Raw genomic sequence first — 115343 nt, 5'->3', positions numbered from 1 at the left:
ACAAACTATGAGTTTTCATACTAAGTTTCATGAGGAGTCTAATGCTGCTTACGGATTTGTTTTATTTAATGATAAAAATGGGTTTCATTCTCAAAAAGGAATACAAGGAACTTATGCTTACCATTTGCCTTTAAGCACTTCTAAGATTTTTCAACAACTTTCATTTGGTTTGTCATTTAGTTTTGTACAAAATCAATCAGATCAAAGAACATTTATTGGAGATCCTAATGTAGCTAATATTGTACAAAGTACTAGTTATTACAATGCAGATTTTGGAATGGCTTATCATTACAAAGGTTTCTCTTCTTATTTTACTGTAAGAAATTTATTGTTAACTGCAAAAAACAGTTTAAATATTCAAGAACCTGTAGATTTAAGAAATTATATCCTATCTGCAGGATATTATTATGGTGAGGATAAGTTTATTCAATTAGAGCCATCAATAATGCTTCAGTTTAGAGAAAGTACAGGGCAAACTATAGCAGATTTTAATGTAAAAGCGTATAAAACATTTTCGAATACTCAATTTTGGGCTGTATTATCTTATAGAAGAAGTTTTGATGCTAACGCAGTAGAAAATGCTCAATTTTTATCACCAATTGTAGGAATCAACTACAAAAATTTAATGTTTTCTTATACCTATACAAACCAAATGAATGATACCGTTTTTACCAATTCTGGTTTTCACCAATTTTCATTTGGAATAAACTTGTGGACTAAAGAACCAAGAGCAGCAGCTTGTCCTAATATTAATTCTCCTTATGGGAGTTTTTAAAAATAGAGTTCTTCAACTACTGTATTCATATCATTTTTTGAAATTAAGAATTCTAAAACATCTTTGTTTTTATTGATAAAAAATTGATGTTTGGGTGTGTTATTGATAGTGTTTGTCAATTGGTGTTTTTCTAGAATCGCTTTTGTTTGTCTTGCAACAGCTTGACCAGAATCTATAATTTGGATTTTATTACCAACAATTTTTCTTATTTGTGGAATTAAATATGGATAATGTGTACAGCCCAAAACCAAACAATCTACATTTTGATTTAATAAAGGAATAATATATGAAGATAATAACTCGGTCATTTCTTTAGAGTAAAGTTTTCCGTTTTCGATTAGTTCTACCAAACCTTTTCCAATAATTTCCTTTTTAAAAACCTTTTGGTTTATGGTGCTTGATGTTTTTTCGAATAACGCACTGTTTAAGGTTCCTTTTGTAGCAAGAATACCAATAGTGTTTGTTTTAGTTTTTAAAGCAGCAGGCTTTATCGCTGGCTCTATTCCTATAAAAGGAACAGTATACTTTTCACGTAAAACTTTTATTGCGTTAGTTGTTGCAGTATTGCAAGCTACAACAATTAGTTTTGCATTTTTATCTAATAAAAATTCTGTGTTTTTTATAGATAGATGTATGATTTCATCTTTGCTTTTTTCACCATATGGAGCGTTAATACTGTCAGAAAGGTAAATGGTATCTTCATTTGGTAAAAGTAGTGTTATCTCTTTCCAAATAGAGGTGCCACCAACACCAGAGTCAAAAATACCGATTGGAAAATTGTTGGATGTAATCATTCTTGTAAAAATAAAAAAACCTACTGATTTCAGTAGGTTTTAATTATTTATTTAAGTTCTAATATTTAGAAACCTAATTTAGCTTTAACAGCGTTATATAAGTCTTCACCTTTCATAACTAACAATCCTTTACCTTTAGATGCATCTAATACATAAACAATACCTTTAGAAGCAGCAACTTCATCAATTGCTTTTTGAGCTTTTTCTACAATAGGTTGTAATTCATCAGCTTGTTTTTTCTGCATGTCTTGGTAAGCAAAACGTCTAGCTTGTTCAATTTTTAAACCTTCTTGTTGCAACTCTTGAGCTCTTTTATCATTAGTTTCATTGGTTTGAGTTTTAGACTCAGCAACGTATCTTTTTCTAGTAGCTTCTAATTTTTTCTCCATTCCGGTAATCTCATCTTGATAAGTTTTACCTAATTTTTCCATATCAGCTTTTAAAGTTTTTGTTGCTGGCATAGCTGCTACTAGTTTTTCAAAGTCAATGTGACCCATTTTTTGTGCATTTGCAACACCACCTACTCCTAAAGTAAATACAGCAATTAATAGTAACGTTTTTAAATTTTTCATTCTTGTTTTAATTTAATTATTATTCTCGTCTTTTTTTTGTTGTTCTTTTTTCTTTCTTGCAGCTTCTTTTTTCTCTCTTAATAGTTTTCTTTTTTCTTCTCTTTGTTTTTCTTTGCTTCTCTATCTGCAATTTTTTTTGCAGCTGCATCTTGTTTCTTTTTCAGCGCGGTTTTCTGTTTTTCTGTTAACTCTCTTTTTGGAGTCGCTTTCTTTTTGTTCTTTTTTGCTTCTCTTTTTTCGTTCTTTTGTTTAATTAACCTTGTTCTGTCTATGGTTGATAAAACAAGTTCGCTAATATCGTATTTTTTATTGGAATATAGCATGACCAAATCACTTGATTTATCAAAAACAAAATCGTATTTTTTTCTTTTAGAAATACTTTGAATTGCATTGTAAACTTGATCTTGAATAGGTTTTACCAATTGCTTACGAATCATAAACATATCACCATTAGGACCAAAGTATAAAGATTCTAACCTCCTTAATTCTTGTTGTTTTAGATTGATTTCTTCTTCTTTTTCCTCAATCAAATCTTTTGTAAGAATTGCTTTTTCATTAGCTAAATCAGTTTTAAGAACCTCTATATGTCTTGCTTGGTCATCTAGTTTTTTTCGCCACTTGGCAATTTTTGCATCAAGTGTATTTTGTGCTTCAAGATATTCAGGTACATTCTCAAGAATGTACTCCATATCTATGTAGGCAATAATTTGATTTCTTTGTGACCAAGAAATACTAATGTTAAGTAAAAGAACGATTAATAAAATTATTTTTTTCATTTGTATAATGTATTTAGAAAAAACCATGCCAAAAAAATAAGATATACAAATTTACAATTTTCTTAGAACTGTCTTCCTATGATAAAATGTGTCTGCCAACCAGATTTTTCAATTCTACCAGGTAGTGGATCAAATCCATGAGCAAAGTCAATACCAAGTAAACCAAAGGCAGGCATAAAAATTCTTACACCCAAACCAGCAGATCGCTTTAGTTGAAACGGATTAAATGTCTCAAAATTGTCATAAGAGTTACCAGCTTCTAAAAATCCTAATGTATAAATAGATGCAGAAGGTGAATCTGTAATAGAATAACGTAATTCTAATTGGAATTTATTGTAAATAGAACCACCATCTATTGATGATAATTGATTATTTTCATAACCTCTTAATCCTACAACTTCTCTACCATCTAATTGAAAAACAGCAATACCATCACCACCCACAAAATACCTTTCAAAAGGGGAGAGACCTACCTCAGAGTTGTAAAATCCTAAAAATCCAAATTCAGCATTTGTCATTAAAACTAATTTATCTGTAAACGAAGTGTACCATTTACCTTTAGCATTAAATTTATAATACTCTAGCCATTTATAATTGTCTGCCACTCTAGCATTTCTTTCTGACTGTGATAATCCAGAAGGAATCGAATAATCTTTTCCGTTAACTAATGAATAAGGAAAAGTTGCTTTTACTCCAAAAGAAAACTCAGAACCATAAGTAGGAAATATTAAACTTGGACCTGCTGAGTTTCTAGAAATAACAGCGTTATATGACAAGTTGTTTAAAGTACCGTTACTTAAAATATTATTACCAACTCTAAAACCATAATCTTTTAGCTTAAAGCTTTGGTATGCAATTGTTTGTGACAATTGAAAATAATCATCTGGCCATTTTAAACGTTTTCCTAAACCAACAGAGGCACCTATAATTCCTAAACTTCGGCTTCTATCTACATCAAAAGTTCTTGGATCTAATTGATATTGATTAGAAGAGTATATAGAAAAGGATAAAGATTGTGGCTTTTTACCACCTAACCAAGGTTCTGTAAAAGAGAAACTATATGTGCTAAATGTTCTACTTGTTTGTAAACGTAATGATAAAGTTTGACCATCACCCATTGGTAAAGGTTTGTATGCATCTTTGTTGAAAATGTTACGAATAGAAAAATTATTAAAAGATAATCCTAAAGTACCAATGAATGAACCACCACCATAACCACCTTGTAATTCTATTTGACTGCCTCCCTTTTCTACAACTGTAAAATCTATATCAGCAGTTTTGTTTTGGTAATCTGGAACTACATCTGGAGTAACATTTGAGTCAAAGAAACCTAACTGACCAATTTCACGAATAGATCTTATTATCTGACTTCTGCTAAATAAATCTCCTGGTTTTACTCTTAGTTCTCTAAATAAAACATGATCATTTGTTTTATCGTTTCCAGAAACTGTTACTTTTCTTATTCTAGCTTTTTCATCTTCTCTAATTCTAATCTCTACTGTAATAGAATCGTTTTTTACTCTAGTTTCAACAGCATTTACAGAAGAAAAAAGAAAACCATTGTCTTGATACAAAGTAGATATGTCTTGTGAGGTTGGTGAACCATCACCTTGAATTCTTTCCTTTAGAACGGCACCATTATAAACATCACCTTTTTCAATTTTGAGATACCTTTGTAGTTGTTCATCTGTATACTCTTTATTTCCAACAAATAGAATTTCTGCAAATCGATATTGTCTACCTTCTTCTAAATCTATGTGAATGTTTATTGTGTTATTAGGATTCCAGGATATACTATCACTTAAAATTCTTGCATCTCTGTATCCTAATCTACTATATTTGTCTAATATACTTTCGAGATCTTCTTGAAAATCTTCCTCTATATATTTTGATGATTTCCAGAAACGACCAATCACTTTTTCTTTAGTGTTCTTCATCGTTTTTCTGAGCTTTCTATCAGATATAGCTTCGTTACCTGTAAAAAGAATGTCTTTAATTTTTATTTTTTTTCCTTTATCAATGTAGATAGACATGTTTACAGCGTTTATGTCTCCTGTATCTTTTTTTACGTCTAAACTAACTTTAGTTTTCAAGAAACCTTTGTCGGTAAACTTTTTTGTAAAATAATTTTTTGTGGTAACAACTAAGTTATCTGTTACCATTGCACCTGTTTTTAATTCAGCTTCTTTTTTTAATTCTTTTGCTTTTCCTTTTTTTATACCAGAAATGTTAACATGATTTAATTGAGGTAACTCTTGTACATCAAATTGAAGGTATATGGTGTTACCATCAATTTTAGCCAAGTAAACATCTACATTGCTAAATTGTTTGCTTTCATAAAGTTTTTTTATGGCACTTGTAAGTTTGTCTCCAGGGAGTTTTAAAGGTAAGCCAACTCTTAAGCCTGTAAATACCCTTACAGTTTCTTCACTAAATTTCTGTAAACCAGTTACAGAAATACCACCTAAGATATATTCTTTACCTTTTTCAAAAGAGATGTTTTTAACAGATGTAGTGTCTTTTTTTTGTATTGATAGACTGTCTTTTACATTTTGTGCTTTAGTGCTAAAACTAAAAAAAAGTGTTACTAATACTATGGTAGCAGAAAATAATTTCATAATGAATTTACTCTGTAATTTGTTCGCTTGTCTTTCCAAATCTTCTCTCTCTATTCTGATAATCTATTATAGCATCATAAAAATGCTCTTGTCTAAAGTCTGGCCAAAGTACATCTGTAAAATATAATTCAGCATAAGCCATTTGCCATAATAAGAAGTTACTAATGCGATGTTCTCCACTTGTTCTTATCATTAAATCGACCTCGGGCAAATTAAATGTATATAAATGGTTATTAATAGTTTTTTCGTCAATTTCTTTTAACGAAAGGTCTTTATTAACAACTTTTTTAGATATGTTTTTAATTGCATTAACAATTTCTTCTCTTGAGCCGTAACTCAAAGCCAATGTCATTACAATTCTTTGATTTTTTTTTGTTTTCTCGATAACATCTGCTAAAGTTTTTTGAGCATTTTGTGGTAACACTCCAATATTACCTATTGCATTTACTTTAACATCATTTTTTTGAAAAGTATTATATTCTTTTTTAAGAGAGTTTACTAATAAACTCATTAATGCGTCTACTTCTAGTTTAGGTCTTTTCCAGTTTTCTGTAGAGAAAGCATAAAGTGTGATTGCTTTAACACCAATTTCTGCAGCAGTTTCTATGGATTGTCTAACAGCAGTTAATGCATTTCTATGACCAAAAACCCTATTCATACCTTGGCCTTTAGCCCAACGCCCATTACCATCCATGATAATAGCAACATGTTGAGGAACTCTCTGTAAGTCTATGCGTAGTTTTTTATCCATATTTTAAAAACCGTCTTTATAGCAAGGTGGTCTACCAAAAGTATATACCAGAGAAACCCCCGTGAACATATACCAATCATTACCTGTACCTTCGATATTAATTGCAGGGGTATCCTTTGTAACAAAATCTAAATCGTCTTGGAATGTGTACCTAAATTTTGCTTCGATTGCAAATGCTAATTTTTTATGTAACTTAGATTTGTATCCAATACCAAAAGGAATTGCTATTGAAGTTTTGTTGCCAAAATCAATATTATTCACAGCAGTATGAGATATTACGTTTGTATAATTAAATGCAGCCAACTCTAAAAGAAGATATGGTGTCCAAGTTTTATCATCAGAAGACATATTAAACTCATAAAAATTATACTCTATACCTAATGCTACTTCGTGTATTGTGTTTGTAAAACTATACATTCTATCTTTTCTGAATCTGGTGTCAGCATCTTCGTCATTGCCAGAAATTGGTAAATAGCTGTATGTTGCTCTTAACGCTATTCTAGGGTTCCAGTTGTATTTATAAAATAAGGCACCTGCAGGTTTATTAGGATAGACATAATAATTCTTGCCAATATCACCAACATAATTTGATCCACCAAAAGACAAACCCAATTCATGGATTTGAGCTGTTGAAAAGGTTGCGAAACTTACCAATACAAAAAATAATATACTGTTTTTCATTCTAAAAAATAGCGAGCAAATATAAGTAAATCAATTTGCTTTATAAAGTTAATATTCAGTCTTTTTTGAATAACAACTATTTTGAGTAATTATTGTAAAAAAATGGTTAAAGATTGGTTTTATTTCTAATATCTTCTCCCCACAACAATTTACCTCTTAGTGTTTTTAAAAACGATTGGTTTTTAGGCAAAATACTTTTTATGGAAAAGTCTGTTTTCTCGATAAAAATAGTGGTGTTATTTGGTACTGTAGTTACTCTAGAATCTAAAGAAATTAAATAGCTTTTTTCTCTAGAGTCTACTTCTAAAGTAATTTTAGTCTCATCAGAAATTACTATTGGTCTTGCATTTAAATTATGAGGTGCAATTGGAGTGATAACAATGTTTTTAGAATCTGGCAAAATAACAGGGCCATTACAACTTAGTGAATAGCCTGTAGAACCTGTAGGAGTTGATATTATTAAACCATCTGCCCAATAATTTGTAAGGTATTCACCATTTAAATACGTCTTAACGCCAATCATAGAAGTGGTGTTTTTTTTGGCGATGGTAACTTCATTTAAGGCAAAGTCTAATTCTTTAAAATCATTAACTTCTGGTTCTGTTTTTATAGATAAAAGAGATCTTTCTTGCAAGGTGTACTCTCCGTTTAAGACCAACTCGACACTTTCTTGAATTGCATCTTTAGGCACATTTGCAAGAAACCCTAATCTACCAGTATTAATTCCTAAAATAGGAATGTTCAAATCTCTAATATGTGTGGCAGATCGCAAAAAAGTTCCATCTCCACCAATGGTAAACATAATGTCGAAAGAACTGTCTAAATCACGAAAACTTTTAAAAGAAGGGTATTTATCTTCTATAATGTTGTGTTGTGTTAGCAGGTTGTAAAAATCAATTTCAATGTAAAATTCAATATTATTTTTTTCAAGAACACTTACCAATGTGCGAATTTCATTTTCTGATGAAATGGCATAAGATTGTCCGTAAATTGCTGCTTTTTTCAAAATGTAATTTTTGGTGTAACCTATTGGTATAGGTTACATTTCTAAATATTTTTGTAAATAGTCTGATCTGTTTTTCAAATCCTCTAGATAGATGTCATTTTCATGCATGGATACAATTTTATAATCATACCTTCTAAACGTTTGCATAATTTCATTGATTTCATCCGAAATTACTTTTACTGTAATTTGAACAAACTCTCCAGTTTTTTCAGAAATATAAAGTCCTAATAATTTACCGCCATTAGATTCAACAATTTGTGTAATCTCACTCATTGAAAAATCGTTTTGTAACTTTTCTACAATTAAGGTTTCTCCTTCTTCAATCATAAACGGACTTGAAGAAAATACATCCAACACATCACGCAAATCTAAATATCCGATATATTCCTTTTTATCATTTAAAATGGGAATAATATTGGAATCGTTATCTGCAAAAATTTTAAGTAATTCTAAAACAGTTGCTTTTTCATCCGCAAAAAAAGAGTTCAATAAATGGTTATACATCACCAACTCGTCTTCTTTATTTTCTATTGTTTGAATATCTTCTTCCGCAAAATTACCTAATAACATGTTGTTTTCGATTACAGGAAAATGTGTGATAGGGTAGCTTTTAAACACTTTTTGTGCTTTTTTTACATCGTCTTTTAAGCGAAGTGGTCTAATTTCTTCTGATAAGTATTCTGTAATATTCATACAACACGAATATAGGATAAAATGATTTAATAAATTATCTTTGCACTCTAATTTTAGAGAATGACTAAATTAAGTGTAAATATCAATAAAATTGCAACCTTACGCAATTCTAGAGGAGGAAATGTACCCAACCTTTTAAAAGTGGCAACAGATATTCAAGAGTTTGGTGCAGAGGGTATTACTGTTCATCCAAGACCAGATGAAAGACATATTCGTTATCAAGATGCTAGAGTTTTAAAAGATGTGGTAACTACAGAATACAATATCGAAGGAAATCCGATACAATCTTTTATGGATTTGGTTTTAGAAGTAAAACCTACACAAGTTACTTTGGTGCCAGATGCTGTAGATGCCATTACGTCTAATGCAGGTTGGGATACCATTACGCATCAATCTTTTTTACAAGAAGTAATCAAAGAGTTTCAACAAAACGGAATTAGAACTTCAATTTTTATCGATACTGATGTAAAATTGATGGAAGCTGCTGCAAAAACAGGTGCTGATAGGATTGAACTCTACACAGAACATTTTGCAAGCGAGTTTGAAAAGGGAAATGTCAATGCTGTAAAACCATATACAAAAGCTGCAATTGTTGCTCACGATTTAGGTTTGGGTATTAATGCGGGTCATGATTTAAGTTTAGATAACATTAAGTTTTTCAAAGAACATATACCGCATTTGGCAGAAGTTTCTATTGGACATGCTTTGATTGCTGAAAGTTTGTATTTAGGGCTAGAAAACGTCGTGAATATGTATTTGCACAGACTACAATAAAATATGGAAATACTACATTCAAAAATTATTGGTGAAGGAACTCCGTTGTTGATTTTACACGGATATTTTGGAATGTCTGACAATTGGAAAACCTTAGGGAATCAGTTTTCGGAAGATTTTGAAGTACATTTAATAGACCAAAGAAATCACGGACGTAGTTTTCATGCAGATGAGTTTAATTACGAAGTTTTGGTGGAAGATTTGTACAGCTACATACAGCATTACAAATTGGATAAAGTCTGCATTATTGGACACTCTATGGGCGGAAAAACAGCAATGTTGTTTGCGGTAACTTACCCAGAATTGCTAAATAAATTAATAGTTGTAGATATTTCTCCAAGAAAATACCAACCCCATCATAATGCAATTTTAGCAGGATTGAATTCCATTGATTTTTCGATACAAAATACTAGGGGAGCAGTAGATAAAAAATTGGCTGCATTGATTCCTGAGTTGGGAGTGCGTCAATTTTTGTTGAAAAATGTATATTGGAAAGAAAAAGGTGTGTTAGATTTTAGATTTAATTTACAGTCTTTAACAGAGAGTAACTCAGAAGTAGGAGAGCCTTTGCCTCCTTTTACCATTTTTGAAAAAGATACTTTATTTCTAAAAGGTGATAGATCTAATTATATTACCAAGAATGAAGAAGCTACCATAGAGGCGCATTTTCCGAATTCTAAAATTGTTGAGATAAAAAATGCAGGACATTGGCTGCATGCAGAAAATCCAAAACAATTTTACCAAGAAGTTATTACTTTTTTGGGTTGATTTCTAAGCGTTCTTATTTTTCTGAGTTGCTAGTATATTCAGTTGATTTCATCATTAACAATATGAATGATAATTTTTAGAAGAAATTTTAAAATATGAAGTAATCAAAACAAATGTAAATATTGTGTTGAACTTTTTATTTCTTAATACTGATGTATTTTTTTAAATCTGAACTAAGGATGTCATATAGTTCCTTTTTATTGTCAAAATCAGTTTCTGTAAAAACAAAGCCAAAAAGAGGATATTTTTTAATGTCTAATTCTCTAATCAGTATAGGGTTTTCAAAATCATTAGCAAGAGCTTCAAAATCAAATTTGGAAATATCATTAGGTTTAATTCCTGAAGCGTTATCTAAAACGATAATACTAAATATTTTGTTTTCTTTTCCTTTAAATATGGTGTCCCAATTTGGACAAGCATTTTCAAAATAGTACTTATAAGTATTAATACCAACTGCAACTCCAGATAAATCAGCTGTGGTGCACCAACCACCAAATCGAAGTGGGTTGATTTCAATGGGAACAATTTTTCCGTTCTCATCTATTCTTACTTCAGCATGAGCTGGAAAATTCTTTAATTGAAGTTTATTTCCAATCTTGTTTAAAAACTTCTCTAATTTTAACTTATGTTGATTAATAATTGCTTTAGAAGTAGAGTATACTCTGTCACTTGTATCTTTTTCTGATGAAAAAACATGATGTAAAATATTTAGAATAATTACCTCCCCTTTATCATTATGGTAATAATCTATAGCGTATTCTTCACCTTGAATAAAATCCTCTATAATAAAATGGGAAGTGTCAAGTACATTTTTTGGAAAAATACTTTTGAGATTGTCTGGCTTTATTTCTTCTTTTACCTGTATCCAGTCTTTTATATTGTTAATTATATATACACCAATACTTAAAAAACCTATTGATGGTTTTATAACAAATGGAAATGTCAATTCTTTATCAGGAATAGTCTGAATGTTTTCTAGCTTGATTTTTTGGAATTTAAATTCAGGAAATATGTCTTTTATTTCCTCTCTGAACTTTACTTTGTCTTTGAATGTATTGATTTGTTTTGACAATTTACTTCCCCAAAAGTGTTTATCAATCCAACTAAGAACATTTTCTGAATTAGAATAGATTCTCTGAGAAGAGGTATTTTTTATAGTTGCTACAGCTTCTTTTTCGCTAATCCAATTTAAAGAATTATCAGCTATCAATTCAGTAGCCATTTTAGTTGCAACAACTTTGTAGTTATTTTCTTTAATGGTGTTGATAAGAAAATCAGAAACATATGGCTTATCAATTAGATACATTATATTTTTTATTTATTGTTTTGTGAGTTTTTATGTAAATCAATTTCAAGGCAGTTAACACTTAAAGAAACTTATTATCAATGATTTAGTTTAGGAATGAGCGAAGTTAGTTTTTTAAGAGGAATAAACAATAAGCAAAAACACTGAATCAAAAAAAAACCGAGCATGTAGCTCGGTTTTTATATAAGATTAACAACAAATTTTTATTGTTCTTTGTTCTTTAGATCTTTAACGTATTCTTGAAAACGTTTTCCATATTTGGTGGTTTTAACACGCTGAGAAAGAGAGTTGTTTACAGTGTCTAACAATTGTAAGCTAGCATCGTACATTTCTGTTAAACCTAAATAAGGGGCTACTTCTGTGTCTGCATTATTTAAGGCAAAATTAGTGGTGTATAACACTCTACGTTTTGAGAGTTGTTGGTACTCTTTTTGTAATTTATCTATCAACGCTAGATCATTGGCTTTTCGTGCTTCAAGGTTTTTCTTGACAAATTCTAATCTCTCATTTTGAAACTTCATTTTTATTTTGTTGTAAGTTTCTAAAATGGTTTGGTTTTTAGAGCCCATAATTTCAGGTTGAAAACCAAATTTATCTACATCATTATTAATGGTAATAGTACCTTTTTCTCCAAAAAATAAAATTCTTTTATCTGTTGTATTTCCATCAAAGGTTAAGTAATACAATTCTGGAGTATCAATATCATCTGTTAAAATAAAAGTATCGTTACCTACAAGTTTAACAGAATCTACAGAAACTAAAATAGTGTCTTTCATTTTCTGTAAGTAAAGGGTTCCTTTTTTTAAACCTTTAATTTGCCCAGTAACAATCATGTTCCCTTCATTCTTAGAAGAACAAGCTACCATAAAAAGTGATAACGCAAAAAGTGTAAAAATTTTCTTCATAAATCTAAAATTTCGATTGCAAATATGCGTATTTATCAAGATAAAGACTATTAAAAACTGTAAAATTTAACTTACCCATTTCATCATTAAGGCACAGAAAAACGCTCCGTAAGTACCTAATGCATATCCTAAAACTGCTAATAAAACTCCAACTGGTGCTAAAGACGGATGAAATGCACCTGCCACAACTGGGGCAGAAGCTGCACCACCAATATTTGCTTTAGAACCTACAGCTAAAAAGAAATAGGGTGCTTTGATAATTTTTGCCATCAAAAATAGTAAGCCTACATGGATAATCATCCAAACAAAACCAATGGCAAACAAACTGATGTTTTCTACAATGGCATTCAGGTTCATTTTCATACCAATAGAGGCTACTAAAATGTAAATAAAAACGGTTCCTATTTTACTTGCTCCTGCACCTTCGTAACTTTTGGCTTTGGTAAAAGATAAGAAAATACCAATAGTAGTTGCTGTAATAATTAACCAGAAGAAAGAACTTCCAAGGCCAAAATCAACCAAAAAAGGAACATTGTTGGTAATGTAACTTCCTAAATTATCTCCTACAAAATGACCAATTGTGGTTACACCAAATGCGATTCCTAATAAAATAATTAAATCGTTAAAAGACGGAATTCTTGCGGTTTCTAAAGTGAATTTTTCCATCTTATTTTTAAGGTTTGTGATGGATGAGTTATCAGCTTTAAACCATTTGTCGATCGCATCAGATTTGGCAACGCCCAATAATAAAAATGCCATCCAAACTTCGGCAACTAAAACATCTACCACTGCCATAATACTAAATAAGCTATCGCTAACTTCCCATTGTTCTTTCATTGCCAATTGGTTTGCACCACCACCAATCCAACTTCCTGCCACTGTAGAAAGTCCTTTCCAAAGTTCTGTTCCTTCTACTTGTACTAAAATATCTGGTGCTACATAGTTGAAAAATAAAATGGCTAATGGTCCACCAATCATCACCCCAATTGTAGCTGTTAAAAACATGATTAATGCTTTTGGACCTAATTTAAACACGCCTTTTAAATCGATACTCAACGTTAATAATACCAAAGAAGCTGGTAATAAAAAACGTGATGAAACATAATAAATACTACTTTTTCCTGTAAACTGATCGTACACAGCGCTGTCTATATTATTTGTAGCAATGTAGGCTTTTAATGATGCTAAGTTGGTTACATTTTCTAAGTTGCCATACAGCGTGTTTAAGTGAGTTATTGTGGCTTGAACGTCTATCCATTTGTCTGCAATAATACCTAAAGAACTAAAAATTGATGGCACAAAATAACACAATAATAAAGCAGGAACTACTTTGTAAAATTTGGAAAAAGAATTGAGTTTAGAGGTGTAAAAAATCAGTGCTAGAATAACACATAAAATTCCAAAAATTGTGGTATCACCTGCAAATATAGGAATGTCGTTGTTGATTTCTGAGATGCTCATATGTTGTTTTTTATAATGTTTGCTTTGTGTGATGATTTGTGTTTAGAATAACACCTAGTTGCAATCGATGCGATTTTGTGTTATTAAATTGAGTGTACATGTAGCCCAATTTTATTTGTAATTGTTCACTCATTTTTTGTAAAAAACCAAATCCAGTTCTATTTTCACCAAAACTTTTTTTTGCAAATTTTATGAAAATTTCATTAAAGCAATAAGTTGTTAGTTTTTTAGAAAGCGGATATTTTAGAAATAAACCATATCGAATTCTATGAGTAGTTTTGTTTGCGAAATTTTGTGTTCTAAAACGCTGTGCCAATCTAATTCTATGTTTTACTTTAAAATGCCCCCAATTGTCTTTCATATTTAAATCTTGATAAAGCCGATATTCGTACAAATCTGGTAAATTTTCTTTATAAGAAACATCTTTTATAGAATACACAGACCCTAGAGTTAAATTTATTTTTTTATTGAAAGCGTAATTTACACCTACTCTGTAAATTTCTTGCTGATATTCTGTGATAAATTCATAATACCTTACATGAAAGCTAGTTTTTAAAGTGAATTTTTCTGATACTTTGTGAGAACCATTGTACATGTACCAAGTTCCTAATTTATCTTCAGAAGAAATTTGAGCTTGAGCCTTATAGAAGATAAGACTTAAGCCCAAAAGCAATAGTGTTTTTTTCATAGAATAATTAATTCGTAGAATAAATATTAGTTTCTTTAAAAGGTGAAATATTAATGTTTTCTACAGATTTTTTATAGGTAATCCAGTCATTATTAAAGAATGTGTTGGTTTCTGAAACCGCTTTTTTAAACTCATCTTTAAATTGATTCATCAACTGTGTTTCTGTAGCTGTTTGTTCACCAAAACGAGAGCGAATGTATCTGCTCGCTAAGCCAAAACGTTGCGTAACTGTTATCTCAGGGTTTCTTGTAATACCTTGTCTTTTATCAATTTTACCTAAATATAATGCGATTAATCCATCTATTTTCTTAATAATTTTTGAGGAAGCACTTATTTGATCTTTGTACTTCTTTTTATCTTCTTTAGATAAATCAGATTTTATTGAAGAAGCAGTGTTTTTGCTTTCTATCAATTGTTTAACAATGTTAGCTATCTTTTCTTGGTAGCTTTCGAGCTCTTTACTAGCATTGTATTTTTGATTGATAGCAGCATCCGAAATTTGTAATCTTGGGTCAAACTCAACTTTAATATTTTGTTCTGAAACAGCATCACCAAAAGTCATTTTTAAACGATAAGTTCCTGGTTTAACAGTGACGCCACCAGGTTCTCTTGTTGATTTTCTAATGCTTCTAGATGCTCTAGCAACGCCTTTTTCTCTTAAATACCAAGTTGTTTTATGAACACCATTTTCTTTAGGAGCTTTAAATTTTAAGGTTCTTATTTTTCGAGCACCATCAAAAACCTCAAGTTTAATCGAGTCGTATTTTACGCTCTTTTTAGTTTCGGTAACCTTTTTCTTCGATTTCTTTTTAGAGGATTTTTCCTCTTTTTTTGTCTCAGGTTTATTGATGTAGTATGAAATTAGTGCACCACGACGTCTATTTTCACCTTGGTATAATGCATCAGCTCCAAACCTACTTCCTGTGGGTTGTTGGCTTGCATTCTGATAAGCAATTGGAGGTGCAAATAATGCTAGTTTTTTACTAGTTACATTTCCTTTTGCAATTGCTCTTAATGGTCTAATATCATCTAAAACCCAAGCAGCTCTACCAAAAGTACCAATAACTAAATCTTGTTCTCTTGGGTGAATTACTAAATCTTTAACAGGTACAGTTGGGAAACCATTGGTCCATTTTGTCCATTTGTCTCCAGCATCAACAGAAACGTATAAACCATCATCAGTACCTAAAAATAATAAGTTTGCATTTTCAGGATCTTCGATAATACATAAAGTGTAGCTTTGTACATCATTTTCATCTACAATGCGCTCCCAAGATTTACCGTAATTTTTGGTTCTGTACGCATAAGGTGTGTAATTAAAACGCCTATAATCGTTAGCGATTAAAAGAGCCTCACCTTTATTTTTGTTAGATGCTTTTATTTGAGTAATCCAACTGTTTTCTGGCAAACCTTTAATGTTTTTTGCAACATTTTTCCAAGAATCTCCTCCGTTTTTGGTGATGTGCACTTGGCCATCATCTGTAGCAGCCCACAAAACATCTTTTTCTAAAACAGTAGGTTCAATTACTAAAACGGTACAGTGATTTTCAGCACCAGTAGCATCCATGGTTAAACCACCACTTTCTGCTTGTTTTAATTTTTCTGGATCATTGGTTGATAAGTCAGGGGAAATTACTTTCCAAGTCAGTCCTTTATCAGTTGATTTGTGTACAAACTGACTCCCAAAATACAAAGTATTGCTATCAAAAGGATCCATATTAATGGCAGCATTCCAGTTGAAACGTAGTTTTACATTTGCGTCAGGGTGCGTAGGTTTCACAGAATAGTTATTTCCTGTAATATAATCATATCGTACCACAGAACCTTGTTGGCTCATAGACCATCCATATCTAGAATCGTCTTTATCAGGAACTACGTCAAAACCATCACCAAAACTAATTTCTTGCCAATACGAATTTCTAATTCCTTGTGCTTTCCAAACATACGCAGGACCTCTCCAAGAACCATTATCTTGCATTCCACCATACACATTATAAGGGTATTCATTATCTACATTAATGTGATAAAATTGCGCTACAGGAATATTACCTATAAATCGCCAAGATTTACCGCCATCTTTTGTAATGTTTAATCCACCATCATTACCATCAATCATAAATTTACCATTCTTTGGATGAATCCACCATGCGTGATGATCTGGATGAACGCCATTATTTGCATTGTAAGCGGGCATTAATTGATTGAAGTTCTTACCTCCATCTTGTGATACATTTACATAGGTAAAAACAGTATACAATCGATTTTCATTTTGAGGGTCAACATAAATTTCTGAATAATAAAAAGGTCTATTTCCTATTCCTGGTTTGTTATTAACCATTTTCCATTTAAAACCTCCATCTTCACTTTTGTATAAGGCATTTTTCTTTGCTTCTACTAAAGCATAAATTACATTAGGTTCACTTGGAGCAATAGCCACACCAATTCTTCCTAATTCACCTTTTGGAAAACCTTCTTTTTCTGTAATTTTTTTCCAGTTTTCTCCACCATCATGAGTAATGTATAGTCCACTTCCTTCTCCTCCAGATTTAAAAAACCAAGGATCACGTTTATGTTCCCACATTGCAGCGATTAATTTGTTTGGGTTTGTAGGGTCCATAATTAAATCTGCAGCACCAGATTTTATATTGGTAAACAATATTTGTTTCCAAGTTTTTCCACCATCAATAGTTTTATAGACACCACGTTCTTTGTGTTCTCCCCAAGGAGATCCAATAGCGGCAGCATAAACAATATCTGGATTTGTAGGATCTATAATGACTCTGTGAATGTGCCTTGTTTTTTCTAAACCCATAGCTTTCCAGGTTTTACCTGCATCTAAAGATTTATAAATTCCAAATCCGCCATTTAAGCTATTTCTAGGGTTTCCTTCTCCTGTTCCTGCCCAAACTACACTTGGATTAGATTGTTGTATGGCAACAGCACCAATAGAAGCAGTGAGTTCTTTTTCAAAAATCGGTTCCCATTTTACACCACCAGAAGTCGATTTCCAGATTCCACCAGAAGCTGTACCAACATACATGATTTCGGGATTGCTTTCTACCACATCAATAGAAGTAACTCGGCCAGACATACCTCCTGGGCCAATATTTCTAGGTTTCATATTTTTTACCAAATCCATTGAAAACTCTTGTGAAAAGAGTAGGGTAGAGCAAGCTAAAAAAAGTAGTGTAAATAGTTTTTTCATTTTGTAAGGTTTGAATGATTTGAATTAGTGGGAACAAGATACAAAATAGAAAACGCTCAATAATAATTGAGCGTTTATTTTAACAGTTTATAAAGGATGTGATTTTTATCTTATTATAGAAATGATATTTTAAAATACTTACTTATAGGTATTTACTTGCCTTTGTGTAGTCTCTATTTTTGAAAATATTAACTTAAACTTATCGTCATGAAAAAAAAGACATTAATTAAAAAAGTAATTTGTACAGCTGTTTTTGCTTGTTCATTAGTATTGAATGCACAAATATCTGTAGACAATAAAGTGGATACCAATGCTATGTATAGCAATTTGCAAGAAGCCGTTAACGCTGCCAATACAGGAGATACTATTTACGTACATTCTTCTACTATTCGTTATGGAAATGTAGCAATTGATAAAAAAATTGTGTTGTTAGGGAGAACCCCAAGAACAAATTCTGCTCAAATACAAGGTATAGAAATTAAACTATCTGGTTCTGGTACTATTATAAAAGGTTTACGAATATCGTCTATTAGCACAACATTTGCCACTAACTTGTTAATTGAAAACAATTGGATTACAAGTGGTATTTCTTTTGGTAACCCGACTACTACAAATCGAATTGCTACGATTAGAGGAAATTTTATTAGTAGTATTTTTAACCCAAGAAAAACATTAATTACAAATAATTACATTACTGGTAGTATAAACAGTATACAAGAGGTTAATACTACAATTATCACAAATAATCTTTTTCCAGTAGGCGTTGGTATTTATAATGCAGATAATGCCAATGGGAAAAAAGCCTTGGTGCAAAATTGTATGTTTTTAGGCAGATCTACAAGCCCATTAACACAGAGGTTTGATAATTTGAATTTAACGAATTGTTTGTTCTTTAATTACGGAGGTGCTACTTTTGAGGTAAATGAAAGTGGTTCTAGTAATTCATCTTTTTCAGATATTTTAGAAAATACCAATCCACAGTTTACTAAATTTAACGATGCTGATTTTGCAGACATCACTAATGATTTTACCTTAAGAACAGGTTCTCCAGCCATTAGTGCAGGTTTAAATAACCAACAAATTGGTATTATGGGTAATGGGTATACTTATAGAGCTACTTTGCATCCTTTTGGTATACCTACCATACAAATTGTTTCTTCTACAGGAGAAGTGCCAGAAAATGGTACGTTAAAAGTAACCTTTACCGGTAAATCTAACTAAGATGAGGTGCTTAACTTATACCATAATACTCACGCTTTTATTGTCTAATCTTGCAATAGCGCAACAAGTAACAAAGGGAGAGTATTTTTTTAACAACGACCCTGGTTATGGGAATGGTATTAGTTTCGATGTTACAGAAACTAATGGAGAATTTACGAAGGTTATCGATGCTACTGTAGATAACTTACCTGATGGTTTTAATATGTTTTATGTAAGAGTGCAGCAAGATGATGCTTGGAGTACTTTTGATAGAAGGCTTTTTTATAAGATAGACCCAGAAATCATATTTACAGAAGATGTATCTCTTAAAGATATGGTATTTGCAGAATATTTTTTAGACACAGATCCAGGTTACGGCAATGGAACAGAAATACCCATTACAGCAACACAAGATTTGGCAAATACATTTACCATAGACGTTAGTAATTTAGACGCTGGTTTTCATATCATTTATGTACGAGTAAAAAGTTCGGATAATCAATGGAGTACTTTCGATAGACGTTTGTTTTACATCAATACACCAGAACAAATTTCATTTTCAGATTCACCAATTGCAAAAGCAGAATACTTTTTTAATCAAGATCCAGGATATGGCAATGGAGAACCAATTGCTTTAGATGCATCTGGTAAAGAAATTAGTCAGGCTTTTACTGTAGATATTAGTGATTTAGAATCAGGTTTTCATACAATTTATTTTAGAGTTCAAAATGAAAATAAAGAGTGGAGCACTTTTGAAAGAGCATTGTTTTACATTTCTGATGGTGCATTTGTAATGTCTGAAGCCTCTCCAATAGTAGCTGCAGAATACTTTTTTAATGAATTTGTAGCTGTAGGAAATGGTACTGAAATTACTTTATCTACTAATGATGATGGTAATTTTGAAACATCCATAAACACAGGAGACTTAACTGAAGGAGAACATTTATTATTTATAAGAACTAAAAATGAAGCTAATATTTGGAGTTTGTATGATGTTGTTCCGTTTACCATAGACAATACTCTAGGTGTCGATAAAATTTTAGCTGAAGACTTTCTTATATATCCCAATTCAGTGCGAAATATCATCAATATTAAAACAGCGCATACGGTTTTATCTTATAAAATATTTGATTTGCAAGGTAAAAAAGTACAAGAAAATATTTTAAAGGATAACACTATACAGGTAAGAAATTTAGTGAAAGGAGTTTATTTCTTAACACTTAAAACCGCAAAAGGAACGGTTGTAAAAAAGATTATGAAAGAGTAAAGTAGTTAGATGATTTTTGATTTTAGATGAAGCCTCGTTTGCACTGCAAACGAGGTTTTTTATTCCTCTTTCTTTTTTGGGGCTCTATTTGCATCTTTTAACGCCTGCATTAACATCCATTCTATTTGTCCGTTTGTAGAACGAAATTCATCTGCAGCCCATTTTTCTATGGCTTTAATCATATCTTCATTAACTCGCAAAGCGAAAGCTTTTTTCTTTGCCATTTTGTGTTCTTTAAACGTTAGTTTTTAGTCTTTTGTATAAAGTTGGTTACGGTTTTAATCAGTTGTTTAGAAATAGGAAAATCTGGAGACAAGTATGAGTTTAAGTTGTTTTTATCCTTGTCTATATGTTTTAAAACATGATTCAAATTTTTTATAATCACCAATTGTGCCTCTGGTTTTGCTACTTTAAGGTTTTCTGCATCCTTGACTAATACTTGAAAATCTTTATCACCATTAACAATTAATGTTGGTACAGTTACTTTTTTAATGATTTTTAAAGGGTTTAGCTGAATCCATGAAATTAAAAAAGGTTGATTTTGTTTTGCAAAAAGTGACATTAAATTGGGGTCAACTTCTTTAATAGCTCCTGTTTCTTTTAATTCGTTGAGATACTTTTCTGTAATAGCTCCATAAATTGGATTTTGCCTAGTTATTTGTCTAATTAAGATTTTGTCAATTGTTTCTCCTGCACCAGCAATAGAGATGTATTTATCTACATTATCTAAAGCTAACATTGCTACTAAAGATCCTTGGCTATGACCTACTAAAATTATTTCAGAAAAGCGCTCATCATCTTTAAAATAATAGACTGCTTTTTTTACATCATCAATAAAATCTGAAAATACCACTCCATTTTTTTTTAAAATTGATGCATTTTTAGGGTTAGTCGTTCTTTTATCGTAACTAAAAAAAGCAATATTGTGCTTGTTTATGGCTTCTCTAAATTGTTGAATATATTTTGATTGATTTCCATTTCTGTCAACACCTCCAGAGCCATGAACCCAAATGATTAAAGGTTTGTTAGGTTCTAGATAAGTTAACGTTCCTGGTAATTCTATAGTGTTGTTTTTTATCAGAATTTCTTCTGATTTTACTTGGCCTATTGTTATTGTGACTCCAGTAATATAAAACGCTAAATATAAAATCACTCTATTCATTAGTTTAGTTTTTATTGATATAGGATTCCAAAACCTTTTTTGCATCAAATTCTTTTTGTGTGCCAATCAATAATTTCTTTCCGTTTGTCAATTCTAATTGAATACCAACATCACCAGAAACATTAATGCATTTTCCTTTTCCGCTATTCCAAAAAGCACCTCCTTTTAATCCCCAGCCACCATATTCTCCAATAGGATCGTAGGTTCTTACAAATGCATTTTCAATTTCATTCCAAGATATTAATTTGTATTTAAAATGAAATGGGAAAAATTGATAATAGATTCCTTTTTCGTCTATTCTTGTTTTTAATTTAAAGAAAAAAATGAGTAAACCAGAAGCTAAAATTGCAATAGTACTTCCTATTAGTTCATTTGTGCTAATAGATGAGTTTTTTTTGCTGTACTCTTGAAAAATAAGAGCTACAGGTACAATTAAACTCACAGACATTAAAACAATCAACCAAAGTTGGGTAAAACGTTGTTCTTCTTTAAAAACTTTCACAACTATCTGTTTTTATCTCTTTCAAAAACTATGCTGTACCAATTGTCATTAATATGCTTTAAAACCCAACCTTCTCTAGCATGTTGATTTAGAAGTTCTTCGAGGTTTTTATTTCTATTTCTAAAACCTAGTTTTGGCATCACTACTTTATATTCTTTCATAATTCTATTTTTTTTGTATTGCTACTTTGTGATATTGAACTAAAGGCAGCTCCAAAAGCGACTCCAATACCAATATCTAATGCTATGTTGTTTAAGGAGACACCAATTGCTGTTCCTGTACAAACTTCAATGGCAATACCAGTAGCAAAATTCTTTTTTTCTTTGACTTGTTCATGTTAATGGTTTAATGTGCCAGTATTTACTACTGGAGAAGCTTCTTTGTCACCACAAAGAATGACTAATAAATTGCTAACCATAGCAGCTTTACGCTCTTCATCTAATTCAACAATTTGTTTTTTATTCAATTCTTCTAATGCCATTTCAACCATTTCTACAGCACCTTGAACAATTTTATGTCTTGCAGCAACAATTGCTGTTGCTTGTTGTCTTTTTAACATGGCAGAAGCAATTTCTTGAGCATAAGCCAAATAACCAATTCTAGCTTCTAGAACTTCTATACCTGCAATAGATAAGCGCTCTTCCAATTCTTTTTCTAATGCCTCAGAAACCTCATTTACACTAGAACGTAAAGTAATGTCTTCATCAACACCTTCATCAGCAAAATTGTCATAAGGGTACATACTTGCTAATTTACGTACGGCAGCATCAGTTTGAACACGAACAAAGTTCTCGTAATTGTCAACATCAAAAGCTGCTTTGTAAGTGTTGGTTACTCTCCATACTAAAATGGTAGAAATCATAACAGGGTTACCAAGTTTGTCGTTTACTTTTAAACGCTCGCTATCAAAATTGCTAGCTCTTAAAGAAATTGTTTTTTTACGGAACAATGGGTTTGCCCAATAGAGACCGTTTTCTTTTATTGTGCCAACATATTTTCCAAACAATAGAATTACTTTAGAGGTATTTGGGTTTACTAATATAAACCCGAAGAAACCAATAAATCCGATTATTGTTGGGATTAAGTAAATAGGATTTTCTTGTTTGATAATTAAAAATATTCCGCCAAAGAATAATAGTAAAGCTATAAATAACATTAAATAGCCGTTTGCTGGTTTTATAATTTTTTCTGCTCTCATGGTTATGTGTTAATATGATATTAAAATGATATCACAAATATATTAAAATTATTTTTATGTTTCAGCATACAGCACTGTTTTATTTTATAACTTCGCATTATATTAAAATAATTAAACATGAAATTTCAATTTATTTTATTAATATCATTGTTATTCTTCTCTAATAATACAGAAGAAAACTCTTTAATTTGGGGTAAAAATGGACATAGAGCAACAGGTGAAATTGCCGAAAAATATTTGACCAAAAGAACAAAAAGAAAGATTGATAAAATCTTAAAAGGTCAAAGTTTGGCCTTTGTATCAACTTTTGCAGATGAAATAAAATCAGACAGAAAATACAACAAGTATTATTCTTGGCATTACATTAATATGGACTTTGATGAAACTTATGCTACTGCAGAAAAAAATCCAAAAGGAGATTTAGTTACAGGAATTAAAAAGTGTGTTGAGGTTTTAAAAGACAAAAATAGTTCTGATGCAGATAAAGAGTTTTTTCTAAAAATGTTAGTCCATTTTGTAGGCGATTTACATCAACCAATGCATATAGGTAGGAGAGAAGATAAAGGAGGAAATACAGTACAAGTGCAATGGTTTGGAAGAGGTACTAATTTACACAGGGTTTGGGATTCAGACATGATTGAAGAATGGGATATGAGTTATTCAGACCTAGCAAATAATGCCAAAGATTTATCGAAAAAACAAATTGAAGCGATTCAAGAAGGTAATGTTACAGATTGGGTTGATGAAGTTCATGAGGTTACCAAAAAGGTATATAAGTCTGTTAAAGTAGGAGAGAATTTACGCTACAGATATTCATATGAACATTTTGGTACAGTTAGAGATCAATTGCAAAAAGCAGGGATTCGTTTAGCTAAAGTGCTAAATGATGTTTTTGATTAAAAAATTTCAGATAAATTTCAACAAAAGCTCATAATCAATTCATTATGAGCTTTTTTTTGTTAATGATAAGTTAATTGTTTTTGTAAAGGAAATCTTCTTTGTAGTTTTAAGGATGATAAAGAATTTTTTTTACTTTTTATACTTTATTTTTTTTATGTTCTCTTGTAATAAAGAAAGTTCTAAGTCAGAATTTAAAGAAATAACAACAGTCAAATCTTATACTTACAATGAATTAAAACCAATGTTAGAAAGAGCAGATGGTAAAACATATGTGATTAACTTTTGGGCGACTTGGTGTGCACCTTGTGTTAAGGAATTACCAGCTTTTGAGAAGATAAAAGAAGAATACAAAGAAAAAAATGTTGAGGTGATTTTAGTAAGTTTAGACTTTCCAAAACATGTAGATAAAAGATTAATTCCTTTTATAAACAAGAAAAAATTACAATCAAAAGTAGTTTTGTTAGATGATGTAAATGAAGATTTCTGGATTAAAGCCATAGATTCAACATGGTCAGGAGCTTTACCTGCTACATTAATTTATAATAGCAAAAAGAGAGCATTTTTTGAGAAAAACTTTGAATATGAAACTTTAGAAAAAGAAGTGCAGTCATTTTTATAAACTTAAATTAAATTTTATGAGATATTTAAAATCAATTTTAGTAGTTGCTGTGTTAGCAATTGCATCAGCGTTCACAACAAACATAGAAGACAGTTATAAAATTGGAGATACCGTTGAAGATTTTAAATTGAAAAATATTGATGATAAAATGGTTTCCTTGTCAGATTATCCTGAAGCTAAAGGGTTTATCATTGTTTTTACCTGTAATATGTGTCCGTATTCAGTGGCAAATGAAGATAGAATTATAGCCTTAGATAAAAAGTATAAAGGATCAGGATATCCTGTGATTGCAATCAACCCAAATGATCCAAAAGCAATGCCTGGAGATGGTTTTGCTGAAATGAAAGTGAGAGCTAAAGAAAAAGGGTTTACGTTTCCGTATTTGCTTGATGAAGGACAAAAAGTATATCCAAAATTTGGGGCTAGTAGAACGCCTCATGTATATATTGTAAGTAAGCCAGAAATGAAATTAGAATACATTGGAGCAATAGACAATAGTTCTAGAAACCCTAATAAAGTAACGGAAAAATATGTAGAAAATGCAGTTGATGCATTGTTAGCAGGTAAAAAACCTACAAAAACAGAAACAAGAGCTATTGGTTGCTCTATAAAAACACTTTAAGAAAATGATTTAGAAGATTAATTGAACCTTTTCTCTAATGAAAAACCTCGAGTTTTACTTGAGGTTTTTTTGATATATAAATGTTATAGAATTATGTTTTTTTAATACGATCTTTTATTTTACCAATAGCAGATGAAAGTTTAGATTTTAGAGCAACTTTTTTTGAGATTGAATTTAAATGAGATTTAGTTTTATCAGATAATTTATTAAAATAGTCTTGTCTTACCCAAAATTGATCTCCTGCTATATGATTTACTTTGTTTAAAATGAGCTTAAAATTATTTTTAATTAAAAAATTTTCAATGTCAGTTTTTAAAGCTTGTCCTTCATAAAGTGGAACCTTTTCAACTTCTAACCATATAGATTTTATATTTTTCAGCATAGAATTAGCTCCTTGTAAAACCATTAATTCAGCTCCCTGAACATCCATATGAATGAAATCTATAGTTTCTACTTTTTTTTCTAAACAGAAGTTCTCTAAAGTATCCGTTTTAATTGTTATTGATTCCTTAAATTTTAACCAAGGATGAACTTCTTTCGTTTTTCCAGGTTTAAATAGAGACGAGCTTTTATTTCCAAAATCAGTAGAATTATCTTCTGGAGTATCTTTGTTTGGAGGTTTTCCTGAAGAAACATAGAAAGTTGCTGTTCCTTTTTTAGATGATAAACCAATTTCATAGGCGTGTAAATTATTTAAACCATGTTTTTTTTTATTTTTTAAAACTTCAGAAAAATTATTTGGAATAGGTTCAAAAGCATAAATATTACATTTTTTGAAAATGTTCAAATATCTTACACTACTTAGACCTTCACAGGATCCAATGTCAAAAAAATTAAGTTTATTGTTTGTGTCAAATAAATTGGTCAGTACTTTCTCATGTAATTCTAATTTCATAATTTTTTTTATATGCCTAATGTAATTGTTATTTTTAAATTATTTTACTTTCTTTCTAAAAAATCTTGATAAGATATTTGCGTAATTGCTTTTCCTAAAGAATCTAATTTATTTGAGTTTTTTGAACTTAAAATTGGTTTTTTACCAATGTAATCATAGACAAAAACATCGTCTTTAGTTAGTGTTCCATATCCTTTGTTAAAAATATAATGCGCATATTGATGCTCTGAAGAATTGAAAATGTTTTTACCAAAGACAAATTTTTCTTTATCACCTTCTAATAAATCTAAAAGAGTATATGCAAAATCAACTTGACTGCTAACGGTATTTATTTCAATTCCAGATTTGTGTAATGCGCCTCCCAACCAAAGCATAGGAATTTGAAATTTTTTTGGAGAAAAATATGGACCTTCATGTTTTGGTGAGCTATGACCATGATCAGCCATAATAACAATGAGTGTATTCTTATACCAGTCTTGTTTTTTTGCAAATGCGATAAAATCTCCAATAACTTTATCTGTGTAGACATGAGCACTTCTGTACTTGTTATCTTCTCCCTTTTTGCCAAATTTGTATTTGCCTTTTATTTCATAAGGTTCATGGCTAGATAAGGTTAAGGCAATTTTAAAAAAAGGTTCAGATTTTTCTTTTGATAAATCTTTAGCAAAACGTTTCATAAAAACATCATCAAAAGCGCCCCATTTAGAGTTCCAGTCTTTTTTATCAAATTCACTTCCGTCAACAATTTCTTGAATTTCTGCACTTCTTAAATAGGTATTCATGTTCCCAAAATTCAAATCACCACCGTAATAAAATGCTGTTTTGTAGCCTAAAGTATTCATTTCTTTAGGTAACATTGGTAGGCTTCTGGTTTTATTTGGCATTCGCATAATACGCTTTACAGGTTGAGGATAATAACCACTTAAAATTGCAGGAATTCCTTTATCAGTTCTATCTCCATTACCATAAAAATTGGTGAATAAAACTCCTTCTTTTGAGAGTTTATTCAGATTTGGAGTTACTCTTTTTTCACCACCTAAAGAACCAACAACTTTAGCAGATAAACTTTCCCAAAGAATTAAAATTACGTTTGGTTTTTTGGTGTTTAAGATACTATCGGTATCAGATTCTAGTAATGCGTTTTTTGCTTTGTTAGCAATTTTCTCAGCAGTTTCATCATCAAAATATTTGTACGGATTTGTACCATCTGTCTTGTGAGTGACTGTGTTAAAGAAGTTCCAAGTAAAATTTAAAGCAGCATGATTTGCAAACATTTTATTAGAGAAATACACGTTACTCTGATTTACAGGTATGGTTTGTAATCCTCCCCTAATAGGTAGAATTAATGAAGCCATAATAACGAAAAAGAAAACAGTTTGCAGCCAATGACTTTTGGCGATTTTCTCAAACCTTTTAAAAATTATTTTGTTGAATATTTTGATAAACAAAAAAGCAATGATTCCCCATAAAATAAAGCCAGAAATCAATTGAAAAGTAGAGGCTGATGAAATCATCAATTCTGGTGTGCTTAAATAAGGTAGTATAGAAGTGTCTAACCTTACACCCCAAGCATCATACAAACTAGCGTCAATAATTAATAAAAGACTGATAAAGATGATGAGAATAGCAGAGTACCATTCTATAGCTTTTTTTAGAATATTAATTTTACCAAAAACGGTAAAAATGATTAACAAAAAAGGAATCATAGATAAATATGCAGCAAAAGAACTGTCTAAACGTAAGCCATAAAGAAAGGTTTTAAAAGATGTTGAAAAACCCAATTCTTTTGTTTTTTCAAAGTGAAAAAGTAGAAAAAAGAAACGAGCAAAAACAAAATAAGTTATCCATAATAAAAAATAACTAAGGTTGAAAAAAAGTCGATTTTTAAAAGTAGTCATAAACTATTCTGTAACCTTTAATCTTGCTTGAGCTGTGATAGAAACATCAGAATAATTCTTGTTTAAGAACTTTAAATATCCTGTAATGGCTATCATTGCAGCATTATCAGTTGTGTATTCAAATTTAGGAATATACGTTGTCCATCCAAAATGTTTTTCAGCCAACTGCAGTCTATTTCTTATTTCTGAATTTGCAGAAACTCCTCCAGCAATGGCTACTTCTTTAATTCCTGTTTTTTTGACAGCATTTTTTAGTTTGTCCATCAAAATTTCTACAATTGTATATTGTATTGAGGCGCAAACATCATTTAAATGTTCTTCAATAAAATTAGGGTTTTGCTTTTGTTGTTTTTGAATAAAATATAAAATACCTGTTTTTAATCCGCTAAAACTAAAATCTAAATCGCCAACTTTAGGTTTGGTAAACGAAAATGCTTTTGGGTTTCCTAATTGTGCGTGTTTGTCAATTAATGGACCTCCAGGATAGGGCAAACCTAGTATTTTTGCAGATTTATCAAACGCTTCTCCTACAGCATCATCAATAGTTTCTCCAAGAATTTCCATTTCAAAATGATTGGTCACTTTTACAATTTGAGTATGGCCACCACTAATGGTTAAACATAAAAAAGGAAAATTAGGAATTCGACTATCTTCATCATTAATAAAATGTGCTAAAATATGTGCTTGCATATGATTGACATCTATTAATGGAATTCCAAGTCCCAGCGCCAATGATTTTGCAAACGATGTTCCTACCAATAAAGAACCCATTAATCCTGGTCCTCGCGTAAAGGCAATTGCAGATAAATCTTCTTTGTTAATATTGGCTTGTTCAATAGCTTGTTGCACTACAGGAACTATGTTTTGCTGATGTGCTCTTGATGCCAATTCAGGAACTACACCTCCATATTTAGAATGAATTTCTTGATTTGCAATAACGTTGCTTAGTACTTTACCATTGCAAATTACAGAAGCGCTAGTGTCATCACAAGAAGATTCAATACCTAATATATAAATGTTGTTGTTCATCAAAGGTTAATTTATAGCAAAACTAAGGATAATTTTATGTTGTCTTCCTTTTTTGATTATAGAAATTTAATTGTTTGTTAAATTTGCACGTTCTTTGTAATAATTGGCAATTTTTTTGCTTATTATTAGTGATTATTACCATAAAAGAAACAGTTATCAAAAAAGTTGGAAAGAAAATAATAAAATGGCTTGGGTACTTTGTGCTCTTTTTGCTGTTGATTAGTGTTTTACTTTCCATACCTTGGGTTCAGACTAAACTAGGAACTTACGCTACCAAAAGCCTTAATGAAGATTTCAATACAGATATCACCATAAAAAAAATTGATTTATCTTTTTTAGGAACTGTACGTTTAAAAGGGGTTGAGATTCGCGATCATCATCAAGACACATTAATCTTTGTGGATAAATTAGGGACTTCACTTTTAAGTGCAAAAAAAATATTTGAAAATGAGATAAATTTAGGATCTGTTTCATTAGAAGGTGTTCATTTTCACATGAAAACCTATAAAGGTGAGAAAGATGATAATATGGGAGTTTTTATTGATCGTTTTGATAATGGAAAACCAAAAGATTCAATTTCAAAACCGTTTATTTTAAGATCATCAAATGTCTATGCAAATAACTTGAATTATATCTTAATTGATGAGAACAATCAAAGTCCAATTTCCTTTTCAGCTGAAAATGCTGGAGGTAACTTACAAGATCTATTGGTTTATGGTCCGGATTTTTCATCAAAAATTAGAGGTTTATATTTCATTGATAATAAAGGCTTAGAAGTAATCAATCTTACCACAGATTTCTCTTATTCTACAACTGCAATGCATTTTAAAAAGACAACATTGCAGACTAGAAACTCTAGCTTAAATGCAGATATAGATTTTACCTACAAAAGAGAAGATTTAATAGATTTTAATAACAAAGTTAATATTAAAGCAAATTTTAGTAAAAGCACTATTGCTATTCCAGATTTAAAAAAGTACTACAATGAATTAAGTGGTAATGATCTTATTACACTTTCAGGAAAATTAAACGGAAAACTGAATGATTTTTTCTTAGATAGACTAAAATTATCCACCAAACATGGTATAAAAGTTATTGGTAATTTAGGTTTTGTAAATGCGGTAAACTTTGAAGAAGGTTTCATCTTTAAAGGTGATTTAAAAAACTTAACAGCCACCTATAATGAGTTAAGAAATATATTGCCCAATGTTTTAGGTAAAACATTACCAACAGAGTTCAGGAAGTTTGGAAAATTTAGTATTAGAGGAAATATTTATGTAGATTCAGAAAAAATAGATGCAACTGTAAATTTAAAATCTCAGATAGGAAATGTGGTTTCTGATTTAAAAATTTCTAATATTGATGATATTGATTACGCAGAATATAATGGAGAAATAGCATTAGATAAATTTAATATTGGTGTCTTGTTTAATGATCCTTTGTTTGGTGAGATTTCTTTGAAAGGAGATGTAAAAGGAAGTGGGTTTAAGCTAGATAACATCAATACAACATTCATTGGAGATGTGTCAGAATTAAACTTTAAAGAATATTCGTATAAAAATATTGAAGCCAATGGTCAATATCAAAATAACAAGTTTGATGGAGATTTAAATATAAATGATGAAAACTTTAAAATGAAGTTTAACGGGCTTGCAGACTTATCATCAGAAGTGCATAAGTTCGATTTTAAATCTGATATAGAGTATCTTAATTTAAAAGAAACAAATCTTTTTATTAGAGATAGTGTGTCTGTTTTAAAGGGAAATATTGAACTAGATGTAGAAGGTAATACACTAGATGACATCACAGGAAAAGCCACTTTTAAAAATATTTTATATACCAATCAAAAAGAAGAGTATAATTTTAAAGAGTTTAATGTTAAATCATCTTTAAAAGATAGTATAAAAACGATTGAAGTTACCTCACAAGATATTGCCAATGGATATGTTACTGGTAAATTTTCGTTTTCAGAATTAGTGCCAGTAGCTCAAAATGCTTTAGGTAGTATTTATACAAACTATAAACCTTATGATGTTGAGCAACATCAATTTGTCGATTTTAACTTTACTATTTACAATCAGATTGTTACTGTTTTCTTTCCAGAAATATCTATTGATAATAATACCAAGATTCGTGGAAAAATAAAGGCTGATAAAAATCAACTAAAATTAACAATTTCTTCTCCCAGAATAGATGTTTCTGGTAATGAGGTAAAAGACTTGTTATTAAGAACAGATAACCAAAACCCTTTATACAATTCGCATTTAACGGCATCAGAGTTAAATACAAAATATTATAATGTGTCAAAGTTAAATTTATTGAGTTTAACGCAAAATGACACATTATTTTTTAAATCTGTTTTTGTGGGAGGTAAGAAAAAGAACGAAGATTTTAATTTAGACTTCTTTTACACATTCAACGAAGAAGGTAAATCTGTAGTAGGTTTTGAAAAATCATCATTTAAGTTTAAGGGTAATACTTGGAACATTAATCCTGATGAAAAAAATACAGACAAGATTATTTTTGATTTAAATACAAACCAATACAATTTTAGTCAATTTAAGTTAGTCTCTGGTAAGCAAAAAGTAGAATTTACAGGAAGTCTAAAAGGTGATTCAGAAAAGGTCTTATTAGCAGATTTTACAAAAGTTGAACTAGAAAGTTTCTTGCCTGTAATAGATAGTTTAGCACTTAAAGGAACGCTTTCTGGTCACTTAGATTTTGTGCAAAGTGATGGAAATTACAATCCAGAGGGTTTATTGTCTATTAAAAACTTTGAAGTTAATAATTTTAAGCAAGGAGATTTATATGTAAATGTAAGCGGAGATAACTCTTACGAGAAATATAATTTAGATTTATCTATCCAAAATAAAAATGTTAAAAGTATTGCCGCTACAGGAACTTTAGATTTTTCAACCCAAAGACCTTTAATAGATTTAGAAGTTTTTATGGAAGATTTTGGGTTAAACGCTTTTAGTCCTCTAGGTCAAGATGTACTGTCTTCTATAAGAGGAACTGCATCAGGTGATTTTGCATTACGTGGCTTTTTAGGAAACCCAGAAATGTCAGGTGCATTAACCTTAACAAATGCAGGTTTAATGTTTCCATATTTAAATGTTGATTATGATTTTGAAGGTGAGTCTATCATTACAATGCAAGAGCAATCTTTTATTTTAGAGGGTGTTTCTTTATCTGATACAAAGCATAAAACTAAAGGGAAATTAATTGGTGACATCACACATCAAAACTTTGAAAAATGGTTTTTAAATATAGAAATAGAAAGTGATAATCTACTTGTTTTAGATACAGAAAACACAGATGAAGCATTATATTATGGTTCAGCTTTTATTGATGGAACTGCAAGTATTACAGGTTTAACAGATCAATTAACTATAGATGTTAATGCTAAAACAAAACCAGGAACAACATTTGTTGTGCCGCTAAAAGATGTAACAACTGTAGATAGTTATCGATTAATCTACTTTAAAAATGATGCAATTAAAGTCGAAGAAAAGCAAAAAGAAGTTGCTTTAGAAGCAATAAAAGGATTGTCTTTAAATATCGATTTAGAAGTTACCAAAGATGCAACAGCACAAGTGGTTATTGATGAGGTTTATGGAAGTCAGTTAACAGGTAGTGGTGCTGGTAATCTTCGTATTGAAATTAATACCCGAGGTAAATTTAACATGTTTGGAGATTATACTATAGATAGTGGAGTTTACGATTTTAAATATGGAGGAATTATCAATAAACCGTTTGTGATTCAAAAAGGAGGTACTGTCTCTTGGAACGGAGATCCTTATGAAGCCAATCTAGACATTACTGCAATCTATAAAGCCAAAGCTAACCCCGGTGTTTTACTAGAAAACTTTAATTCCAACCGAAAAGAAGAAATAGATTTAGTAACAAGAATTACTGGTGGATTATTTAGTTCTAAGCAAGAACTAGATATTCAATTAACCAATGTAGACCCAACCATTGCTAATGAGTTAGAATTTATTTTAAATGATAATAATGTGAATGAAAAAACAACGCAATTTATTTCGCTGTTAGCTTTTGGGTCATTCAGAAATCCAGATCGTGTTAATTTCGATTTAAACAATACCATTGCAGGAACCGCTTCAAGTGCTTTAGCAACTGCGTTTTCAAGTTTGGTAAATAGTCCAGATAGTAAGTTTCAGTTAAATTTTGATTATCAGCAAGCAGACCAAACAGATGTAGATCGATTAAATATAGACGATCAAGTAGATGTTTCTGTAAGTACACAAGTAAGTGACAGGGTTATTATAAACGGAAAAGTAGGAGTTCCTGTTGGAGCACAAACTCAAGCTAGTGTTATAGGAGAGGTAAAAGTTGAAGTGTTACTGAATAAAGAAGGTAATTTTAGAGGTGTTATTTTCAATCGTCAGAACGAAATTCAGTACTCTCAGCAAGAAGAAGGCTATACACAAGGAGTTGGGTTATCTTATCAAGTAAATTTCAATACGCTCTCAGGTCTTTTAAGACAGATTGGTCTAAAGAAAAATAATCAGAAACCAATTGTTAAAAAAGACACCATAAGAAAAACAAATAAAGAACTGATTAATTTCGAAGGAAATTAGTTTTTAAGATTGACTTTTATCATTTTTTAAAGAAAAGATCTCCTCTATTTTTGCGGCAAAATTAATTAACAAAAAGGTAACATTTTTTCGAATCGATTTAAGTGAAAATCCTTTAATTTAGAGCATAAATAGGTAAGAAATAGCCTAAAACGATTTCGTAGTTTTATTATTTTAAATGGTTATAAAGCAGTAATTTTACATCAGAAAGATATGAAAGAAATTAAAAAAATAGCAGTAATGACTTCTGGAGGAGATGCCCCAGGAATGAATGCCGCAATTAGAGCAGTAGTAAGATCTTGTGCCTATTACAGCTTAAGTTGTGTAGGGATTTACAGAGGATATGAAGGTTTGATTGAAGATGATTTAGTAGAGCTTTCTGCAAGAAGTGTACATAACATTATCAATAAAGGTGGAACCATTTTAAAGTCTGCAAGGTCTACAGAGTTTAGAACTAAAGAAGGTAGACAAAAAGCTTACGATAATTTAGTAGAACGAGAAGTAGATGCCATGGTTGTTATTGGGGGAGATGGTTCTTTTACAGGAGCAGTAATTTTTAACGAAGAGTTTGATTTTCCTGTAATCGGAATTCCTGGTACTATTGACAATGATATTTTCGGAACTTCACATACATTAGGATATGATACAGCATTAAATACAGCTGTAGATGCAATTGATAAAATTAGAGATACAGCGTCGTCACATAATAGATTGTTTTTTGTTGAAGTAATGGGACGTGATGCTGGTTTTATTGCTTTAAATGCAGGTGTTGGTGCGGGAGCAGAAGAAATCTTAATTCCTGAAGAAGATTTAGGTTTAGATAGAATGCTAGAATCATTAGAAAGAAGTAGAAGAGCAGGGAAATCATCAAGTATTGTAGTCGTAGCAGAAGGAGATAAATCTGGTAAAAACGTTTATGAATTGGCAAAATATGTTGAAGAAAATTTACCTCTATATGACGTAAGGGTTTCTATTCTAGGGCATATGCAAAGAGGAGGATCACCTTCTTGTTTTGATAGAGTTTTAGCCAGTAGATTAGGTGTAAAAGCAGTAGAACTATTGTTAGATGGTAAAACCAATTTAATGGTAGGTTTAAAAGACAATATAGTAATTAGTACTGATATTAAAGAAGCAATTTCTGGAGGTCATTCAATTAACCATGAGTTGCTTAGAATTTCAGACATTATAACAACATAAAATAAACAAATTAAAGATTAGTAAAATGATAAAAGTAGGAATTAACGGATTTGGAAGAATAGGAAGATTAGCCTTCAGACAAACAGTCTTAAGAGATAACGTACAAGTAGTAGCTATTAACGATTTATTAGATGTAGATTATTTAGCTTACATGTTAAAATACGATTCAGTTCACGGTAAGTTTGATGGAACTGTAGACGTAAAAGACGGTAAATTAGTTGTAAACGGAAACGAAATTAGAATTACTGCAGAAAGAAATCCTGCTGATTTAAAATGGGATGAAGTAGGAGCTGAGTATGTAATCGAATCTACAGGTTTTTTCTTAACTGAAGAAACTGCAGGGAAACACTTAGAAGCTGGAGCTAAAAAAGTAGTATTATCTGCACCATCTAAAGATCATACACCAATGTTTGTAATGGGTGTAAACAATACAGAGTTAAAAGCAGATCAAAAGATTTTTTCTAACGCATCTTGTACAACAAATTGTTTAGCACCAATAACTAAAGTTTTAAACGATAACTTTGGTATTGTTGAAGGTTTAATGACAACTGTACACGCAACTACAGCAACTCAAAAAACAGTTGATGGTCCTTCTATGAAAGACTGGAGAGGTGGACGTTCTGCTATTGGTAACGTAATACCTTCTTCTACAGGAGCAGCAAAAGCAGTAGGGAAAGTTATTCCAGCTATGGATGGTAAATTAACAGGTATGGCTTTTAGAGTTCCTACTATGGATGTTTCTGTGGTAGATTTAACGGTAAAGTTAGAAAAAGCAGCTTCTTATGATGAGATTTGTGCTGCAATGAAAGCTGCTTCAGAAAGTGGACCAATGAAAGGTGTTTTAGGTTACACAGAAGAATTAGTGGTTTCTCAAGATTTTGTTGGAGATACTCGTACTTCTATTTTTGATGCTAAAGCAGGTATTGCTTTAAATGATAACTTTGTAAAAGTTGTTTCTTGGTATGATAACGAAATGGGTTATTCTACTAAGATAGTTGACTTAATCGAATATGCAGATACTTTATAGTATCACTAGATTATACATACAATAAAGACCTCAAGTTTACTTGAGGTTTTTTTATGCATGATTTTAAGATGCAGTAACCTATTTATTCCATTATATTTGCGATCATACAATATGACAAAAAATAAAGCGATTATATATATGATTTTTAGTGCAATTGCATTTGCACTTATGGGATCAGTAGTAAAATATTTGAGTACTTTTAATGTATATCAAGTAGTTTTTTTTAGATCCATAGGAACACTCCTTTTTACTATTCCTTTAGTACTTAAGCAAAAGGTACCTTTTTTTGGTAAGAATAAAAAATGGTTAATAATTAGAGGAATCACAGGTGTAATTTCTTTAACTTGTTTTTTTAAATCTCTTAACTATCTAAGTATTGGCACAGCAGTTTCTTTAAGATATACCGCTCCTATATTTGCTGCTATTTTTGCGCTTTTCTTTTTAAAAGAAAAAATTAAACCCATACAATGGTTGTTGTTTATTATCGCCTTTTTAGGGGTGTTAATTATAAAGGGTTTTGGAGCAGATGTAGAGTTGGTAGGTTTATTTTTTGTAATTTTTTCTGCTGTTTTTCTTGGAATTATATTTGTGGTAATTCGTAAAATAGGGAACACAGAACATCCATTAGTTATTATCAATTACTTCATGATTATGGCTTTTGTTTTTGGTGGATTGATGTCTATAAAATATTGGATACAGCCCAATTTAATAGAATGGATACTTTTTATTAGCACTGGTGTTTTTGGTTATTTTGGACAGTTGTATATGACCAAAGCTTTTCAAGCAGAAGAAACCAATTTGGTAGCTCCTATTAAATATCTTGAGGTAATCATAACTATTATTGTAGGAACCTTTTGGTTTGGAGATGTTTATAATGGCTGGACATTGTTGGGAATTGTTCTCATTCTTTCAGGATTAATTTATAATATTTACATCAAAAGAAAAACAACTTAAAATTTAAAATAATTTAAATTATTTGTGACTTTTTTTTGAAGTATCAATACTCGAAGTGAAGAGTCTATAAAGAAAAAAAAGCTCTAATCAATTTATATTTAAGTGATTAGAGCTTTGTGTTGTGGAGACGCCGAGAATCGAACTCGGGTCCAAACAAGCAGCAAATTGGCTTTCTACATATTTAGTTCTTACTTAATTTTCGACCAAAAACTGATTAAGAACAATCCATTTTTAGCTTAACTTCTTAAATTTCGGAAACTCAACGAAGTACTAAGTTTCCTATGTTTATTTTTACGATGCCCAAAAGTGAAACGCCATAAACCAAGGCTTTTCGTGGACATAAAGCTTGCTCACCTAGTGAGCCGAGGCTAATCTTACTGTAATTCAGATTATGCAGCTAAAGCGTAGTTATCTTCGCCGTTTATAAAGTTGAAATAAGTTTTACAAGAATAATTTCATTCCTTGATATGCTTACAAATTCTCTGACCTTGCTGTCAAAACCAGTCGTCCCCTCAATGAGTTTATCTTGAACTTGATTCAAAAACACAAAATATGTTTTGCGTAATCGAATTGATCCCGAGTTTATTTCGGAAACTCTTCAAATCTCATTATATTTTTTCAAAGAACAAAATCATCTATTAAAAGATAACAATTATTTGGGCGTTACTTAGCTTAAAAAGCATTTTAAGCTAAAGTCAGGCTTTCACTACTCGTTTTTTGTTGCATTGCATTACACAAAAGAACTCAAACAAACCGTTCAATCCTTAACGCGGATTGCAAAAGTATAAAAAATACAGTTGCTATTCTCTTTAAATTCTAATATCTTCGAGCAAATATTATACCAACCAGTACTGAACTTGTTTATACTGAATTTTTATCAGTATTTCAGTATCTCACAAGACGATAAAGATGAAATTTGGCATTATAAAAGAACGTAAAAATCCACCAGATAGAAGAGTTGTTTTTTCTCCTTCAAAATTACAAGAGTTTCAAAATCAGTTTCCTAAAGCTACTTTAAAAGTAGAAACTTCAGACATTCGAGTTTTTTCTGACAATGCCTATAAAAATGCAGGATTAGAAGTTACTGATGCAATGTCAGATTGTGATGTACTTATTGGGGTAAAAGAAGTGCCAATAGATGCTTTAATACCCAATAAAAAATATTTTTTCTTTAGTCATACTATTAAAAAGCAACCCTATAATAGAGATTTATTAAATGCTATTTTAGATAAAAACATTGAGTTGTATGATCACGAAACCATCACCAAAGAAAACGGAATGCGTTTAATTGGTTTTGGACGTTATGCAGGAATTGTAGGTGCTTACAACGGATTTAGAGCTATAGGGTTAAAAAATGAAAGTTTTAATTTACCTAAAGCAGAAACGTTAGATTCTCAAAAAGAATTGATTCATCAATTGAACAAAATCAGTTTGCCAAAGGGTTTTAAAATCCTTTTAACAGGAAATGGAAAAGTTGCTTACGGAGCCAAAGAAATGCTAGATGCTATGCATATTAAACAAGTTTCTGTAGATGATTATTTATCTAAAACGTATGAGGAAGTTGTGTATTGTTTAGCTGATGTGTTAGATTATAACAAGCGTAATGATGGACAAGTAATAGATAACTTTGACTTTTATAATAACCCAGAAGCTTATGAATCAAACTTTTTTAGATTCGCAAAAGTGACAGACTTTTTTATTGCGGGGCACTTTTTTGGTGATGGTTCTCCATATCTATTTACTAGAGAAGATGCAAAACATTCTGACTTTAAAATAAAATTCGTGGCAGATATTTCTTGTGATATTGATGGTCCTGTGGCATCAACCATTCGTCCTTCTACAATTGCAGATCCTATTTATGGTTATGATCCAGAAACAGAAAAAGAAGTTGATTATACAAATGAAAATGCTATAGTGGTGATGGCTGTAGATAATTTGCCTTGTGAATTACCAAAAGATGCTAGTGAAGGTTTTGGAGAAATGTTTTTACAAAATGTAATTCCTGCTTTTTTTAACAATGATAAAGACGGAGTTTTAGAAAGAGCTAAAATGACAGAAAACGGAAAACTAACCAAACGTTTTTCTTATTTGCAAGATTATGTAGATGGAAAAGAATAATATTGTTAGTTGTTAGTTGTTAGTTGTTAGTTGTTAGTTGTTAGTTGTTAGTTGTTAGTTGCATTTAATGCGGTCAAAAGATTTATAGAAAAATGCAAGACAGAGAAATACTTATAGAATTATCGAAAATGAAAATGCCTTTTGGAAAATACAAAGGTAGGTTTTTGATAGATTTACCAGAACATTATGTAGTTTGGTATCATAATAAAGGTTTCCCAAAAGGAAAGTTGGGTCAACAACTAGAATTAGTTTATGAACTTAAATTAAACGGTCTAGAAGATATGGTTAGAGAAATTAGGATGCGTTTTTAGTACCAAGCTTTTCAATAAAATATGTAATTCCTATTCCTACAGAATACGCAACTAAATCTCCAAGACTAAATGAGGTTCCTAAAATAATTCGTAGCGTATTTTTAAGATTCTCAGGATATGAGTTTTGTAGGTTACTCAATTGTAAAAACTCAATAAGAAAAGAAATGACTAAAACAATGAGTAGTGTTTTTATAACAGAACTATCAATAAAACTTTTTATCAAACAGTACAAAAGAATTGTTGCTATAACATCACCAATTGTATGACGTAAAAACCCAGTAGCATATTTTGCGATACATAGTTCAATTAAAAAAAGTGCTGTAAAAGCGATAAAATATTTTTTATTGAATTGTATCATTTTCTACTTCACTACAACTCCATAAGTAACGTGTGCAACTCCTAAAATAGTAAACGATGAATACCAATACGTAGGAATTAAAAAACAAACAATCGCAAGGAATAAGCACAAACCTGATAAAATGATTAAGTTTTTACGCTCTTTTTGCTTTAATATGAATAATAAAACTCCGTAAAGTAGTAAAAAAGTAGGAGTGAGGTAATCAACTAATCCAAGATTTAATAAAACCAAAGTACTTGCAAAAATGATTATAATACCAATTACGTATGTATAAAAAGCAGTTTTAGTTTTACCGTTCCAAAGTTTGTGTTGAAATCTTTTTGCATGCCTCTTTCCTCTAAAGAATAATGCCAATGAAGAAAATAGAAACACTAAAAAAGCCATTGCAATTCCTAAGAATTCAATAATTTCTACTGATAGCATTCCAGCAGGATGATCATCAATCAAGAAACCATCTAAAATTGTTTTTAAAAAATAACTTCCTATTAAAAAGTATACTCCAATAAGAATACTGGTAAATCCTTTTAAAACAAAATTGACTAAAAAGTTGTCGTGCATTGCCCTTTTTTATATTTTAACTCACGCTAAGATACTAAAAAATGAAACCTGCTGAAGCATACATTTTAAAACAACCAGAACCGTTTAAATCTATTTTATTGCATTTGCAAATTTTAATAGAAACTTCCTTTCCAGAAGTTGATTTGCAGTTCAAATGGAAAATTCCATTTTATTATTTAAATGATAGGCCTTTTTGTTATTTGAATCCATCAAAAAAGAAAGGGTATGTAGATGTTGCTTTTTGGGTTTCTGCTCATCTCACCAAATACAATGAACATCTTATTTCTGAAGGCAGAAAAGTAGTAAAATCTTTGCGATATAGAACTATTGATGATATCAATGAAGAAATTCTATTAACTGTTTTAGATGAGGCGCATCAACTCAAAGACAAAGGGTTTTATAAAAGAACTTAGAAAATATTTTAATATAATTGACCTTTCAGGTTTTTAAAACCTGAAAGGTCTTGTTAAAAACAAGTATGGAAAATTAAGCATTTTTATTGTACCCTAACCTTAAAGTGTAAAGCATCTTCTTTATTGATGTACAAAACCAAATCTGCATTTCTATTTGGGTTTTTTAAATTTAGTGTAGTTATTCCGTTTGCTGTTTGTATAGTAGGTTTTTGTGCATATTTATGACCTTTAAAATTGTAAAAAATTAGAGAAGTTGTATCTAGGTTTTTAAATTTTAACGTGATGTTTTCTGATGATTTTAAGTTGATAATTCCTGTTTTTGGTGCAATTAACTCAGCTTGTAAACTCAAAAAAGTCTGACTATAAATTGGCTGATTATAAAACTCTTGAATGCTCATTCTACCAAAACGCAATACCCAAAGATTGTTATCAGGATAATGTGTTTTAAACATTTTTTGTTTTGGCATATTAAAAAAGTAGTTGTTAAACTTTCTAATCCATTTGCCATTATATTCGTAACCAGCAGCCCAAGTTGCATCTAAAATAATCCAATCACCATTAACTTTTACACCATTCCAAGCATGATTTGTAGTATTCGCTATTTTACCAATTTCATTGGCATCTGTTCTAACATTACCTTTTATTACTGCTGCTTCAATATTTAGTAAATCACAAATTTTTTTGAAAGATTGCGCATAATCTTCACAAACTCCAGATTTTCTTCTAAATGTATCTGCTACAATTTTGTCTTTTATGGCTTGTAATTTTTGTTGTTTTTCTACTTCAGTGCTATATCTAAAATTATAACTTCTTTGAGAAGGATTATAGTATTCTTCAAGATTATATCTGATGTTATTTGCTAACCAATAAAATGTAGCTCTTACTTTATCCTCATCAGAAGTAAAGTTTTTTTTATTTTAGATACTAATTGTTCAACTTTAGAAAAACGAGGGTATTGAGCAACAACATTATCAACATTCTTGAAACTTTGACTTTGTGCAGCAATAGAAAATAGTAGAAAAAATAAAAGTTGCTTCATATCAAGTTACTAAACAACTTTTGTGCCTAAAAATTGTAACTTGTTATTTGTTTTTGAATTAAGGTGTAATTAATCCATATTGATTTATTTCTGCTTCTGTCATCCAGTGCATAGATTCAGCTTCTGCAGCATTAATGGTAAAATAATAAAAATCTTCAGCAAGCTGTTGTGTAAAACCAACAGAAACATAGTAATTGATATAAGGCAAATGATTTGCATGACCTACAGGAAAATCTGTGGCAACCTCGTTATCTCCAGCCCAAGAATGGACTCCTATTTTTGTGTTAGAACCTTTTGTTCTTTTTACACCAGCTAAAAAGAAATCTGTACCTCCAGAAGCAATTAAGCCGTTATTCATTAAATGTGTATTGATTCCTTTTTGATGTACTTTCTGTGATAATTGAAGGTTAACTACATCATCAGAAGAACCATCACAATTTTTAATATTTATAGTTTTTATATTTGGAAAAGCTTGCTCTAGTTGATTAAAATCTGATAAAGAAGAACTTGTAACTTCTCCATTCATTTCAACAGTACTATTATCTTCTAAAACTTTAAAAACACCAAATTGTCTATTAGAGATTGTGTTTTCTGAGGCATCATTGTTTGAACAGGCAAAACAAATAAAAGTCAATAAATAAAAAGAGGTTATTGTTTTTTTTAGATTCATAATCTTTAAATTTTTAATTAAAAAAAACTCAATAATTACTAATATTGGCAATCACTGAAGTAAACCATAGAAATTTTATTGTTAAAAGATGCTTTTAATCTGTTTTTCAATAATAAATAATGGTTATTGTTTTGTGTGTCTCAATCTATTAAATTACAGCGACTTATCAAAAAAAAAACTTTATAAATTATAAATTGTTTTTCTTATGGCAACCAAATTAGTTAACAAACTTTCTAAATTGTCTAAATGTAACATATTAGCACCATCCGATTTTGCATTTGCAGGATCAAAATGCGTTTCTATAAATAAGCCATCAACGTTATTTACCACTCCAGCTCTGGCAATAGTTTCTATCATTTCTGGTCTACCACTTGTAACCCCAGCAGTCTGATTGGGTTGTTGCAAAGAATGTGTAACATCTAAAACTGTTGGAGCAAATTCGCGCATTTCAGGAATTCCTCTAAAATCTACAATCATGTCTTGATAGCCAAACATAGTACCTCTATCTGTAATCCACGCTTTATTAGAACCTGCATCTTTGACCTTTTGTACAGCGTGCTTCATAGCAGCAGGACTCATAAATTGTCCTTTTTTTAAGTTAACCACTTTTCCTGTTTTTGCAGCAGCAACTACCAAATCTGTTTGGCGAACCAAAAAAGCAGGAATTTGTAACACATCTACATATTCAGCTGCTTTTGCAGCATCCGAAACTTCGTGAATATCAGTTACAGTGGGTACACCAAAAGTTTCGGAAACTTTACGTAAAATTTTCAACGCTTTTTCATCTCCAATTCCTGTAAAGCTATCAATTCTACTTCTATTTGCTTTTTTAAAACTTCCTTTAAAAATATAAGGAATTTCTAATTTATCAGTAATCGAAATTACTTTTTCAGCAATTCGTAATGCCATTTCTTCACCTTCAATGGCACATGGACCTGCAAGTAGAAAAAAGTTGTTAGAATCTGTATGTTTGATGTTGGGAATGATAGATAAATTCATATTAAAAAATTTACACAAAAATACGTATTTAAATTCGTTATATTTATCCTTTTAAAATTTGAAATAATGAAAAGTTTTTTAATTCCATTCTTATTATTTACGGTACTAATTTCTTGTAAAAAAGAAGCTGTTATTCAACCAGAAACTGTAAAAAAACATTTATACACCTTGTCTTCTGATGACATGGAGGGGAGAAAAACAGGAACTCCAGGAATTGAAAAAGCTGCAAAATATATTGAGGGTGAATTTAAAAGAATAGGATTATCTACTTACGATACCTTAACTGATTATAGACAGACTTTTACTTTTACCAACAGAAGAACCAAAAAAGAACTCACCACTAGTAATATTATTGGAGTTTTAGAAGGGAAAAGTAAAAAAAATGAATATGTAATTGTATCTGCACATTACGATCATTTAGGAATAAGAAAAACAGAAGGACAATTAGATAGTATTTATAATGGTGCAAATGATGATGCTTCTGGTGTTACAGGAGTATTAGCATTAGCTGAGTATTTTAAAGAAAAAGATAGTAATGAAAGGAGTATTCTTTTTGTTGCTTTTACGGCAGAAGAAATGGGTTTGGTAGGTTCAAGACATTTTGGAAAAGGAATAGATGCTTCTAAGTTTGTTGCTGGTATTAATTTAGAAATGATTGGTAAAGTACCAAGTTTTGGGCCTAAAACAGCATGGTTAACGGGTTTTGATCGTTCTGATTTTGGAAAGATTGTTCAGAAAAATTTAGAAGGAACTGGTTATGAATTACATCCTGATCCGTATACTAGTTTTAATTTATTTTTTAGATCAGACAATGCTTCTTTAGCGCGTTTAGGGGTTCCTTCACATACCTTTTCTGCCACACCAATAGATGTTGATAAAGATTACCATAAAGCTTCTGATGAAGCGGAAACTTTAGATGTTAATGTAGTTACAGAAACTATTAAAGCTGTTGCAAAAGGAACAGAAAGTATTATTAGCGGAAAAGATACACCTACAAGAGTGATCATAAAAGAACGTAAGTAGTTTTATGAAAAAACTACAATTATTTTTTCTAACTTTTTTATTAAGTTGTTCTTCTGCAAAAGTTGTTACAGATTACAATGAGGGTACTGATTTTTCTAAGTACAAATTTTTCGATTTTTATGAAGATAATGGAGAGAATTTAAATGAGTTTGATATTAAAAGAATAACAGATGCTATTTATCATCACTTAACAAATAGTGCTTTTATACAAAGCAAAACACCAGGTTTTTTATTTATTTTGATACCAAAATTACCGAAAACGTTAGTAGAAATTCCATTGGAATTGGAGTAGGTAGAGGAGGTAGGAATGGTGGTTTTGGTATTTCTGGAGGCATACCCATTGGAGGAAAAAAAGTAAACGAACAATTAATTATAAAATTTGTAGATGCCAACACAAATCTATTGTTTTGGGAAGGTAGTTTTAGTGATGTTGTAAAGCAAAACAGAAAACCAGAAGAACGAAAGAAGCAGTTAGAAAAAGTGGTGCTTAAAATATTAAATGAGTTTACACCAAAAAAAAATCCTCAACAAAATAAATGTTGAGGATTTTATAATTGAATATTTTTCTAATTAGAATTGATATCTAACAGCTAAAGCTACGTCAGAATTTACACCTGATAAACCTCCTGAAATTCCAATTTCTGGTCTATAATCAATAGATAATAAGATAGGTGCATCAAAATTATATTCTATACCTACAACACCTGCTCCATAAATTCCTGTTCCACCAGCAGAAACGAGTCCTGCACCAACACCTGCATACCAGTTGAATTTATTTTCTAAATTCCAAACCCATTGATACAATCCTGTTGCTTTAAAGTCGCTAAACTCATTCGCTAAACCTAAATCAATTTCTAAACGATTGCTACCTAATGCTTTTTGGTAAGAAATCTCTCCTCCAATACCATTACCACTACCAAAACGCAAACCAATGGCGTTATCAGAAATGTCTTGAGCATTCATAGAAATAGCTGCAGTAACCATAAATACTAATGTTAAAAATACTTTTTTCATAATGTTAATTTTAGTTATTATAGAAACAAATATAGAATGTTTTTTGAGATATTCGTAAAAAAAAAAGAATTTTTTGATGAAAATGAAATTAATCCACCTTTAAACGAACTCCCTCTGAATGACTACTAAATTCAGGTGCATACATACTTTGTATGGTTGTAATTCCGTTGCTAAAATCACCAGCATTATTTATTCTAACGTCATATTCAAAAACATAAACCCCTTTTGGTAATCTATCAAAAAAGAAATTGGTGGCAGCATCTTTTGTACTTTCATAATAACCTAAATTATCCTGCCATTTGTATTGAGATAATATATTTATGGGCTCAACTCCAGAAGCTCTCATGTCTTTCATATGTATAAATTCCATCTTCCTGTCTGAGCGTAATTCTATTCTAACCGTAATCAAATCACCTACTTTTAGTTTTGTGGTTTTGGTGATTTCTTGCAGTTCTTTTCCGGTATCAGAATTTACTTTTAAAAATAATTTTTTATTGAGTTTTAACGGAGTTTTAGCGGATGTAATTTTATCTAAATTCTCAAAATATTGCCAGTACAAACCTCCCCAGGCAATTCCATTTCCTTTTTTGGTGATGGTTATTTCTCCCATTTCATTTTTAATCTCCTTATCATTCCAAGAAGTTTTAAAGTAACCAGTTCCGGCTTCAACTTTTACAGATTCCATTTTTGATGGATCTACAACTTGATTCCCAACCTTGATGTCTACCATTTCTGTTACCGAAATCCAATCGCTTCCATTTAATAACAAAGCATACACAGCTTCAGTGGTTGCTTTAGTGGTTTGCCATCTGTTGGTTTGTTTGTTTTTTAATAACCAAACTTTCAAGTTGTCTATCGTTTTTGTATCATTTTCAATTTCTGCAAAGGTTTCTATCATTAACGCTTGAGTTTCTATTGGTGCTTGATAGTAATAATAACCAGCAGTATTACTTTTCCAATACATGCCCAATTCATCAGAAGTAATACTATTTTCTTTTAATGATTTTAAAATGTTAAGAGCAGTTTGTTTTTTATCATTTCTAAACAATGATAATGCAATCTGACCTTTGGCGTATAGATTGTAATCATTCCAATATTCTTCAGTTTGATTTTGATAATAATCAACTACATTTTGTAATTTACTATTTAGAGGGTTTTCTTTATAAAAACTACGCATATATAAATACTGAATGGTGAAATAATTCAAATTATTTTTTGCTAGATATTTTTGGTAAGCGATTGTTCCTTTTTGAGTTGTTTTTGCTTTTTGTTTGATGTTTTCTGCACTTTCTAACAATTTATCATATTGTTCAATCAATTCCTCGTCTAAGAATTTTACAGACTTAAGAATCATGCTCTGAGTTGATGAGTTAAAGTTAGTGACTCCAATTTTTTGTAAATGACCAAAACCAGTTGCAATATGTTGTGTGATAAATCTACTTGGATATCTGCCACCTTTAAACCAAGGAAAACCACCAGAACTCATTTGGATCTCTTTTAACTTATTGATGGCTTTTTGTTGCATATTTGCCATTTTTGTCAAATCAAATAATAATCCAATTCTTTTCTTTTGCTCGGTTTCTGATTGAGCATCTCTTAACCAAGGTGTTTCTTGAATAATCAACGATTTTAATTCTTGATTTTTTTCTAAGTTCGATAACAATGCATCAGATGATTTCCAAGCAGAAAATACTTCTTGAATCCTAGGATTCGAATTTGCTACAAAACTCGCCAATGTATTTGCATAATATCTAGAGAAAGTTTGTTCTGCACATTGATAAGGATATTCCATTAAATACGGTAAAGATTGGATGGCATACCAAACAGGATTGGATGTCATCTCTAAAGTCAACTTATGATTCTTTAACGTTGAAGATGAATTATTTTTTAATTTATCTAAGGTAAAAGTCTTAGTTTGATTAGAGCGAATCCACATTGGTAGCGTTTCTGTAACCAACATTCTGTTGGTTAACACTGGCAATACATTTTGCTCACCATCAGAAAAATCACCAGCTTTTGCTACAATTTTATATTGAACTGCTTGTACAGTTTCTGGAATGGATAAACTCCAAGAAACAGATGTATTTCCATCTTTAACCACTGTAAAGTTTTTGTTTGAGTTTGTGTTTTGTAAATCAATATTAATTTCTTTGTTAGAAATAGCGTCTGTAAGAATCATTTTTGCGAAACCACTTAATGTGTTGTTGGTTAGGTTCGTGATTTTTGCAGACAAAGTAATTTTATCTCCTTCTCTTAAAAACCTTGGAGCGTTAGGAACGACCATTAATTCTTTTTGGGTAATAGTTGTTAAGGTTTTAGTTGCTGATTTTAATTCTGTTGTATGTGCTAATAATTGTAATTTCCATCTTGTTAAGGCTTCTGGCATTGTAAAATTAAAACTCACTTTGCCGTTTTTGTCTGTTCTTAATTGAGGAAAAAAGAAAGCACTTTCTTTAAAGTTTTTTCTGGCTTTTACTTTTAATAAACTCTCTTCTGTTTTTTTAAAACCAGTTTTTGTAGTAATTAATACAACACCTTCTGCTGCTTTTGAACCATAAATTTCTACTGCTGTATCACCTTTTAAAACAGATATAACTTGGACATCATTAAAATCTACATCTTTAATATCTGTAATAACACCATCAACAAGTATTAAAGGATCTAGACCATTATTCCAAGAAGCTAAACCACGAATAAAAATTTGTTTATTATTTCCTATTGGAACACCACTGCCTTGTATAGAAGTAACACCAGGAAGAGTACCTTTTAACATTTCTCCATCAATAGTACTTACGGAACCAACAATACTCTCTTTTCTTTGAGTTCCATAACCAACAATAACTACTTCGTCTAATTTAGAGGCATCTTCTTCTAATTTTACATTTAGATTTGTTTGATTGTTAACAGAAAAATCTTTAGAAATAAAACCTAAATAATTAAATCCTAAAACATCTCCCTTTTTTATTTTAATAGAATAATATCCATCAAAATCAGTTGAAGTTCCAAAAGAGGTTCCTTTAATCACTATAGAAACACCAGGTAAAGGCTCGCCATTTTTATCAGCAACTATTCCTGTAATTGTACCATCAAAATCTTTTCGTGTACTATTTATTTTTTGTTTTATACCTCTTAAATATTGTTGATTCTGCCAACGATTATTTAAACTAAATCCAAACCAATTGTATGAATCATATAGAATTGAAGCAAATCCATAATATCTTTTGTAGTTGTTTTTGATGTTAAAATTGATGTTTCTAAAACTATATTTAGCGTTACTAACTTTGTAAGAGCGGTAGTTTGGCTTTGTAGTGATAGGATTAAAACTCCAATCATGTGTTTTAAATTCGTCTAAAGAAGCATCATACATCGACGCCAAAACTTCTGCAGCAACTGCATTTTTTTTATCATTTTTAATGGTAAAACTCCAAGTTTCATTTTGTCCAGGTTGTAATTTATCTCTAAAAATATTGGTTTCAATATCAATTTTTTCTTGCTGTACAGGAACATTAATGATAACATTTCCACTTTTAAAGTAATTAAAATTCACAAAGTGGTATTTAATGGCAAAACCGCCTAAATCATCTTTCCTTACAGGAACTTTTATTGTTTTAGTTGAATTACTTAGTTTAATCAAACACGTTTCAACAATTTTATAATTCTTTTCAACTTGCACAACAACAGTAATGTTTTTTGATGCAGAGCCAATTGTTAAGGCTACATCATCACCAATTTTGTAATAGGATTTATCTGTGTTAATGGTGAATAATTTTGAATCAGCTACTTTTTTTTCTTTTGGAGAAAAAAGTGTGAACCTTTTCTGATCTTTTACTTCTTGACCAAATTTATCTTTGCTTTCTAAAACCACAAGATACTTTCCAGAGATCCAACTTTTAATGTTTTTGATGTGGATTTCTTTTGCGTTTTTGGTATTAAAATTAGAAGAGAATACGACATCGCCTTTTTGCCAATTTTTTTCATCAGTTTCATCATTGGTATAGGGATCATTTGGAAACAACGTTCTAAATGTGTTTTCTGAAATATCTTGATAATCGGGGGCAGACCAAGGTCTTTTTCTCAAGGGTTTTTTTGGTGATTTTAATTTGTAAATTTTGATAGATCCTTTTGCAGCAACAAACTCATCATTTAAGTTTTTTGTTTCAATTTTTAGTGTTGTTTCCTTTTGAGTTTTATCAATTTTATCAGGTACATCAACAGTTGCAATTAAAGAATGATAACCAACTTTTATAATAGATGTGGCACTTCTTGTCTCTCCATTGATGTCTGTAACATCAGCATTAATTTCATAAGAAAAAACAGGTAGACTTTCTTTATCAACGGTTTCATCGGCTAAAGCCTTAAATGTTACAACAAAATTACCAGATGCATCTGTGGTGCTTTCTCCATGAGTAATTTCTTGAGCCTGAGCAGTTGGTCTAGGTCTATACCAACACCACCAACTTGGATATTGTACTTTTCTATGAACTCTATATATTACTTTTGCTTCTGAAATGGCTGCCCCAGAAAATGCTTTTGCAAAACCATTTACAATAACAGAATCGTTAATTTTAAAGCTTTCTGTTACAGGTTTAAACTCAGTTTCAAATTTTGGTCTTTTGTATTCTTCTACGGAAATTGTTGTTGAATGGTCATAGTCAAAATCAAAGTCAGCATTGTCATAAAACTTGCTGTCGTGTTCGTAACTTTCATCAACTTCTATGGTAAATTCACCTGTTAAACCAGTATCCGGTAGTTGAAACTCCCCAGCAACAGAGCCAAATTCATTGAGTTGTAGATCTAAAGTTTTTACTTTTTGATGGTTCGCATCGTATAGAGTTATTTCTACAAATTCGTTTTTAAAAATTGTAGATTTTTCTCCTTGTTTTTGGATGACAATCGTTTTAAAATAAACAGTTTGCCCTGGTCTGTAAATACTTCTATCTGTAAAAATAAACGGTTTTATAATGATTTCTTCGTCGGTTATATTACTGTAGTTCTTTTCATAAGATTCATACAAATAATGTTCTCCAAATGTTGCAGCATCATTTTTAGTACTAACTGAGATGTTTACATTTCTATAGGTGTCATAACTTTTAAAAGATGCAAAACCGTTCTTGTCTGTCTTAAGTGTTCTATGGATAAATTTGCCCCAGTCTCTTGCGTTATTTTTTAATTTAATTTGAGCTTTTTTTACTGGTTTACCTGTATTTCTATCTACTATTTGATAGTTGTATTTGCCATCAAAATTATTCTCGACTAAAGTGAGATTTGTAACTTGAATAGTTGCTGTTCCGTAAATCTCATTTTCATTAAAGTCTTCTTTTTCTGAGGCGAATAGTAAATACCTTCCGTTTTCAAATTTCGGAACAATAATTTCTGTTGAATGTTGTAAATAGTCATTTTCGTTTCTCAGTTTAGATTCCCAAGTTTTTACCTTTTCTAATGATTGAATTAGTTTTCTTTTTTTATTAAAATCATGGGTTTTATTAAATTGAATAAACTGTTCTTCAGAAATTCTATATGCAGAAAAATAGAGTTGATTTATATTTTTATATTCGATGAGTACCCTTGAATTCGAATTGATAGGAATGTATTTTTCAGCTTTAATGGAAAGTGATTTCTGTTGAATTTGAGTTTTTAGTACTTCACAATTCATGGCTGCAAAACTTTTAGGGAATTTTGAGATAATTCTATTACAAATCTCTAGCGCTTTTTTATTTTTTGATTTTTTTCTATATGCTTTTGCAATTTCAAAAGCATAAAATCCACTTGCTTTGTTATTTTGTATAGACTTTTTTGATTTTTCTAAAGTAGCCATAGCAATCTCATCTTTGCTATTAAAAGTTGCATGTTGTTGCACAAATTGTATTCTATGGATATCAGCATCAACCAAGGCATCTATATTTTTGTCTTTTTGATGAAACTGAATTAAATCTTGATAAATAGTTAGCGCATTAAACTGTAAAGACAAACTGTCTTTAGTATAAAGTTTTATCTTAGAAAAAGTTTTGTAATCACTTAAAAAATTAATGTTATTTAAAACAAACTTATAAGAAGGTCTAGCAATGGAAGTTTCAGAAGATTTATAGAACTCTAAAGCATTGTTTGCTAAGAAATCATATAGGGTAGGTCTATAGTTTTTTGCATCTTTTTGAGTGTTTAAGATGTCAGAAAAATCATAAATATTTACTTTTTGGAGTTGTTCAGAGTTATTTAATGAAGCATTAAAATAAGTGTGAATTTCTTCAAATAAAGTGTTTAAATCCCAAGTTCTAAAATCTTTTTTATCGATTTTATTTGCAGTTTTAGTTCTGTTATAGAATTTGTATCTATTCTGATTAAAATATTGCCAATATAAGTTGGCTAATATATTTTGAAGTACATTTTTAGTTGGAAATTTTGTATTAGAAATGTGTTTTTTAAAACTATTGATTACATTGAGTTGCGCATTTTCTTCTAAGGTTAAAGAGAATTTGCTTTTGTAAAAAAGAGACTTTACCAATTGAGGAGAATTCTCCTCTTTTTCAGCCTTTTCATATATTTTTTCAACGATATTCAAGGCAGATTTGGGTAAGTTGTCAACTTCTAGTTGTTCTACTTTAGACCAAAGAGAATCAAAAGAATCTTGGGCTTGAGAAATTGTTGAGAAAAGTAAAATCAATAATAAGGAGGTTGTAAATTTTTTCATAATCAATAGATTTTATGCTATAAAGCACGTATAAATCACTCTAAAAAACAATCCAAAATTAGGTAACGCATCATTTATCAACGTAAAACTAATTTTTAGTTGAGTTTCGTTTTAAATATAATCAATATTGTAAGAAGCTTTTGTATTTTTACTTTTTAAATTTTTTTCAATGAAAATTCATTTTATTGCTATTGGAGGTAGTGCAATGCACAACTTAGCCATTGCTTTACACCAAAAAGGATACCAAGTTTCGGGAAGTGATGATACTATTCATGATCCATCAAAATCTAGATTAGAAAAATATGGTTTGTTGCCTAATGAATTTGGTTGGTTTCCAGAAAAAATATCATCAGAATTAGAGGTGATTATTTTAGGGATGCACGCAAAAAAAGACAATCCAGAGTTGTTAAAAGCACAAGAATTAGGGTTGAAAATCTATTCTTACCCAGAGTTTTTATATGAGCAATCAAAAGATAAAACTAGGGTTGTAATTGGTGGTTCTCATGGAAAAACGACCATTACTTCTATGATTTTGCACGTGTTGAATTATCATGAAAAAGAGGTAGATTATATGGTAGGTGCACAATTAGAGGGTTTTGAAACTATGGTGCATCTTACAAAAGAAAATGACTTTATAGTTTTAGAAGGTGATGAATATCTGAGTTCACCTATTGATATGCGTCCTAAATTTCATTTGTACAAACCCAATATTGCATTGTTAAGTGGTATTGCTTGGGATCATATTAATGTATTTCCAACTTTTGAAAATTATGTAGAACAGTTTCAGGTTTTTACAGACTCTATGGTTAATGGTGGAAGTATGGTCTATAATGTAGAAGATGAAAATGTTAAACATGTTGTTGAATCTTCTGAGAATCATATTAAGAAATACCCTTATGAAACCCCAAAACATTTTATAGAAAACGGAATTACGTATTTAGAAACGGAAGAAGGTGATTTACCTTTAGAAATTTTTGGGAAACATAATTTGCAAAACTTAGCAGGAGCCAAATGGATTTGTCAACACATGGGTATTGATGAAGATGATTTTTACGAAGCGATTGCAAGTTTTAAAGGAGCAAGTAAACGATTAGAGAAAATTGCTGAGAATAATTCAACTGTAATTTTTAAAGATTTTGCACATTCGCCAAGTAAAGTAGCTGCAACTACAAAAGCTGTTAAGGAACAATACTCAGAAAGAACTGTTTTAGCTTGCTTAGAATTACATACCTATTCTAGTTTGAATGCAGAATTCTTAAAAGAATATAAAGGAGCACTAGCAGCAGCAGATAAAGCTGTCGTTTTTTACTCACCACATGCAGTAAAGATTAAGCAATTAGAAGAGGTAACTGCCCAACAAATAGGTAATGCTTTTGAGAGAGATGATTTGATTGTTTACACAAATCCTGTAGCTTTTAAAGAGTTTTTATTTGGTCAAAACTTAGACAAAACAGCAGTTGTTTTAATGAGTTCAGGTAATTATGGAGGATTGGATTTTGATGAGGTTAAGAGTTTGATTTAGGTTTTTTTAACCCTAACTGAACTAGTTTTTCTCTTTGCCAATTTTTATCATTGACTATTCCTAAAAACCATATTCTAACTTCTTTCTTATAAAAAAATCTAAAAAAAAGTGAGGTTCTAAGTTTTAGATATAAGTATAAAGGAATTAAGGTATTTCTATAATTTTTTGTTTTAGAAGAAAAATTTAAAAAACTTTTTACATATTTATGTGTTCGCTTATTTTTGTTATACTCTAAAGATTTTACTTGGCCAAGTGTATAGTAGCAAGAAGCTAAAAAACAATTCAAATGGAAACTTAGTGTTTTCAAGTTAGAAGTAGCTTTTTTTGCATCAACTCTTAATGATAAAAGATATACATCATAAGCATTTCTTAATGAAATGTTTTTAAACAACCTTCCATAATCATTTATGTGTTTAGAAATAATTGATAAGTTTAATTTATTACTATCACTTAAAAAATTCTCATTATTTTCATTTTTAAGTTTATCTTTTAATATGTAATTATAATCAAAAAAAGTATCATACTTATCTTTTGTAACTTTATTATGAATTTCAACTGCTGCTAACCTTTTATTTTTCTTAATTCTGAAGTAATGTCTTTGGTGAGGGAAATGATAGTTTTTATTAGATACATTTCTATAGCCAGCTTTCAATAATATTTCTATTGTATTGAAGTATTCTTCTTTAGAAACAATAAAATCAATATCGCCAACCATACGTTCTGCGATATCATCATATAGACCTTCTAACACATTACCAGTACCTTTTAAAAAGATAGGAGTGATGTTGTTTTCTAACAGAAGTATATTGATTTCTTTAGCTTGTGTAATAATTTGTTGATTCCTTTCTCTGTTTAAATCGGTAATATGTTTCATATATTCAACCAAATCATCAGGGAGGTAATGAAGAAAACCTGCTTTTTTTAAATTGCAATACAAAGCAGGAAAAACATAATGTTCTGTACTAAGTTTTACAACGGAATCCCAGTCTATTGTGTTAGATTTTAACTCGTTTTCAACAATTATTCTATTCTGTTCTTCGTGGTTGATTGTCAAACATTTTCCAACAAAAAAAAGTGTTTCTTTATAATTCATTATTAAATATTTTATTGACAGTTGCTATCATTTCTGAATTCACAGAGTAAGTTAGTTTATAGCAAGTTAAAGAGGCAAACCAATTTAAAAATACTTCAGCATTTTCTTTTAAAGGGGATAGCCATGAATCTGGAATCAATTCTTGAAAAGCGTCAACTTTGGATATTTTTTTGCAAATTAATTCTGAGTCTTTCTCATACTTAATAAAAATCAATTCATTACATGGTTTATGGGCAAAGAAGTTATTGTTGTTTGGCTCTAAATAACGAACAATTTTATTTAACCGAGTAAAGTTGTATTCTGCTGTAGTTTGTAATTCAGGGTATATAGGTAGCAAAGTCTCAAGGCTACTTTTTTTAATGGAAATGGCAGCAGGAAAGCTGTATACTTCTTGCTTTTCAAGATCTATTGGTACAAAATCATCAGCCAAACAGGTAAACCCATTTGCCTGGAGTAAGGCCAAAGAAGTGCTTTTTCCGTTTCCGGAATCACCTAAAAATAATATTGATTTTTTTTCATTGCTAACAGCAGAGGCATGAAAAACACCCATCCATTTGTCTTCTTCTTTTTGATGAATCTTTTGAATGAGTTGCATTGAAAACTTACCTTGAAAATAGTGAATTTCTTTGTTGCTCCAAGCGCCAATAAAATCATTGTCAACATAGAGAAAAATATAATTAGTATTGATAAAAACATCAAATTGATAATCAAAACTAACCGTGTTTTCTATACTAAGATGATTGAATTTAGGATGCACAAAAGAGAGCTCTTTTTCACTTAAATAAGAAACCTTAACTATTTTATTATTTATTTGATAATATTTAATAAACTCAAATTTTTTGGGATACTCAACGTCTCTATAGTCATTGATAAGTTTATTGTGGTTTGGTTTTTCTTTGTTAAAAAAGTTATGTTCTAGGTCTAAAATAAAATCTATTGTTTTTTCTAGCGGAACATCTAGTTTTTTAGATAAAGCACCTGCAATATTATGTACAGAAACTCCTTTGCTAAGTCTTTTTAAAATATCTGCAGTAGTGTTTTCTAACACTAAATATTCATTTCTGTTTTCAAACCAAACTAAAGATTTATCCTCCATAGGTTTATGCAAGAAGTATGTGTTGTTTTTCATTAAAAATAAAAGTAATTAATTTAGAATTCATACAAAATAAAAACGCCTCAATTTTGAGGCGTTTTTTATAAATATTAAATTCATTGAAATTTAAAACCCTGTTCCTGGTGCTTCTGGACTTTGAGCTTGTGCATTTTTAGGATTCAAAATTAAGTAAGTTCCAAGTGCTGTTAAGGCAGCGTATTTACCGTAATTCCCTATTTTTTTTAGAGCATCCTTACGAGAAATTTCATTAGTATTTATTTGTTTTTTCATGATGTTTTGTTTCTTTTAAAGATTTAGTCTAAAATAATTTTTTTGTTTAATTTACCTTTTTTAGTCATTAAGTTTACAAAATATACCCCAGTTGTCAATCTTGGTAAGCTAATGTTATTTACATTACTAGATTTGAAAGAAGTGGTAAAAACTTGTTTTCCTATTATATTATATAGAGAAATAGAACCTTTTCCTTTTGGTAAACCTGTTACTCTTAGATTCGAATTACTTGTTTTAAAAATACTAACACTATTTAAAACTATAGAATCATCTACATTTAAAACACTTTGTGTAGTATGTAAATAGAAACGTCCTACTCCGTTTAATGTCTCAGATAACGTTATTTTATATTCAGAATTTACTTCGTCTAAACGTGTATATGTATTATTACTTCTGTCTTCTAAAAATAACTTTAAACCAGATGGTAAGTTTTGTACATCTGCAGAAATGGTAATGTCTTTGCCTAGTTCTGCATTAATCCCTAAAGGAATTACCATATTTTCGTAATTTGAGTTTGGTAATGATTGTATACCTAATTTTTTACTAACATTTTTTGATAATAATTCAGTGAAAATTGAAAATTCATGTGAAGTACCTCCAAAAATACTACTATCATAACCGTTGTCAAAACCAGTAGTGGTTTCTTCTATGTAATAGATTTCAGTGTTTCTATTTAGAGTTCCATCATTTAAAAATAGTTTGATTCTTGGTCTTGAAGAAGAAGATTTTTGGAAAGAATCAGTTGATTGATGAGACTGCATATCTTCCGTATAGGAAAAAGATTGATTTGAGTTTACTTGTACAAAGAAACCTTGACTAGGAGCAATATGAAAGGCATCTGAAGCTTGGTTTATTTGATCATAAGAATCTGTTCCTTCATTCCAAAACCAAATGGTTGTTTCAGTTAATTTAGCAGAATTTACAGTAAGTAAATTATTTGTTGCATTAGCATTAGAATTTGCAGCTAAATAACTTGGGTATATATTTCCAATCAAATTAAAACCTGTTGCTGTTCCATTTGTTAAAGAAACACCAACATTAGTAGTTCTCATACTTCCAATAGCTGTAATAGTTCCTGCAGAAGCTAGTTTAACTGAATACCCAATATCGAAGAATGACCCAGTTGTAGCAGCAGTAGCATATGTCCATTGATTACTCACTAGGTCATTGTCGTAAAAACTTAAACCAATATTAGAGCCAGTGCCAGAAGCAAAATTATTATTTGCTATCATATCTGTTTTAGTTTCAGCCATAACAGGCATTCCAAGTAAATACCAATTGGTAGTAGCTAAGTCTCTCTTTACAGTAAGAGATGCATTAAATGTTGATTCAGCAATTAAACTTGCGCCAGATTCTATAATAGCTGAATTTACTGTAACAGAACTTGATGCTGTTGGGTAATTGGTTAATCCTGATGGAATAATTACGTTATCAGTAGTTAATGAAGGTGTACTATCTTCTAACCAGTTTGTTGCAGTTGCCCAGTCATTATCTGTTGCACCTGTCCAAGTTTTTATAAAAGGAATATTATCGGTATTATTTTTTCCAGGAGAAAAATCAACAGTATTTGTACCAATTGAAGAATGATCTATAAAACTACCTGTAAAGTCTGGATTTCTTGCGATAGATTGATTATTACCTGCAGCACCATAAGTTTCAGTAACCACTAATGCATCAGAATCATTTACTATTGTAATAGTATCTCCACCATTATTTAAACCCAATACTCCTGTTGAAGCAACTTGTACTAATCCAGCAACGCCTGTTGGAGTTCCTCCACCAAACACAATAATTGTTCCATTAGCCGGTATAATAGTTCCTTTTGGAAAAACGTGTCTTTCACTAGCACCATCGGATAATTTGTAACCAGAAATATCTAATGGAGTACCCATAGAATTGTAAAGTTCTACAAATTCATCATCAGAAGTACTTACAGTTCCATCTCCATTTGCATCACCAGTAGTTGCATCTGGATCAGCTAAGACTTCATTAATTACCAAAATAGGCAACTCATCATCATCATTTGTTATTGTAGTAGTAGTATCTGCAATTGGGTCATAAGCATCATCAGAATTAGCATCATCTACAGAAACAGTAATAGTAACTTCTATATTTCCATCTTGACCTCCATCATCTACACCAGTTGCAATTACTGTTTGTGGTGTATCCCAATTTCCATTTGTAAAAGTTAATGTTGCTTGGTCTAAGGTAACTTCTCCAGTATCTCCACTAGAAAGATTTAAAACTACATCTGTAGCAGGCTGAGCATTTAAAACAACAGTAAAAGTTGCAGTTGAACCATCTTCATTTGTATTTCCAGAAACAGCTCCTAAAGTTATTCCAGGAGGTGCAGCACCAACTACAAATGATGTAGTTGAAATTGGTAAAATTAAATTACCATCACTTGTTTCATTTTGCCAGTTAGCAGTATTCATAATTAAAGGTAAATAGTTAGCAAATGAAGCTTGACCTGTTTTAGATCCTGTATACTTATATCCATCATGGTCATCACTAAAATCTATAAAATTAGTTCCTATAGTTAAACCTGTGTTTGTAAAAAGACCAACACCATCACCTGAAAAATCATTGGCAATCCCTGCTAAAAATCCTGGGTTTGGCATAGCTGCATTTGATATTGGTTCACTTAATAGGGCATATAGTGATTCATTTGAAGCACCTAAGTTTAAACCAGTACCAGACACAGTTCCAAGTCCATTAACAATTGATGCTGAGCCTCCAGAATTACCAGCGATTACAACTACTGACCCAGCAGAAAGAATAGAAGTATACGTCCATTCAATTTCACCTTCATTGATATTGTTGAACCTATCTGTTCCATCCCATTCATTGTCTGTGAACCAAATGGATGTATTTGCTGGTATATCAGCTAAAGCAACAAAAGCAAATTCATCATTCCCATCTCCATTATAAGCTATAAAAGCAATATCCCCTGCTGATTGTGAATTAATTTTAGTTGAGGAAAAAGCCAAAATAAAAAATAAAGCAATTTTTAATAAGTTTTTTTGTTTCATATTTAATTAATTTTTTCTGTTAAATATACAATTAAATATAAAAAATAAAAAGACAAACACTTAGTTAACAATAAGATGATGTATTATTAAGGACTTCTTAATTTTTACGCCAAAAAAATGGAGAAAATAAAATTAAGACGGTAAATAATTCTAATCTACCAATTAGCATTAAAAAAGAACAGAACCATTTTGCAGTAGAAGTTAGGTGATTAAAATTATCAACAGGACTTACAGAACCAATGGCAGGTCCAATGTTACCCAAAGAAGAAGCTGCTGCACCTAATGCCGACATAAAATCCAGACCAGATAATGTTAATGCTACCGAAGACATGATAAAAATTAACATGTAAATGATAAAGAAAGAAATAATGTTAAATACAATATTTTGATGCACTGCTTTTCCATCATACCTTACAGGAATAATCGCATTAGGATGTAACGCTTTTTTAAATTCTAGAAAGCTATTTTTAAGCATTACAATATGTCTTACCACTTTTACACCTCCGCTTGTAGAACCTGCAGAACCACCTGTAAAAAATAAGGCAAAGAAAATACCTGTGGCAAAGAAATTCCACATGGTAAAATCTGCAGAGACAAAACCAGTGGTGGTTACTACAGAAGTAACCATAAATAGAGCATGTCTTATGGCACTTTCTTCTTTTCCAAAAATCATTGGGTGTTCTATTGATGTCTGGAGATTCGCATCTTGAAAATAGACAATGATAACAGTTACAATTGAGGTGACACTTATAATTCCAAACAGATAATATTTGAATTCTTCACTTTGAAAAACTTTCTGAATTTTTCCTTTAAGGGCAAAGTAAGTCAACACAAAATTGGTTCCTGCAATCAGCATAAAAAAGATAATGATGTATTGTACAAAAGGCAAGTTATTGTAAAATGCAACACTGCTATTTTTTGTTGAAAATCCTCCTGTACTCATGGTTGCCATGGCATGATTTATGGCGTCAAACCAAGTCATACCTGCAACTTTTAATAATAAAAATTGAGCTAAAGTTAATGTTACATAGATTAAATACAACCGTTTGGCAGTGTCTGTAATTCTTGGGTGTAATTTATCTGCTGATGGACCAGGAGCTTCTGCCATAAATAATTGCATACCTCCAATTCCTAATAATGGTAAAATAGCTATGGTAAGCACTATAATTCCCATTCCACCTATCCAATGGGTTGCACTTCGCCAAAAAAGAATTCCTTTAGGCATGGCTTCAATATCCGTTAAAATAGATGACCCTGTGGTAGAATATCCAGAAATGGTTTCAAAAAAAGCATTAGTAATATTGGGTATTGCACCAGAAAATAAATAAGGTAGCATTCCTGTGATGGATAGTGTTAACCAACCTAAAGTTACAATTAAATATCCTTCTTTTTTCTGAATATTTGTGCTCTTGGGTTTGTTGAAAAAAAAGAGTAGTAAACCTATAGTAACTGTAACAAAACCCGCATTTAGTATTCCCCATTTAGCAATTTCATCATGATAAACACTAAAAGGAAAAGCAATAAACATAAAAATACCGTTTAAAACAGCTGTGATGCCCAAAAAACGAAAAATAATTTTTGTGTTTAGCGATCCCATTTTTAGTTAAATAAGCTTTCTACGGTGTTTATGGCTTCAGGTAGGCAAAATACAATTACTTTGTCTCCTGCAATAATTTGCATGTTTCCGTGTGCCATAATGGCTTTTTCGTCTCTAATAATTCCACCAAAAACAGCCTCTCTTGGAAAACGAAGGTCTTTTATTTTATGTTTGGTAACTTTTGCATTTGCTTGCACCTCATATTCAAAAACTTCAGCATCGATATTGTGTAAATTGGCTAAGGCTAAAATTTCACCTTTTCTAATGTGTCTAAAAATATTGCTAGCCGCTATCAGTTTTTTATTGATTAAAGATTGAATTCCGATAGTCTGAGAAATATCAATATAATCCATATTCTCTACTAAAGCTACCGTCTTTTTTACTCCTTTAGATTTTGCAACCAAGCAAGACATGATATTGGTTTCGGAGTTTCCTGTAACAGCTATAAAAGCATCAGTTTCTCTAATGTTTTCTTCTTCTAATAGTTCTAAATCTCTTCCATCACCATTAATAACCAAAGTGTCACTTAACTGTTCAGCTAGGTTTTCTGCTTTTTCCCTATTTTTTTCAATCAACTTCACCTTAAAATTATCTTTACAAAGGTTTCTAGCTGTTTTTTCTCCTATACTACTTCCTCCAAGAATCATCACATTTTTAATGTTAAATTGCTTCTTACCAATAATAGGGTAGAGATCTTTCATACTGTAATTTGGCACACAAAAGTATACTTGGTCTCCTAACTCATAAGTAGTATCTCCTCTAGGTATAATGGTTTGTGATACACCTTGTCTTTTAATAGCAATGGTGATAAAATCTACATCAAAAAACTTTTCTTTTGCTTCTTTAACACTTAAGTCTAAAATTGGTGATTTATAAGTCAATGGTGTTCCCATGACATTAAAAACACCACTTTCAAAAGCAACAGTATCGTTAAATGAAGATTGATTTAGCAACATTTTAATTTCATTAGCCGCCAATTCTTGAGGCGATATCATGAAATCTACACCAAACTTTGTAAAATCTACTTCGCAATCATTTAAAAACTCTGCATTATCAATTCGTGCAATCGTTTTTTTAGCACCCAAAGATTTACCAATAACAGAAATTGTAAAATTTGTATTCTGACTATCTGTAACCGCAATCAATAAATCAGCAGATTGTATACCAACTTCTTTTAAAAGTTGAATAGAAGTGGCATCACCTTTTTTGGTAATAACGTCTAAGTGATTGTTAATGTATTCTAACTTATCTCCATCAAAATCGATGATATAGGTATCTTGAGATTCGTAAGAAAGTAGTTTAGCTAAGTGAAAACCAACGTCTCCAGCACCAGCTATGATAATTTTCATATGTTAACTATAGAAATAAGTTACAAAGATATAAAGAGTTTGGGTGCAAATACAAATAAAAAAAGCTTTTCACGTTTTTTGTTCGTGTAAATGAAACGGTTATGGGTTTTTTTTAGAAAAACTGATAAATATCCTTTTTTGATGTTACTTTACATTTTACTTTTACAAGCACAATTATCAAATCCTATTTTTTGTGAAGAAATTCCTTTTTTTAAATCAGAAAAATACTGTTATACTTCTAATAACCGCTCTTCTTTTTTTTTCTTGTGATAAAACAAAAAAAGAAAATTATCAGAATGTTGATAATGAGAAAAGTGTTTTTTTGTCTGGAAAAATAATACCCGATAGTCATTTTTCAGGTGATGAAAAATGCAAAGAATGCCATCAACAAGAATATAAAAACTGGAAAGGTTCGCATCACGACAAAGCAATGCAAATTGCAGATAGTGCTTCGGTTTTGGCAAATTTTAATAATACAAAATTTACAAGTCAAGGAGTTACCTCTAGATTTTATAAAAAAGGAAATGATTTTTATGTAAATACAGAAGGACCAGATGGTACATCTCACGATTATAAAATTGTATATGCTTTTGGTATAACCCCTTTGCAGCAATACATAGTTCAATTTCCAGACGGCCATTACCAATGTTTACGAACTGCTTGGGATTCTGTAAAAAACAAATGGTTTGATTTGTATCCAGATTTTAAAGTAGTGCATTCAGAATGGTTACATTGGTCTAGAGGAGGTTTAAACTGGAACAATATGTGTGCAGATTGTCATTCTACCAATGTTCGTAAAAATTACGATGAAAGCAATCATAGCTATAATACCCAATATGCAATAATTAATGTTAACTGTGAAGCTTGTCACGGACCCGGAAAAGAGCACGTACTAAAAGCAGAGAAAATGGGGAATGATTATATTTCTGATGGATCTTTACAAATGACAGCAGCTACACCAGCTAAAGCATTAGTAGATGAATGTGCACGCTGCCACATGAGAAGAGAACAATTTTCTGAGCATTTTAATTTCGAAGGTACTTTGTTAGATCATTATTATCCGCAATTGTTAGAAGAGCGTTTGTATCATGCTGATGGACAAATTTTAGACGAAGTTTATGTGTATGCTTCTTTCTTACAAAGTAAAATGTATCAAAATGATGTTACCTGTACCAATTGCCATAATGCACATTCATTACAACTAAAATTTGATGGTAATAAATTATGTGCGCAATGTCATGTTCCTGAAAAATACGATACACCCAAACATCATTTTCATCCGCAAAATACAGCATCTTCTAAATGTATCAACTGTCATATGACAGGTAGATTTTACATGGGTAATGATTTTAGAAGAGACCATAGCTTTAGAGTGCCAAGACCAGATTTAAGTGTGCAATACGGAACACCCAATGCGTGCTCTGGATGCCATAAAGACAAAGATGATGCATGGGCTTGGAAAAGTTTTCAAAAGCTTTTTGGTGAGGTAGATTCTATTCATTTTTCAGAAAAATTAGCACCCGGTATTACAAATCAACCTAATGCTCATCAAGGTTTAATTGAGTTAATGAACGATACACATCAACCAGAAATTGTAAGAGCCTCTGCAACTAAAGTGTTAGAAAATTACAATGCTCAAAATTTTGTGCAAGAATATATTAAATTGCTAAATGATAAATCTGCTTTAGTAAGAGGTGCCAGTGTTGATGTGTTAAGTAGAATTAATAATACAGATTATACATCCTATTTTTTACCATTGTTAGAAGATCCAAAAAGAAGTATTAGAGTGAAAGCTTTTTTTGGTTTAGGTACGTTGAGCCAATCTCAAATTCCTGAAGTTTATCAAGAAAGTTATCAAAAAGTAAAAAAAGAATTTTGGAATCATATCAACACAAATGCAGATTTTGTTGGTTCTAGAGTAAAAAGGGGAGATTTCTACCTTAAAAAAGGAAACTTAGAAAAGGCAATTTTAAGCTACGAAAGTGCTCTAGAGATTGATAATGTAAACAACCAAGTTAGAATAAACTTAGCAACTTTATATTACAACAATAAACAATATAAAGATGCTGAACGTATGTATCTAAAAGTTATTGAACAAGAACCTAAATTTGGACCTGTTTATTATTCTTTAGCTTTATTATATGCAGAATTGAATAGGGTAGAGGACGCTATAAATCAACTCAATAAAGCTATTGAACTAATGCCAAAAAATGTAAGAGTGTATTATAATTTGGGGTTATTGTATGACAAAAAACAAGATTATAAAAATGCGGAGAAAACCTTTGTTAAAGGGCTAAAAATAGTACCTACAAATGAAAGCTTGTTATATGCTCTAGCTTATATTTACTCTAAATCAGATCAAAAAGAAAAAGCAAAAAACATTGTTAAAAGATTAATAGATTTGTATCCCAATAATCAGCAGTATCGCAATTTTTTAAATCAATTGTAAATTCATCATTTTTTGTATTTTTATAAAAAAATGATGCATGGAAAAGCAAACCATTAAATCTTGGGCTTTAGATGATAGGCCAAGAGAAAAACTTATTGCAAAAGGAAAAACAACACTTTCTAATGCCGAATTAATTGCCATACTTATAGGTTCTGGAAACAGAAACGAAAGTGCTGTGGCGTTATCTAAAAGAATTTTACAATCTGTTGATAATAACATTAATGAATTGGCTAAACTATCTGCAGAACAATTGATGACTTTTAAAGGAATTGGAGAAGCCAAAGCAATTGCAATTATAACCGCATTAGAATTGGGTAAAAGACGTCAATTAGAAATCGCCTTAGAAAAACCTAAAATTACAAGTAGTAAAGATGTATTTCATTTAATGCAACCTATTATTGGAGATTTAGCTCATGAAGAATTTTGGGTGCTGTTTTTAAACAACTCAAACAAAGTTTTGGCAAAAAGTCAAGTAAGTAAAGGAGGTTTAACAGCAACAATTGTAGATGTTCGATTGCTTTTTAAAAGAGCTTTAGAATTGGCTTCTGTAGGCATGATTGTTTGTCATAATCATCCTTCAGGAAAACTACAACCAAGTAATTCTGATATACAATTAACAAAAAAAATAAAAGCAGCAGGTTTAACTTTAGATATAAAACTCTTAGATCATTTAATAGTTACTGAAAAAGCGTATTTTAGCTTTGCAGATGAAGGTATTTTGTAAGCATTCAAAATTCGTAATTCAAAATTCATAATTCTAATTGATATTAATTTACACACATAAAATAACTCCAAGAGTTCGGTATATCTTTAAGCATATTTTTACCAGAACGCTTTTAACTCCTGTTGATTTTACAACTAAAGTAGAAGAGTTTGTTGCGCATAATGGACCAAAATTAAGCTATACCAAAAGTCCATTAGGAAATGAGTTTTTTGTAAAAAGTAATGATTTACTTTTTGAGCAAGGCGTAAACGATATGGAAATTATCATACAAAAATGGGATGAAGTTCCGTGTTTTTTTAAAACGGGTCCAAAATCATTACTTCCTTATGATATTTTTGCGGCAAGTTTCTATTTAATTTCAAGATACGAAGAGTATTTGCCTCACGTAAAAGATAAACACGGACGTTATACAGCAGAACAAAGTTTAGCTTACAAATATAAATTTTTAGAAAAACCAGTAGTAGATATTTGGGCCTTTAAATTGTTAGACATTTTTAAAGAAAAGTTTCCTGATTACGAGTACAAAGAACGAGAATTCGAGTTTATTTCTACGATTGATATTGATAATGCCTTTGCGTATAAGCATAAAAGTTTAGTGAGAAGTGTTGGCGGTTTTTTTAAAGATTTATTTAATTTTAGATTGATCAATGTTTGGAATCGATTTGCGGTAACTTTTAATATTAAAAAAGACCCTTTTGATACTTTTAGTACCATTTTACAAGTTCAAAAAGAAAAAAATATCAAAACAATTTTCTTTTTTTTAGTAGGTGATTATACCACTTTTGATACTAATGTTTCCACTTCAAAAACAAAATACAGATTGCTCATTAAAGAAATGCAAGATTATGCCTCTGTAGGATTGCATCCTTCTTATTTTACAATGCATAATCCAGAATTGTTGAAGAAAGAAAAAATAAGATTAGAGCATATTGTAAATATGCCAATTCAAAAATCGAGACAGCATTATTTAAGATTTAGTTTGCCTGATACCTATCAGAATTTAATAGATTTAGAAGTAGAGGAAGATTACTCAATGGGCTATGCAAGTACTGTTGGCTTTAGAGCTGGTACGTGTACTCCTTTTTATTTTTATGATTTAGATTTTGAAATTCAAACACCATTAAAAGTCTTTCCATTTGCCTTAATGGACACAACTTTAAACGATTATATGAAGCTAACACCAAAGCAGTCTTTAGGTAGAATAAGAGATTTAAAGAATGAGGTTAAAGCTGTAAACGGAACATTTATTACTTTATTCCATAACGAAAGTTTAAGTAATTATGACAGATGGAAAGGTTGGAAAAGATTGTATGATTCTATGATTAAAATAGGTTTAGTTTAATATGATTCAATACATTAAAAGAAACCACTTAAATGTTGAAAAATATGATTTTTGTATTGAAAAATCATTACAATCTCGCGTCTATGCTTTTTCTTGGTATTTAGATATTGTTGCAGACCATTGGGACGTTTTGGTTTTGGATGATTACAAAGCAGTAATGCCAATTCCTTTTCGAAAAAAAATGCTTATAAAATATGTGTACCCTCCTTTTTGGATGTTAGAATTAGGCGTTTTTTCTTTGGATAAAAATGTGGATTTAGAACTATTTTTTAATGAACTCTGTAAAAGATTTCGATTTGTAGAAACACGTTTAAATACAGATAATGTTTTTGAAAATCCGGATGCATATCTGCTTAAAAAACAAATGCAAGTTTTGCCCTTAGAGTCGGAATATGATACTATTTTAAAAAATTACAGAAAAGATAGAAGAAAAGATTTATCAAAAGCCCAAAAGGCTGATTTAACAGAAAAGTGGGGTGATAATCCTGAAACCTTAATAGAGTTGTTTAAAAACAACGTAGGTAAAAGAACAGCTAATATTGTACAGAAAGACTATGACGTTTTAAAAAAGTTAATTGAAGTTGGTATCCAAAAAAGAGTAGGAGAGGTATTATCTATTTACGATAAATCGAATAATTTGGTAGCCTCAGGTTTCTTTTTAAAGCACCAAAAAGCAATTACAATCTTAGTGTCTTCTACAGATTTTAAAAATCGAAAAAACGGAGCCAATACATTCTTGGTTGATCGCGCTATTTATAAATATCAAAAGAACTTTGATTTTTTTAGTTTTGGAGGTTCATCTATACAATCTATCGCAAAATACTTTTTAAGTTTTGGAGCATCAACTCAGAATTATATGCAAATAAAATACAATAACTTACCCTTTTTACTCAAATTGTTTAAGAAGTAATTTGTGTAAAAGAAAGGTATTTTTCAGGTAGTTTTCTGTTAAATTTTATTTTTGAAAGATTTTCAGAATAATCCTCTTTTTGCTTGATAACTTTACAAGGATTACCAACAGCAATACAATTATCGGGTATATTTTTATTTACCAAAGAATTTGCACCAATAATAACATTGTCTCCTATAGTTACTTCTGGTAAAATGGTGCTATTTGCGCCAACCCAAACATGGTTGCCAATAGTAATAGGTTTTGCTTTTTTGTGTTTACGTAAATTATTCAAATCATGATTCGATGAAATTATAGAAACACTAGGACCCAACTCGATATTAGACCCAAAATGAATGCCATTATTTGCTTGAATATAGTTGTTTAAATTGTCTCCAGGATCACATAAAATACCCTTTGTAATATTTTCTGGTGCTATTACTTTTGAGGTAAAATGAACTGGCCATTTTGCTTTAGGATTTAATCTAAATAACTTTTGTGGAATTAGATAATGAAAAAATAAAATATAATAACGTTGATAGCCATATTTTGGTCTGTAATATTCTGGATAGTATAGGTTTATAATCCATCCAAAAAGGAAAAAATCTAATTTTTTAAACATAAAATTACAGCTTGTTTTTTACTAAATACAAATACCATTGTGTAATGATTTCATTATAATCTTTATACAATCTAAAAACAGTTAAATTCCTTTTTTTGAGTTGTTCTAACATTTTTAACGTAATAATTTTATAATTATTCCAATCTCTTTTTTCTAAACGTTTCTTTTTTATAAAAGTAGGTAAAAAAGTTTTTAGTATGGATTTTAGTTGTTGAAAACTATTTTTCTTGACTTCAGTATTGTCTTCAAAATTAACATTATGCTCTTTAAAATAATAGTCATTTAAAACAGCATCAAAAAAAGATTTATTTCTCTTATAAGCAATTGGTAACTCTTTAAAAAAGCAAAGTAATTCTTTGTCCCAAAAAGGAAATCTAGTCTTGTAACCAAAAAAAGTGTAAAAACTTGATGAATTAAAAATATACTTTGCAATTCTTTCTTTGATGTTATAATCATCTAAAACAGTTTCTGGTATTTTTTGTTGATAGTGAGCATCAAATGAAATTAAGTTGTGTTCTATATCTTGTAAAGTTTTGTTTTTTTGCTCATCAGAAAAAACAAAATTTGTCATTTTGTTTTTAAAAATAAATTCGGTTAAGTTGTTATTTAGTTGGTTATTGTAAAACTTATATTCACTGCCACCTAAAATATCTCCAGCATAACCAGGAATAAAAACAGCATCTTTCTCTAGAAAATTGTTTTCTTTTAAAAAATGAACAGCAAAATATTCTTGTAAATTTGGCATAGATGTTAACTTACCAGCATATTTTATATATTGTTTAAATTGATCTGTTTCTAGAAAATCGCCAATAATTGAGTCAGTATATTCAATAAAAACCCATTTAAAATTTAAGGCTTCTGCTGTTTTTTTAGAGTAGTTAATCTCAAAACTATCTTTTTTACCATAGGTGTAGCAGAGTACATTTTTATAGTTGTGTTTTTTTAAGAAAACCGCTATTAATCTAGAATCTAAACCACTGCTTAAAGGCACAATAATTTGATTGTTTCTCAAAGAGTTTAAACACCTTTTAAAACTGTTTTCAAAAGCAGAAAAACACGCTTTTTTTAACTCTAGAACTGGTTTGTTGTTTTGTTTTCTTGTGCTGTATGAAAAGTAAAAAAACTGCTCTTTAATTTTATTTGATGAAAATTCAATATACTCAGAAGATTGCGTTTGATAGATTCCATCTAACAAAATCTTTTTACCATGTACATGATTAGAGGCTAAAAATTCGAGTTCAGCATTTTTGTTAAACTTTAAATTAGTTTTTTTTCTTTTTAGTACATAGATATCATCAGAAATACACCAAGAATTATTGGTTTGGGTATAAAAAACAGGAAAACTTCTAGTAACATCAGTAATAACAACAGTATTGTGTTCACCTTTTTTTATAATTGTAAAAACTCCATTTATATTTTCTAATAAATCTTTAAAATCCTCAGTTTTTAGAAGTAGTTCTAACGCTTTTTCTTGGTTATAAAAATTGTTTTCTAAATAAAAATAACCTTTAAAAAACACATTGTTTTTTACAAACCAAGTAAAGCCATTATTTATATTTAATTGAATTTCCATAACCTTATTGGTATGCTATTTTAGTTTCGTTAGAAGCTTTAAGTAAAAATAAAAACAAAAAGATATTAAAACAGATACCAACTCCAGAAAACAAAACTAAAGAAATAAAAATACTATCAAAAAAATGAAATCCTATATAAAATGCTAAAAAGCGTAAACAGAGTGTTATTACATCAAAAATAAGAATTGTTTTCTGTTTATTTAAAACTAAAATTAATGAGGTTAAAGGATTGCTAAGTAACGCAAAAAACAACCAAGGAATTAAAATTCGAGCATATAAACCTACGTCAGTCCAATTTTCACCAAAAAAGAAGTCGATATAAAATGACAAAATAAATAAAGGAATAAATACACCACAACTAATTAAAAGTAAGTTTTTGCTCGTTTTTAAAATTAATTTAGATAGGTTTCCTTTATCATTATAAACTTTAGAAGCTCTATTAAAAAAAACCTGATTTACAGAGTTCTGAATTATTCCAACTGGTGCTTTTGTAAACTTGATAGCCAAACCAAAAACCCCTGCAGCTGATAAACCAAAATATTTAGTGATCAAAAAAACAGGCAACTCGTTTGATAAATTGTTGGTAACGTTAATGATAGAGTTAAAAATGGGGATGTCTTTGTATTTCTTTGCCAACAGTACCATTCTCTTGTAAGAAATTTCTTTGCGGAAACCTTGTAAAGATTTGTAGCTAGTTTTAATTAGAAATAAGGTTTGAAAAAAAAGGCCTAACAACAGACCAGGAATCAACCCAAAACTAGTATTGTATTTACTAAAACCAGTTGCTATTTGAGAACTAGACATACCAACAGCTTTTACAATTTGTCCATTAGATATATTTTTAAAACAATTTATTCTGTTATTCCAGTAGTCGAAAAGTGAAATACAACCCGTAAGAAAAATACTTAACGGCAATAAATATATAAAGTTTTTTAAATCTGAAATATTAAAAAAAATAAGAATAGAATCTTTAAATAACAAAATTATAATAAGGCTTAAAAAAGAAAATAGAAGCAATATAAAAAAAGAAAAAGACAACAAATTTAAAGCATCTTCTCTTTCTTTTGGTAGTACCAAAGCAAACTCATATTGTAATGTAGATAAAGGTTTTATAATTAATGTTGCAGATGAAAAAAGCATATAAATACCAAATATTTCTGTTGAAAATATTCTGGTTATAATAAGAATAGAGCTATAAATAACAACCTGACTAAAAGCAGAACCTGTGAGTAATGTTAATACATTTTTGACAAACTCTTTTTTTAAAAAGGAAAATAGTTGCATATTACTTGTTCAAAATAGGTTACTCAAATATAACAGAAATGCAACAGATACAACACATATTTTTTGATTTAGACCATACGCTGTGGGATTTTGAAAAAAACTCAGATTTAACTTTTCAAAAAATTTTTGAAATCAATAAGGTTGAGGTTGATTTGGGTGCTTTTTTAGAAGTGTATAGGCCATTAAATAAAAAATATTGGAAATTATACAGAGAAGAGAAAGTAACTAAGAGCGAGCTAAGATATGATAGGTTAAAGAATGCTTTCGATACAATTAATTTTACGATTTCTGATGATATAATTGATCTTTTAGCAATTCAATATATCGAATATTTGGCGGATTTTAACCATCTTTTTGATGGTACGATTGAAGTGTTAGAGTATTTGAAAGACAAATATCAATTGCATATTATTACTAACGGTTTTGAAGAAATTCAAAGTAAAAAAATGAAGAACTCTAAGATCTATCATTATTTTGATAAGGTAATTACTTCGGAATCTGTTGGAGTTAAAAAACCAAATCCTAGAGTGTTTAACTACGCTTTAGAACTTGCAAAAGCACCAAAAGAACATTCTATAATGATTGGCGATAATCTAGAAGCAGATGTACAAGGAGCAATAGATGTAGGTATGAAAGCAATACATTGTAACTTTGAACATCAAGAAATAAATACAAACGGATTACTTTCTATAAAGTCACTTTTAGAAATAAAACAATATCTTTAACTTGTATAACGTTAAATAAAACATACAACATCAAATGTTTACAAGAAACGGACTTTATTTTATTGTATTGTTCTTTATTTTTTCTTGTTCAGAGAAGCTAGATTTTTCTCAACTCGAAGATTATAGAATAACTCCAGAATATACAGTTTCACTAACGTATTTTAAGGTTACACCAATTCGGTTTTTTAATCCAACAACAGGTGTTCAAGAATCAGAAAGAACAGACGTCACAGATTTTAAAGTTTTTGAAAATAGTCTCTTAAGAAATCATTTAGTAAAGGTTGATTTTGATGTAAAAATTAAAAACGAAATTGATAAAGATTTTACACTAGAAATTACTTTTTTAGATAGTAATAGTAATGTAACACATCGATTTCAAGATATTAAGGTTTCTGCAAGTGATTTAAATTTTGAATTTAATGAAACCATTGATGTTACTTTAAAACCTAGTCTTAAAAACACAAGTAAAGTAAAAATTAGAGTAAAAATCAATAATCCTAATCCGCCACTTAGTCCTTCAGACACTAGTGAGTTTGAGTTCAAATCTTCTGCTAAAATTTATATTGATACAGGTGCTTAATATGAAATATTTTTTAACCTTTATCCTTGTTATCGTAGGATTTAGTATTTACTCACAAAACAAACAAGTTTTATATAATTTTTCAGAGTTACCACAAACCTTATTGTTAAACCCTGGTGCTGAAACCAATTATAAACTTCATGTTGGTGTACCATTACTTTCTGGTATTTCAGGAGAATTTGGTTCAAGCGGATTTACGCTCTCTGATTTGTTTTTATCAGATAATAGATCAATCAATAATAAAGTATCAGATGTCATAAGTAAATTAAATGTAAGAGATCACATAAAATTTCACTCTCAAGTAGAAGTCTTAAACGGAGGATACCGATTTGATGACAAGACGTATTTCAGTTTTGGTCTTTATGAAGAGATTGATGGTATTTTATACTTACCAAAAGACGTAATTAAGCTTTTTATGGAAGGTAATTCAGCATATTTAAATCAAAGTTTTAGTGCTTCTCAAATTTTATATAAATTAGATTTTATAGGAGTTTTACATTTTGGTGTTACCAAAAAAATAAATGAAAAACTAACTGTAGGAGGAAGGTTTAAAATCTATTCATCAGCTTTAAATTTAGAGAGTTCTAATAATTCAGGAACTTTAACTACAGCTAACGGAATCAATAATATTTATACACACTACTTAGATAACATAAATATTAATTTTAGAACTTCTGGATTAGTTGATAGTGCTACAGATAAATATATAGAAGATGGAAGCGCTTATTTAAAAAATACATTTTTAGGAAGTAACTTGGGAGTTGGATTTGATTTTGGACTAACCTATCATATAGATAAACAATTAGAGTTTTCTGCAAGTATTTTAGATTTCGGATTTATCAAACATAAAAAAAACGTAAAGACAACAACTATTGAAGGTAATTTTATCTTTGAAGGTATCGATTTAACTTTCAACGCAAATAATGGAACAAATTACTGGGGTGATTTAGATCAAAGGTTTAGAGATGAGTTACCTACAAGAGAAACTCAAGAAACTTACATTTCTTGGAGGCCAACTAAGTTAAACGCAGCTTTAAAATACAGTTTTGGTGAAAAACGGAGCAAGTATTGTTACGATAATACTTATAAGGATTTCTACACCAATGCAATTGGAGTTCAATTGTATTCTGTTTTTAGGCCATTAAGTCCGCTTTTAGCATTAACTGGGTTTTATGAAAAATCTTTTTCAAAAAAAATTCATGCAAAAGTTACCTATACTATCGATGATTATTCGTTGTACAATATTGGCGCTGGAATATCAATGCAATTTGGTAAAGTAAATTTTTATGGTGTAGTTGATAATATTGCTCAATTTAATGATATTACATCTGCCAATAACCTAAGCTTTCAGCTAGGTTTTAATATAATATTCAATTAAAAATGATAAAAAACTAATTTTTACTATTTTCTTATTTGTTTCACTGTCGATATATAATCAAATAGAAAGACTAAATGAGTACAAATATGTAATTGTAGAAGATTAGTTAGATTTTCTAAAGAAATCAGATCAATACTAAACAAGCTCTCTAACAAAATTTTTACTCCAAAAAAATGGTTCCAGTTGTTGTCTCACCAAAAGTGAATGTAAATCCTGAAAAAAAAGATGCTGTCATAAAAGAATCTATAATTACAGAAAAGCTAGAAATACTTTATGCCCAGTCTAAAGAAAATGGATTTCAATTGGTAAATGCGAAACCAGCAATAGTATATCAAATCTTAAATACTAATTTAAAAGGTGTTTTTATACTTAAAGACAAAAGCGGAATTTTATTTAAGAGTGGTAATTTTTGGATAGCTCAATATTATGAGAATGGTAAATCGCAATTAAAAAAGTACACCATCAAGTTTTAGTAATTGTATTTTTTCTTCCAACGTTTTTTTAATGTTTCTTTAAATTGATTTTCTCTTTGATTATCTCCGGGTTCATACAATATAGTTCCTGAAATTTCATCTGGCAAAAATTCTTGTTCCACAAAATTGTTAGGATAATCGTGTGAATATTTGTAATTCTTACCATAATCTAAATCTTTCATCAGCTTAGTTGGCGCATTTCTTAAATGTAGCGGAATTGATAAATCCCCTGTTTCTCTAACCAAACTTTGTGCATTTTTTATAGCGAGATAAGAAGCATTACTTTTTGGTGAATTTGCCAAATATACTGCACATTGACTTAGTATAATTCTAGACTCAGGATTACCAATTACAGCAACAGCTTGAAAAGTATTGTTCGCTAAAATTAAAGCAGTGGGATTTGCATTGCCAATATCTTCTGATGCTGATATAAGCAATCTTCGAGCAATAAATTTTACATCTTCTCCACCTTCAATCATTCTAGCCAACCAATACAAAGCACCATTTGGGTCACTTCCTCTAATCGATTTTATAAAAGCAGAAATAATATCATAATGTTGCTCTCCAGTTTTATCGTACCTAACCGTATTTTTTTGTACTTTCTCTAATACTAAATCATTTGTAATTTCAATTTCATCTTCAGTAGAAACTAATAAATCAAAAATATTTAAGAGCTTTCTTGCATCACCACTAGAAACTTGTAATAACGCATCAGTTTCTTTTAAAGTAATTTTTTTATTTGATAAAAACTCGTCTTTTTCCATTGCTCTATTTAATAAAGCAATCAAATCATTTTTATCAAAAGAATTTAAGATATAAACCTGACAACGAGAGAGTAGTGCAGGTATAACTTCAAAACTAGGGTTTTCTGTTGTTGCGCCAATTAAAGTAACCCAACCTTTTTCAACTGCACCCAGTAAGGAATCTTGTTGAGACTTGCTAAACCGATGAATTTCATCAATAAATAAAATGGGATTTTTAGCGGTAAACAAACCACCACTTTTTTTGGCTTTTTCAATAACATCTCTTACATCTTTTACACCAGAACTTATTGCACTTAATGTGTAAAATGGTCTGTTAGATTCTGTTGCAATAATATTTGCAAGCGTAGTTTTTCCTATTCCTGGAGGTCCCCACAAAATTAGCGAAGGAATAATTCCTTGTTTTATCAAGTTGGTTAAAACACCATTTTTCCCTACTAAATGTTGCTGACTAATATAATCGTCAAGGGTTTTTGGTCTAATTCTTTCTGCCAAAGGTTCATTCATTGAGTAAAAATAGTAAAGATTTCTGACAGAAATTGTAAAAAATGATTTTGGAAAGGATTTTGTTATTTTTAATGCTGATGAAAGATGAGCAACATTTCAAACAACAACAATCGATTTTTTTAATTCCTACTTTATTTGTAATCATAATTTGGTTTGTTTATTGGATTGAAATCAATTTCGATTTCAATTTTAATAAATACGGAGTTTATCCTAGAACTTTAGAAGGTTTAAAAGGTGTTTTCTTGACACATTTTATTCATAGTAATACCAATCATCTGTTTAATAATTCCATTCCTTTATTTGTGCTTTTAAGCAGTCTTTTTTATTTTTATAAAGATGTTGCTTACAAAGTATTATTATATGGTGCTTTTTTTACAGGATTGCTAACCTGGACAATTGCAAGAGAATCTTATCATATTGGAGCAAGTGGAATTGTATATTTACTTTTTAGTTTTGTTTTTTTTAGCGGATTAATTAAGAAACACTTTAGATTAGTAGCCCTATCGTTAGCCATCATTTTTTTATATGGAAGTATGATTTGGTATGTGATGCCAATTAAAGAAGGAATGTCATGGGAAGGACACTTATCTGGCTTTTTAGTTGGATTAATTTTGGCAGTTATTCACAGAAAAAGAGGTGTCATAAGAGAAGAACATCAATTTTCTAAAACTGAATTTGACTTACTTTTTGATGAAGATGGAAATTTTAATCCACCTCAAAAAGAGGATGAACTAATTGATGAACAAGAGTAGAAGTTACTAGTTGTTAATTATTATTCTTTGTCTAACAGTTTCATACAAAAATGCCCCACAAGCTACAGAAACATTTAATGATTCTATTTCACCCAGCAAAGGTAATTTAGCTTTGTAATCTACCATTTTTAAAACAGAAGGATTTACTCCTCTATGTTCAGAACCCATAATAATTGCAATGGGTTGATTAAAATTAACATCAAAAATAGAATCTTCTGTTTTTTCGGTAGCAGCAACTGTTTTAATTTCAGAGGCTTGTAGTAAAAACAAAGCATCTTTAATATGATCTACTTTACAAATAGGCATTTTAAAAGCGGCACCAGCAGAAGTTTTTATGGTTTCTGCATTAACTGGAGCACTACCATTTTTTTGAATGATAATTCCATCTACACCTGTACATTCAGCAGTTCTAATGATAGCTCCAAAGTTTCTAACATCAGAAAGTTGATCTAATACCAAGAATAGAGGCGTTTTACCAGAATCTATTGTTGTTTCTATCAATTTCTCTAAGTCATAAAATTCTACTGGAGAAATTTGAGCAACTGCACCTTGATGATTATTGTTTTTCGAAAGCCTATTCAGCTTTTCTACAGGAACAGTACTAGTTGCTATTTTCTTAGATTTTATTAATTTGCTTAACTCATAGAACAAATCACCTCGTAATCCTTTTTGGAGGTAAATTTTGTTAATGGTAGAATTACTTTCAATAGCTTCTATTATGGCTCTTATACCGAAAATATTTGTAGTTTCTGTAGTCATCTTGCAAATGTATGTTAAAAATATATTAGGATAAAAAAAAACCATCTCTAAAAGAGATGGTTTTAAGTATAATCAAGTTTAAAATAAACTTAGTTTTGATCAGTAATATTAGGATTACCTACGATTTCATCTTGAGGAATTTCAAAAGTTAATCGTTCATCATCATGACTAAAAGATTCACCTTTAAAGTCTAACCAATTAGAACCTCTAGTTCTAGTTTCTCTTCTTCTTTTCATAATGTAATAAGATTGTCCTTCACCCCAAAGCTCTAATCTTGCTTGTAATGCAGCTTCTTCAGCCAAGTCACTATCAGGTAAAGCATCAATATAAGAAGCATCTGTTAATCTTATATTTAATAAAGCTTTTAAACTTGTACGTGCAGCAGCATAATTTCCATTTTCTGCGGCAGCTTCAGCATGTAGTAGGTAGAATTCAGCAATACGCATATAATGTGAATCAGAATCTATATTCAATTGAGGTCCAGAAAAACGACGGAAACCTGCTAAATGTGCACCCTTGTAGTAGAATTTACCAGCTGGTCTAAGGTCAGAAGAATTAGCATCATCAAACTGCAATCTTCTAATATCATCTGCTCTAAATTTAGCAAATAAGTCAGCATCAATACCTTTATGGTTACCAACAGCAGCATAACTGTAACTGTATTGATCCATAAATCCCCACCATGAAAACAAAGAAGCTAAGCCTTGACCTTCTGGAGTAATGTCTACCCCCCACATAATACCAGAAACAGATTTAACATCATTAAATCCACCTATTTCTCCAGTTTCACCAGGTAAAAGTGCAACTTCATCATTTGACATTATAGTATGATTACCTGCATCAATAACTTTTTTTGCATAAATTTCAGTTTGTTGCCAATTGTTTAAAGCTCCATATGTTCTTGCAATAATACCTCTTACAATATCTTGGTTAATCTCAATTTTGTCTTCTCTTACAAAACCTTCTAATAATGTTTCTGCTTCTAATAAATCTTTAAGAGCAAAATCAAAAACCTCTTGAAGCGAACTCTTAGGCTGTTCAAGGTCATTTGCACTAGCATATATTGGAAGAACATTTTGCGATAAGTTAGAAATATCGTTTACATACATATGAATCAAATTATAATATGCATATCCTCTAAGTGCTTTTGCTTGACCAATATTAAATTTTGCAGTCTGAGTAGATGGCACTACATCATTTCCACCTGCTGCATCGATTATTAAATTTGATAAATTTATTATTCTATATAAGAACCTCCAAGGCATTCTATTGACATTACTATCTGGATCTAACGTTGCAGTCAATTCAGAAATATTTCTTTGTCTACTAAAACTCTTACCAAGATGAGCCATATCTGCACAAAGAATATCCATGTTCATATAGATAGATGTGATACCAAAATCTTCTTGGGCAGTACTTCCACCACTACCTCTACGATAAAGGTTTTCATAAATACCTAAAAGTGTTCCCTTTCCTACTGCAGGGTTTATTTCAGCTGCTTCAGCTACTGCTTCAGCAGTTAACGTGGCTGTTGGTTCTGTCACTAAAAAGTCTTCACTACACGAAGTGAATACTGCAACAAATCCTAATAATATAATTTTTATTTTTGTTTTCATAATTTATTATAAGTTTAAATTAATTCCCAATACAATGGTAGATAATGGGCTATATGAATAAATGCTTGAAACACCAGATATTGATGTTGATGGGTTAAACCCTCTTCTTTTTGAGGCTAACCAAAGGTTATCACCAGTAGCAAATATTTCTAAGTTTTTAGCTCCAATTTTTGAAGCAACTTGACTAGGTAACTTGTATCCAATACGAATATTGTTTAAAGCCAAATATGATGCGTCAGTTAAAAATCTTGTTGAAACTGAATTCTGTTGTACTTGAGAACCAGCATCTTGTCTTGGAATATCGGTGATGTCACCTGGGTTCTTCCAACGATTTCTGATATCAACAGAAAAATTGTTTGTTCCTGCAAAATCATTATCCATAAGATTAGCATATGCCGCATCATAAGCCCATCCACCAATTTGATAGTTAAATAAAGTACTGATTGAGAAATCACCAATTTCAGCATTAATTCTGAATGCTCCAGTAACATCTGCAATAGCTGTTTTATCAATAAATTTATCAGTTGCCTCAGCATAAACTTCAGTAATGTCTTGAGCTACATTGGCATTTGGGTTGTCGTAAAGATATTGAGACAAACTAGTAATAAGAACATCATCAGCTGCGGCATATACACCGTCACCATTTATATCATCAAAACTACGTTCCCATTGTGCAGCACCAGTAGCAGGATTAACACCCGCATAAACAGGAATATATCTATCATATAAAGAACGCCCAACTTCATAAGCAAATTGTCCGTTTATTGATAGTTTTTGTTGTTCACCAGTTGCAGGGTCAATTGGTAAAGCCTTAAATTCATTAGTTAACATAGCACCATTAACACCAAAATTTAGTTTAAATTTATCTTTGTTAATAAGTTTAAAATCTAAATCAAATTCAACACCATGATTAAGTATTTCACCATCATTTACTAATAGTGATGCGTAACCAACAGATGGTCCTGCATTTCTGCTAAAGAACATATCTGTAGTATTTATTCTGTAGTATTCTACTGTAGCATCAACAAAATTACCTAATCCAAACTCTACACCTAGATTTAATTGGTTAGAACTTTCCCATGTAAGATCAGGACTTCCTTTAAAATTGAATGCTAATGAAATGTTACCATTTAGGTTATTAACAGAATATTGATTGTATCCTGGATAAAGATTAGCTACAGTACCATTTAAAACACCAGAGTTACCAAGTACACCATAACTAGCTTTAAACTTTAAAAGGTCAATAAAATCATAGTCACTTAAGAAGTCTTCTTTAGACATTATCCAAGCAGCACCAACAGAATAGAAGTTACCCCATTTGTTATTTACAAATCTTGATGATGCATCTCTATTGAAAGTAGCATTTAAAAAATACTTACCAGCATAATCAGTAGTAACGTTTGCTATATAACTTTCTGTTCTTTCATTGTCAGTAAAACCATCAACAGGTTGGTTTACAACACCATTAGAAATGTCAGTTCCAAAAGGTGTAACTAAATTAGTACGCTCAGCTTCTAAGTAGTTAAATTCATCACTAGTTACAACGTGAGAAACAAAAGCATTAACTTTTAAATCATTGAATTCTTTTATGTAACGGAACCCTGTTCTTAAAGTAAAGTTTTTAGTTTCTCTACGAGCTCTATTAATTAAACCATTATTACCTTTAGCAGGGCTATAAAAAGGCTCATTTAAATCGATATCATCATTCATGAAATATTGATATGCAAAATTGTTTTCAAAGGTTAAACCTTCAAATAAAGTTGCTTTGATATCATTGTTAAAGTTAACTGAGTTATTTTTATTTCTACTGATGTTAATCTGAGAATCAGCTACACCATTTGTTGCAAAACCGAAACCACGTCCTTGTTCTAATCCATAATCGAATAAGAATCCACCATAGATAGGGTCAGGTATTCTATCACCAGCTGCGTCTCTTCTAAATAAAGGGTAAATGCTAGGGATATTATCTATCCACCAAAATTGTGAGGAAGATGAAGAACCTGTACCATTATCATTTGCGACAGTCTGGGTATAGTTCAAAGATGTATTAACGGTAATATTATCACCAAACTGATTTACACCAGCAACACGTGCATTTAATCTTTTAAAATCCGTATTTGAAGCAAATCCTATATCTTCAATAAAACCAAGTGACACGTATATAGATGAACCTTCAAATGAGTTTGATAATGAAACATTTGCCTCTAATCTGTTTGAAGGTTGAAAAGCAAAATCTTCCCAATTGTCAGGATCATATCTTCTTGTTACTCCAGGTCTAACTTGTCCTGTAGCAGGGTCGATTAATTCTGAAACACCAGTTGCCCCAGAATCTGAAATATTCCACATGTTATAAATTGGAGGGATATCTGAAACATCATCATTATTCCCTTCAAATAAATTTCTATTTGCGTAACCGATTGCCAAAGCATTATCACCTGAATTTTCTAATAAACCCCTTTGACGAAGACCGCTCCAAGCAATTCCTATATACTCTTCAGGGCTTGAAATAGTTTCGTATCTTGGAATACCTTGAAAGTTTGTTCCTGATTTTATTGAAACATTTAGAGATGAACCCTTTCCACTTTTAGTACCTCTTTTGGTTGTAATTACAATTACACCATTAGCACCTCTTGCACCGTATAACGATGTGGCAGAAGCATCCTTTAGGATGGTTACAGATTCGATATCAACAGTGTTGATATCATTTAAACTACCTCCAAAAGGAGCGTTATCTACAATATAAAGAGGAGCATTACTTCCATTCGCAGAACCAAAACCTCTAATTCTTACAGTAGATACACTACCTGGTTGTCCAGAAGTGTTTATTACAGTTACACCAGCAGCTTCACCAGCTAACGCCTGACTTACATTTGTAAATGATTTTTTTGAAATATTTCCTCCTTCAACAACTTTTGCAGACCCTGCAAAAGAAGTTTTGGAAACACTACCAAAACCAGTTACAACAATTTCGTCAAGAACATTGGCATCTTCTTTCATTAAAACATTAATTTTGGAAGAGTTACCAACTTTTTTTTCTAATACCTTGTACCCTAGATATCTAAATACAAGAATATCACCAGATTTAGCTTTGATAGAATATTTACCATCAAAATCACTTTCGGTACCTTGACTTGTACCTTTAATTAAAATACTTACCCCGGGTAAAGGACCTGATTGGTCAGATACTGTCCCAGAAATAGTCTTTTGTTGTGCAAAAGAAATCTGCACTACTAACGCTAAAAATAGCGTCAAAAATCCATTAAACTTTGTCTTCATTGTATAATTATTTGAATTAATTAAGTCCAAAAATCTTAAATTAATCTTAAAGCACCAACTTTTTAACATAAAAAAGACAAGAAAATGTTAAGGTATTTTTAAAAAAGTTGAGAAATTACCTCTATAATCATTAAAAAAACATCCTCATGCTGAAAATAATTTTAGAATCTGTAAAACTGAATTCTTCATTCAAAACATAACCAATATTGATACGACTGTTCTTTGAAAAAAATGAATATCCAAAACCTAAGCCCAGTAAGTTTTTTTGTTTAGAGGTTAATTTAGCTGTTCCAAAATCTGTAATAGAGTAGAGATATGTTTTTGATGATGTTAAATATCTATATTCTAAATTGAAATATGAATAACTGCTGGTAAAAATACTTTGTTCATTATATCCTCTTATAGATTCTACACCGCCAATTCTAAAAAGTTCATTGTTTATCAATGAATCTGAACTTAAATAACCGGTTTTATTTTTGATGTAAAAATTACTTCTTTGATTTAAATCCCATATATATGAGATTGTAGCGTCAATTTTAAATTGATTGGTTGTGTCAGAATTGGTTTTTCTTTGCCCAAGAGTTGGATTAACTTCAAGAAAAAAATGATGATTAAAAAAAACATCATTTTTAGGAATTCTGTATAGAAATTGTAGGCCAATAAAATAATTGTTAAATGTTTCTATGTTATTTGCTATTGTTGTTTCAAGGTTTTTCGAAGTCTCAGAGTTATAGGTGACTCCAAGTTTGATCTTAGGGTTAATATTGTAAAATAGTTTAGAATCGAATTTTGTATTTAGAAAAGTAGAATCTTGTTTGTAAATAGAAAATGAAATTTCTGGTGAAATCTTAGAGTTTAAAATATATGGTATTTCTGTCGATAACTTAAATTCTTGTCTTTCTTCGCCAATACTGTTCCAGAATAAATTAAATTTTTCACCCGTATTTAAAATATTATGCAACTTTAAGTCGATATTTCCATTAAATAAAATGCCTCCATTTTCTTTTGATGTAAAATTTACAATACCATCAAAACTATTGTTTTGTTGTTTTTTTAAATACAGGTATAAGAATGTGGAGTCTTTTGTAAATAAAACTTCTGGTGGTTTTATTTCTTTCGCAAATTCTAGACCTTTTGAAAGAGAGGATACGTTTTTTATTTTTGGTTGATTGAATATGGTTTTGTCATTTAAATCAAAGTAATTTTTTAAGAACGATCTAGGGAATTCTTCATATCCTTTAATAACAACTTTGTTTATCTTTCTTTTTTTTGATTCATTTATGTGTAAATCAGCAAATAAAATATTGTTTTTGATTGATATATTTTCAAGTTGAATTTTTGAGAAAGATTTTCCTTCACTGTCTAGCTTCTTGGAAATGCCTAAAAGTTTTGTCTGTAAACTTTTGATAGGAATAGTAACCGAATGCCTATTGATTTTATATTCATCAAAATAGATTTCAAGTTCTTTGTTGATGTTTAGTGTTGCCTTGTTAATTTTAAAGCCCAAAGAAAAGAATGCAGTGATTGTCTTTCTCTTTTTTGTAACACTATCTATAGTGTTGGTGAAATAACCATTATTTTTTAAGTAATCAGAGATTTTCTGAATTTCATCAAGAATCTTGGTAGAGTCTTTGTGTTTTTTATGAAAATCAATCTTTTTTAAAACTGATTTCTCAATTTCTTCTGTAGAAGTTAATTTTAATTTATATTCTTGAGACGTTAATCCGTAAGAATTAATTAATAAAAAAAAACTATATATATAAGGTATAAATTTACTCCTCAAACTCTTGTATTCTTTAACTTCAAAAGTAATTTAAAATCAGATAAGTAAATATAAAAAACAATAGTTTAGAAAAATAACTTGCTGATATTTGAATAATTAGAAATTAGTTGTACATTTGCAGACCCTTAAAAATAGGGTAATGTTTAATATAAACGTAAAACAATAATTATTTAGTATGCCAACTATTCAACAATTAGTTCGTAAAGGAAGAACCAAAATAACTAAGAAGAGTAAATCGGCTGCGTTACAAGGAAGTCCACAAAGACGTGGTGTTTGTACACGTGTTTATACTACTACGCCAAAAAAACCTAATTCAGCAATGCGTAAAGTTGCCAGAGTTAGATTAACAAATGGTAATGAGATAAACGCATACATTCCAGGTGAAGGACACAACTTGCAAGAGCACTCGATAGTATTAGTTAGAGGTGGAAGGGTAAAAGACTTACCAGGTGTAAAATATCACGTAGTTCGTGGTGCTTTAGATACTGCAGGAGTTGAAGGAAGAACGCAACGTAGATCAAAATACGGAGCGAAACGCCCAAAGAAGTAAAATTATTAACTTTTTTAATGTAAAGACATGAGAAAAAGAAGAGCGAAAAAAAGAGAGCTTTTACCGGATCCAAAGTTTAATGATCAGTTAGTTACACGTTTTGTAAATAACTTGATGTGGAGTGGTAAGAAATCTGTAGCGTTCAAAGTATTTTATGATGCAATGGATATCATAGAAGAAAAAAAGACTGATGAAGAAAAATCAGCTTTAGAAATTTGGAAAGATGGTTTGTCTAATGTAATGCCTCACGTAGAAGTAAGATCTCGTAGAGTAGGTGGTGCAACATTCCAAATCCCAATGCAAATTAGACCAGATCGTAAAGTATCTATGGCTATCAAATGGATGATTTTATATACTCGTAAGAGAAATGAAAAAACCATGGCGCAACGTTTAGCTGCTGAAATTTTAGCTGCGGCTAAAGAAGAAGGAGCTGCTGTTAAGAAAAGAGTAGATACACACAAAATGGCAGAAGCAAACAAAGCATTCTCACACTTCAGATTTTAAGAAATGGCAAGAGATTTAAAATTTACAAGAAATATTGGTATTGCAGCACACATTGATGCTGGTAAAACCACAACTACAGAACGTGTATTGTACTATACAGGAGTTTCTCATAAGATTGGAGAGGTTCATGATGGTGCAGCAACAATGGACTGGATGGAGCAAGAGCAGGAAAGAGGTATAACAATTACTTCTGCTGCAACTACTTGTACATGGCAGTTTCCTTTAGAAAATGCAAAACCAACTCCAGAAACTAAAGGATATCACTTTAATATTATTGATACTCCTGGTCACGTAGATTTTACTGTTGAGGTAAATAGGTCTTTACGTGTATTAGATGGTTTAGTATTCTTATTTTCAGCTGTTGATGGTGTTGAGCCTCAGTCAGAAACTAACTGGAGATTAGCTGATAATTATAAAGTACCAAGAATTGGTTTCGTTAATAAAATGGATCGTCAAGGATCTGATTTCTTAAACGTAAATACTCAGGTAAAAGAAATGTTAGGTTCTAATGCAGTGCCTATTGTTTTACCAATTGGTGAGGAAGGTGACTTTAAAGGAATTATTGATTTGGTTAAAAACAGAGCTATTGTGTGGCATGATGAAACACAAGGTGCAACTTTTGATGTAATTGATATTCCAGAAGAATTAAAAGAAGAAGCTAGAGAATACAGAGCTTTATTGATAGAAGAAGTAGCAAGTTACGATGAGAATTTGTTAGAGAAATTCATGGAAGATGAAGATTCTATTACAGAAGATGAAGTACATGCTGCATTAAGAGCTGCTGTAATGGACATGGCAATCATTCCAATGATTTGTGGTTCAGCATTTAAAAATAAAGGAGTTCAATTCTTATTAGATGCTGTGTGTCGTTATTTGCCTTCTCCATTGGATAGAGGTAATGTGATAGGTACAGATCCTGATTCAGGAGATAAAATTGAGAGAAAACCAGATGCAAAAGAGCCTTTTTCAGCTTTAGCATTTAAAATTGCTACAGATCCTTTTGTAGGTCGTTTAGCATTCTTTAGATCATATTCAGGTAGATTAGATGCAGGTTCTTATGTGTTGAACAATCGTTCAGGTAAAAAAGAGCGTATCTCTAGAATCTATCAAATGCACGCAAATAAACAAAATGCTTTAGATTATATCGAAGCAGGTGATATTGGTGCTGCTGTAGGATTTAAATCTATTAAAACAGGTGATACTTTATCTGATGAAAAGAATCCTATTGTGTTAGAATCAATGGATTTTCCAGATCCCGTAATTGGTATTGCTGTTGAGCCTAAAACAAAAGCTGATGTTGATAAACTAGGTATGGCTTTAGGTAAATTAGCAGAAGAAGATCCAACATTTACAGTAAGAACTGACGAAGCTTCAGGTCAAACAATTATATCAGGAATGGGTGAGTTACACTTAGATATTATTGTAGATCGTTTAAAGCGTGAGTTTAAAGTTGATGTAAATCAAGGTCAGCCACAAGTTGAGTACAAAGAAGCAATTACTGCTGCTGCAAATCACAGAGAGGTTTATAAAAAGCAATCTGGTGGACGTGGTAAATTTGCTGATATTGTGTTTACTATGGAGCCTGCAGAAGAAGGTGTTCAAGGTTTACAGTTTGAATCTATTATTAAAGGTGGTAACGTTCCAAAAGAATTTGTACCATCAGTAGAAAAAGGATTCAAAGAAGCAATGAAAAATGGTCCATTAGCAGGTTATGAAATGGATTCAATGAAGGTTACTTTAAAGGATGGTTCTTTCCACCCTGTAGATTCTGATCAATTATCATTCGAATTAGCTGCAAAATTAGGTTACAAAGCTGCTGCAAAAGCTGCAAGAGCTAAAATTATGGAGCCAATTATGAAGTTAGAGGTGTTAACTCCAGAAGAAAATATGGGTGATATCGTAGGGGACTTAAATAGAAGAAGAGGTCAAGTATCTGATATGTCAGATAGGGCTGGATCTAAAGTTGTAAAAGCAACAGTGCCATTATCAGAAATGTTTGGTTATGTAACTGCTTTAAGAACAATGTCTTCTGGTAGAGCTACTTCTACAATGGAATTTTCTCACTATGCAGAAACTCCATCAAATATTTCAGAAGAAGTAATAGCTGCTGCTAAAGGTTAATCTACTAATAATATAAAAGATGAGTCAAAAAATTAGAATAAAATTAAAGTCTTACGATTACAATTTAGTAGATAAATCTGCTGAAAAAATAGTAAAGACGGTAAAAAGTACTGGTGCTGTTGTAAACGGACCAATACCATTACCAACACATAAAAAGATTTTTACAGTATTGCGTTCTCCACACGTAAACAAAAAATCTAGAGAGCAATTTCAATTAGCTGCTTACAAAAGATTATTAGACATCTATAGTTCTTCTTCAAAGACTATCGATGCTTTAATGAAACTTGAGTTACCAAGTGGTGTTGAAGTTGAGATTAAGGTGTAGTTAATTTCCGATGTCACACTGAGTTTGTCTAAGTGTCTCGGAATTTAAACCAAATAAGTATTTAACTTTCGGTTTAATTTTGTTAAACCGAAAGTTTTTTATACTTTTGCAGCCCGAAATAGAGTAGGGTGATGCTATTTCTTTTGAAATAGTAACATGTCCAGAGCGTTTCGCGAAGGAAAAACGGTAAAAACAAATTCAGTGTAGAAGATGTTTTTGCGCTGTTTTTTTTGAAAGAAATTCAAAGGATTTGAGTGAAACATAAGTTTCAAAACAATAATTATTAATAATAGACGCGCTGGATATTAGTTCTATCGTCTAAAATTTTAACTAAATGTCTGGGTTAATAGGAAGAAAAATTGGAATGACCAGCTTATTTGATGAAAACGGGAAGAATATTCCTTGTACGGTAATCGAAGCAGGTCCTTGCGTTGTTACCCAAGTCAGAACCGAAGAGGTTGACGGATACAATGCGTTGCAAATTGGTTTCGATGACAAAAAGGCGAAGAGTTCTAACAAAGCGTTAGACGGTCACTTTAAAAAAGCTGGCACCACTGCTAAGAAAAAAGTCGTTGAATTCCAAGGATTTGAAGAAGAGTACAAATTAGGAGATTTGATCACAGTAGAGCACTTTGCTGAAGGAGAATTTGTTGATGTGTCAGGTGTTTCTAAAGGTAAAGGTTTTCAGGGTGTAGTAAAACGTCACGGTTTTGGTGGTGTTGGTCAAGCTACTCACGGTCAACATAACCGATTAAGAGCTCCTGGTTCAATTGGTGCTGCATCTTATCCTGCAAGAGTATTCAAAGGAATGCGTATGGCAGGAAGAATGGGTGGAGAAAAAGTGAAAGTACAAAACTTAAGAGTGTTAAAAGTAGTTGCTGAGAAGAACTTACTTGTTGTTAAAGGAGCTATTCCTGGACACAAAAACGCTTTTGTAACTATTCAGAAATAATGAAAGTAGCAGTTTTAGATATTACAGGAAAAGATACAGGTAGAAAGGTTGAGCTTTCTAAGGATGTATTTGGTATAGAGCCTAATGATCATGCTATTTATTTAGATGTTAAGCAGTACTTGGCAAACCAACGCCAAGGAACGCATAAGTCTAAAGAGAGAGCTGAAATTACTGGTTCTACAAGAAAGATAAAAAAACAAAAAGGAACTGGTACTGCTAGAGCAGGTTCTATCAAGTCTGGTGTTTTTAGAGGTGGAGGACGTATGTTTGGACCAAGACCTAGAAATTATTCTTTTAAATTGAATAAGAACTTAAAGCGTTTGGCTCGTAAGTCAGCTTTAAGTATTCAAGCAAATGATAAAAACTTAGTAGTAGTTGAAGATTTTAATTTTGATTCTCCAAAGACTAAAAACTTTGTAAATGTATTAAAGGCTTTAGAATTAGATACTAAGAAATCTTTGTTTGTGTTAGGTAGTGAAAGTACAAATGTGTACTTATCATCACGTAACTTAAAAAACTCTAAAGTAGTTAAAGCTTCAGAAATTAATACGTATGGTGTGTTAAACGCTAATACAGTTGTGATTACTGAAGGTTCTTTAGAAGGAATTAACTCAAATTTAAGCAAATAGGGATATGAGTATTTTAGTAAAACCTATTATTACGGAAAAAGCAACAAGCGATAGCGAATTATTTAATCGTTACACATTTGTTGTAGATAAAAGTGCTAACAAAGTAGAAATCAAAGAAGCTGTTGAGGCTGCTTATGGAGTTTCTATTTCTAGTGTAAAAACTTTAAATTATCCAATCCAAAGAAACACAAAGTATACTAAAAAAGGTTTAGTTACTGGTGTTAAAGGTGGGTATAAAAAAGCGATTGTGCAGTTAGCTGAAGGAGAAAGTATTGATTTTTATAACAATCTTTAAGAAAAGACAGAATGTCAGTTAGAAAATTAAAACCAATAACACCAGGTCAGCGTTTTAGAGTTGTAAATGGGTTCGACACCATAACAACTGATAAGCCGGAAAAGTCATTATTGGCTCCGAAAAAAAGATCTGGAGGTCGAAACAATCAGGGTAGAATGACAACACGTAATATTGGTGGTGGTCATAAACAAAAATACCGTATTATCGATTTTAAAAGAGATAAAAAAGGTGTTCCTGCAACAGTAAAAACTATAGAGTACGATCCAAATCGTACAGCATTTATTGCTTTAGTTAATTATACTGATGGTGAAAAACGTTATGTAATTGCTCAAAACGGTTTAAAAGTAGGTCAAACTATCGTTTCAGGTTCTGGTGTTACTCCAGAGATTGGAAACACAATGCCGCTTAGTGAAATTCCTTTAGGAACAACAATTTCATGTATAGAATTACATCCAGGTCAAGGTGCTGTTATGGCGCGTTCGGCTGGTTCTTTTGCTCAATTAATGGCAAGAGAGGGTAAATATGCAACTGTGAAGTTACCTTCTGGAGAAACTAGGTTAATCTTATTAACTTGTACAGCAACTATTGGTGTTGTGTCTAATTCAGATCACCAATTATTAGTATCTGGTAAAGCAGGTAGAAGAAGATGGTTGGGTAGAAGACCAAGAGTTAACGCTGTAAGAATGAACCCTGTTGATCACCCAATGGGAGGTGGTGAAGGACGTTCTTCTGGAGGTCATCCAAGATCAAGAAATGGTATTCCTGCTAAAGGATTCAAAACTAGATCTAAGACTAAAGCTAGTAATAAGTACATTATCGAACGTAGAAAGAAATAATTAAGTTATGGCAAGATCATTAAAAAAAGGACCTTACATTCACTATAAATTAGAGAAAAAAGTGTTGGCTAATGTAGAATCTGGTAGCAAATCTGTAATCAAAACTTGGTCTAGAGCAAGTATGATATCTCCAGATTTTGTAGGTCAAACTATCGCTGTTCATAATGGACGTCAGTTTGTACCAGTTTATGTTACAGAAAACATGGTAGGGCATAAATTAGGCGAATTTTCACCAACTCGTTCTTTTAGAGGACACGCTGGTGCAAAAAATAAAGGAAAAAAATAGTAGGAAATGGGAGTTCGTAAAAAAAATATGGCAGATCAGTTAAAAGCAGATAGAAAGCAACGTGCTTTCGCGAAGCTTACTAACTGTCCTACGTCACCAAGAAAAATGCGTTTAGTAGCAGATCAAGTAAGAGGTGTTGAAGTTGAAAAAGCTTTACAAATCTTAAAGTTCAGTCCTAAAGAAGCATCAAGAAATTTAGAGAAATTGTTATTGTCTGCAATTGCAAACTGGCAAGCTAAAAATGAAGATGCATCAATTGAAGATGCTGGATTATTTGTGAAATCTATCTATGTAGATAGCGCAGGAATGTTAAAAAGATTAAGACCTGCTCCACAAGGTCGTGCACATAGAATTCGTAAGCGTTCTAATCACGTTACTTTAGAGTTAGGTAGTAAAAATTTAAGTAATTAATCAAAGTAGAAATGGGACAAAAAACTAATCCAATAGGAAATCGTTTAGGAATCATCAGAGGTTGGGAATCTAACTGGTATGGTGGTAATGACTACGGAGATAAAATTGCTGAAGATGATAAGATAAGAAAGTATATTTATGCTAGATTATCTAAAGCAAGTGTTTCTAGAGTAATTATAGAGCGTACTTTAAAACTTGTAACCGTTACTATTACAACAGCACGTCCAGGTATCATTATTGGTAAAGGAGGTCAGGAAGTAGACAAGTTAAAAGAAGAGCTTAAGAAAATTACAGGTAAAGAAGTTCAAATTAATATATTTGAAATTAAACGTCCAGAATTAGATGCAAGATTAGTTGCAACTAGTATTGCACGTCAAATTGAAAATAGAATTTCTTACAAGAGAGCAATCAAAATGGCTATTGCTGCAACTATGCGTATGAACGCTGAAGGAATTAAGGTTCAAATTTCAGGTCGTTTAAACGGAGCAGAAATGGCACGTTCTGAGCACTATAAAGAAGGTAGAATTCCTCTTTCTACTTTTAGAGCTGATATTGATTATGCACTTGTAGAATCTCATACTACTTATGGAAGAATAGGTGTTAAAGTATGGATTATGAAGGGTGAGGTTTATGGTAAAAGAGAATTATCTCCGTTAGTTGGCTTGTCTAAGAAACAAGGTGGTAAAGGTGGTGATAGATCTAAGCGTCAACCTCGTAGAAGAAAATAATTTTTAAAATTAGAAATTAAAAATGTTACAGCCAAAAAGAGTAAAATACCGTAAGGTACAGAAGTCGAAAGGGAATATGACTGGTAATTCTCAAAGAGGGAATCAACTTTCTAACGGAATGTTTGGTATCAAATCTTTAGATCAGAACTTATTAACTTCTCGTCAAATAGAAGCAGCTCGTATCGCGGCAACTCGTCATATGAAAAGAGAGGGGCAACTTTGGATTAAAATTTTTCCAGACAAGCCTATCACTAAGAAACCTTTAGAGGTTCGTATGGGTAAGGGTAAAGGAGCACCAGATCATTTTGTTGCAGTTATTAAACCAGGTAGAATTTTGTTTGAAGTTGGTGGAGTACCAATGCACGTAGCAAAAGAAGCTTTGCGTTTAGCAGCTCAGAAACTTCCTGTAAGAACGAAGTTTGTAATCGCAAGAGATTTTGATATTAACGCATAATTCGATATAAAATGAAACAATCAGAAATTAAAGAATTATCTACAGCAGATCTTAATGAGAAGTTGGGAGCGTTGCAAAAGAATTATACTGATCTTAAAATGGCTCACGCAATCACTCCACTAGAGAACCCATTGCAGTTGAGAAGTTTAAGAAGAACTGTAGCAAGAATTGCAACAGAATTAACAAAAAGAGAATTACAATAATTCTATAGTCAGTTTTAAAGATGGAAAAAAGAAATCTTAGAAAAGAGAGAATTGGTGTTGTTTCTAGCAGCAAAATGGAGAAATCTATTGTTGTTTCTGAAACTAAAAGAGTTAAGCACCCAATGTACGGAAAGTTCGTATTAAAGACTAAGAAGTACGTTGCACACGACGAAAAGAATGATTGCAACGAAGGTGATACTGTTAGGATCATGGAAACAAGACCTATGAGTAAATCTAAACGTTGGAGATTAGTAGAAATCCTAGAAAGAGCTAAATAATATGTTACAGACAGAATCAAGATTAAAAGTAGCAGATAATACTGGAGCTAAAGAAGTTTTAGTAATTAGAGTTTTAGGAGGAACAAAAAAACGTTACGCAAGTATTGGAGACAAGATTGTTGTATCTGTTAAAGCTGCAACTCCTAACGGAACTGTAAAAAAAGGTCAAGTATCTAGAGCAGTTGTTGTAAGAACTAAAAAAGAAGTAAGACGTAAAGACGGATCTTATATCAGATTTGATGATAACGCTTGTGTACTTTTAAATCCTACAGAGGAAATGAGAGGAACACGTGTATTTGGTCCTGTTGCTCGTGAGCTTCGTGAGAAACAATTCATGAAAATAGTATCATTAGCACCTGAAGTGCTTTAAATCATTATACAGAAATGAAGAAGTTCAAAATAAAATCAGGAGATACTGTAAAAGTAATTGCAGGAGATCATAAAGGATCTGAAGGTAAGGTTTTACAAATTATCAAGGACAACGATAGAGTATTAGTAGAAGGTGTAAACTTAGTTTCTAAGCACACTAAGCCAAGTGCTCAAAATCCTCAAGGTGGTATTGTAAAAAAAGAAGCATCATTGCACATCTCTAACGTTATGTTAGTAGAAGAAGGTGTAGCTGTAAGGGTTGGTTATAATGTTGATGGAGATACTAAAACAAGAATCTCTAAAAAAACTAAAAAATAGTAGTAATCATGAGTTACGTACCAAGATTAAAAGCAGAATACAAAGAAAGAGTCATTAAAGCTCTTACTGAAGAATTCAGTTACAATAATGTAATGCAAGTACCAAAATTAGAAAAAATAGTTGTTTCTAAAGGTGTTGGTGCTGCAATTGCAGATAAGAAATTAATAGATTATGCTGTAGAAGAGTTGACTAACATTACAGGTCAAAAAGCAATTTCTACGATGTCTAAAAAAGACGTTGCATCATTTAAATTACGTAAAGGAATGCCAATTGGTGTAAAAGTTACGTTAAGAGGTGATAAGATGTATGAGTTTTTAGACAGATTAGTTACAGCTTCTTTGCCTCGTGTAAGAGACTTTAACGGTATAAAAGCTAATGGATTTGATGGAAGAGGTAATTACAATTTAGGAATTACTGAACAAATCATCTACCCAGAAATCAATATTGACAAAGTTAAGAAAATCGGAGGAATGGATATTACATTTGTAACATCTGCAAATACTGATAAAGAAGCTAAGTCGTTATTAGGAGAATTAGGTTTACCATTCAAAAAAAATTAAGAAATGGCTAAAGAATCAATGAAAGCTCGCGAACGCAAAAGAGCAAAAACAGTTGCAAAATACGCTGAAAAGAGAAAAGCTTTAAAAGAAGCTGGTGACTATGAAGCTTTGCAAAAATTACCAAAAAATGCTTCACCAATAAGAATGCACAACAGATGTAAACTTACTGGTCGTCCTAAAGGATATATGAGACAATTTGGTATTTCTCGTGTAACGTTTCGTGAAATGGCTAATCAAGGGTTAATACCAGGTGTTAAAAAAGCAAGTTGGTAGAAATCATTAATAAAGCTTAAAAATAAAAATAGAATGTGTATCTTTGCACGCTCTATTTTTTTTGAGTATAAGAATTTTAACTGATTATAGGTTCGATTTTCACAGTGAAAACTGTAGGTAAATAGAGATAATTGAAAACCGTAATCGCAATTTAAATAAATATGTATACAGATCCAATCGCGGATTTTCTTACAAGAGTAAGAAATGCAATCGCTGCAGGACACAGAGTAGTGGAAATTCCAGCTTCGAACTTGAAGAAGGAAATGACTAAGATTTTGTTTGATCAAGGGTATATTTTAAGTTATCAATTTAATGATGAGTCTGTTCAAGGAACCATCAAAATTGCTTTAAAATATGACAAAGACACAAAAGAGTCAGTAATTAGAAAAATTCAACGAATCAGTACACCAGGTTTACGTAAATACGTTGGCTCTAAAGAGATGCCAAGGGTATTAAACGGACTTGGAATTGCTATTGTTTCTACATCTAAAGGTGTAATGACAAACAAAAAAGCACGTTTAGAGAATGTTGGAGGAGAAGTTTTATGTTACGTTTATTAAATCTTGAAAGATGAGTAGAATAGGAAAAAATCCCGTTAGCATCGCACAAGGTGTAGATGTAAGCATAAAAGACAATGTAGTAACTGTAAAAGGAAAATTAGGTGAGTTAACTCAAACTATTTCAGAAGGAATTACAGTGAAAGTAGAAGATGCACAAGTTGTATTAGAAAGAGCATCTGAAAGCAAAGACCATAAAGCTCAACACGGATTAATGAGAGCCTTAATCAATAATATGATAGAAGGTGTATCTAAAGGTTGGACTAAAGAATTAGAATTAGTTGGTGTAGGTTATAGAGCATCAAACCAAGGTCAAAAACTAGATTTAGCACTAGGATTTTCACATAATATTGTTTTAGAATTAGCTCCAGAGGTTAAAGTTGAAACAGTATCTGAAAAAGGGAAAAATCCAATCGTTAAATTAACTTCTTATGATAAACAATTAGTTGGTCAAGTAGCTGCGAAAATTAGAGGTTTCCGTAGACCAGAACCATACAAAGGTAAAGGAGTTAAGTTTGTAGGAGAACAATTAAGAAGAAAAGCAGGTAAATCTGCATAAGATATAGCATTATGGCATTATCAAAATTACAAAGAAGAGCTAGAATTAAGCGTAGAATCAGAAAGATTGTTTCTGGTACAGCTGCTAAACCAAGATTATCGGTTTACAGAAGTAATAAAGAAATTTACGCTCAGTTAGTAGACGATGTAAACGGAGTAACATTAGCTTCAGTTTCATCTAGAGATATAAAAGCAGGTACAAAGGCAGAAGCTTCTGCAGCAGTTGGTAAATCAATCGCTGAAAAAGCTACCAAAGCTGGAGTTGAAACAGTTGCTTTCGATAGAAATGGTTATTTATACCATGGTAGAGTTAAAGTATTAGCAGACGCTGCAAGAGAAGCTGGTTTAAAATTTTAAGAAATTATGCAAGGTTATAAAAACGTAGAAAGAGTTAAACCAAGCGGATTAGAGCTTGTAGATAGATTAGTAGGTGTACAACGTGTAACTAAAGTAACAAAAGGTGGTAGAGCATTTGGTTTCTCTGCAATTGTAGTTGTTGGTGATGGTAACGGAGTTGTTGGACACGGATTAGGAAAGTCTAAAGATGTTTCTTCGGCAATTGCGAAAGCAGTAGAAGATGCAAAGAAAAATTTAGTAAGAATACCTATTTTAGAAGGTACATTACCTCATGAGCAAAAAGGTAAGTTTGGTGGAGCAAAAGTATTCATTAAGCCTGCTTCTCCTGGTACAGGGGTTATTGCTGGTGGTGCAGTACGTGCAGTATTAGAGTCTGTAGGTGTGCATGATGTATTATCTAAATCTCAAGGATCTTCTAACCCTCACAATGCAGTAAAAGCAACTTTTGATGCTTTATTACAATTACGTAGTGCATCTGCAATAGCGAAGCAAAGAGGAATTTCTTTAGAAAAAGTATTTAACGGATAAATCTAAAAGAGATGGCAAAAATTAAAGTTACACAAGTAAAAAGTCAAATCGGGCGTTTAAAGAATCAAAAAAGAACTTTAGAAGCATTAGGTTTACGTAGATTAAACCAATCTGTTGAGCATGAGGCAACTCCATCAATAGTTGGTATGGTAGATAAAGTTTCACATTTAGTTTCTGTAGAGGAATTAAAATAAGATATTTAAAATGAGTAGTTTACATAACTTAACACCAGCAGAAGGATCTGTAAAAAAAGGGAAAAGAATCGCACGTGGTGAAGGTTCTGGTCACGGAGGAACTTCTACAAGAGGTCACAAAGGTGCGAAATCTCGTTCAGGTTATTCTCGTAAAATTGGTTTTGAAGGTGGGCAAATGCCACTTCAAAGACGTGTACCAAAGTTTGGTTTCACAAATATCAATAGAAAAGAGTATCAAGGAATCAACTTAGATAAATTACAATCTTTAGTTGATAGTGGAAAGGTAATAGATACAGTAGATTTAGATATTTTGGTTGCTAACAGATTAGCTAGCAAAAACGACCTAGTAAAAATATTAGGTGGTGGAGAATTAAAAGCTAAATTAAATATAACTGTACATAAATTTACAGCATCAGCTAAAGCTGCTATTGAAGCGGCTGGAGGAGAAGCTGTTACTTTATAAGATTTCGTAAATGATGAATTTAATTAATAGATTAAAAGAAATTTTCAGTATTGAAGAGTTGAAAAACAAGATTCTTCTTACTATTGGTTTAATTGCAGTATATCGTTTTATGGCTGCTATTCCTTTACCTGGGGTAGATCCATTACAATTAGCTGCTTTAAAACAAAGTACTGATGGAGGTCTTTTAGGATTATTAAACGCATTTACAGGAGGGGCATTTGCCAGAGCGTCAGTAATGGCACTTGGTATTATGCCTTATATTTCTGCTTCTATTGTAGTTCAATTAATGGGAATAGCTGTTCCTTATTTACAGAAACTACAAAAAGATGGAGAAAGTGGACGTAAAAAGATTACGCAAATTACAAGATGGTTAACCATTGGTATTACCTTGGTTCAAGCACCAACGTATATTACTGCTATTAAAACTCAGTTTGGTTTACCGCCTGAAGCATTTTTAGTAAGTGGAGCTACATTTTGGGTTTCATCAATCATTATCTTAACTGCAGGAACAATTTTTGCAATGTGGTTAGGAGAGCGTATTACAGATAAAGGAGTTGGTAATGGTATTTCATTATTAATTACTGTTGGAATTATCGCTAATTTTCCAGCTGCATTTTTACAAGAATTTGTTGCAAAAACAACAAATGCTGGTGCTGGTGGAATTATGATGGTGTTAATTGAAATCATAGTTTGGTTTGTAGTAATTTTATTAACTGTGTTATTGGTTACTGCTGTAAGAAAAATTGCAGTTCAGTACGCAAGAAGAACAGTTGTAGGAAACATTCAAAATGTTGCAGGTTCAAGAGATTATATTCCTTTGAAACTAAATGCAGCAGGTGTAATGCCAATTATCTTTGCGCAAGCAATTATGTTTGTACCTATAGCTTTGGCGCAAAAGTTTCCAGCAATAGCAAGTTTACAAGATATTAATGGTTTATGGTATAATGTGATTTTTGCATTATTGATTATCATTTTTAGTTATTTCTATACAGCAATTACTATTCCTACGAATAAAATGGCTGAAGATTTAAAAAGAAGTGGTGGTTTTATACCAGGTATCAGACCAGGAAAAGATACAGCAGATAGATTAGATTCTGTGTTATCTAGAATTACGTTCCCAGGATCGTTATTCTTAGCAGCACTATCTATCTTACCAGCAATTGTAGTTCAGTTTGGAGTACAACAAGGTTGGGCTATGTTCTATGGTGGTACATCATTAATCATTATGGTAGGAGTTGCAATAGATACTTTGCAACAGATTAATTCGTATTTATTAAATCGTCATTATGATGGATTAATGAAAACGGGAAATAGCAATAGAAAATCGAATAAATAATATGGCTAAGCAACCAGCAATTCAACAAGACGGAACCATTACAGAAGCATTATCAAATGCAATGTTTCGAGTGGAATTAGAAAATGGACATATTGTAACGGCTCACATTTCAGGAAAAATGCGTATGCATTATATTAAATTATTACCAGGAGATAAGGTAAAATTAGAAATGAGTCCATACGATTTAACAAAGGCAAGAATTACTTACAGATACTAAAAACATAAACAGATGAAAGTTAGAGCATCAGTTAAAAAAAGAAGTGCCGACTGCAAAATAGTACGCAGAAAAGGTAGATTATACGTAATTAACAAACAAAATCCTAGATTTAAACAAAGACAAGGGTAATGGCAAGAATAGCAGGTATTGATATTCCAAAGAATAAAAGAGGAGTTATTGCTTTAACTTACATCTTTGGTATAGGAAACAGTAGAGCTAAAGAAGTTTTAGCAAAAGCAAAAGTAGACGAAAGTGTTAAAGTTCAAGATTGGACTGATGACCAAATCGCTGCAATTAGAGAACAAGTTGGATCTTTCACAATAGAAGGTGAGTTACGTTCAGAAGTTCAGTTAAACATTAAACGTTTAATGGACATTGGTTGTCAGAGAGGAATTCGTCATAGAATGGGTCTTCCTTTAAGAGGTCAAAGAACCAAGAACAATTCTCGTACAAGAAAAGGTAAGAGAAAAACTGTAGCTAACAAGAAAAAATAAAGTTAGAGATTAACCTAGTTATGGTTTAGTGTGCCGTATTTTACAATACAACTTACTAAACAGAATAACTAAACATTAAAAATTATGGCAAAAGCAAGTTCAAAAAAACGTAAAGTAATTGTTGATGCAATTGGAGAAGCACACATTAATGCATCTTTTAACAACATCATCATTTCTTTAACAAACAAAAAAGGTGACGTAGTTTCATGGTCATCTGCAGGTAAAATGGGTTTTAGAGGTTCTAAAAAGAATACTCCTTATGCAGCTCAATTAGCAGCAGAAGATTGTGCAGGTGTTGCAAAAGAAGCTGGTTTACGTAAAGTAAAAGTTTATGTAAAAGGTCCAGGTAATGGTAGAGAATCTGCAATTAGATCTTTACACAATGCTGGTATAGAAGTAACTGAGATTATTGATGTTACACCAATTCCACACAATGGTTGTCGTCCACCAAAAAGAAGAAGAGTATAATTAAATATTTTAACCAATTAGGAAACATGATTATCGAAGGATTAAGCCTTAATTCATAATCCCTAATTATAACAAAAAAGAAATGGCAAGATATACAGGACCAAAAACTAAAATTGCTCGTAAATTTGGCGAAGCAATTTTTGGCGAAGACAAAAACTTCGAAAAAAGAAATTATCCTCCAGGACAGCATGGAAATGCAAGAAGAAGAGGAAAGAAATCTGAATATGCTACTCAGTTAGCTGAAAAGCAAAAAGCAAAATATACTTATGGTATTTTAGAGCGTCAATTCAGTAATTTATTCAAAAAAGCATCAGCTTCTCAAGGAATTACAGGTGAAATCTTATTACAATTATGTGAATCTCGTTTAGATGACGTTGTGTACAGAATGGGTATTTCTAAATCAAGAAGTGGAGCTCGTCAATTAGTTGGTCATAGACACATTACAGTTAATGGAGAAATCGTTAACATACCTTCTTACAGATTAAAAGAAGGAGATGTAGTTGCTGTAAGAGAAAAATCTAAATCTTTAGTAGCTATTGAAGATGCATTGGCTTCTAACAACAATGTATTTGAATGGTTAACTTGGAATAATGATACTAAAACTGGAACTTTTGTAAAAGTACCAGAAAGATTACAAATTCCAGAGAACATCAAAGAGCAATTAATAGTAGAATTATATTCTAAATAATAAATTAATCATATTGGTATTTGGCCAAAGGGTTTATTAGTACTTCTTCAAACTTATAAACCGCGCAACCAAATAACAATTAAAACGAAGAACAAAATGGCAATTTTAAATTTTCAGAAACCTGATAAAGTAATAATGATTGAATCTACAGATTTTTCTGGTAGATTTGAGTTTAGACCTTTAGAACCAGGTTTTGGTTTAACAGTAGGTAATGCTTTAAGAAGAGTATTATTATCATCTTTAGAAGGTTTTGCAATTACATCATTAAGAATTGATGGTGTGGAGCATGAGTTTTCTACAGTTTCAGGAATCGTAGAAGACGTTACAGAAATTATTTTAAACTTAAAACAAGTTCGTTTTAAGAAACAAATAGATGAAACTGATAGAGAAACTGTTTCTATTTCTGTGACAGATCAAGAGCAGTTTACTGCTGGTGATTTACAGAAATTTATATCTGGTTTCCAAGTATTAAATCCTGACTTAGTGATTTGTAATATGGAGAAATCTGTAAAATTAAATGCAGAAATTACCATTGAAAAAGGTAGAGGATTTGTACCTGCAGAAGAAAATAAAAAAGCTTCAGCACCTATAGGAACAATCTTTACAGATTCTATCTACACACCAATTAAGAATGTAAAATACGCAATCGAAAATTTTCGTGTAGAACAAAAAACAGATTATGAAAAATTAGTTTTCGATATCGATACTGATGGTTCAATTAATCCAAAAGATGCATTAACTGAAGCTGCAAAAATATTAATCCACCACTTTATGTTATTCTCTGATGAGCGTATCACTTTAGAGGCTGATGAAATTGCACAAACAGAAACATATGATGAAGAATCATTACATATGCGTCAATTATTAAAAACGAGATTAATCGATATGGATTTATCTGTTAGAGCTTTAAATTGTTTAAAAGCTGCAGAAGTAGATACATTAGGAGATTTAGTATCGTTTAACAAGAGTGATTTAATGAAGTTCAGAAACTTTGGTAAAAAATCATTAACTGAATTAGAAGAGTTAGTGATTGTTAAAGGCTTAAGCTTCGGAATGGACTTAACAAAATATAAATTAGATAGAGATTAATCTTTCATAGTTTGCTCCTCAAAAAGGGTTGAGCAAGATGAAAGCCTAAAACAAACGTCAAAATGAGACACGGAAAAAAACACAATCATTTAGGAAGAAAAACAGCGCATAGAAAAGCGATGTTAGCTAATATGGCTTGTTCTTTAATAGAGCACAAGCGTATTAACACAACTGTGGCAAAAGCTAAAGCCTTAAGAACTTTTGTAGAGCCATTAATTACTAAATCTAAAGCAGATACAACTCATAACAGACGTATTGTATTCTCTTATTTACGTGATAAATATGCTGTAACAGAACTTTTTAGAGAAATATCTGTAAAAGTAGCAGACAGACCAGGAGGTTATGTTCGTATCATCAAATTAGGAAACCGTCAAGGAGATAACGCTCCTATGGCGATGGTAGAATTAGTTGATTATAACGAAATTTACAATCCAAAAGGTAAAAAAGCTAAGAAATCTACACGTAGAAGTAGAAGAGGAGGCTCTTCTAAAGCAGAAGCTACTTCACAAGTAGAAGAAACAGCAACTGAAGAAAAATCAGAAGAATAAAAAATGAAAATTTTTTAAATTATATCAAAGGGATAAGCGTTTACGTTTATCCCTTTTTTTATGCTAAACTTGTTTTAGCATCTTAATAATTTTGTTAAAAAACCAAAACCAAATTATAAATAACAGTACATATAATTTGTAAATTTGTAAAGTAAGAAACACAACAACGATCAATGAAATATCAAACAAGAAAAAAAGCTTTAGTTTTATTAGCAGACGGAACAATTTTTTACGGAAAATCTGTTGGAATAGAAGGAACATCTACAGGAGAAATCTGTTTTAATACTGGTATGACTGGTTATCAAGAAATATTTACTGATCCTTCGTATTATGGTCAGTTAATGGTAGCTACAAATGCTCATATCGGTAATTACGGAGTAAATGATAATGAAGTAGAATCTGATGGAATTAAAATATCAGGATTAATTTGTAGAAACTTTAGTTTTACACATTCAAGGGTAGATTCTCATGGAAATTTAAAAGATTGGTTTGCAAAACACAATTTAGTAGCCATTTCTGATGTAGATACTAGAGCTCTAGTTGCTTATATAAGAGACAATGGTGCAATGAATGCAATCATTTCTACAGATATTGATAATATTGATGCACTAAAAAAACAATTGGCAGAAGTACCTAGTATGGAAGGTTTAGAGTTGGCTTCTAAAGTATCTACTACAGAACCTTATTTTGTAGGTGATGAAAACGCTGATATTAAAATTTCTGCTCTAGATATTGGAATCAAAAAGAATATTTTAAGAAACTTAGCAAAAAGAGGAGCTTATATAAAAGTGTTTCCTTATAATTCTTCTTTCGAAGATTTAGCAGCGTTTAATCCTGATGGGTATTTTATTTCAAATGGACCTGGAGATCCAGAGCCTTTAGAAGAAGCTCAAGCAGTTGCTAAAGAAATTGTAAGCAGAAATTTACCTTTATTTGGTATTTGTTTAGGACATCAAGTAATTGCACTTTCTCAAGGAATTTCTACTTACAAAATGCATAATGGACATAGAGGAATCAATCACCCTGTAAAGAATTTATTAACAGGTAAAGGAGAAATTACTTCTCAAAATCACGGTTTTGCGATTCATAGAGAAGAAACAGAAGCAAATGAAAATGTAGAAATTACACACGTTCATTTAAATGATCATACAGTAGCAGGAATTCGTTTAAAAGATAAGAATGTATTTTCGGTACAATATCACCCAGAAGCTAGCCCAGGCCCACATGATTCAGAATATTTGTTTGATCAATTTATTGCAAATATCAAGGCTTCAAAATCTGTAACAAGCTAATAATAACAAAGGTTTTAGTAGAAAACGTTTTCGTAAGTAACTGCTTTTAAAGTTCAGAAAATGTAGCTTATTTCGTAAATTAGCCAAAGTAAAATAGATATTAAAAACTAAATAAATATAAAAATGAGTATTATTCTTAGCGTTCACGCACGTCAAATTTTTGATTCAAGAGGAAATCCTACTGTAGAAGTAGATGTAGTTACTGAAAGTGGTATTTTAGGTAGAGCAGCAGTTCCTTCTGGAGCTTCTACAGGAGAACACGAAGCAGTAGAATTACGTGATGGTGGTAAAGACTACATGGGTAAAGGAGTTTTAAAAGCTGTTAGTAATGTAAATGAAATCATTGCTGAAGAACTTATTGGTGTTTCTGTTTTTGAACAAAATGCTATTGATAAATTAATGATTGATTTAGATGGAACTCCAAATAAATCTAAATTAGGGGCAAATGCTATTTTAGGTGTTTCTTTGGCAGTTGCAAAAGCAGCAGCTAATGAGCTAGGTATGCCATTATATAGATATGTTGGTGGTGTTTCTGCAAATACACTTCCTGTACCAATGATGAACATCATTAATGGTGGTTCTCACTCAGACGCCCCAATTGCATTTCAAGAATTTATGATTATGCCAGTTAAGGCCAATAGTTTTTCTGAAGCTATGAAAATGGGTTCTGAAATCTTTCATAATTTAAAGAAAGTTTTACACGATAGAGATTTATCAACAGCTGTTGGAGATGAAGGTGGTTTTGCGCCAACTTTAGACGGAACAGAAGATGCTATTGAAACAATTGCCTTAGCAGTTAAAAATGCAGGATATTCTTTTGGTGATGAAATTAAAATTGCTTTAGATTGTGCTTCTGCAGAGTTTTTTGTTGATGGAAAATACGATTACACAAAATTTGAAGGAGATAAAGGTGTAATTAGAACTTCTAATGAACAAGCTGAATATTTAGCTGAATTAGCTAACAAATATCCAATAATCTCTATTGAAGATGGAATGGATGAAAATGATTGGGAAGGAACAAAATACCTTACAGAATTAATTGGTGATAAAGTACAATTAGTAGGTGATGATTTATTTGTAACTAATGTAGAGCGTTTATCTAGAGGTATTAAAGAAGGTATCGCAAATTCAATCTTAATTAAAGTAAATCAAATAGGTTCTTTAACAGAAACAATCGCAGCAGTAAATATGGCTAAAAATGCTGGGTATACTTCTGTAATGTCACATAGGTCTGGTGAAACAGAAGATAATACTATTGCAGATTTGGCAGTAGCATTAAACTGTGGACAAATAAAAACTGGTTCTGCATCACGTTCTGATAGAATGGCAAAATATAATCAGTTGTTAAGAATTGAAGAAGAATTAGGAGAAGTTGCTTATTTTCCAAAAGAAAAAGCATTCAAGATATAATAACAAAAAAAGTTATTTTTTAAAGGCTTCATAAGAAATTATGAAGTCTTTTTCATTTATACAAAATATAAGTTAATATTATTTTAAAATATCTAAAATCTATACCTAAGCTCTTTTTAAATTCCTTTAAAAATGGTATCTTCGCGATACTAAACAACACAAAAAAATACATCAATAAATGTCAGATATCGCTAAGTTAGAGGTTGGAGGTAAATCCTACGAATTTCCACTTGTAAAAGGAACAGAAAATGAAGTCGCAATCGATATAAAAACCCTAAGAGGAGCTACGAATGGGGTAATTACAATTGATCCAGGTTACAAAAATACAGGTTCTTGTGAAAGTGCAATTACGTTCTTAGATGGTGAAAAAGGAATTTTAAGATATCGAGGGTATTCTATAGAGGAATTAGCAGATAAAGCTGATTTTCTTGAGGTTTCGTATGCATTAATTTTTGGAAACTTACCAACTAAAGAAGAGTTAGAAAAATTTCATGCAGATATTAGAGAACATTCTTTAGTAGACGATGATGTTAGAAAAATTTTAGAAGCATTTCCTAAAAATGCTCATCCAATGGGAGTTTTATCCTCATTAACAAGTGCATTAACTGCTTTTAATTCAGTCTCTGTAAACATTGAGTCTAGGCAAGATATGTATAATGCCATTGTTAGAATAATGGGTAAGTTTCCTGTTTTGGTGGGTTGGACAATGCGTAAGAAAAAAGGAATGCACTTAAACTATGGTAAAAAATCTTTAGGTTATGTTGAAAATATCATGTATTTGATGTTTAAACAGCCAAATGAAGATTTTGAAATGAATCCTATAATAAAAAATGCATTAGACAAACTATTAATTTTACATGCAGATCATGAACAAAACTGTTCTACATCTACAGTAAGAATTGTAGGTTCTTCTCATGCAGGTTTATTTGCTTCATTATCAGCTGGAATATCGGCACTTTGGGGACCTTTACATGGAGGTGCAAATCAAGCAGTTTTAGAAATGCTTGAAGCTATTAAGGCAGATGGTGGTGATACCAAAAAATATATGGCTAAAGCTAAAGATAAGAATGATCCTTTTAGATTAATGGGCTTTGGACATAGAGTATATAAAAACTTTGATCCACGTGCTAAAATCATAAAGAAAGCTGCAGATGAAGTTTTAAACGATTTAGGAGTTGAAGACCCTATTTTAGATATTGCAAGAAGTTTAGAACAAGAAGCATTAAATGACCCTTATTTTGTAGAAAGAAAACTATATCCAAATGTAGATTTCTATTCAGGTATTATATACAGAGCTATGGGCATACCTGTAGAGATGTTTACGGTTATGTTTGCTTTAGGTCGTTTACCAGGATGGATTGCTCAATGGAAAGAAATGAGATTACGTAAAGAACCTATTGGTCGTCCACGTCAAATTTATACTGGCGAAAATTTTAGACCATTTGTTGATATAGACAAAAGATAAATTTTAATATTTTACAAGAAGAAAGCTTCATATTTTATGAAGCTTTTTTTATCAAAAATATATATGATAAACTTAAACATACAAAACGAAACTTCACGTTTACGAGCAGTAATTTTAGGAATTGCAAATAGTAATGGAGCAACTCCTAAAGTAGAAGATTGTTATGACCCTAAAAGTAAAGAACATGTTTTAGCAGGAACCTATCCTAGAGAAGAAGATATGATTCAAGAAATGGAAGCGGTAGCTAAAGTTTTTAAAAAGTATGATGTTAAAGTATATAGACCAGATATTATTAAAGATTATAACCAAATTTTTACTAGAGATATTGCTTTTGTAATAGAGGACAAATTTATTGAAGCTAATATTCTTCCTGATAGGGAAAGGGAATATAAAGCGATTAATAATGTTATTTCACAAATTCATCCTGATAAAGTTATTGTTTTGCCAAAAGAATGCCATGTAGAAGGAGGAGATGTTATGCCTTGGAATGATTATATTTTTGTTGGGACTTACTCAGGGAGCGATTACCCTGATTATATAACAGCGCGAACCAATTTAGACGCAGTTATAGCTTTACAAGAATTATTTCCAGATAAAACAGTAAAATCTTTTGAGTTAAGAAAATCTAATACAGATGCTAAAGAAAATGCCTTGCATTTAGATTGTTGTTTTCAACCTATAGGAAAAGACAAAGCGATTTTGCATAAAAATGGATTTTTAATAGAAAGTGAATACAATTGGTTGCTTGATTTTTTTGGAAAAGAAAATGTATTTGAAATCACTAAAGAGGAAATGTATAACATGAATAGTAATGTGTTTTCTATAGCTGAGGATATAATTATATCAGAAAAAAACTTTACACGTTTAAATACTTGGTTAAGAAAAAACGGATTTACAGTAGAAGAAGTTGCATATTCAGAAATTGCAAAACAAGAAGGCTTATTAAGATGCTCAACTTTACCTTTGATTAGAGACTAATCTGAAATAAAAGTTACCAAAAAGACTACTCTACAACACTATCAATTAAAACTTTTAATAAGTCAATTGCTGCTTGCGCAATTTTTGTACCTGGTCCAAAAACACCTACAGCACCAGCGTCAAATAAAAATTGGTAATCTTGTGCAGGTATTACACCTCCAACTATAACCATGATGTCTTCACGTTCGTATTTTTTTAGTTCAGCAATTACTTTAGGAACTAATGTTTTATGACCAGCAGCCAAAGAAGAAATCCCTAAAATATGTACGTCATTTTCAACGGCTTGTTTAGCAGCTTCTAGAGGTGTTTGAAATAAAGGGCCAATATCTACATCAAAACCTAAATCAGCATAACCAGTAGCAACAACTTTTGCGCCTCTATCATGACCATCTTGTCCTAATTTGGCAATCATAATTCGAGGTCTTCTTCCTTCTAATTCAGCAAACTTATTAGCTAAATCTCTTGCTTCTTTAAAAAGTTTATCATCTTTTATTTCTTTACTATACACTCCAGAGATTGTTTTTGTTACGGCTTTGTGTCTACTAAAAATAGTTTCTAAAGCATTAGAAATTTCACCTAAAGTGGCTCTATTTCTAGCAGCTTTAATTGCTAAATCTAATAAGTTATGTTTCCCAGATTTAGCAGCATTGGTTAAAAGTACTAAAGATTTCTCAACATCCTTAGTATTTCTATTCGCTTTTAATTGTTCTAAACGTTCAATTTGAGATTGACGAACAGCTTCATTATCTACCTCTAAAATATGTAAAGGGTCTTCTTGTTTGAGTTTGTATTTATTAACACCAACAATTACATCTTGTCCGCTATCAATTTTAGCTTGTTTTTTTGCAGCTGCTTCTTCAATTCTTAATTTTGGAATTCCTTTTTCGATAGCCTTAGTCATTCCACCTAAGCTTTCTACTTCTTGAATTAATTCCCAAGCTTTATTGGCAATATCTTCTGTTAGTTTTTCAACGTGATAGCTACCTGCCCAGGGATCTACAGTTTTGGTAATATTGGTTTCTTCTTGTAAATAGATTTGGGTATTTCTGGCAATTCTTGCAGAAAAATCTGTGGGCAATGCAATAGCCTCATCCAATGCGTTTGTGTGTAAACTTTGTGTGCCTCCAAAGGCAGCAGCCATCGCTTCTATAGTAGTTCTAGCAACATTGTTAAAAGGATCTTGAGCTGTTAAACTCCAACCACTTGTTTGACAATGTGTTCGCAAAGCTAGGGATTTAGGGTTTTTGGGATTAAATTGTTTTACGATTTTTGCCCACAACATTCTTGCTGCACGCATTTTTGCAATCTCTCTAAAATGATCCATACCAATTGCCCAAAAGAATGATAGTCTTGGAGCAAAAGCATCAATATCCATTCCTGTTTCTAATCCTTTTTTTAGGTATTCTAATCCGTCTGCTAAGGTATATGCCAATTCAATTTCAGCAGTAGCACCTGCTTCTTGCATATGATAGCCAGAAATGGAAATCGAGTTAAATCTAGGCATGTTTTTACTGGTGTATTTAAAAATATCAGCAATAATTTTCATAGAAGGAGTAGGAGGGTAGATGTATGTATTTCGAACCATAAACTCCTTGAGAATATCATTTTGAATTGTGCCAGATAATAGTTCAGGAGATACACCTTGTTCTTCTGCAGCTACGATATAAAATGCCAAAATTGGTAATACTGCACCATTCATGGTCATAGAAACCGACATTTTATCCAAAGGAATTTGATTAAATAAAACCTTCATGTCTTCAACGGAATCTATAGCTACGCCAGCCTTACCAACATCACCTTGCACGCGTTCATGGTCAGAATCATAACCTCTATGAGTGGCCAAATCAAATGCAACAGATAATCCTTTTTGACCAGACTCTAAATTTTTTCTGTAAAAAGCATTACTTTCTTCAGCGGTGGAAAATCCTGCATATTGCCTTATAGTCCATGGCCTACGAACATACATCGTTGAGTAAGGACCTCTTAAATTTGGTGAAATACCAGCAACAAAACCTTCATGTTGAAATGATTTTTCAATACTTTTTTTAGTTTTTTTAATTTTTATATGTTGTACGTCTTTTCTACTCATCTTTAGTTTCTGTTTCCAATTTCATTAGTTTATAGAGTTTGGATCCTATAGATTTTGATTCTCTTTGTAGTTGCTTAACTTTTAGGTAGCTCCTTATCAAAATAAAAAGAGAAAATACGGATAAGATGACAACAATTATGATAATAAGATTAACATTTTTTCCAAAATAATTATAAAAGGTATTCTCTAAAAAATATAAGCTAACAAAGGCAAACAACAAAAAACCTATGATATAAGTTGGCAACTTTCTTTTAATCTCTTTAACTTGAGTTTTAAGAGTATTTTGTTTTTTCTGATGTTCTAAAATTTCTTTGTTTTTACTCATAATTATAAATTACACCTTTTCTAAACTCAATCTTTCTTTTTCGATTGACTCTGAAATACGGTTTCTAGTTAATGGGGGTATTAACGTTTTGATGTTTCTCTGCTTTACAAAAGGGTATAACTCCAAATTGTTTTGCATCTTATCATCTTTATTTTGTTGCAAATTGGTGCCAACCAATATTAGTTCTTTTTCTAAAAACTCTTCTTTTTCTTTGCGGTCACTTTCGTTAATTTTCTTTTGTATTACCCCAGATTTTAATTGATTGAGAAAACCACCAGATTTTTCTATAAATTTAAAAATTTCTAATGCTTTTTCTGATAATTGAGTGGTAATAGCTTCAATGTAATAAGAGCCATCAGTAAAATCTTGAGCATTGCCTAAGTAACTTTCTTGCTGTAAAATAAGCAATTGATTTCTTGCAATACGTTCTCCAAATTCATTGGATTTATGATAAATTGCATCATAAGAAACATTAGAAACTGTATTAGCACTTCCTAAAATAGCACTCATACATTCAGATGTTGTTCTAAGCATATTTACATTATAATCATATAATGTTTTATTTCTTAAACTAGGTTGAGCAAAAATGTGAGTATCTAAGTTTACAATACCGTATTCTTCTAGTAATGTTGACCATAACAATCTAAAAGCTCTAAATTTTGCAATTTCAAAGAAATAGTTAGCACCCACTGAAAAGTAAAAATGAATTTTGTGAGCAAATTCGCTCCCAAAATGATTTAGATACTCATTTGCATGAGCTAATGTATACGCCAATTGTTGTGTAATATTCGCTCCTGAATTTTGATATAAATCTAGAGAAACAGAGATACAACTATTAGTATGATTAACAATATTATCAAGTTTTTGATAATCGTCTTTTAAATTGTTGAACCAATTGCCTTCTTCTGCCAAATGACCAATAATATCGTTCTGAAAATAGGTTTTTTCTGAATTGATGAATTTTGATAATTCAATCTGAAAATCATCGTTTAAAAAAGAAAATTGAAAATATAGAATAGTAGAATTGTAATCAATTCCTTTTAAAAGAATAGGGTAGTCAAAAACCTTATCAGCTTTAAATTGTATTGAATTAGCGCCTCTTTTTAAAGCATCAATAGCTAAAGAATTTGCAATTTTTTCATCGTCAACAAAAATGGTTTGACAGATATTGAATCCTTCCTTAGGTGATTGTATTGTATGATTAGTTCTATCCTCTGAAGTATAAAAAGGTTTCACAACAACACCTTCGTTTGTTTTCCAGAGAAGTGTATCATTGTAATCAGCACCTTTTAAGTCTACCTGAATTTTTTGTTTCCAAGCTTTGGGTGTGATTTTTTCAAATTCATCAAATAAAAACTGACTCATTATTTTTTTATGGTATCAAATTCTATAATATAAATATCTTCGTTTTCTTTTTTTAACAAGTACTTTTCTCTTGCAAATCGTTCTAATTGTAAAGAATCTTCCAACTTTTTAATTGTAGCTTTATCTTCTTTAATTTTCTTTTTGTAAAAAGAAATTGTACTTTCTAAATCTTCAATTTCGCTATCAAATTTTCTGTGTACTAAGAAAGAGTTTTCATCAAAAAAAAACATCCAAATTAAAAACGGAATAGTAATTAGAACAAAAATATTTGTTGCAATTTTTACTATTTTATTATTTCTAATTTTCGAAAATCCCATAGGTTTATAAACGTTCATTAATTACAGTTCTTACAATGTCAATAGCAACAGTGTTGTGTCTATCATTAGGAATTATTAAATCTGCATAGTTCTTTGTGGGCTCTATAAATTGCAGATGCATAGGTTTTAATGTGTCTTGATATCTGTTCAAAACTTCATCTATATCTCTTCCTCTTTCAGAAATATCTCTTCGAACTCTTCTAATTAATCGCTCATCAGTATCAGCATGAACAAAAATTTTAATATCAAAAAGGTTTCTTAATTCTTCACTGTTAAAAATCAAAATACCTTCTACAATGACAACTTTTCTTGGATGTGTAAGAACAGTGTCTTTTGTTCTATTATGCGTAACAAAAGAATAGACAGGTTGTGGTATTGTATTTCCTTTTTTTAATTCTTTTAGATGATGTACAAGCAAATCAAAATCTATGGCTCTTGGATGGTCAAAATTTATTTTTGTCCTTTCTTCATAAGACAAATCATCAGTTGCTTTGTAGTATGAATCTTGTGAAATTACACAAACTTCATCAACAGGCAGATGTTTAACTATCTGATTTACGACAGTAGTTTTTCCACTTCCTGTACCTCCAGCAATACCTAAGATTAGCATAAATTATAAGTTTTATAATTAATCGTCTAAAATAATAAAGATTTTATAAATTTTGTTTATTTTTTGTTCTTATCCTGGTTCTTTTTCAGAACCAACTTCATGAGTAAGCAAACCTTTAAAGGCATCAAATACAGTATTGCCTTTATATAAAACTTTATATACCTCGTTTGATATTGGCATATCTATTTGATGTTCTTTTGCTAATTCCATAATTATTTTAGCTGTCTTTACACCTTCTGCAACTTCGCTCATTTCACTAATAATATTTTCTAATGGTTTTCCTTTTCCTAACTCGAATCCAACATGGTGATTTCTACTTTTAGAACTAGAACAAGTAACTATTAAGTCTCCCATCCCTGTAAGACCTGCAAAGGTTCTTTGTTTGCCACCCATTGCAGTTCCAAGCCTTGTAAGTTCCGATAAACCTCTAGTGATTAGGGCAGAACGTGTATTTTCTCCTGCGTTTGCTCCATCACTCATACCAGCAGCAATTGCCATAATGTTTTTTAATGCACCGCCTAATTCACATCCAATAACATCAGAATTGGTATACACCCTAAATAGCCCAGAATTAAAAACACTTTGTAGTTTTTTAGCAATTGATTTATCAACCATAGCAATTACAGCTGCAGCTGCTTTACCAAAATGAATTTCTTTAGCTAAATTAGGACCAGTTAAAACTCCTGCTGGATGACCAGGTAGTTCTTCTTCCACAATTTCAGTCATTCTCATTTTTGTACTAATTTCTAATCCTTTAGCTAAACTAACTATAGGAACCCATGGCCTTATAAAAGGTTTAGCTTCAGTTAATACATGTCTAAAATTTTGAGAAGGGATTCCCATAACAATAACGTCTGCATTTTCTACAGTTTCTTTTATTGAGTTTGATGCTCTTAACTCTTTATGAAGCGTTGCTTTTGGGAGGTATTTTTCATTAGTGTGATATTTGTTTATTTCTTCAACAGTGGCGTTATTTCTGGCCCAAATAATAGTCTCAGCATTTTTTGATGTCAATGAAGCTACAGTAGTTCCCCAAGAACCAGCGCCTAATAATCCTACTTTTAATTTCATAAAATGATTTAAGATATTACAGATTTATATTTAGAAAATCTAATGAAATTCTAAAATAGAAGTGTATTGCAATATATGAAAAAAATAGATTGTCTATAAGAAAAGTCGGGTAGAGAGGATTCGAACCTCCGATCTCTGGTCCCCCAGACCAGCACTTTAACCGGACTAAGCTACTACCCGAATTTATTGCTAAAATAAAAAAGAAAGTCTCAAAAAAATATTTTTTTGAGACTTTTAAAAAATTTGAGCCGATGGAGGGACTCGAACCCACGACCTGCTGATTACAAATCAGCTGCTCTAGCCAGCTGAGCTACATCGGCTGTTTTTTAACGAGCGCAAATAAAATATAAATATTAATAAACACCAAGATAAATTTTAAAAAATTACATAAAAAAAGCTTCAAAAAAATTGAAGCTTTAAATCAAGAATAAATAATTTTACATGTTGTAGAATAAATTTTATTAATGATTTATCTACACTGTATTTTTAAAACGTAATCTTTATTAGTTTGTTGTCTTTATATTTAAGAAACCGCTTCTTTATAAACCTTTAAACAACGTTCTCTTGCAAATTTATGCTCTACAATTTCTTTAGAATATGTCAATTCTTGAAACTCTGGAACCCATTTTTTTATATATTTTAAATCTTTATCAAATTTTTTAATTTGTGTTGTAGGGTTAAAAATTCTAAAATAAGGAGATGCATCTACACCAGAACCTGCAACCCATTGCCAGTTACCAACATTACTTGACATTTCGTAATCGTGTAATTTTTCTGCAAAATAGGCTTCTCCCCATCTCCAATCTATCAATAAATGTTTGCATAAAAAACTTCCCACCAACATTCTTACTCTGTTGTGCATAAAACCTGTTTCATTGAGTTCTCTCATACCAGCATCTACTAAAGGATAGCCTGTTTCTCCTTTACACCAAGCTTTAAATTCATCTTCATTATTTCTCCATTGAATTCTATCGTATTTCGATTTAAAAGCTTTGTTAGGAGTGTGTGGAAAATGCCATAAAATTTGCATAAAAAACTCTCTCCAAATCAGTTCTTTAAAAAATGTAATATTATTGCTTTTGGAGGCTTTTTTAACCATTTTTCTTACACTAACTGTTCCAAATCGCAAATGTGTTCCTAGTTTTGATGTGGCATCTTTTGCAGGGAAATTTCTAGTTTCTTCATACTGATCAATCAATTCTGTAGAAACCGTATAAGATGCTACTTTTATTGACGAGACTGTAAAACCAATATCTGATAATGATAAAAAAGGATGATTATCATCTTTTACAAAACTCTCTAATTTCTCTTCAGAAGGATAAAATGAAATTCCTTTTTCATGGAAAGCTTCTAGCCATTTTCTAGAATAAGGTGTGTAAACTTTATAAGGGCCTCCATCTTGTTTTACAACTTCATTTCTTTCAAAAATAACTTGGTCTTTATACGTTTTGAAATCAATTTCTTTAGAGGCTAAAAGCTCTTTGATCTCTAAATCTCTTTTGATGGCATAGGGCTCATAATCGTGATTTGTAATAACAGTATCAATTGAATAGTTTGTTAGTAAACTCTTGAAAATATCAGCAGGTTTTCCGTGAAAAACAGCTAAAGAACTACCTGTTTTGTTTAATTGAAGATTGATGTTTTTTAACTCTTGATGAATAAATGAAACGCGTGCATCATCACATGGTAGTTTGTGAAGAATGTCTTCATCAAAAATAAAAATTGGAAGTACTTTTTTATCAGAATTTAAAGCATGAAAAAGTCCACAATTATCCTCTAAGCGTAAATCTCTTCGAAACCAAAATATGTTTATTTTTTGCTTCATTTTATTTGTATTCACCAAAAAGTTCTATTAATTTTTCGCTTCTATACTTAAATATTTTTTCTAATTGAGGTTTCACTAAAATAGGATGAAACAATCTACCTAAAAAACCAAACGGAACTTTGTAATAGATTAAGTCTTCCATTTCTACACCACCTTTAATTTCTTTGATAAAATGAGTATGATGCCACAATGCATAGGGCCCATACAATTGTTCATCAGTAAAATAATTTAAATGTTCTACTTGGGTAATTTTAGAAACCCATTTGGTTTTTATACCTAATAAAGGTGTTACTTCGTAACTGATTAATTGGCCAGCGTAAGTTGGTCTATCTGCACCATCAATAATTTTAAATCCCATTGCTGCAGGAGTCATTTTTTCTAAATTTTTCGGACTTTTCAAGAAATTCCAGGCTTCTTGGAGAGAAATAGGAACATTTTGTTTTTTATGAAGTTTATACATTTTACTAATTGTGAATTAAAATATAGAGATTTAAAGATGTTGCAATACACAACCAAATAATGTAAGGGAGTAAAAGAAATTTATAATTACCTACTTTATCACTTAGTTTATAGAAGTAATAAAATAAGGTAGAAGTTAAAAAGGTGATATTGATGAGTCCTAAGAATACTAAATGTTGATTAAAAAACAGGTAATTCCAACTTACATTTAATACAAACTCAATAAAAAAAACGAAACCTAAAAATTGTATTTTTTTGTTCGTAACAAATTGCTTTGCTAAATAAATAGAGAAGCATATCATAATAACAGTCCAAGCTACTCCAAAAACCCAACCAGGTGGCGTCCAAGGAGCTTTACTTAAATTTATGTACCATTCTGTTCTTGGTCCATTATTCATTAACCAATTACCAATAGCTAAACCGCCAAAGTTTACAAATAAAAAAAATAATGTAAGTTTAAACTGCTTCATCAATTTTTTGTGCTTGTAAATCTTTTATTTTCTTTAATACAATATCAGCTTCTAAATATTTTTGATCACTTTCACTTCTATTAATAGATTGCAACTTATAAGCATCTTCCATTAGTTTTTTATACAAATCTTGATGTTTTTCTAAGGCTGTTTTTTTCTTAAATAATCCGAACATAATATCTAGTTTAAATGTTTAGTAATTTTTGAACTCATAGGTTTTGTAATTGAAAAATAGTAATCAATCAATTTTCCTTCTGGAGAGATTAAATACTTTTGAAAGTTCCATTTTACAGAAGAACTTTTTTTATTATTTAATTTTCGTTGGGTTAACCAAGAATATAAAGGATGTTGATTGATCCCTTTTACATCTACTTTTTCGGTAATTAAAAAAGAAACCCCATAATTTGCTTCACAAAACTCTTGAATTTCATTTGAACTTCCTGGTTCTTGTTTTCCAAACTGATTGCAAGGAACACCAATAACTACAAGCTTTTCTTTATAGGTTTTATATAGTTCTTCTAAACCTTTGTATTGAGGTGTAAACCCACATTTAGATGCAACGTTAACTAAAAGGATAT

115 protein-coding genes, 2 tRNA genes, 1 other RNA gene and 2 pseudogenes (2 of these 120 running past the window's edge) are annotated in these 115343 nt (G+C 30.9%); 63 read left to right on the top strand and 57 right to left on the bottom strand.

The annotated features are described in order from the left end of the window. Positions 1–775, top strand: the 3' portion of a protein-coding gene (locus FP421_RS13865; RefSeq protein WP_159951595.1) for a PorP/SprF family type IX secretion system membrane protein. The gene continues 209 nt to the left of window position 1, outside the view; only the last 775 of its 984 coding nucleotides appear in the window; its start codon lies off the left edge, out of view; its stop codon occupies positions 773–775. Here FP421_RS13865 and murI read toward each other — a convergent pair. The 8 genes from murI to FP421_RS13825 form a co-directional block, all read right to left on the bottom strand. Continuing rightward, positions 772–1566: a glutamate racemase gene (murI, locus tag FP421_RS13860; protein WP_394350701.1), complete on the bottom strand. Its 795-nt coding sequence runs from the start codon at positions 1564–1566 to the stop codon at positions 772–774. The two genes, FP421_RS13865 and murI, sit on opposite strands and share 4 nt — an antisense overlap. Before the next feature lie 68 nt (positions 1567–1634). After that, positions 1635–2141 carry an OmpH family outer membrane protein gene (locus FP421_RS13855; RefSeq protein WP_159951591.1) on the bottom strand — a complete coding sequence of 169 codons (507 nt, stop codon included), beginning with the start codon at positions 2139–2141 and terminating at the stop codon, positions 1635–1637. 77 nt (positions 2142–2218) lie between these two features. Further along, entirely contained in the window at positions 2219–2917 is a 699-nt protein-coding gene (locus tag FP421_RS13850; RefSeq protein WP_236548124.1) for an OmpH family outer membrane protein, read from the bottom strand. A gap of 62 nt (positions 2918–2979) precedes the next feature. After that, a complete protein-coding gene (bamA, locus tag FP421_RS13845; protein ID WP_159951589.1) occupies positions 2980–5535 on the bottom strand; it encodes an outer membrane protein assembly factor BamA in 2556 nt (851 codons plus the stop codon). Between the two features lie 7 nt (positions 5536–5542). Continuing rightward, positions 5543–6286 carry an isoprenyl transferase gene (locus tag FP421_RS13840; RefSeq protein WP_159951587.1) on the bottom strand — a complete coding sequence of 248 codons (744 nt, stop codon included), beginning with the start codon at positions 6284–6286 and terminating at the stop codon, positions 5543–5545. A 3-nt stretch (positions 6287–6289) separates the two neighbouring features. Continuing rightward, a complete protein-coding gene (gene porG, locus FP421_RS13835) occupies positions 6290–6967 on the bottom strand; it encodes a type IX secretion system protein PorG (protein ID WP_159951585.1) in 678 nt (225 codons plus the stop codon). A gap of 106 nt (positions 6968–7073) precedes the next feature. Continuing rightward, a complete protein-coding gene (locus FP421_RS13830) occupies positions 7074–7973 on the bottom strand; it encodes an NAD kinase (RefSeq protein WP_159951583.1) in 900 nt (299 codons plus the stop codon). Positions 7974–8006: 33 nt separating this feature from the next. Next, the gene (locus FP421_RS13825) at positions 8007–8666 is read right to left on the bottom strand and encodes a CBS domain-containing protein (RefSeq protein WP_159951581.1); all 660 of its coding nucleotides are present in this window, start codon (positions 8664–8666) and stop codon (positions 8007–8009) included. A gap of 60 nt (positions 8667–8726) precedes the next feature. On the opposite strand from FP421_RS13825, the gene FP421_RS13820 reads away from it, so the two are divergent. Continuing rightward, positions 8727–9440, top strand: a complete 714-nt coding sequence (locus FP421_RS13820) for a pyridoxine 5'-phosphate synthase (RefSeq protein ID WP_159951579.1) — start codon at positions 8727–8729, stop codon at positions 9438–9440. Between the two features lie 3 nt (positions 9441–9443). Beyond that, positions 9444–10208 (top strand): alpha/beta fold hydrolase, encoded by a 765-nt coding sequence (locus FP421_RS13815; protein WP_159951577.1) that lies wholly within the window; start codon positions 9444–9446, stop codon positions 10206–10208. Positions 10209–10344: 136 nt separating this feature from the next. On the opposite strand, the gene FP421_RS13810 is transcribed toward FP421_RS13815, so the two are convergent. The 5 genes from FP421_RS13810 to FP421_RS13790 all read right to left on the bottom strand — a co-directional run bounded on the left by FP421_RS13810 (position 10345) and on the right by FP421_RS13790 (position 17773). Then, complete coding sequence (locus tag FP421_RS13810) at positions 10345–11514, bottom strand: ATP-grasp domain-containing protein (RefSeq protein ID WP_159951575.1); 1170 nt, start codon at positions 11512–11514, stop codon at positions 10345–10347. A gap of 203 nt (positions 11515–11717) precedes the next feature. After that, positions 11718–12419: a DUF4369 domain-containing protein gene (locus FP421_RS13805; protein WP_159951573.1), complete on the bottom strand. Its 702-nt coding sequence runs from the start codon at positions 12417–12419 to the stop codon at positions 11718–11720. 66 nt (positions 12420–12485) lie between these two features. Beyond that, on the bottom strand, positions 12486–13880 hold the full coding sequence (locus FP421_RS13800) for a DUF819 family protein (protein ID WP_159951571.1): 1395 nt from the start codon (positions 13878–13880) through the stop codon (positions 12486–12488). 10 nt (positions 13881–13890) lie between these two features. Then, positions 13891–14568: a DUF2490 domain-containing protein gene (locus tag FP421_RS13795; protein ID WP_159951569.1), complete on the bottom strand. Its 678-nt coding sequence runs from the start codon at positions 14566–14568 to the stop codon at positions 13891–13893. A 7-nt stretch (positions 14569–14575) separates the two neighbouring features. Further along, complete coding sequence (locus FP421_RS13790; protein WP_159951568.1) at positions 14576–17773, bottom strand: WD40/YVTN/BNR-like repeat-containing protein; 3198 nt, start codon at positions 17771–17773, stop codon at positions 14576–14578. A gap of 207 nt (positions 17774–17980) precedes the next feature. Here FP421_RS13790 and FP421_RS13785 point away from each other — a divergent pair, with 207 nt between their 5' ends. Both FP421_RS13785 and FP421_RS13780 read left to right on the top strand, forming a co-directional pair. Then, positions 17981–18994, top strand: coding sequence for a right-handed parallel beta-helix repeat-containing protein (locus FP421_RS13785; protein ID WP_159951566.1), 1014 nt, complete (start codon positions 17981–17983; stop codon positions 18992–18994). 1 nt (position 18995) lies between these two features. After that, on the top strand, positions 18996–20240 hold the full coding sequence (locus FP421_RS13780; protein ID WP_159951564.1) for a T9SS type A sorting domain-containing protein: 1245 nt from the start codon (positions 18996–18998) through the stop codon (positions 20238–20240). A gap of 59 nt (positions 20241–20299) precedes the next feature. Here FP421_RS13780 and FP421_RS13775 read toward each other — a convergent pair whose 3' ends face one another. The 5 genes from FP421_RS13775 to FP421_RS13755 all read right to left on the bottom strand — a co-directional run bounded on the left by FP421_RS13775 (position 20300) and on the right by FP421_RS13755 (position 23102). After that, on the bottom strand, positions 20300–20464 hold the full coding sequence (locus FP421_RS13775) for an Arc family DNA binding domain-containing protein (RefSeq protein WP_159951562.1): 165 nt from the start codon (positions 20462–20464) through the stop codon (positions 20300–20302). A 17-nt stretch (positions 20465–20481) separates the two neighbouring features. Continuing rightward, entirely contained in the window at positions 20482–21402 is a 921-nt protein-coding gene (locus tag FP421_RS13770; RefSeq protein ID WP_159951560.1) for an alpha/beta hydrolase family protein, read from the bottom strand. Positions 21403–21406: 4 nt separating this feature from the next. Further along, on the bottom strand, positions 21407–21904 hold the full coding sequence (locus tag FP421_RS15150; RefSeq protein ID WP_201288853.1) for a hypothetical protein: 498 nt from the start codon (positions 21902–21904) through the stop codon (positions 21407–21409). A 2-nt stretch (positions 21905–21906) separates the two neighbouring features. Further along, positions 21907–22065: a DUF4177 domain-containing protein gene (locus FP421_RS13760; protein ID WP_159951558.1), complete on the bottom strand. Its 159-nt coding sequence runs from the start codon at positions 22063–22065 to the stop codon at positions 21907–21909. Positions 22066–22241: 176 nt separating this feature from the next. Continuing rightward, positions 22242–23102 carry an SPFH domain-containing protein gene (locus tag FP421_RS13755; RefSeq protein ID WP_159951556.1) on the bottom strand — a complete coding sequence of 287 codons (861 nt, stop codon included), beginning with the start codon at positions 23100–23102 and terminating at the stop codon, positions 22242–22244. A gap of 117 nt (positions 23103–23219) precedes the next feature. Here FP421_RS13755 and FP421_RS13750 point away from each other — a divergent pair, with 117 nt between their 5' ends. From FP421_RS13750 to FP421_RS13740, 3 genes are all read left to right on the top strand, one after another. After that, on the top strand, positions 23220–24002 hold the full coding sequence (locus FP421_RS13750; protein ID WP_159951554.1) for a S1/P1 nuclease: 783 nt from the start codon (positions 23220–23222) through the stop codon (positions 24000–24002). Positions 24003–24156: 154 nt separating this feature from the next. Beyond that, the gene (locus FP421_RS13745; protein WP_236548123.1) at positions 24157–24621 is read left to right on the top strand and encodes a TlpA disulfide reductase family protein; all 465 of its coding nucleotides are present in this window, start codon (positions 24157–24159) and stop codon (positions 24619–24621) included. A gap of 16 nt (positions 24622–24637) precedes the next feature. Beyond that, a complete protein-coding gene (locus FP421_RS13740; protein ID WP_159951550.1) occupies positions 24638–25243 on the top strand; it encodes a thioredoxin family protein in 606 nt (201 codons plus the stop codon). Between the two features lie 91 nt (positions 25244–25334). Here the strand turns inward: FP421_RS13740 and FP421_RS13735 are convergent, their stop codons facing one another. From FP421_RS13735 to tsaD, 3 genes are all read right to left on the bottom strand, one after another. Beyond that, positions 25335–26138 (bottom strand): FkbM family methyltransferase, encoded by an 804-nt coding sequence (locus FP421_RS13735; RefSeq protein ID WP_159951548.1) that lies wholly within the window; start codon positions 26136–26138, stop codon positions 25335–25337. A gap of 44 nt (positions 26139–26182) precedes the next feature. Beyond that, entirely contained in the window at positions 26183–27919 is a 1737-nt protein-coding gene (locus tag FP421_RS13730) for an LTA synthase family protein (protein ID WP_236548122.1), read from the bottom strand. Positions 27920–28039: 120 nt separating this feature from the next. Then, the gene (gene tsaD / locus FP421_RS13725) at positions 28040–29065 is read right to left on the bottom strand and encodes a tRNA (adenosine(37)-N6)-threonylcarbamoyltransferase complex transferase subunit TsaD (protein WP_159951544.1); all 1026 of its coding nucleotides are present in this window, start codon (positions 29063–29065) and stop codon (positions 28040–28042) included. Positions 29066–29193: 128 nt separating this feature from the next. Between tsaD and FP421_RS13720 the strand changes: the two genes are divergently transcribed. The 4 genes from FP421_RS13720 (at position 29194) to FP421_RS13705 (ending at position 36841) form a co-directional block, all read left to right on the top strand. Then, complete coding sequence (locus tag FP421_RS13720) at positions 29194–33666, top strand: translocation/assembly module TamB domain-containing protein (RefSeq protein WP_236548121.1); 4473 nt, start codon at positions 29194–29196, stop codon at positions 33664–33666. Between the two features lie 210 nt (positions 33667–33876). Further along, positions 33877–34860 (top strand): 6-phosphofructokinase, encoded by a 984-nt coding sequence (pfkA, locus tag FP421_RS13715; RefSeq protein WP_159951542.1) that lies wholly within the window; start codon positions 33877–33879, stop codon positions 34858–34860. 25 nt (positions 34861–34885) lie between these two features. Beyond that, positions 34886–35887, top strand: coding sequence for a type I glyceraldehyde-3-phosphate dehydrogenase (gene gap, locus FP421_RS13710; RefSeq protein ID WP_159951540.1), 1002 nt, complete (start codon positions 34886–34888; stop codon positions 35885–35887). Between the two features lie 111 nt (positions 35888–35998). Beyond that, positions 35999–36841, top strand: coding sequence for a DMT family transporter (locus FP421_RS13705; RefSeq protein ID WP_236548120.1), 843 nt, complete (start codon positions 35999–36001; stop codon positions 36839–36841). 119 nt (positions 36842–36960) lie between these two features. On the opposite strand, the gene ssrA is transcribed toward FP421_RS13705, so the two are convergent. After that, positions 36961–37353, bottom strand: a transfer-messenger RNA (tmRNA) gene (gene ssrA / locus FP421_RS13700). A 397-nt stretch (positions 37354–37750) separates the two neighbouring features. On the opposite strand from ssrA, the gene FP421_RS13695 reads away from it, so the two are divergent. Together FP421_RS13695 and FP421_RS13690 are read left to right on the top strand one after the other, a co-directional pair. After that, positions 37751–38959 (top strand): NAD(P)-dependent oxidoreductase, encoded by a 1209-nt coding sequence (locus tag FP421_RS13695; RefSeq protein ID WP_159951538.1) that lies wholly within the window; start codon positions 37751–37753, stop codon positions 38957–38959. A gap of 92 nt (positions 38960–39051) precedes the next feature. Beyond that, entirely contained in the window at positions 39052–39270 is a 219-nt protein-coding gene (locus FP421_RS13690) for a DUF3820 family protein (protein WP_159951536.1), read from the top strand. Here the strand turns inward: FP421_RS13690 and FP421_RS13685 are convergent. Together FP421_RS13685 and FP421_RS13680 are read right to left on the bottom strand one after the other, a co-directional pair. Then, positions 39254–39628: a ribosomal maturation YjgA family protein gene (locus FP421_RS13685; RefSeq protein WP_159951534.1), complete on the bottom strand. Its 375-nt coding sequence runs from the start codon at positions 39626–39628 to the stop codon at positions 39254–39256. The genes FP421_RS13690 and FP421_RS13685 overlap by 17 nt on opposite strands. A 3-nt stretch (positions 39629–39631) precedes the next feature. Further along, the gene (locus tag FP421_RS13680) at positions 39632–40186 is read right to left on the bottom strand and encodes a hypothetical protein (RefSeq protein ID WP_159951532.1); all 555 of its coding nucleotides are present in this window, start codon (positions 40184–40186) and stop codon (positions 39632–39634) included. A gap of 41 nt (positions 40187–40227) precedes the next feature. Between FP421_RS13680 and FP421_RS13675 the strand changes: the two genes are divergently transcribed. Next, the gene (locus FP421_RS13675) at positions 40228–40599 is read left to right on the top strand and encodes a DUF1801 domain-containing protein (protein WP_159951530.1); all 372 of its coding nucleotides are present in this window, start codon (positions 40228–40230) and stop codon (positions 40597–40599) included. Positions 40600–40682: 83 nt separating this feature from the next. Here FP421_RS13675 and FP421_RS15240 read toward each other — a convergent pair whose 3' ends face one another. The 4 genes and pseudogenes from FP421_RS15240 to kdsA form a co-directional block, all read right to left on the bottom strand. After that, positions 40683–41051, bottom strand: a complete 369-nt coding sequence (locus FP421_RS15240; RefSeq protein ID WP_236548119.1) for a hypothetical protein — start codon at positions 41049–41051, stop codon at positions 40683–40685. Between the two features lie 138 nt (positions 41052–41189). After that, positions 41190–41450: pseudogene (locus tag FP421_RS15235) on the bottom strand (transglutaminase domain-containing protein); the annotation flags it as partial. Between the two features lie 246 nt (positions 41451–41696). Further along, a complete protein-coding gene (locus FP421_RS13665) occupies positions 41697–42308 on the bottom strand; it encodes an alpha/beta hydrolase (protein ID WP_159951528.1) in 612 nt (203 codons plus the stop codon). 180 nt (positions 42309–42488) lie between these two features. Then, on the bottom strand, positions 42489–43307 hold the full coding sequence (kdsA, locus tag FP421_RS13660; protein ID WP_159951526.1) for a 3-deoxy-8-phosphooctulonate synthase: 819 nt from the start codon (positions 43305–43307) through the stop codon (positions 42489–42491). A gap of 66 nt (positions 43308–43373) precedes the next feature. On the opposite strand from kdsA, the gene FP421_RS13655 reads away from it, so the two are divergent. Then, a complete protein-coding gene (locus FP421_RS13655) occupies positions 43374–44330 on the top strand; it encodes a M28 family peptidase (protein ID WP_159951524.1) in 957 nt (318 codons plus the stop codon). 4 nt (positions 44331–44334) lie between these two features. After that, positions 44335–44873: pseudogene (locus FP421_RS15345) on the top strand (DUF4136 domain-containing protein). A gap of 27 nt (positions 44874–44900) precedes the next feature. Here the strand turns inward: FP421_RS15345 and FP421_RS13640 are convergent. Then, positions 44901–45344: a hypothetical protein gene (locus FP421_RS13640; protein WP_159951520.1), complete on the bottom strand. Its 444-nt coding sequence runs from the start codon at positions 45342–45344 to the stop codon at positions 44901–44903. Positions 45345–45432: 88 nt separating this feature from the next. Then, positions 45433–52029, bottom strand: a complete 6597-nt coding sequence (locus tag FP421_RS13635) for an alpha-2-macroglobulin family protein (RefSeq protein WP_159951518.1) — start codon at positions 52027–52029, stop codon at positions 45433–45435. A gap of 169 nt (positions 52030–52198) precedes the next feature. Between FP421_RS13635 and FP421_RS13630 the strand changes: the two genes are divergently transcribed. Next, the gene (locus tag FP421_RS13630; protein WP_159951516.1) at positions 52199–53551 is read left to right on the top strand and encodes a UDP-N-acetylmuramate--L-alanine ligase; all 1353 of its coding nucleotides are present in this window, start codon (positions 52199–52201) and stop codon (positions 53549–53551) included. Here FP421_RS13630 and FP421_RS13625 read toward each other — a convergent pair. From FP421_RS13625 to trkA, 6 genes are all read right to left on the bottom strand, one after another. Beyond that, entirely contained in the window at positions 53535–54644 is a 1110-nt protein-coding gene (locus FP421_RS13625; RefSeq protein ID WP_159951514.1) for a nucleotidyltransferase domain-containing protein, read from the bottom strand. The two genes, FP421_RS13630 and FP421_RS13625, sit on opposite strands and share 17 nt — an antisense overlap. Next, positions 54634–55773: a phosphoenolpyruvate carboxykinase (ATP) gene (locus tag FP421_RS13620; protein ID WP_159951512.1), complete on the bottom strand. Its 1140-nt coding sequence runs from the start codon at positions 55771–55773 to the stop codon at positions 54634–54636. Before FP421_RS13620 ends, FP421_RS13625 begins: the two co-directional genes overlap by 11 nt. A 90-nt stretch (positions 55774–55863) precedes the next feature. Then, entirely contained in the window at positions 55864–56028 is a 165-nt protein-coding gene (locus tag FP421_RS15145; protein WP_201288852.1) for a hypothetical protein, read from the bottom strand. A 23-nt stretch (positions 56029–56051) separates the two neighbouring features. After that, a complete protein-coding gene (locus FP421_RS13615) occupies positions 56052–59060 on the bottom strand; it encodes a lamin tail domain-containing protein (protein WP_159951510.1) in 3009 nt (1002 codons plus the stop codon). A 97-nt stretch (positions 59061–59157) separates the two neighbouring features. Continuing rightward, positions 59158–60657 (bottom strand): TrkH family potassium uptake protein, encoded by a 1500-nt coding sequence (locus tag FP421_RS13610; RefSeq protein ID WP_159951508.1) that lies wholly within the window; start codon positions 60655–60657, stop codon positions 59158–59160. 2 nt (positions 60658–60659) lie between these two features. After that, positions 60660–62006, bottom strand: a complete 1347-nt coding sequence (gene trkA, locus FP421_RS13605) for a Trk system potassium transporter TrkA (protein ID WP_159951506.1) — start codon at positions 62004–62006, stop codon at positions 60660–60662. 193 nt (positions 62007–62199) lie between these two features. On the opposite strand from trkA, the gene FP421_RS13600 reads away from it, so the two are divergent. The 4 genes from FP421_RS13600 to FP421_RS13585 are packed head-to-tail and all read left to right on the top strand — an operon-like array spanning position 62200 to position 67431. Further along, the gene (locus FP421_RS13600) at positions 62200–64455 is read left to right on the top strand and encodes a tetratricopeptide repeat protein (protein ID WP_236548118.1); all 2256 of its coding nucleotides are present in this window, start codon (positions 62200–62202) and stop codon (positions 64453–64455) included. 37 nt (positions 64456–64492) lie between these two features. Then, complete coding sequence (gene radC, locus FP421_RS13595) at positions 64493–65179, top strand: RadC family protein (protein ID WP_159951504.1); 687 nt, start codon at positions 64493–64495, stop codon at positions 65177–65179. Between the two features lie 37 nt (positions 65180–65216). Continuing rightward, positions 65217–66521, top strand: coding sequence for a polysaccharide deacetylase family protein (locus FP421_RS13590; RefSeq protein ID WP_159951502.1), 1305 nt, complete (start codon positions 65217–65219; stop codon positions 66519–66521). Between the two features lies 1 nt (position 66522). Next, positions 66523–67431, top strand: a complete 909-nt coding sequence (locus FP421_RS13585) for a hypothetical protein (RefSeq protein ID WP_159951500.1) — start codon at positions 66523–66525, stop codon at positions 67429–67431. Here FP421_RS13585 and FP421_RS13580 read toward each other — a convergent pair. Genes FP421_RS13580 through FP421_RS13570 form a run of 3 tightly spaced genes read right to left on the bottom strand, consistent with a single transcriptional unit; the run spans position 67421 to position 70890 of the window. Then, entirely contained in the window at positions 67421–68032 is a 612-nt protein-coding gene (locus FP421_RS13580) for a DapH/DapD/GlmU-related protein (RefSeq protein WP_159951498.1), read from the bottom strand. The genes FP421_RS13585 and FP421_RS13580 overlap by 11 nt on opposite strands. A 4-nt stretch (positions 68033–68036) precedes the next feature. Continuing rightward, a complete protein-coding gene (locus FP421_RS13575) occupies positions 68037–69605 on the bottom strand; it encodes an asparagine synthase C-terminal domain-containing protein (RefSeq protein ID WP_159951496.1) in 1569 nt (522 codons plus the stop codon). Between the two features lie 4 nt (positions 69606–69609). Further along, a complete protein-coding gene (locus FP421_RS13570) occupies positions 69610–70890 on the bottom strand; it encodes a lipopolysaccharide biosynthesis protein (RefSeq protein WP_159951494.1) in 1281 nt (426 codons plus the stop codon). 38 nt (positions 70891–70928) lie between these two features. On the opposite strand from FP421_RS13570, the gene FP421_RS13565 reads away from it, so the two are divergent. The 4 genes from FP421_RS13565 (at position 70929) to FP421_RS13550 (ending at position 74046) form a co-directional block, all read left to right on the top strand. Continuing rightward, positions 70929–71615 (top strand): YjjG family noncanonical pyrimidine nucleotidase, encoded by a 687-nt coding sequence (locus tag FP421_RS13565; protein ID WP_159951492.1) that lies wholly within the window; start codon positions 70929–70931, stop codon positions 71613–71615. A 34-nt stretch (positions 71616–71649) separates the two neighbouring features. Further along, positions 71650–72195: a hypothetical protein gene (locus FP421_RS13560; RefSeq protein ID WP_159951490.1), complete on the top strand. Its 546-nt coding sequence runs from the start codon at positions 71650–71652 to the stop codon at positions 72193–72195. 1 nt (position 72196) lies between these two features. Next, a complete protein-coding gene (locus FP421_RS13555) occupies positions 72197–73573 on the top strand; it encodes a DUF5723 family protein (protein ID WP_159951488.1) in 1377 nt (458 codons plus the stop codon). Between the two features lie 173 nt (positions 73574–73746). Further along, positions 73747–74046, top strand: coding sequence for a hypothetical protein (locus tag FP421_RS13550; protein ID WP_159951486.1), 300 nt, complete (start codon positions 73747–73749; stop codon positions 74044–74046). On the opposite strand, the gene FP421_RS13545 is transcribed toward FP421_RS13550, so the two are convergent. After that, positions 74043–75314 carry a replication-associated recombination protein A gene (locus tag FP421_RS13545; protein WP_159951484.1) on the bottom strand — a complete coding sequence of 424 codons (1272 nt, stop codon included), beginning with the start codon at positions 75312–75314 and terminating at the stop codon, positions 74043–74045. The genes FP421_RS13550 and FP421_RS13545 overlap by 4 nt on opposite strands. Before the next feature lie 41 nt (positions 75315–75355). Here FP421_RS13545 and FP421_RS13540 point away from each other — a divergent pair, with 41 nt between their 5' ends. Then, on the top strand, positions 75356–76066 hold the full coding sequence (locus FP421_RS13540) for a rhomboid family intramembrane serine protease (RefSeq protein WP_236548117.1): 711 nt from the start codon (positions 75356–75358) through the stop codon (positions 76064–76066). Positions 76067–76072: 6 nt separating this feature from the next. Here FP421_RS13540 and rlmB read toward each other — a convergent pair whose 3' ends face one another. The 4 genes from rlmB to FP421_RS13520 form a co-directional block, all read right to left on the bottom strand. After that, positions 76073–76825 carry a 23S rRNA (guanosine(2251)-2'-O)-methyltransferase RlmB gene (gene rlmB / locus FP421_RS13535; RefSeq protein ID WP_201288851.1) on the bottom strand — a complete coding sequence of 251 codons (753 nt, stop codon included), beginning with the start codon at positions 76823–76825 and terminating at the stop codon, positions 76073–76075. A gap of 89 nt (positions 76826–76914) precedes the next feature. After that, positions 76915–78441, bottom strand: a complete 1527-nt coding sequence (locus FP421_RS13530; protein ID WP_159951482.1) for a RagB/SusD family nutrient uptake outer membrane protein — start codon at positions 78439–78441, stop codon at positions 76915–76917. A gap of 6 nt (positions 78442–78447) precedes the next feature. Continuing rightward, entirely contained in the window at positions 78448–81717 is a 3270-nt protein-coding gene (locus FP421_RS13525; RefSeq protein WP_159951480.1) for a SusC/RagA family TonB-linked outer membrane protein, read from the bottom strand. Between the two features lie 130 nt (positions 81718–81847). Further along, the gene (locus FP421_RS13520; RefSeq protein ID WP_159951478.1) at positions 81848–83500 is read right to left on the bottom strand and encodes a ShlB/FhaC/HecB family hemolysin secretion/activation protein; all 1653 of its coding nucleotides are present in this window, start codon (positions 83498–83500) and stop codon (positions 81848–81850) included. A gap of 175 nt (positions 83501–83675) precedes the next feature. Between FP421_RS13520 and rpsL the strand changes: the two genes are divergently transcribed. The 36 genes from rpsL to FP421_RS13340 all read left to right on the top strand — a co-directional run bounded on the left by rpsL (position 83676) and on the right by FP421_RS13340 (position 106234). After that, complete coding sequence (gene rpsL / locus FP421_RS13515; protein WP_015482216.1) at positions 83676–84050, top strand: 30S ribosomal protein S12; 375 nt, start codon at positions 83676–83678, stop codon at positions 84048–84050. Between the two features lie 27 nt (positions 84051–84077). Next, positions 84078–84554 (top strand): 30S ribosomal protein S7, encoded by a 477-nt coding sequence (gene rpsG / locus FP421_RS13510; RefSeq protein ID WP_114426016.1) that lies wholly within the window; start codon positions 84078–84080, stop codon positions 84552–84554. A gap of 3 nt (positions 84555–84557) precedes the next feature. Next, positions 84558–86675 carry an elongation factor G gene (gene fusA / locus FP421_RS13505; protein ID WP_159951476.1) on the top strand — a complete coding sequence of 706 codons (2118 nt, stop codon included), beginning with the start codon at positions 84558–84560 and terminating at the stop codon, positions 86673–86675. A gap of 19 nt (positions 86676–86694) precedes the next feature. Then, positions 86695–87000: a 30S ribosomal protein S10 gene (gene rpsJ, locus FP421_RS13500; RefSeq protein ID WP_068363283.1), complete on the top strand. Its 306-nt coding sequence runs from the start codon at positions 86695–86697 to the stop codon at positions 86998–87000. 334 nt (positions 87001–87334) lie between these two features. Beyond that, positions 87335–87952 (top strand): 50S ribosomal protein L3, encoded by a 618-nt coding sequence (gene rplC, locus FP421_RS13495; protein WP_159951474.1) that lies wholly within the window; start codon positions 87335–87337, stop codon positions 87950–87952. After that, positions 87952–88581, top strand: coding sequence for a 50S ribosomal protein L4 (rplD, locus tag FP421_RS13490; protein WP_159951472.1), 630 nt, complete (start codon positions 87952–87954; stop codon positions 88579–88581). The genes rplC and rplD overlap by 1 nt, the downstream gene beginning before the upstream one ends. Positions 88582–88585: 4 nt before the next feature. Beyond that, a complete protein-coding gene (gene rplW / locus FP421_RS13485; RefSeq protein WP_159951470.1) occupies positions 88586–88876 on the top strand; it encodes a 50S ribosomal protein L23 in 291 nt (96 codons plus the stop codon). Positions 88877–88887: 11 nt separating this feature from the next. Then, the gene (gene rplB / locus FP421_RS13480; protein WP_159951468.1) at positions 88888–89712 is read left to right on the top strand and encodes a 50S ribosomal protein L2; all 825 of its coding nucleotides are present in this window, start codon (positions 88888–88890) and stop codon (positions 89710–89712) included. A 7-nt stretch (positions 89713–89719) separates the two neighbouring features. Next, positions 89720–89998, top strand: a complete 279-nt coding sequence (gene rpsS, locus FP421_RS13475) for a 30S ribosomal protein S19 (RefSeq protein ID WP_114426004.1) — start codon at positions 89720–89722, stop codon at positions 89996–89998. Positions 89999–90004: 6 nt separating this feature from the next. Continuing rightward, positions 90005–90409, top strand: coding sequence for a 50S ribosomal protein L22 (gene rplV, locus FP421_RS13470; protein WP_114426002.1), 405 nt, complete (start codon positions 90005–90007; stop codon positions 90407–90409). Between the two features lie 11 nt (positions 90410–90420). Then, a complete protein-coding gene (gene rpsC, locus FP421_RS13465; RefSeq protein ID WP_159951466.1) occupies positions 90421–91137 on the top strand; it encodes a 30S ribosomal protein S3 in 717 nt (238 codons plus the stop codon). Positions 91138–91159: 22 nt separating this feature from the next. After that, on the top strand, positions 91160–91591 hold the full coding sequence (gene rplP / locus FP421_RS13460; protein ID WP_159951464.1) for a 50S ribosomal protein L16: 432 nt from the start codon (positions 91160–91162) through the stop codon (positions 91589–91591). A gap of 11 nt (positions 91592–91602) precedes the next feature. Then, positions 91603–91794 carry a 50S ribosomal protein L29 gene (gene rpmC / locus FP421_RS13455; RefSeq protein WP_114425997.1) on the top strand — a complete coding sequence of 64 codons (192 nt, stop codon included), beginning with the start codon at positions 91603–91605 and terminating at the stop codon, positions 91792–91794. A 20-nt stretch (positions 91795–91814) separates the two neighbouring features. After that, on the top strand, positions 91815–92072 hold the full coding sequence (rpsQ, locus tag FP421_RS13450; protein WP_091891527.1) for a 30S ribosomal protein S17: 258 nt from the start codon (positions 91815–91817) through the stop codon (positions 92070–92072). Between the two features lies 1 nt (position 92073). After that, on the top strand, positions 92074–92442 hold the full coding sequence (gene rplN, locus FP421_RS13445; protein ID WP_068363309.1) for a 50S ribosomal protein L14: 369 nt from the start codon (positions 92074–92076) through the stop codon (positions 92440–92442). Between the two features lie 14 nt (positions 92443–92456). Continuing rightward, positions 92457–92759, top strand: a complete 303-nt coding sequence (rplX, locus tag FP421_RS13440) for a 50S ribosomal protein L24 (protein ID WP_159951462.1) — start codon at positions 92457–92459, stop codon at positions 92757–92759. Between the two features lie 8 nt (positions 92760–92767). Further along, the gene (gene rplE, locus FP421_RS13435; protein ID WP_159951460.1) at positions 92768–93319 is read left to right on the top strand and encodes a 50S ribosomal protein L5; all 552 of its coding nucleotides are present in this window, start codon (positions 92768–92770) and stop codon (positions 93317–93319) included. A 3-nt stretch (positions 93320–93322) separates the two neighbouring features. Beyond that, positions 93323–93592 (top strand): 30S ribosomal protein S14, encoded by a 270-nt coding sequence (gene rpsN, locus FP421_RS13430; protein WP_091891535.1) that lies wholly within the window; start codon positions 93323–93325, stop codon positions 93590–93592. A 161-nt stretch (positions 93593–93753) separates the two neighbouring features. After that, a complete protein-coding gene (gene rpsH, locus FP421_RS13425; RefSeq protein WP_159951458.1) occupies positions 93754–94152 on the top strand; it encodes a 30S ribosomal protein S8 in 399 nt (132 codons plus the stop codon). A 10-nt stretch (positions 94153–94162) separates the two neighbouring features. Continuing rightward, positions 94163–94708: a 50S ribosomal protein L6 gene (gene rplF / locus FP421_RS13420; RefSeq protein WP_159951456.1), complete on the top strand. Its 546-nt coding sequence runs from the start codon at positions 94163–94165 to the stop codon at positions 94706–94708. Between the two features lie 11 nt (positions 94709–94719). Beyond that, a complete protein-coding gene (rplR, locus tag FP421_RS13415) occupies positions 94720–95064 on the top strand; it encodes a 50S ribosomal protein L18 (protein ID WP_159951454.1) in 345 nt (114 codons plus the stop codon). Between the two features lie 3 nt (positions 95065–95067). Further along, positions 95068–95592 carry a 30S ribosomal protein S5 gene (gene rpsE / locus FP421_RS13410; RefSeq protein ID WP_109403420.1) on the top strand — a complete coding sequence of 175 codons (525 nt, stop codon included), beginning with the start codon at positions 95068–95070 and terminating at the stop codon, positions 95590–95592. An 11-nt stretch (positions 95593–95603) separates the two neighbouring features. Beyond that, positions 95604–95786 (top strand): 50S ribosomal protein L30, encoded by a 183-nt coding sequence (gene rpmD / locus FP421_RS13405; RefSeq protein WP_159951452.1) that lies wholly within the window; start codon positions 95604–95606, stop codon positions 95784–95786. A gap of 10 nt (positions 95787–95796) precedes the next feature. Continuing rightward, the gene (rplO, locus tag FP421_RS13400) at positions 95797–96249 is read left to right on the top strand and encodes a 50S ribosomal protein L15 (protein WP_159951450.1); all 453 of its coding nucleotides are present in this window, start codon (positions 95797–95799) and stop codon (positions 96247–96249) included. A gap of 13 nt (positions 96250–96262) precedes the next feature. Next, positions 96263–97585 carry a preprotein translocase subunit SecY gene (gene secY, locus FP421_RS13395; protein WP_159951740.1) on the top strand — a complete coding sequence of 441 codons (1323 nt, stop codon included), beginning with the start codon at positions 96263–96265 and terminating at the stop codon, positions 97583–97585. 1 nt (position 97586) lies between these two features. Next, positions 97587–97802: a translation initiation factor IF-1 gene (infA, locus tag FP421_RS13390; protein WP_068206835.1), complete on the top strand. Its 216-nt coding sequence runs from the start codon at positions 97587–97589 to the stop codon at positions 97800–97802. Between the two features lie 12 nt (positions 97803–97814). Then, a complete protein-coding gene (ykgO, locus tag FP421_RS13385) occupies positions 97815–97931 on the top strand; it encodes a type B 50S ribosomal protein L36 (protein WP_004568720.1) in 117 nt (38 codons plus the stop codon). Continuing rightward, the gene (gene rpsM / locus FP421_RS13380; RefSeq protein WP_159951448.1) at positions 97931–98296 is read left to right on the top strand and encodes a 30S ribosomal protein S13; all 366 of its coding nucleotides are present in this window, start codon (positions 97931–97933) and stop codon (positions 98294–98296) included. Before ykgO ends, rpsM begins: the two co-directional genes overlap by 1 nt. 84 nt (positions 98297–98380) lie before the next feature. Beyond that, positions 98381–98764, top strand: a complete 384-nt coding sequence (gene rpsK / locus FP421_RS13375) for a 30S ribosomal protein S11 (protein WP_159951446.1) — start codon at positions 98381–98383, stop codon at positions 98762–98764. Between the two features lie 82 nt (positions 98765–98846). Beyond that, on the top strand, positions 98847–99452 hold the full coding sequence (gene rpsD, locus FP421_RS13370) for a 30S ribosomal protein S4 (protein ID WP_159951444.1): 606 nt from the start codon (positions 98847–98849) through the stop codon (positions 99450–99452). A 96-nt stretch (positions 99453–99548) separates the two neighbouring features. After that, the gene (locus FP421_RS13365) at positions 99549–100541 is read left to right on the top strand and encodes a DNA-directed RNA polymerase subunit alpha (protein WP_159951442.1); all 993 of its coding nucleotides are present in this window, start codon (positions 99549–99551) and stop codon (positions 100539–100541) included. Positions 100542–100603: 62 nt separating this feature from the next. Further along, complete coding sequence (rplQ, locus tag FP421_RS13360) at positions 100604–101089, top strand: 50S ribosomal protein L17 (protein ID WP_159951440.1); 486 nt, start codon at positions 100604–100606, stop codon at positions 101087–101089. A gap of 173 nt (positions 101090–101262) precedes the next feature. Then, positions 101263–102381 carry a glutamine-hydrolyzing carbamoyl-phosphate synthase small subunit gene (gene carA, locus FP421_RS13355; RefSeq protein ID WP_159951438.1) on the top strand — a complete coding sequence of 373 codons (1119 nt, stop codon included), beginning with the start codon at positions 101263–101265 and terminating at the stop codon, positions 102379–102381. 123 nt (positions 102382–102504) lie between these two features. Continuing rightward, positions 102505–103791: a phosphopyruvate hydratase gene (gene eno, locus FP421_RS13350; protein WP_159951436.1), complete on the top strand. Its 1287-nt coding sequence runs from the start codon at positions 102505–102507 to the stop codon at positions 103789–103791. 178 nt (positions 103792–103969) lie between these two features. After that, positions 103970–105256, top strand: coding sequence for a citrate synthase (locus FP421_RS13345; protein WP_159951434.1), 1287 nt, complete (start codon positions 103970–103972; stop codon positions 105254–105256). 63 nt (positions 105257–105319) lie between these two features. Continuing rightward, positions 105320–106234 carry a dimethylarginine dimethylaminohydrolase family protein gene (locus FP421_RS13340; protein ID WP_159951738.1) on the top strand — a complete coding sequence of 305 codons (915 nt, stop codon included), beginning with the start codon at positions 105320–105322 and terminating at the stop codon, positions 106232–106234. 25 nt (positions 106235–106259) lie between these two features. Here FP421_RS13340 and scpA read toward each other — a convergent pair whose 3' ends face one another. The 13 genes from scpA to FP421_RS13275 form a co-directional block, all read right to left on the bottom strand. Then, a complete protein-coding gene (gene scpA, locus FP421_RS13335) occupies positions 106260–108323 on the bottom strand; it encodes a methylmalonyl-CoA mutase (RefSeq protein WP_159951432.1) in 2064 nt (687 codons plus the stop codon). Then, positions 108316–108648: a hypothetical protein gene (locus tag FP421_RS13330; RefSeq protein WP_159951430.1), complete on the bottom strand. Its 333-nt coding sequence runs from the start codon at positions 108646–108648 to the stop codon at positions 108316–108318. Before FP421_RS13330 ends, scpA begins: the two co-directional genes overlap by 8 nt. 9 nt (positions 108649–108657) lie before the next feature. Further along, entirely contained in the window at positions 108658–110013 is a 1356-nt protein-coding gene (locus tag FP421_RS13325; RefSeq protein WP_159951428.1) for a methylmalonyl-CoA mutase subunit beta, read from the bottom strand. Then, complete coding sequence (locus FP421_RS13320) at positions 110013–110348, bottom strand: FtsB family cell division protein (protein WP_236548116.1); 336 nt, start codon at positions 110346–110348, stop codon at positions 110013–110015. Before FP421_RS13320 ends, FP421_RS13325 begins: the two co-directional genes overlap by 1 nt. After that, positions 110335–110940, bottom strand: a complete 606-nt coding sequence (gene udk / locus FP421_RS13315; RefSeq protein ID WP_159951426.1) for a uridine kinase — start codon at positions 110938–110940, stop codon at positions 110335–110337. Before udk ends, FP421_RS13320 begins: the two co-directional genes overlap by 14 nt. A gap of 69 nt (positions 110941–111009) precedes the next feature. After that, on the bottom strand, positions 111010–112011 hold the full coding sequence (locus FP421_RS13310; protein WP_159951424.1) for an NAD(P)H-dependent glycerol-3-phosphate dehydrogenase: 1002 nt from the start codon (positions 112009–112011) through the stop codon (positions 111010–111012). 105 nt (positions 112012–112116) lie between these two features. Next, positions 112117–112191 (bottom strand) — tRNA-Pro (locus FP421_RS13305). Between the two features lie 66 nt (positions 112192–112257). Next, positions 112258–112331, bottom strand: a tRNA-Thr gene (locus tag FP421_RS13300). A gap of 203 nt (positions 112332–112534) precedes the next feature. Beyond that, positions 112535–113836: a cryptochrome/photolyase family protein gene (locus tag FP421_RS13295; protein WP_159951422.1), complete on the bottom strand. Its 1302-nt coding sequence runs from the start codon at positions 113834–113836 to the stop codon at positions 112535–112537. Position 113837: 1 nt separating this feature from the next. Next, positions 113838–114296, bottom strand: coding sequence for an SRPBCC family protein (locus FP421_RS13290; protein ID WP_159951420.1), 459 nt, complete (start codon positions 114294–114296; stop codon positions 113838–113840). Positions 114297–114300: 4 nt separating this feature from the next. Next, a complete protein-coding gene (locus FP421_RS13285) occupies positions 114301–114765 on the bottom strand; it encodes a TspO/MBR family protein (RefSeq protein WP_159951418.1) in 465 nt (154 codons plus the stop codon). Then, positions 114752–114940: a Lacal_2735 family protein gene (locus tag FP421_RS13280; protein WP_159951416.1), complete on the bottom strand. Its 189-nt coding sequence runs from the start codon at positions 114938–114940 to the stop codon at positions 114752–114754. The genes FP421_RS13285 and FP421_RS13280 overlap by 14 nt, the downstream gene beginning before the upstream one ends. A 5-nt stretch (positions 114941–114945) precedes the next feature. Continuing rightward, positions 114946–115343: the 3' portion of a glutathione peroxidase gene (locus tag FP421_RS13275; RefSeq protein WP_159951414.1), read on the bottom strand. It continues 76 nt past the right edge of the window; only the last 398 of its 474 coding nucleotides appear in the window; its start codon lies off the right edge, out of view; its stop codon occupies positions 114946–114948.

This window comes from Polaribacter septentrionalilitoris, from assembly GCF_009832745.1.
GTDB lineage: Bacteria > Bacteroidota > Bacteroidia > Flavobacteriales > Flavobacteriaceae > Polaribacter > Polaribacter septentrionalilitoris.
The sequence above is the reverse complement of the archived record's forward strand: the minus strand, read 5'-3'. Positions and strand labels throughout refer to the sequence as shown.

Coding starts and splice junctions, on each gene's coding strand:
- rplW (WP_159951470.1), top strand. CDS start 88,586: ATGAGTATTTTAGTAAAACCTATTATTACGGAAAAAGCAACAAGCGAT.
- FP421_RS13365 (WP_159951442.1), top strand. CDS start 99,549: ATGGCAATTTTAAATTTTCAGAAACCTGATAAAGTAATAATGATTGAA.
- rpsL (WP_015482216.1), top strand. CDS start 83,676: ATGCCAACTATTCAACAATTAGTTCGTAAAGGAAGAACCAAAATAACT.
- porG (WP_159951585.1), bottom strand. CDS start 6,967: ATGAAAAACAGTATATTATTTTTTGTATTGGTAAGTTTCGCAACCTTT.
- FP421_RS13325 (WP_159951428.1), bottom strand. CDS start 110,013: ATGAGTCAGTTTTTATTTGATGAATTTGAAAAAATCACACCCAAAGCT.
- FP421_RS13810 (WP_159951575.1), bottom strand. CDS start 11,514: ATGTATCTAATTGATAAGCCATATGTTTCTGATTTTCTTATCAACACC.
- FP421_RS13320 (WP_236548116.1), bottom strand. CDS start 110,348: ATGAACGTTTATAAACCTATGGGATTTTCGAAAATTAGAAATAATAAA.
- FP421_RS13290 (WP_159951420.1), bottom strand. CDS start 114,296: ATGTATAAACTTCATAAAAAACAAAATGTTCCTATTTCTCTCCAAGAA.
- FP421_RS13580 (WP_159951498.1), bottom strand. CDS start 68,032: ATGTTTAAAAAATTAGATTTTTTCCTTTTTGGATGGATTATAAACCTA.
- FP421_RS13285 (WP_159951418.1), bottom strand. CDS start 114,765: ATGAAGCAGTTTAAACTTACATTATTTTTTTTATTTGTAAACTTTGGC.
- FP421_RS13550 (WP_159951486.1), top strand. CDS start 73,747: ATGGTTCCAGTTGTTGTCTCACCAAAAGTGAATGTAAATCCTGAAAAA.
- rplV (WP_114426002.1), top strand. CDS start 90,005: ATGGGAGTTCGTAAAAAAAATATGGCAGATCAGTTAAAAGCAGATAGA.
- FP421_RS13345 (WP_159951434.1), top strand. CDS start 103,970: ATGTCAGATATCGCTAAGTTAGAGGTTGGAGGTAAATCCTACGAATTT.
- FP421_RS13785 (WP_159951566.1), top strand. CDS start 17,981: ATGAAAAAAAAGACATTAATTAAAAAAGTAATTTGTACAGCTGTTTTT.
- FP421_RS13575 (WP_159951496.1), bottom strand. CDS start 69,605: ATGGAAATTCAATTAAATATAAATAATGGCTTTACTTGGTTTGTAAAA.
- FP421_RS13560 (WP_159951490.1), top strand. CDS start 71,650: ATGTTTACAAGAAACGGACTTTATTTTATTGTATTGTTCTTTATTTTT.
- rpmC (WP_114425997.1), top strand. CDS start 91,603: ATGAAACAATCAGAAATTAAAGAATTATCTACAGCAGATCTTAATGAG.
- trkA (WP_159951506.1), bottom strand. CDS start 62,006: ATGAAAATTATCATAGCTGGTGCTGGAGACGTTGGTTTTCACTTAGCT.
- FP421_RS13840 (WP_159951587.1), bottom strand. CDS start 6,286: ATGGATAAAAAACTACGCATAGACTTACAGAGAGTTCCTCAACATGTT.
- FP421_RS13610 (WP_159951508.1), bottom strand. CDS start 60,657: ATGGGATCGCTAAACACAAAAATTATTTTTCGTTTTTTGGGCATCACA.
- FP421_RS13815 (WP_159951577.1), top strand. CDS start 9,444: ATGGAAATACTACATTCAAAAATTATTGGTGAAGGAACTCCGTTGTTG.
- FP421_RS13795 (WP_159951569.1), bottom strand. CDS start 14,568: ATGAAAAAAACACTATTGCTTTTGGGCTTAAGTCTTATCTTCTATAAG.
- radC (WP_159951504.1), top strand. CDS start 64,493: ATGGAAAAGCAAACCATTAAATCTTGGGCTTTAGATGATAGGCCAAGA.
- rplF (WP_159951456.1), top strand. CDS start 94,163: ATGAGTAGAATAGGAAAAAATCCCGTTAGCATCGCACAAGGTGTAGAT.
- FP421_RS13675 (WP_159951530.1), top strand. CDS start 40,228: ATGAAACCTGCTGAAGCATACATTTTAAAACAACCAGAACCGTTTAAA.
- carA (WP_159951438.1), top strand. CDS start 101,263: ATGAAATATCAAACAAGAAAAAAAGCTTTAGTTTTATTAGCAGACGGA.
- rpsS (WP_114426004.1), top strand. CDS start 89,720: ATGGCAAGATCATTAAAAAAAGGACCTTACATTCACTATAAATTAGAG.
- rlmB (WP_201288851.1), bottom strand. CDS start 76,825: ATGACTACAGAAACTACAAATATTTTCGGTATAAGAGCCATAATAGAA.
- rplX (WP_159951462.1), top strand. CDS start 92,457: ATGAAGAAGTTCAAAATAAAATCAGGAGATACTGTAAAAGTAATTGCA.
- FP421_RS13735 (WP_159951548.1), bottom strand. CDS start 26,138: ATGAAATTAGAATTACATGAGAAAGTACTGACCAATTTATTTGACACA.
- FP421_RS13705 (WP_236548120.1), top strand. CDS start 35,999: ATGACAAAAAATAAAGCGATTATATATATGATTTTTAGTGCAATTGCA.
- FP421_RS13295 (WP_159951422.1), bottom strand. CDS start 113,836: ATGAAGCAAAAAATAAACATATTTTGGTTTCGAAGAGATTTACGCTTA.
- FP421_RS13685 (WP_159951534.1), bottom strand. CDS start 39,628: ATGATACAATTCAATAAAAAATATTTTATCGCTTTTACAGCACTTTTT.
- rpmD (WP_159951452.1), top strand. CDS start 95,604: ATGGCAAAAATTAAAGTTACACAAGTAAAAAGTCAAATCGGGCGTTTA.
- rpsM (WP_159951448.1), top strand. CDS start 97,931: ATGGCAAGAATAGCAGGTATTGATATTCCAAAGAATAAAAGAGGAGTT.
- gap (WP_159951540.1), top strand. CDS start 34,886: ATGATAAAAGTAGGAATTAACGGATTTGGAAGAATAGGAAGATTAGCC.
- FP421_RS13820 (WP_159951579.1), top strand. CDS start 8,727: ATGACTAAATTAAGTGTAAATATCAATAAAATTGCAACCTTACGCAAT.
- rpsD (WP_159951444.1), top strand. CDS start 98,847: ATGGCAAGATATACAGGACCAAAAACTAAAATTGCTCGTAAATTTGGC.
- rpsG (WP_114426016.1), top strand. CDS start 84,078: ATGAGAAAAAGAAGAGCGAAAAAAAGAGAGCTTTTACCGGATCCAAAG.
- FP421_RS13755 (WP_159951556.1), bottom strand. CDS start 23,102: ATGAGAGCAGAAAAAATTATAAAACCAGCAAACGGCTATTTAATGTTA.
- rpsC (WP_159951466.1), top strand. CDS start 90,421: ATGGGACAAAAAACTAATCCAATAGGAAATCGTTTAGGAATCATCAGA.
- rplP (WP_159951464.1), top strand. CDS start 91,160: ATGTTACAGCCAAAAAGAGTAAAATACCGTAAGGTACAGAAGTCGAAA.
- rpsN (WP_091891535.1), top strand. CDS start 93,323: ATGGCTAAAGAATCAATGAAAGCTCGCGAACGCAAAAGAGCAAAAACA.
- FP421_RS13310 (WP_159951424.1), bottom strand. CDS start 112,011: ATGAAATTAAAAGTAGGATTATTAGGCGCTGGTTCTTGGGGAACTACT.
- FP421_RS13630 (WP_159951516.1), top strand. CDS start 52,199: ATGAAAATTCATTTTATTGCTATTGGAGGTAGTGCAATGCACAACTTA.
- rplE (WP_159951460.1), top strand. CDS start 92,768: ATGAGTTACGTACCAAGATTAAAAGCAGAATACAAAGAAAGAGTCATT.
- FP421_RS13850 (WP_236548124.1), bottom strand. CDS start 2,917: ATGAAAAAAATAATTTTATTAATCGTTCTTTTACTTAACATTAGTATT.
- infA (WP_068206835.1), top strand. CDS start 97,587: ATGGCTAAGCAACCAGCAATTCAACAAGACGGAACCATTACAGAAGCA.
- rpsQ (WP_091891527.1), top strand. CDS start 91,815: ATGGAAAAAAGAAATCTTAGAAAAGAGAGAATTGGTGTTGTTTCTAGC.
- FP421_RS13545 (WP_159951484.1), bottom strand. CDS start 75,314: ATGAATGAACCTTTGGCAGAAAGAATTAGACCAAAAACCCTTGACGAT.
- FP421_RS13555 (WP_159951488.1), top strand. CDS start 72,197: ATGAAATATTTTTTAACCTTTATCCTTGTTATCGTAGGATTTAGTATT.
- FP421_RS13680 (WP_159951532.1), bottom strand. CDS start 40,186: ATGCACGACAACTTTTTAGTCAATTTTGTTTTAAAAGGATTTACCAGT.
- FP421_RS13825 (WP_159951581.1), bottom strand. CDS start 8,666: ATGAATATTACAGAATACTTATCAGAAGAAATTAGACCACTTCGCTTA.
- FP421_RS13695 (WP_159951538.1), top strand. CDS start 37,751: ATGAAATTTGGCATTATAAAAGAACGTAAAAATCCACCAGATAGAAGA.
- FP421_RS13770 (WP_159951560.1), bottom strand. CDS start 21,402: ATGAATAGAGTGATTTTATATTTAGCGTTTTATATTACTGGAGTCACA.
- FP421_RS13635 (WP_159951518.1), bottom strand. CDS start 52,029: ATGAAAAAATTTACAACCTCCTTATTATTGATTTTACTTTTCTCAACA.
- scpA (WP_159951432.1), bottom strand. CDS start 108,323: ATGAGTAGAAAAGACGTACAACATATAAAAATTAAAAAAACTAAAAAA.
- rplC (WP_159951474.1), top strand. CDS start 87,335: ATGTCTGGGTTAATAGGAAGAAAAATTGGAATGACCAGCTTATTTGAT.
- rplN (WP_068363309.1), top strand. CDS start 92,074: ATGTTACAGACAGAATCAAGATTAAAAGTAGCAGATAATACTGGAGCT.
- secY (WP_159951740.1), top strand. CDS start 96,263: ATGAATTTAATTAATAGATTAAAAGAAATTTTCAGTATTGAAGAGTTG.
- bamA (WP_159951589.1), bottom strand. CDS start 5,535: ATGAAATTATTTTCTGCTACCATAGTATTAGTAACACTTTTTTTTAGT.
- rplD (WP_159951472.1), top strand. CDS start 87,952: ATGAAAGTAGCAGTTTTAGATATTACAGGAAAAGATACAGGTAGAAAG.
- pfkA (WP_159951542.1), top strand. CDS start 33,877: ATGAAAGAAATTAAAAAAATAGCAGTAATGACTTCTGGAGGAGATGCC.
- FP421_RS13620 (WP_159951512.1), bottom strand. CDS start 55,773: ATGAAAAACAACACATACTTCTTGCATAAACCTATGGAGGATAAATCT.
- rplR (WP_159951454.1), top strand. CDS start 94,720: ATGGCATTATCAAAATTACAAAGAAGAGCTAGAATTAAGCGTAGAATC.
- FP421_RS13690 (WP_159951536.1), top strand. CDS start 39,052: ATGCAAGACAGAGAAATACTTATAGAATTATCGAAAATGAAAATGCCT.
- FP421_RS13775 (WP_159951562.1), bottom strand. CDS start 20,464: ATGGCAAAGAAAAAAGCTTTCGCTTTGCGAGTTAATGAAGATATGATT.
- FP421_RS13665 (WP_159951528.1), bottom strand. CDS start 42,308: ATGAATCTAAAAAAAACAATAACCTCTTTTTATTTATTGACTTTTATT.
- FP421_RS13655 (WP_159951524.1), top strand. CDS start 43,374: ATGAAAAGTTTTTTAATTCCATTCTTATTATTTACGGTACTAATTTCT.
- ykgO (WP_004568720.1), top strand. CDS start 97,815: ATGAAAGTTAGAGCATCAGTTAAAAAAAGAAGTGCCGACTGCAAAATA.
- FP421_RS13640 (WP_159951520.1), bottom strand. CDS start 45,344: ATGAAAAAAGTATTTTTAACATTAGTATTTATGGTTACTGCAGCTATT.
- FP421_RS13625 (WP_159951514.1), bottom strand. CDS start 54,644: ATGAATTATAAAGAAACACTTTTTTTTGTTGGAAAATGTTTGACAATC.
- FP421_RS13740 (WP_159951550.1), top strand. CDS start 24,638: ATGAGATATTTAAAATCAATTTTAGTAGTTGCTGTGTTAGCAATTGCA.
- FP421_RS13790 (WP_159951568.1), bottom strand. CDS start 17,773: ATGAAAAAACTATTTACACTACTTTTTTTAGCTTGCTCTACCCTACTC.
- FP421_RS13280 (WP_159951416.1), bottom strand. CDS start 114,940: ATGTTCGGATTATTTAAGAAAAAAACAGCCTTAGAAAAACATCAAGAT.
- FP421_RS13585 (WP_159951500.1), top strand. CDS start 66,523: ATGATTCAATACATTAAAAGAAACCACTTAAATGTTGAAAAATATGAT.
- FP421_RS13540 (WP_236548117.1), top strand. CDS start 75,356: ATGATTTTGGAAAGGATTTTGTTATTTTTAATGCTGATGAAAGATGAG.
- FP421_RS13745 (WP_236548123.1), top strand. CDS start 24,157: ATGTTCTCTTGTAATAAAGAAAGTTCTAAGTCAGAATTTAAAGAAATA.
- FP421_RS13570 (WP_159951494.1), bottom strand. CDS start 70,890: ATGCAACTATTTTCCTTTTTAAAAAAAGAGTTTGTCAAAAATGTATTA.
- rpsK (WP_159951446.1), top strand. CDS start 98,381: ATGGCAAAAGCAAGTTCAAAAAAACGTAAAGTAATTGTTGATGCAATT.
- FP421_RS13805 (WP_159951573.1), bottom strand. CDS start 12,419: ATGAAGAAAATTTTTACACTTTTTGCGTTATCACTTTTTATGGTAGCT.
- FP421_RS13760 (WP_159951558.1), bottom strand. CDS start 22,065: ATGAAAGAATATAAAGTAGTGATGCCAAAACTAGGTTTTAGAAATAGA.
- FP421_RS13565 (WP_159951492.1), top strand. CDS start 70,929: ATGCAACAGATACAACACATATTTTTTGATTTAGACCATACGCTGTGG.
- FP421_RS13780 (WP_159951564.1), top strand. CDS start 18,996: ATGAGGTGCTTAACTTATACCATAATACTCACGCTTTTATTGTCTAAT.
- FP421_RS13615 (WP_159951510.1), bottom strand. CDS start 59,060: ATGAAACAAAAAAACTTATTAAAAATTGCTTTATTTTTTATTTTGGCT.
- eno (WP_159951436.1), top strand. CDS start 102,505: ATGAGTATTATTCTTAGCGTTCACGCACGTCAAATTTTTGATTCAAGA.
- rpsH (WP_159951458.1), top strand. CDS start 93,754: ATGTATACAGATCCAATCGCGGATTTTCTTACAAGAGTAAGAAATGCA.
- udk (WP_159951426.1), bottom strand. CDS start 110,940: ATGCTAATCTTAGGTATTGCTGGAGGTACAGGAAGTGGAAAAACTACT.
- FP421_RS13800 (WP_159951571.1), bottom strand. CDS start 13,880: ATGAGCATCTCAGAAATCAACAACGACATTCCTATATTTGCAGGTGAT.
- kdsA (WP_159951526.1), bottom strand. CDS start 43,307: ATGAATTTATCTATCATTCCCAACATCAAACATACAGATTCTAACAAC.
- FP421_RS13855 (WP_159951591.1), bottom strand. CDS start 2,141: ATGAAAAATTTAAAAACGTTACTATTAATTGCTGTATTTACTTTAGGA.
- FP421_RS13330 (WP_159951430.1), bottom strand. CDS start 108,648: ATGAGTAAAAACAAAGAAATTTTAGAACATCAGAAAAAACAAAATACT.
- FP421_RS15240 (WP_236548119.1), bottom strand. CDS start 41,051: ATGTTTAAAACACATTATCCTGATAACAATCTTTGGGTATTGCGTTTT.
- FP421_RS13530 (WP_159951482.1), bottom strand. CDS start 78,441: ATGAAAACAAAAATAAAAATTATATTATTAGGATTTGTTGCAGTATTC.
- FP421_RS13340 (WP_159951738.1), top strand. CDS start 105,320: ATGATAAACTTAAACATACAAAACGAAACTTCACGTTTACGAGCAGTA.
- FP421_RS13525 (WP_159951480.1), bottom strand. CDS start 81,717: ATGAAGACAAAGTTTAATGGATTTTTGACGCTATTTTTAGCGTTAGTA.
- rplB (WP_159951468.1), top strand. CDS start 88,888: ATGTCAGTTAGAAAATTAAAACCAATAACACCAGGTCAGCGTTTTAGA.
- tsaD (WP_159951544.1), bottom strand. CDS start 29,065: ATGAACAACAACATTTATATATTAGGTATTGAATCTTCTTGTGATGAC.
- rplO (WP_159951450.1), top strand. CDS start 95,797: ATGAGTAGTTTACATAACTTAACACCAGCAGAAGGATCTGTAAAAAAA.
- FP421_RS15145 (WP_201288852.1), bottom strand. CDS start 56,028: ATGAAAAAACAAATAAATACTAATGAAATTTCTCGTAAGGATGCTCTA.
- FP421_RS13750 (WP_159951554.1), top strand. CDS start 23,220: ATGAAATTTCAATTTATTTTATTAATATCATTGTTATTCTTCTCTAAT.
- rpsJ (WP_068363283.1), top strand. CDS start 86,695: ATGAGTCAAAAAATTAGAATAAAATTAAAGTCTTACGATTACAATTTA.
- fusA (WP_159951476.1), top strand. CDS start 84,558: ATGGCAAGAGATTTAAAATTTACAAGAAATATTGGTATTGCAGCACAC.
- rplQ (WP_159951440.1), top strand. CDS start 100,604: ATGAGACACGGAAAAAAACACAATCATTTAGGAAGAAAAACAGCGCAT.